Annotated in this window: 108 protein-coding genes and 4 pseudogenes (1 of these 112 only partly in view); 62 read left to right on the top strand and 50 right to left on the bottom strand. The window is 55.9% G+C overall.

Annotation, left to right across the window (positions count from 1 at the left end; genetic code table 11):
- From AC2FIR_RS17975 to AC2FIR_RS17965, 3 genes are all read right to left on the bottom strand, one after another.
- Positions 1-386 carry the start of a hypothetical protein gene (locus AC2FIR_RS17975; RefSeq protein ID WP_496747885.1) on the bottom strand. It extends 442 nt beyond the left edge of the window, so the window shows 386 of its 828 coding nt (coding positions 1-386); it begins with the start codon at positions 384-386; the stop codon falls past the left edge of the window.
- 68 nt (positions 387-454) lie between these two features.
- Entirely contained in the window at positions 455-880 is a 426-nt protein-coding gene (locus AC2FIR_RS17970; RefSeq protein ID WP_480914415.1) for a putative quinol monooxygenase, read from the bottom strand.
- Positions 881-944: 64 nt separating this feature from the next.
- A complete protein-coding gene (locus AC2FIR_RS17965; RefSeq protein WP_496747887.1) occupies positions 945-2,687 on the bottom strand; it encodes an amidohydrolase in 1,743 nt (580 codons plus the stop codon).
- 158 nt (positions 2,688-2,845) lie between these two features.
- Here AC2FIR_RS17965 and AC2FIR_RS17960 point away from each other — a divergent pair, with 158 nt between their 5' ends.
- The 3 genes from AC2FIR_RS17960 (at position 2,846) to AC2FIR_RS17950 (ending at position 4,577) form a co-directional block, all read left to right on the top strand.
- The gene (locus AC2FIR_RS17960) at positions 2,846-3,496 is read left to right on the top strand and encodes a hypothetical protein (RefSeq protein ID WP_496762842.1); all 651 of its coding nucleotides are present in this window, start codon (positions 2,846-2,848) and stop codon (positions 3,494-3,496) included.
- The gene (locus AC2FIR_RS17955; protein WP_496762840.1) at positions 3,436-3,789 is read left to right on the top strand and encodes a helix-turn-helix domain-containing protein; all 354 of its coding nucleotides are present in this window, start codon (positions 3,436-3,438) and stop codon (positions 3,787-3,789) included. The genes AC2FIR_RS17960 and AC2FIR_RS17955 overlap by 61 nt, the downstream gene beginning before the upstream one ends.
- A gap of 155 nt (positions 3,790-3,944) precedes the next feature.
- The gene (locus AC2FIR_RS17950) at positions 3,945-4,577 is read left to right on the top strand and encodes a tyrosine-type recombinase/integrase (protein ID WP_170613831.1); all 633 of its coding nucleotides are present in this window, start codon (positions 3,945-3,947) and stop codon (positions 4,575-4,577) included.
- 507 nt (positions 4,578-5,084) lie between these two features.
- On the opposite strand, the gene ureG is transcribed toward AC2FIR_RS17950, so the two are convergent.
- The 9 genes from ureG to AC2FIR_RS17905 form a co-directional block, all read right to left on the bottom strand.
- Positions 5,085-5,714, bottom strand: coding sequence for an urease accessory protein UreG (ureG, locus tag AC2FIR_RS17945; RefSeq protein WP_170613833.1), 630 nt, complete (start codon positions 5,712-5,714; stop codon positions 5,085-5,087).
- Positions 5,711-6,364, bottom strand: a complete 654-nt coding sequence (locus tag AC2FIR_RS17940; RefSeq protein WP_496747889.1) for an urease accessory protein UreF — start codon at positions 6,362-6,364, stop codon at positions 5,711-5,713. Before AC2FIR_RS17940 ends, ureG begins: the two co-directional genes overlap by 4 nt.
- Positions 6,348-6,800, bottom strand: coding sequence for an urease accessory protein UreE (ureE, locus tag AC2FIR_RS17935; protein ID WP_170682698.1), 453 nt, complete (start codon positions 6,798-6,800; stop codon positions 6,348-6,350). Before ureE ends, AC2FIR_RS17940 begins: the two co-directional genes overlap by 17 nt.
- A gap of 28 nt (positions 6,801-6,828) precedes the next feature.
- Positions 6,829-7,053 carry a DUF1127 domain-containing protein gene (locus tag AC2FIR_RS17930; RefSeq protein WP_170613839.1) on the bottom strand — a complete coding sequence of 75 codons (225 nt, stop codon included), beginning with the start codon at positions 7,051-7,053 and terminating at the stop codon, positions 6,829-6,831.
- Positions 7,054-7,173: 120 nt separating this feature from the next.
- Positions 7,174-8,934 carry an urease subunit alpha gene (gene ureC / locus AC2FIR_RS17925; RefSeq protein ID WP_496747890.1) on the bottom strand — a complete coding sequence of 587 codons (1,761 nt, stop codon included), beginning with the start codon at positions 8,932-8,934 and terminating at the stop codon, positions 7,174-7,176.
- Positions 8,909-9,241 carry an urease subunit beta gene (locus tag AC2FIR_RS17920; RefSeq protein ID WP_496747891.1) on the bottom strand — a complete coding sequence of 111 codons (333 nt, stop codon included), beginning with the start codon at positions 9,239-9,241 and terminating at the stop codon, positions 8,909-8,911. The genes ureC and AC2FIR_RS17920 overlap by 26 nt, the downstream gene beginning before the upstream one ends.
- Positions 9,238-9,399, bottom strand: a complete 162-nt coding sequence (locus AC2FIR_RS17915; RefSeq protein WP_496747892.1) for a hypothetical protein — start codon at positions 9,397-9,399, stop codon at positions 9,238-9,240. The genes AC2FIR_RS17920 and AC2FIR_RS17915 overlap by 4 nt, the downstream gene beginning before the upstream one ends.
- 18 nt (positions 9,400-9,417) lie before the next feature.
- Positions 9,418-9,720, bottom strand: a complete 303-nt coding sequence (locus AC2FIR_RS17910) for an urease subunit gamma (RefSeq protein ID WP_496747893.1) — start codon at positions 9,718-9,720, stop codon at positions 9,418-9,420.
- A 1-nt stretch (position 9,721) separates the two neighbouring features.
- On the bottom strand, positions 9,722-10,489 hold the full coding sequence (locus tag AC2FIR_RS17905) for an urease accessory protein UreD (protein WP_496747894.1): 768 nt from the start codon (positions 10,487-10,489) through the stop codon (positions 9,722-9,724).
- Between the two features lie 260 nt (positions 10,490-10,749).
- Here AC2FIR_RS17905 and AC2FIR_RS17900 point away from each other — a divergent pair.
- Positions 10,750-11,001 (top strand): annotated as a pseudogene (locus tag AC2FIR_RS17900) (ABC transporter ATP-binding protein); the annotation flags it as partial.
- A gap of 1,107 nt (positions 11,002-12,108) precedes the next feature.
- On the opposite strand, the gene AC2FIR_RS17895 reads toward AC2FIR_RS17900, so the two are convergent.
- The 5 genes and pseudogenes from AC2FIR_RS17895 to AC2FIR_RS17875 form a co-directional block, all read right to left on the bottom strand.
- The gene (locus AC2FIR_RS17895) at positions 12,109-12,210 is read right to left on the bottom strand and encodes a DUF2474 family protein (RefSeq protein WP_480490951.1); all 102 of its coding nucleotides are present in this window, start codon (positions 12,208-12,210) and stop codon (positions 12,109-12,111) included.
- On the bottom strand, positions 12,207-13,208 hold the full coding sequence (cydB, locus tag AC2FIR_RS17890; protein WP_496747054.1) for a cytochrome d ubiquinol oxidase subunit II: 1,002 nt from the start codon (positions 13,206-13,208) through the stop codon (positions 12,207-12,209). Before cydB ends, AC2FIR_RS17895 begins: the two co-directional genes overlap by 4 nt.
- Before the next feature lie 62 nt (positions 13,209-13,270).
- Positions 13,271-14,530 (bottom strand): annotated as a pseudogene (locus AC2FIR_RS17885) (cytochrome ubiquinol oxidase subunit I); the annotation flags it as partial.
- Positions 14,531-14,987: 457 nt separating this feature from the next.
- Entirely contained in the window at positions 14,988-15,278 is a 291-nt protein-coding gene (locus AC2FIR_RS17880; protein WP_496747057.1) for a hypothetical protein, read from the bottom strand.
- A 143-nt stretch (positions 15,279-15,421) separates the two neighbouring features.
- Positions 15,422-16,429 (bottom strand): helix-turn-helix domain-containing protein, encoded by a 1,008-nt coding sequence (locus AC2FIR_RS17875; protein WP_496716717.1) that lies wholly within the window; start codon positions 16,427-16,429, stop codon positions 15,422-15,424.
- A gap of 397 nt (positions 16,430-16,826) precedes the next feature.
- Between AC2FIR_RS17875 and AC2FIR_RS17870 the strand changes: the two genes are divergently transcribed.
- Together AC2FIR_RS17870 and AC2FIR_RS17865 are read left to right on the top strand one after the other, a co-directional pair.
- A complete protein-coding gene (locus AC2FIR_RS17870) occupies positions 16,827-17,207 on the top strand; it encodes a hypothetical protein (protein ID WP_170613811.1) in 381 nt (126 codons plus the stop codon).
- Positions 17,204-18,421 (top strand): HlyD family secretion protein, encoded by a 1,218-nt coding sequence (locus tag AC2FIR_RS17865; RefSeq protein WP_496762837.1) that lies wholly within the window; start codon positions 17,204-17,206, stop codon positions 18,419-18,421. The genes AC2FIR_RS17870 and AC2FIR_RS17865 overlap by 4 nt, the downstream gene beginning before the upstream one ends.
- A gap of 369 nt (positions 18,422-18,790) precedes the next feature.
- On the opposite strand, the gene AC2FIR_RS17860 is transcribed toward AC2FIR_RS17865, so the two are convergent.
- From AC2FIR_RS17860 to AC2FIR_RS17835, 6 genes are all read right to left on the bottom strand, one after another.
- Positions 18,791-19,663, bottom strand: a complete 873-nt coding sequence (locus AC2FIR_RS17860; RefSeq protein WP_496762835.1) for an NAD(P)-dependent oxidoreductase — start codon at positions 19,661-19,663, stop codon at positions 18,791-18,793.
- Between the two features lie 14 nt (positions 19,664-19,677).
- Positions 19,678-20,640, bottom strand: a complete 963-nt coding sequence (locus tag AC2FIR_RS17855) for a 2-hydroxyacid dehydrogenase (protein WP_496762848.1) — start codon at positions 20,638-20,640, stop codon at positions 19,678-19,680.
- Positions 20,641-20,843: 203 nt separating this feature from the next.
- The gene (locus tag AC2FIR_RS17850; protein WP_496762832.1) at positions 20,844-22,199 is read right to left on the bottom strand and encodes an amidase; all 1,356 of its coding nucleotides are present in this window, start codon (positions 22,197-22,199) and stop codon (positions 20,844-20,846) included.
- Positions 22,196-23,560 carry a TRAP transporter large permease gene (locus AC2FIR_RS17845; RefSeq protein WP_496762830.1) on the bottom strand — a complete coding sequence of 455 codons (1,365 nt, stop codon included), beginning with the start codon at positions 23,558-23,560 and terminating at the stop codon, positions 22,196-22,198. The genes AC2FIR_RS17850 and AC2FIR_RS17845 overlap by 4 nt, the downstream gene beginning before the upstream one ends.
- Positions 23,553-24,161 carry a TRAP transporter small permease subunit gene (locus tag AC2FIR_RS17840; RefSeq protein ID WP_170682794.1) on the bottom strand — a complete coding sequence of 203 codons (609 nt, stop codon included), beginning with the start codon at positions 24,159-24,161 and terminating at the stop codon, positions 23,553-23,555. The genes AC2FIR_RS17845 and AC2FIR_RS17840 overlap by 8 nt, the downstream gene beginning before the upstream one ends.
- A gap of 80 nt (positions 24,162-24,241) precedes the next feature.
- A complete protein-coding gene (locus AC2FIR_RS17835; protein WP_496762827.1) occupies positions 24,242-25,336 on the bottom strand; it encodes a TRAP transporter substrate-binding protein in 1,095 nt (364 codons plus the stop codon).
- Between the two features lie 210 nt (positions 25,337-25,546).
- Between AC2FIR_RS17835 and AC2FIR_RS17830 the strand changes: the two genes are divergently transcribed.
- Entirely contained in the window at positions 25,547-26,425 is an 879-nt protein-coding gene (locus AC2FIR_RS17830) for an IclR family transcriptional regulator (protein WP_496762824.1), read from the top strand.
- A gap of 3 nt (positions 26,426-26,428) precedes the next feature.
- Here the strand turns inward: AC2FIR_RS17830 and AC2FIR_RS17825 are convergent.
- Positions 26,429-27,274 (bottom strand): annotated as a pseudogene (locus tag AC2FIR_RS17825) (IS3 family transposase); the annotation flags it as partial.
- Between the two features lie 32 nt (positions 27,275-27,306).
- On the opposite strand from AC2FIR_RS17825, the pseudogene AC2FIR_RS17820 reads away from it, so the two are divergent.
- The 4 genes and pseudogenes from AC2FIR_RS17820 to gntH all read left to right on the top strand — a co-directional run.
- Positions 27,307-27,438, top strand: a pseudogene (locus tag AC2FIR_RS17820) (dienelactone hydrolase family protein); the annotation flags it as partial.
- Between the two features lie 142 nt (positions 27,439-27,580).
- Positions 27,581-28,081 (top strand): twin-arginine translocation pathway signal, encoded by a 501-nt coding sequence (locus AC2FIR_RS17815; RefSeq protein WP_480914437.1) that lies wholly within the window; start codon positions 27,581-27,583, stop codon positions 28,079-28,081.
- On the top strand, positions 28,081-28,665 hold the full coding sequence (locus AC2FIR_RS17810) for a ferric reductase-like transmembrane domain-containing protein (protein WP_480914439.1): 585 nt from the start codon (positions 28,081-28,083) through the stop codon (positions 28,663-28,665). The genes AC2FIR_RS17815 and AC2FIR_RS17810 overlap by 1 nt, the downstream gene beginning before the upstream one ends.
- Positions 28,666-28,936: 271 nt before the next feature.
- Entirely contained in the window at positions 28,937-30,064 is a 1,128-nt protein-coding gene (gene gntH / locus AC2FIR_RS17805) for a guanitoxin biosynthesis MBL fold metallo-hydrolase GntH (protein ID WP_496747059.1), read from the top strand.
- 166 nt (positions 30,065-30,230) lie between these two features.
- Here gntH and AC2FIR_RS17800 read toward each other — a convergent pair whose 3' ends face one another.
- The 5 genes from AC2FIR_RS17800 to AC2FIR_RS17780 form a co-directional block, all read right to left on the bottom strand.
- On the bottom strand, positions 30,231-30,860 hold the full coding sequence (locus tag AC2FIR_RS17800) for a HupE/UreJ family protein (RefSeq protein WP_496762822.1): 630 nt from the start codon (positions 30,858-30,860) through the stop codon (positions 30,231-30,233).
- An 89-nt stretch (positions 30,861-30,949) separates the two neighbouring features.
- Positions 30,950-31,126 (bottom strand): hypothetical protein, encoded by a 177-nt coding sequence (locus tag AC2FIR_RS17795; protein WP_496762820.1) that lies wholly within the window; start codon positions 31,124-31,126, stop codon positions 30,950-30,952.
- Between the two features lie 60 nt (positions 31,127-31,186).
- Positions 31,187-32,140 carry an alpha/beta hydrolase gene (locus AC2FIR_RS17790; RefSeq protein WP_496762818.1) on the bottom strand — a complete coding sequence of 318 codons (954 nt, stop codon included), beginning with the start codon at positions 32,138-32,140 and terminating at the stop codon, positions 31,187-31,189.
- 113 nt (positions 32,141-32,253) lie between these two features.
- The gene (locus tag AC2FIR_RS17785; protein WP_496747076.1) at positions 32,254-33,141 is read right to left on the bottom strand and encodes a helix-turn-helix domain-containing protein; all 888 of its coding nucleotides are present in this window, start codon (positions 33,139-33,141) and stop codon (positions 32,254-32,256) included.
- Between the two features lie 51 nt (positions 33,142-33,192).
- A complete protein-coding gene (locus AC2FIR_RS17780; protein ID WP_496747078.1) occupies positions 33,193-34,089 on the bottom strand; it encodes a LysR family transcriptional regulator in 897 nt (298 codons plus the stop codon).
- A 141-nt stretch (positions 34,090-34,230) separates the two neighbouring features.
- Between AC2FIR_RS17780 and AC2FIR_RS17775 the strand changes: the two genes are divergently transcribed.
- The 6 genes from AC2FIR_RS17775 (at position 34,231) to AC2FIR_RS17750 (ending at position 40,091) form a co-directional block, all read left to right on the top strand.
- Positions 34,231-34,725, top strand: coding sequence for a nuclear transport factor 2 family protein (locus AC2FIR_RS17775; protein ID WP_496747080.1), 495 nt, complete (start codon positions 34,231-34,233; stop codon positions 34,723-34,725).
- Positions 34,726-34,745: 20 nt separating this feature from the next.
- Positions 34,746-35,138 carry a nuclear transport factor 2 family protein gene (locus tag AC2FIR_RS17770; RefSeq protein WP_496747081.1) on the top strand — a complete coding sequence of 131 codons (393 nt, stop codon included), beginning with the start codon at positions 34,746-34,748 and terminating at the stop codon, positions 35,136-35,138.
- Positions 35,135-35,737 (top strand): NAD(P)H-dependent oxidoreductase, encoded by a 603-nt coding sequence (locus AC2FIR_RS17765; RefSeq protein ID WP_170613878.1) that lies wholly within the window; start codon positions 35,135-35,137, stop codon positions 35,735-35,737. The genes AC2FIR_RS17770 and AC2FIR_RS17765 overlap by 4 nt, the downstream gene beginning before the upstream one ends.
- A gap of 113 nt (positions 35,738-35,850) precedes the next feature.
- Positions 35,851-37,017 (top strand): adenylate/guanylate cyclase domain-containing protein, encoded by a 1,167-nt coding sequence (locus tag AC2FIR_RS17760; RefSeq protein ID WP_496747083.1) that lies wholly within the window; start codon positions 35,851-35,853, stop codon positions 37,015-37,017.
- A 1,315-nt stretch (positions 37,018-38,332) separates the two neighbouring features.
- Positions 38,333-38,734 carry a Na+/H+ antiporter NhaC family protein gene (locus AC2FIR_RS17755; RefSeq protein ID WP_496762816.1) on the top strand — a complete coding sequence of 134 codons (402 nt, stop codon included), beginning with the start codon at positions 38,333-38,335 and terminating at the stop codon, positions 38,732-38,734.
- 340 nt (positions 38,735-39,074) lie between these two features.
- Positions 39,075-40,091: a GlxA family transcriptional regulator gene (locus AC2FIR_RS17750; RefSeq protein WP_496747085.1), complete on the top strand. Its 1,017-nt coding sequence runs from the start codon at positions 39,075-39,077 to the stop codon at positions 40,089-40,091.
- Positions 40,092-40,257: 166 nt separating this feature from the next.
- Here the strand turns inward: AC2FIR_RS17750 and AC2FIR_RS17745 are convergent, their stop codons facing one another.
- Entirely contained in the window at positions 40,258-41,301 is a 1,044-nt protein-coding gene (locus AC2FIR_RS17745; RefSeq protein ID WP_480914477.1) for a PLP-dependent cysteine synthase family protein, read from the bottom strand.
- An 86-nt stretch (positions 41,302-41,387) separates the two neighbouring features.
- Positions 41,388-42,098 carry a glutathione S-transferase family protein gene (locus tag AC2FIR_RS17740; protein ID WP_496747086.1) on the bottom strand — a complete coding sequence of 237 codons (711 nt, stop codon included), beginning with the start codon at positions 42,096-42,098 and terminating at the stop codon, positions 41,388-41,390.
- A 2-nt stretch (positions 42,099-42,100) separates the two neighbouring features.
- Here AC2FIR_RS17740 and sigZ point away from each other — a divergent pair, with 2 nt between their 5' ends.
- Complete coding sequence (sigZ, locus tag AC2FIR_RS17735; RefSeq protein WP_496747088.1) at positions 42,101-42,787, top strand: RNA polymerase sigma factor SigZ; 687 nt, start codon at positions 42,101-42,103, stop codon at positions 42,785-42,787.
- Positions 42,788-42,932: 145 nt separating this feature from the next.
- Here the strand turns inward: sigZ and AC2FIR_RS17730 are convergent, their stop codons facing one another.
- The 3 genes from AC2FIR_RS17730 to AC2FIR_RS17720 are packed head-to-tail and all read right to left on the bottom strand — an operon-like array spanning position 42,933 to position 45,929.
- On the bottom strand, positions 42,933-43,940 hold the full coding sequence (locus AC2FIR_RS17730) for an ABC transporter substrate-binding protein (RefSeq protein WP_480914482.1): 1,008 nt from the start codon (positions 43,938-43,940) through the stop codon (positions 42,933-42,935).
- Positions 43,919-45,268 (bottom strand): sensor histidine kinase, encoded by a 1,350-nt coding sequence (locus AC2FIR_RS17725; protein WP_480914568.1) that lies wholly within the window; start codon positions 45,266-45,268, stop codon positions 43,919-43,921. Before AC2FIR_RS17725 ends, AC2FIR_RS17730 begins: the two co-directional genes overlap by 22 nt.
- Positions 45,261-45,929, bottom strand: a complete 669-nt coding sequence (locus tag AC2FIR_RS17720) for a response regulator transcription factor (RefSeq protein WP_170613884.1) — start codon at positions 45,927-45,929, stop codon at positions 45,261-45,263. Before AC2FIR_RS17720 ends, AC2FIR_RS17725 begins: the two co-directional genes overlap by 8 nt.
- 108 nt (positions 45,930-46,037) lie before the next feature.
- On the opposite strand from AC2FIR_RS17720, the gene AC2FIR_RS17715 reads away from it, so the two are divergent.
- From AC2FIR_RS17715 to AC2FIR_RS17665, 11 genes are all read left to right on the top strand, one after another.
- Positions 46,038-47,021: a tripartite tricarboxylate transporter substrate binding protein gene (locus tag AC2FIR_RS17715; protein WP_170613885.1), complete on the top strand. Its 984-nt coding sequence runs from the start codon at positions 46,038-46,040 to the stop codon at positions 47,019-47,021.
- Between the two features lie 76 nt (positions 47,022-47,097).
- A complete protein-coding gene (locus AC2FIR_RS17710) occupies positions 47,098-47,589 on the top strand; it encodes a tripartite tricarboxylate transporter TctB family protein (protein WP_170613886.1) in 492 nt (163 codons plus the stop codon).
- A 1-nt stretch (position 47,590) separates the two neighbouring features.
- On the top strand, positions 47,591-49,114 hold the full coding sequence (locus AC2FIR_RS17705; RefSeq protein ID WP_170613887.1) for a tripartite tricarboxylate transporter permease: 1,524 nt from the start codon (positions 47,591-47,593) through the stop codon (positions 49,112-49,114).
- A gap of 500 nt (positions 49,115-49,614) precedes the next feature.
- Positions 49,615-50,565 (top strand): Bug family tripartite tricarboxylate transporter substrate binding protein, encoded by a 951-nt coding sequence (locus tag AC2FIR_RS17700; protein ID WP_170613888.1) that lies wholly within the window; start codon positions 49,615-49,617, stop codon positions 50,563-50,565.
- A 68-nt stretch (positions 50,566-50,633) separates the two neighbouring features.
- Positions 50,634-51,119 (top strand): tripartite tricarboxylate transporter TctB family protein, encoded by a 486-nt coding sequence (locus tag AC2FIR_RS17695; protein ID WP_170613889.1) that lies wholly within the window; start codon positions 50,634-50,636, stop codon positions 51,117-51,119.
- 5 nt (positions 51,120-51,124) lie between these two features.
- A complete protein-coding gene (locus tag AC2FIR_RS17690; protein ID WP_170619767.1) occupies positions 51,125-52,624 on the top strand; it encodes a tripartite tricarboxylate transporter permease in 1,500 nt (499 codons plus the stop codon).
- Between the two features lie 2 nt (positions 52,625-52,626).
- The gene (locus AC2FIR_RS17685; RefSeq protein ID WP_170808134.1) at positions 52,627-53,802 is read left to right on the top strand and encodes an L-rhamnonate dehydratase; all 1,176 of its coding nucleotides are present in this window, start codon (positions 52,627-52,629) and stop codon (positions 53,800-53,802) included.
- Positions 53,799-54,713, top strand: coding sequence for a dihydrodipicolinate synthase family protein (locus AC2FIR_RS17680; protein ID WP_480492287.1), 915 nt, complete (start codon positions 53,799-53,801; stop codon positions 54,711-54,713). The genes AC2FIR_RS17685 and AC2FIR_RS17680 overlap by 4 nt, the downstream gene beginning before the upstream one ends.
- A gap of 1 nt (position 54,714) precedes the next feature.
- The gene (locus tag AC2FIR_RS17675) at positions 54,715-55,425 is read left to right on the top strand and encodes a GntR family transcriptional regulator (protein WP_170613893.1); all 711 of its coding nucleotides are present in this window, start codon (positions 54,715-54,717) and stop codon (positions 55,423-55,425) included.
- 3 nt (positions 55,426-55,428) lie between these two features.
- On the top strand, positions 55,429-56,424 hold the full coding sequence (locus AC2FIR_RS17670) for a 4-hydroxythreonine-4-phosphate dehydrogenase PdxA (protein ID WP_496747092.1): 996 nt from the start codon (positions 55,429-55,431) through the stop codon (positions 56,422-56,424).
- A 3-nt stretch (positions 56,425-56,427) separates the two neighbouring features.
- The gene (locus AC2FIR_RS17665; protein ID WP_496762812.1) at positions 56,428-57,936 is read left to right on the top strand and encodes an aldehyde dehydrogenase (NADP(+)); all 1,509 of its coding nucleotides are present in this window, start codon (positions 56,428-56,430) and stop codon (positions 57,934-57,936) included.
- Between the two features lie 285 nt (positions 57,937-58,221).
- Here the strand turns inward: AC2FIR_RS17665 and AC2FIR_RS17660 are convergent, their stop codons facing one another.
- Positions 58,222-58,560 carry a helix-turn-helix domain-containing protein gene (locus AC2FIR_RS17660; protein ID WP_170613896.1) on the bottom strand — a complete coding sequence of 113 codons (339 nt, stop codon included), beginning with the start codon at positions 58,558-58,560 and terminating at the stop codon, positions 58,222-58,224.
- A gap of 198 nt (positions 58,561-58,758) precedes the next feature.
- Here AC2FIR_RS17660 and AC2FIR_RS17655 point away from each other — a divergent pair, with 198 nt between their 5' ends.
- Positions 58,759-59,853, top strand: coding sequence for an Ntn hydrolase family protein (locus AC2FIR_RS17655; RefSeq protein ID WP_170613897.1), 1,095 nt, complete (start codon positions 58,759-58,761; stop codon positions 59,851-59,853).
- Between the two features lie 373 nt (positions 59,854-60,226).
- Here the strand turns inward: AC2FIR_RS17655 and AC2FIR_RS17650 are convergent, their stop codons facing one another.
- Positions 60,227-60,718 carry a MaoC family dehydratase gene (locus AC2FIR_RS17650; protein WP_480492294.1) on the bottom strand — a complete coding sequence of 164 codons (492 nt, stop codon included), beginning with the start codon at positions 60,716-60,718 and terminating at the stop codon, positions 60,227-60,229.
- 197 nt (positions 60,719-60,915) lie between these two features.
- Here AC2FIR_RS17650 and AC2FIR_RS17645 point away from each other — a divergent pair, with 197 nt between their 5' ends.
- Complete coding sequence (locus tag AC2FIR_RS17645; RefSeq protein ID WP_170613898.1) at positions 60,916-61,110, top strand: hypothetical protein; 195 nt, start codon at positions 60,916-60,918, stop codon at positions 61,108-61,110.
- Between the two features lie 48 nt (positions 61,111-61,158).
- On the opposite strand, the gene AC2FIR_RS17640 is transcribed toward AC2FIR_RS17645, so the two are convergent.
- Genes AC2FIR_RS17640 through AC2FIR_RS17630 form a run of 3 tightly spaced genes read right to left on the bottom strand, consistent with a single transcriptional unit; the run spans position 61,159 to position 63,725 of the window.
- Positions 61,159-62,535, bottom strand: coding sequence for an MATE family efflux transporter (locus AC2FIR_RS17640; protein ID WP_496762810.1), 1,377 nt, complete (start codon positions 62,533-62,535; stop codon positions 61,159-61,161).
- Positions 62,536-62,547: 12 nt separating this feature from the next.
- Positions 62,548-63,135 (bottom strand): helix-turn-helix domain-containing protein, encoded by a 588-nt coding sequence (locus AC2FIR_RS17635; protein ID WP_170613900.1) that lies wholly within the window; start codon positions 63,133-63,135, stop codon positions 62,548-62,550.
- An 11-nt stretch (positions 63,136-63,146) separates the two neighbouring features.
- Positions 63,147-63,725 carry a carboxymuconolactone decarboxylase family protein gene (locus tag AC2FIR_RS17630; protein ID WP_496747094.1) on the bottom strand — a complete coding sequence of 193 codons (579 nt, stop codon included), beginning with the start codon at positions 63,723-63,725 and terminating at the stop codon, positions 63,147-63,149.
- A gap of 313 nt (positions 63,726-64,038) precedes the next feature.
- Here AC2FIR_RS17630 and AC2FIR_RS17625 point away from each other — a divergent pair, with 313 nt between their 5' ends.
- Genes AC2FIR_RS17625 through AC2FIR_RS17610 form a run of 4 tightly spaced genes read left to right on the top strand, consistent with a single transcriptional unit; the run spans position 64,039 to position 67,436 of the window.
- Entirely contained in the window at positions 64,039-64,785 is a 747-nt protein-coding gene (locus AC2FIR_RS17625) for an amino acid ABC transporter ATP-binding protein (protein ID WP_480492299.1), read from the top strand.
- 1 nt (position 64,786) lies between these two features.
- A complete protein-coding gene (locus tag AC2FIR_RS17620) occupies positions 64,787-65,629 on the top strand; it encodes an amino acid ABC transporter permease (RefSeq protein ID WP_170613902.1) in 843 nt (280 codons plus the stop codon).
- A gap of 36 nt (positions 65,630-65,665) precedes the next feature.
- Entirely contained in the window at positions 65,666-66,499 is an 834-nt protein-coding gene (locus AC2FIR_RS17615; RefSeq protein ID WP_480492301.1) for a transporter substrate-binding domain-containing protein, read from the top strand.
- A gap of 55 nt (positions 66,500-66,554) precedes the next feature.
- Positions 66,555-67,436: an amino acid ABC transporter permease gene (locus tag AC2FIR_RS17610; RefSeq protein ID WP_170613904.1), complete on the top strand. Its 882-nt coding sequence runs from the start codon at positions 66,555-66,557 to the stop codon at positions 67,434-67,436.
- A 33-nt stretch (positions 67,437-67,469) separates the two neighbouring features.
- Here AC2FIR_RS17610 and AC2FIR_RS17605 read toward each other — a convergent pair whose 3' ends face one another.
- From AC2FIR_RS17605 to AC2FIR_RS17595, 3 genes are all read right to left on the bottom strand, one after another.
- Positions 67,470-67,787: a non-heme iron oxygenase ferredoxin subunit gene (locus AC2FIR_RS17605; protein ID WP_496747095.1), complete on the bottom strand. Its 318-nt coding sequence runs from the start codon at positions 67,785-67,787 to the stop codon at positions 67,470-67,472.
- 3 nt (positions 67,788-67,790) lie between these two features.
- Positions 67,791-68,747: a fatty acid desaturase family protein gene (locus tag AC2FIR_RS17600; RefSeq protein ID WP_496762807.1), complete on the bottom strand. Its 957-nt coding sequence runs from the start codon at positions 68,745-68,747 to the stop codon at positions 67,791-67,793.
- Positions 68,748-68,903: 156 nt separating this feature from the next.
- Positions 68,904-69,989 carry a hypothetical protein gene (locus AC2FIR_RS17595; protein ID WP_170808144.1) on the bottom strand — a complete coding sequence of 362 codons (1,086 nt, stop codon included), beginning with the start codon at positions 69,987-69,989 and terminating at the stop codon, positions 68,904-68,906.
- A gap of 95 nt (positions 69,990-70,084) precedes the next feature.
- Between AC2FIR_RS17595 and AC2FIR_RS17590 the strand changes: the two genes are divergently transcribed.
- Together AC2FIR_RS17590 and AC2FIR_RS17585 are read left to right on the top strand one after the other, a co-directional pair.
- Entirely contained in the window at positions 70,085-71,014 is a 930-nt protein-coding gene (locus AC2FIR_RS17590) for a LysR substrate-binding domain-containing protein (protein ID WP_496747098.1), read from the top strand.
- 98 nt (positions 71,015-71,112) lie between these two features.
- On the top strand, positions 71,113-72,162 hold the full coding sequence (locus AC2FIR_RS17585; protein ID WP_170613909.1) for an aromatic ring-hydroxylating dioxygenase subunit alpha: 1,050 nt from the start codon (positions 71,113-71,115) through the stop codon (positions 72,160-72,162).
- 44 nt (positions 72,163-72,206) lie between these two features.
- On the opposite strand, the gene AC2FIR_RS17580 is transcribed toward AC2FIR_RS17585, so the two are convergent.
- Positions 72,207-72,995, bottom strand: coding sequence for a phytanoyl-CoA dioxygenase family protein (locus AC2FIR_RS17580; RefSeq protein ID WP_496747101.1), 789 nt, complete (start codon positions 72,993-72,995; stop codon positions 72,207-72,209).
- 354 nt (positions 72,996-73,349) lie between these two features.
- Here AC2FIR_RS17580 and AC2FIR_RS17575 point away from each other — a divergent pair, with 354 nt between their 5' ends.
- From AC2FIR_RS17575 to AC2FIR_RS17540, 8 genes are all read left to right on the top strand, one after another.
- Complete coding sequence (locus AC2FIR_RS17575; protein WP_496747103.1) at positions 73,350-74,600, top strand: FAD-dependent oxidoreductase; 1,251 nt, start codon at positions 73,350-73,352, stop codon at positions 74,598-74,600.
- Positions 74,601-74,613: 13 nt separating this feature from the next.
- On the top strand, positions 74,614-74,871 hold the full coding sequence (locus tag AC2FIR_RS17570) for a sarcosine oxidase subunit delta (RefSeq protein WP_496747105.1): 258 nt from the start codon (positions 74,614-74,616) through the stop codon (positions 74,869-74,871).
- Positions 74,858-77,728 (top strand): 2Fe-2S iron-sulfur cluster-binding protein, encoded by a 2,871-nt coding sequence (locus AC2FIR_RS17565; RefSeq protein WP_496747107.1) that lies wholly within the window; start codon positions 74,858-74,860, stop codon positions 77,726-77,728. Before AC2FIR_RS17570 ends, AC2FIR_RS17565 begins: the two co-directional genes overlap by 14 nt.
- Before the next feature lies 1 nt (position 77,729).
- On the top strand, positions 77,730-78,227 hold the full coding sequence (locus AC2FIR_RS17560) for a sarcosine oxidase subunit gamma (RefSeq protein WP_496747109.1): 498 nt from the start codon (positions 77,730-77,732) through the stop codon (positions 78,225-78,227).
- Between the two features lie 186 nt (positions 78,228-78,413).
- A complete protein-coding gene (locus AC2FIR_RS17555) occupies positions 78,414-79,346 on the top strand; it encodes an AEC family transporter (protein ID WP_170613915.1) in 933 nt (310 codons plus the stop codon).
- A 242-nt stretch (positions 79,347-79,588) separates the two neighbouring features.
- Positions 79,589-80,683 (top strand): pyridoxal phosphate-dependent aminotransferase, encoded by a 1,095-nt coding sequence (locus AC2FIR_RS17550; RefSeq protein WP_496747110.1) that lies wholly within the window; start codon positions 79,589-79,591, stop codon positions 80,681-80,683.
- Entirely contained in the window at positions 80,683-81,231 is a 549-nt protein-coding gene (locus tag AC2FIR_RS17545) for a decarboxylase (RefSeq protein WP_496747112.1), read from the top strand. The genes AC2FIR_RS17550 and AC2FIR_RS17545 overlap by 1 nt, the downstream gene beginning before the upstream one ends.
- Positions 81,228-81,800, top strand: coding sequence for a thiamine pyrophosphate-dependent enzyme (locus tag AC2FIR_RS17540; RefSeq protein ID WP_496747114.1), 573 nt, complete (start codon positions 81,228-81,230; stop codon positions 81,798-81,800). Before AC2FIR_RS17545 ends, AC2FIR_RS17540 begins: the two co-directional genes overlap by 4 nt.
- A gap of 41 nt (positions 81,801-81,841) precedes the next feature.
- Here AC2FIR_RS17540 and AC2FIR_RS17535 read toward each other — a convergent pair whose 3' ends face one another.
- Entirely contained in the window at positions 81,842-82,420 is a 579-nt protein-coding gene (locus AC2FIR_RS17535; RefSeq protein WP_496747115.1) for a helix-turn-helix domain-containing protein, read from the bottom strand.
- Positions 82,421-83,053: 633 nt separating this feature from the next.
- On the opposite strand from AC2FIR_RS17535, the gene AC2FIR_RS17530 reads away from it, so the two are divergent.
- Positions 83,054-85,252, top strand: a complete 2,199-nt coding sequence (locus AC2FIR_RS17530; RefSeq protein ID WP_496762805.1) for an alkaline phosphatase family protein — start codon at positions 83,054-83,056, stop codon at positions 85,250-85,252.
- A 4-nt stretch (positions 85,253-85,256) separates the two neighbouring features.
- A complete protein-coding gene (locus AC2FIR_RS17525) occupies positions 85,257-86,579 on the top strand; it encodes a hypothetical protein (protein WP_496716733.1) in 1,323 nt (440 codons plus the stop codon).
- A 42-nt stretch (positions 86,580-86,621) separates the two neighbouring features.
- Here the strand turns inward: AC2FIR_RS17525 and AC2FIR_RS17520 are convergent, their stop codons facing one another.
- Positions 86,622-91,832 (bottom strand): AAA family ATPase, encoded by a 5,211-nt coding sequence (locus tag AC2FIR_RS17520; protein WP_496762803.1) that lies wholly within the window; start codon positions 91,830-91,832, stop codon positions 86,622-86,624.
- A gap of 109 nt (positions 91,833-91,941) precedes the next feature.
- Here AC2FIR_RS17520 and AC2FIR_RS17515 point away from each other — a divergent pair, with 109 nt between their 5' ends.
- The 13 genes from AC2FIR_RS17515 to mtnA all read left to right on the top strand — a co-directional run bounded on the left by AC2FIR_RS17515 (position 91,942) and on the right by mtnA (position 107,918).
- Complete coding sequence (locus AC2FIR_RS17515; RefSeq protein WP_496747119.1) at positions 91,942-92,748, top strand: gamma-glutamylcyclotransferase family protein; 807 nt, start codon at positions 91,942-91,944, stop codon at positions 92,746-92,748.
- A gap of 20 nt (positions 92,749-92,768) precedes the next feature.
- Positions 92,769-93,479: an MBL fold metallo-hydrolase gene (locus AC2FIR_RS17510; protein ID WP_480914538.1), complete on the top strand. Its 711-nt coding sequence runs from the start codon at positions 92,769-92,771 to the stop codon at positions 93,477-93,479.
- Positions 93,480-93,582: 103 nt separating this feature from the next.
- Positions 93,583-95,313 carry a hypothetical protein gene (locus tag AC2FIR_RS17505; RefSeq protein WP_496747122.1) on the top strand — a complete coding sequence of 577 codons (1,731 nt, stop codon included), beginning with the start codon at positions 93,583-93,585 and terminating at the stop codon, positions 95,311-95,313.
- Between the two features lie 151 nt (positions 95,314-95,464).
- On the top strand, positions 95,465-97,867 hold the full coding sequence (locus tag AC2FIR_RS17500) for a GcvT family protein (RefSeq protein ID WP_496762801.1): 2,403 nt from the start codon (positions 95,465-95,467) through the stop codon (positions 97,865-97,867).
- 4 nt (positions 97,868-97,871) lie between these two features.
- Positions 97,872-99,422 carry a trimethylamine methyltransferase family protein gene (locus tag AC2FIR_RS17495; protein ID WP_496747125.1) on the top strand — a complete coding sequence of 517 codons (1,551 nt, stop codon included), beginning with the start codon at positions 97,872-97,874 and terminating at the stop codon, positions 99,420-99,422.
- Positions 99,423-100,097 (top strand): TetR/AcrR family transcriptional regulator, encoded by a 675-nt coding sequence (locus tag AC2FIR_RS17490; RefSeq protein ID WP_170808161.1) that lies wholly within the window; start codon positions 99,423-99,425, stop codon positions 100,095-100,097.
- Positions 100,094-101,344, top strand: a complete 1,251-nt coding sequence (locus tag AC2FIR_RS17485) for a sarcosine oxidase subunit beta family protein (RefSeq protein WP_496762799.1) — start codon at positions 100,094-100,096, stop codon at positions 101,342-101,344. Before AC2FIR_RS17490 ends, AC2FIR_RS17485 begins: the two co-directional genes overlap by 4 nt.
- Positions 101,345-101,353: 9 nt before the next feature.
- Positions 101,354-101,620, top strand: coding sequence for a sarcosine oxidase subunit delta (locus tag AC2FIR_RS17480; protein WP_480914547.1), 267 nt, complete (start codon positions 101,354-101,356; stop codon positions 101,618-101,620).
- Positions 101,617-104,415 carry a 2Fe-2S iron-sulfur cluster-binding protein gene (locus tag AC2FIR_RS17475; protein WP_496747130.1) on the top strand — a complete coding sequence of 933 codons (2,799 nt, stop codon included), beginning with the start codon at positions 101,617-101,619 and terminating at the stop codon, positions 104,413-104,415. Before AC2FIR_RS17480 ends, AC2FIR_RS17475 begins: the two co-directional genes overlap by 4 nt.
- Complete coding sequence (locus AC2FIR_RS17470) at positions 104,408-104,917, top strand: hypothetical protein (protein WP_496762797.1); 510 nt, start codon at positions 104,408-104,410, stop codon at positions 104,915-104,917. The genes AC2FIR_RS17475 and AC2FIR_RS17470 overlap by 8 nt, the downstream gene beginning before the upstream one ends.
- Before the next feature lie 269 nt (positions 104,918-105,186).
- Positions 105,187-105,687, top strand: a complete 501-nt coding sequence (locus AC2FIR_RS17465; RefSeq protein ID WP_496747134.1) for a methylenetetrahydrofolate reductase C-terminal domain-containing protein — start codon at positions 105,187-105,189, stop codon at positions 105,685-105,687.
- A complete protein-coding gene (locus tag AC2FIR_RS17460; protein ID WP_170619776.1) occupies positions 105,684-106,670 on the top strand; it encodes a methylenetetrahydrofolate reductase in 987 nt (328 codons plus the stop codon). Before AC2FIR_RS17465 ends, AC2FIR_RS17460 begins: the two co-directional genes overlap by 4 nt.
- Before the next feature lie 144 nt (positions 106,671-106,814).
- On the top strand, positions 106,815-107,918 hold the full coding sequence (mtnA, locus tag AC2FIR_RS17455) for an S-methyl-5-thioribose-1-phosphate isomerase (RefSeq protein ID WP_496747135.1): 1,104 nt from the start codon (positions 106,815-106,817) through the stop codon (positions 107,916-107,918).
- 108 nt (positions 107,919-108,026) lie between these two features.
- On the opposite strand, the gene AC2FIR_RS17450 is transcribed toward mtnA, so the two are convergent.
- From AC2FIR_RS17450 to AC2FIR_RS17435, 4 genes are all read right to left on the bottom strand, one after another.
- Positions 108,027-108,266 (bottom strand): hypothetical protein, encoded by a 240-nt coding sequence (locus AC2FIR_RS17450; RefSeq protein ID WP_170682419.1) that lies wholly within the window; start codon positions 108,264-108,266, stop codon positions 108,027-108,029.
- Positions 108,267-108,415: 149 nt separating this feature from the next.
- Entirely contained in the window at positions 108,416-109,210 is a 795-nt protein-coding gene (locus tag AC2FIR_RS17445; RefSeq protein ID WP_170613936.1) for a metal ABC transporter permease, read from the bottom strand.
- Positions 109,210-109,944 carry an ATP-binding cassette domain-containing protein gene (locus AC2FIR_RS17440; RefSeq protein WP_170682418.1) on the bottom strand — a complete coding sequence of 245 codons (735 nt, stop codon included), beginning with the start codon at positions 109,942-109,944 and terminating at the stop codon, positions 109,210-109,212. Before AC2FIR_RS17440 ends, AC2FIR_RS17445 begins: the two co-directional genes overlap by 1 nt.
- A complete protein-coding gene (locus AC2FIR_RS17435; RefSeq protein WP_170613938.1) occupies positions 109,941-110,453 on the bottom strand; it encodes a transcriptional repressor in 513 nt (170 codons plus the stop codon). The genes AC2FIR_RS17440 and AC2FIR_RS17435 overlap by 4 nt, the downstream gene beginning before the upstream one ends.
- Before the next feature lie 57 nt (positions 110,454-110,510).
- Here AC2FIR_RS17435 and AC2FIR_RS17430 point away from each other — a divergent pair, with 57 nt between their 5' ends.
- Positions 110,511-111,536, top strand: coding sequence for a zinc ABC transporter substrate-binding protein (locus AC2FIR_RS17430; protein WP_496747140.1), 1,026 nt, complete (start codon positions 110,511-110,513; stop codon positions 111,534-111,536).
- 203 nt (positions 111,537-111,739) lie between these two features.
- Positions 111,740-113,689 carry a C1 family peptidase gene (locus tag AC2FIR_RS17425; protein ID WP_496747142.1) on the top strand — a complete coding sequence of 650 codons (1,950 nt, stop codon included), beginning with the start codon at positions 111,740-111,742 and terminating at the stop codon, positions 113,687-113,689.
- A 31-nt stretch (positions 113,690-113,720) separates the two neighbouring features.
- On the opposite strand, the gene AC2FIR_RS17420 is transcribed toward AC2FIR_RS17425, so the two are convergent.
- The gene (locus tag AC2FIR_RS17420) at positions 113,721-114,776 is read right to left on the bottom strand and encodes a helix-turn-helix domain-containing protein (RefSeq protein WP_496747144.1); all 1,056 of its coding nucleotides are present in this window, start codon (positions 114,774-114,776) and stop codon (positions 113,721-113,723) included.
- Positions 114,777-114,942 lie beyond the last annotated feature (166 nt).

Here is a 114,942-nt window from a genome sequence, read left to right as displayed (position 1 = left end):
CCCGGCGTAGGTGAATAAAATGCCTGTACAGTTGAATCACCGATGCCCCAGGTCAGATCATTTTCTGTCGAGGGATCGACAATTCCGGGTGGCAATACGGCTCCGGGCTGGACACCTTGGATCGGCACAATGCCCCGAAGCACCAATGTGGCGTCTGTCAGTGGAACAGAATAGACGGGCTGTAGCTGAAAGTTGTAGCTTTCTTCATCATTCGTCCCGGTCCTGAAGGCGATTGTATTATCCGTGATTAGTGCTTTTGTGTCCGCAAGCGGGTTCGCAGCCTTCCGCGCTGCCTGACAAGCCGCGTCACAAGCATGGGCTTCATTGGCTTGAACACCGATCAACCCGGCGAAGAGCAGTGCATTAGTGTAAAGAAGGCTTTTCATATTTTGCTATAGTGCTCCGTTTTGAATTGTCGTTAGGCTGTCCTAATACATTCGTCGCAATCGCGGAATTATTCGGATATCCTTCGCGCTGCCGCTGCAATTGGTTGGCCAATCTCTGCCCCAATGCCTCGGAACAGTTCCTGATGGTCATCCGTAAGCCGCGATAGGGTGACAATCTTCTCGAACTGCGCCAACTCAACCAACTGCGGAATGAAGGGCTCTATCAACGCTTCGTGCCGGGCGTGGGCAGCCGCATCCATGTAACGTTCATAGCCATAAACCGTTTCGCCAACTCGGGCGAATTCGTAAACTAAAAGCCCGTCATCGGAGGTCGATGCCTCAACCATGTCTCTGGCCAATGTATCAAAAGCCTGTGCGTTTTCAGCCGGAACGCTCAGTATGGCGATAAATGCGACTTCCTCCGCGTGCGCATACGCCGGCGCAAAAAGGGATGTCGCTATCAAAGCGGCTTTGCAACAGATCAGTCGTTTCAATTCTGGTTTCCTTCCTGAAGCGGCGAGGGGCATTGTGTGCCCCCAGCGGAAACGGCCTCTGAAGTCAAATACCGTCCCGATGCGTGAAGCGCCCATCCATAAGCGTGCCCAACACCCTTATGTCCGAGATTTCACGCGGTTCGACTGCAGTTATGTCCTGATCGAGAACAACAAGGTCGGCATATTTTCCCACTTCGATGGAGCCTATTTTGTCCTCCATCGCTTGCTGCGCGGCAGGATAGATCGTGACTGCTTTCAAAGACTCTTCCAATGAGGCCGGTTTGCGGGACAACGGGAACGGCTTGCTGTCCGGATTCAGTGGGTCCTGCAAAGTCATCGCAATCTCAACATTGAGGAGCGGACCAATCAGATCAATCGGCGAGGATGGCACGTCCGAAGATATCGATACGTTGTGCCCTAAGGCCATCAGCGAGGAATAGCGGGCAAAAATCGCCTCGACCTTTGCACGACCCAACAAGTCCAATGCGTTAACATCCTGGTTTTCCCAATCAACGTGGAAAATAGGCGTCGTATTTACCATGATGCCATTCTCAATGACTGTTTCATGGTCCTGATCGGACACCCAGAAATAATGGTGTAGCAGGTTGTTGGGAACGTTATAACCAGCGCCCCGCGCGGTCATGATCGCGTCCACCGTGTTGCGTACTGTTTGTGATCCATCGACGTGAGTGCCCACCGGAAGCCCGTTCTGATTGGCATGTAGATAGACCGAAGTTATCATTGGGCCTTCAATGGCAGCCGCACCGCGCGTCGCGGACCCGTCCGCGTAGTCGTCCAGCATCCAGGCGGTTTTTGAACTCCAGTTCCCTTCCGGATGGATCTTAATGCCCCAGATGCGCAGCATGTCGCTGTCGTACTGCTCGCGCAACTCTAGTGTGTGTTCCACGATTTCGTCAGCAGTGGCAGTTGGGTCCTTGAAACCCGTCGCAACAAAAGTGCGGATCGTCAGTTCTCCATTCTTTTCCAGTTCGTGTAGATGGGCCAGTGCGAGTTTCTCGTCATCTTTCACAAGCGACAGATCGGTAACTGTCGGCATAGCCATCAAAGGCACGTGCACTGCTGTGATTCCGGTTTTGGCAGCCTGATCGTAGAGGTTTTTCTGGATATCAGGAATTTCACCTGCTGGGTCCCAAGCCCCCGCATTTCTAAATGCCGCAGCCCACTGGAACTCAATTCCGATTCCGGTCTGGTTGCCTTCCGCGTCACGCTGCCAGAACATAACGCCCGGCACCTGATCCTCTTCATCAGGGCTGACTTGACCCACTTCAAAGGCCTTGGAGTTCATCCAAACGTCATGAATTGTGAAGTCGAGGATAAAGGCCGGACGGTCAGAAACCACCGAATCCAGATCTTCTTTTGTGGGCCACCCGCCATAAGCTACCTGATTGAACCCATAGCCGAGGATCAACTCTTCGTCGGGGTTTGCATCGGCATATTCCTTGATGGCCGCCAAGGCCTCCTCAAGCGTTTCAATTCCAAACAAACTTACACCGCGCGACGTCCAACCCGAGGCAACGATGTGATCGTGGCCTGACACAAAGCCCGGCAGCAGGGTATCCCCGCCCAAGTCCAAAACTTCGGTGTTTTCGCCAACCAGCGCCTCTGCCCCCGCGACATCGCCAACATAGCTTATCTGGTTACCCGTGACCGCAACGGCCTGCGCGGTCGGCGCATCGTCGTTCATGGTAAGAACAGAGGCATTGGTAAAGACCAGATCGGCGGCCTGCGCACAGAGAGACGTTGATGATACCAATAGCGCAGCAATGGAAAGTGATAGCTTCTTCATGAGGCACTCCGAGGACATTGACAGGTTTTCTGTGTTCGAGATCGATAGTGTAACCTGAGTTTGTGACTGGCTATCCGAATCGTGCAAACTATTATGAATAATTGAATTTCATTATGGTGCGGTTAGAGCCGGACGCGAATTAAGTTGACTGAGGCGCAATGTTCTTTTCCAAAAAAATACGTTCAGTGGAAAATCTGCCCTATTACAATGACGTTCAATACGAAGCGCTACTGCTATCTCCCCAAGGACCAAAGCTGAATTGGCGCAGTGCCCAATACAATGGTTTTGGCGTTCACTCTGAAGAAGTTTATTCGCGTATACGTTATCAAGAGGTTCAACATAGCGGTACGGTCTTCTACGGTCTGTTCCTGCCAAATGGTGATCCGGTCCGATTTCAGGGAATCTTGTATGAGGATCCGTTTTTAGTGTGTTGGCAGGGACAAAAGCAGACAGAATATGACTACGTTGCTGAATCTGGCACCCAGATTTACATGCTGGAAGTCCCACGACACCAAGTTGAAAAGCGGGGGTGGTCAACATTTGAAGCCCCAATCCGCCTGTCCAAATCTGGCCGTCTGAATGCTTATGTCCAGACCATTGAAATGTGCCTTTGCCACAAACAAAGTGGCAGGGGCATGCCAAAGGCTTGCATGTTGAATGGCATATTCGAAAGCCTCGAAAAATTGGCAGGAGATTTATTTTACTGTGCTGAACCACAAATGGCTGAAGAGAAGGCGAGCCATAGTCAATGGAAGATCGTTTTGGCGGCAGAAGAGTTTTTTCAGAAAACCCGGCTGGCACGAAACTAACGGTTCAAGAACTGTGTCGCGAACTCGGGGTATCCAGGCGGACACTCTTTCTGGCCTTTGAAAAACAGCTTGGTGTTGGCCCAAGCAAGTTCCAATCGATCGTCCAACTGCATCGACTAAGGTCGCTTCTGCAGGAAAGCACCTATGAGAAAGGTGTCGTTTCGAAGCTCATCGGCGAGGCAGGTTTTAGTCACCTAGGCCGGACATCAGTTGCCTACCGCCAATTCTTCGGCGAAACCCCTATAGAAACCGCGACCCGACCAAAAATTGGTTCAGGTGCAGGAGCTTCTTAAGACGAAAGTCCACTTTGGGCTCCCTTCGGTCACACGCTGCGCTGCTCACGAACGTTGGATATGCTGATGAAACCTGCCATTTGGCTCCTTGATAGATTCAGTTGGTCGACACGGTGTCGGTGCATGGAGAGGGAAGGAAGGATGGAGGACAATTGATGTCCATTTTTCAACTTCCTGCCATCACACCGAAACGCCCGCCGTGGAATAAAGGTCGCCTTATAGGCCAAAAACGCCCGCTTCTCGCGAAGCAGGTCTGGGCCATCCGCGTCCGGCTTGAACTCTCAGACAATCTCAGGGACTTGGCACTCTTCAATCTTGCGATCGATAGCAAGCTGCGAGGCTGCGATCTGGTTCGCTTGAACGTAGCCGATCTTGTTGCTGGTGATCGTGTCCGCGAACGCGTGACAGTTGTCCTGAGCAAAACAAAGCGGCCAGCCCAATTCGAGGTTTCGGAAAACACCCGCCAGTCCATCTGGACCTGGGTATGTCGCCCGGAGATGCTTGGACGCAATTTCCTTTTCCCAAGCCGCTTCCACGAAAGGCCGCATATATCGACGCGACAGTACGCGCGTTTGGTCCGCGATTGGGTGTCGGCGATTGGTTTGGAGCCAAGCGATTACGGCACGCATTCACTAAGACGCACCCAAGCGGCACTGATCTACCGGAAAGCAGGCAGTCTACGCGCGGTGCAGCTCTTGCTTGGCCACACCAAGATCGACAGCACAGTTCGATATCTTGGCGTTGAACTGGAAGACGCGCTGAGTATCGCAGAAAAGATCGACGTGTGAAGATTGGGCGGGCGGCAAGAGTCGCCCGCTTTTCGTGACTGGCAATTGTCGCATCAGTGCTGACCTTCCACTGGACTTCCGAGCCGAGACGAGCGCCACCGTCGTTGATTGAGTTGAATTTCTCGCCCGGATCGCCGGGGCTCAGGTCAGTAGCTGGGTTGTCATCATTGCCATGTGAATGCTTGCGGGAAGTAAGCAGTCACTCTAGAATATTTCGGCGAACGTCCTCTTCGAGAGCGAAAAGCGGGCGTCGCAATTTCGCGCCGTGCGTGCCCCTCAGCGGAGAAATATCGGAGGGTGAAACTCGCAGAGCGCGCAAAAAACCGGCCTCGAAAAATGGCTTGGTTGTGTGTAGTTGTATGGCTGAGCTTATTGCTCTTCCTGTACAGACAACAGCTAGGTGAAGAAAAAAGATAACGTCCAGACGAACGAGGAAATGAAAGACTGTACTTTCGGCCTCTCCAATCGACTTCAGGTGCCGACAATTTGGCATTTTCGTTCTGGGTGCTAATTCGCTTCTGAAATTGTTAACCCACCCCGCTTCACCAAGAGGTCAACAATTGCGGCAACCCCTTTTTTGTGACGAAGGGACGAAAACAAAAAAGGCCGTCCTTTGCGCATTCTGGCTGCGTCTCTTTCCATGACCTCCAGTGAAGCGCCAACATGCGGCGCCAGATCCGTTTTGTTTATGACCAGGATGTCGGATTTTGTTATGGCCGGTCCGCCCTTTCGTGGGATTTCCTCACCAGCGGCGACGTCAATCACATAGATTGTGAGGTCCGCGAGCTCCGGGCTGAAAGTAGCCGACAGGTTGTCGCCGCCGCTTTCGATAAGAACAATATCGAGATCGGGATGGCGTTCCTGCATTTCAGCGACCGCTGCTAGGTTGATCGATGCATCCTCGCGGATCGCTGTATGTGGACAACCGCCGGTTTCGACGCCGATAATTCTATCTTGGGGAAGAATTTGCATACGCATCAATGCTTCAGCGTCCTCCTGAGTATAAATGTCATTGGTGATGACACTCACCGAACAGACGTCGCGCAGAGCTTCAGATAAGGCAGCAGTCAAAGTGGTCTTTCCGGCTCCAACCGGACCACCGATGCCAACGCGAAGAGGGCCGTTCATATTGTTCATGTACGGAATATCCTTGAATACTGTGTTTCGTGTTTCATCGACGCTATGTCCGTCAGGAACGCAGTCGAACTCAGTTCTTCTAAGCCTGCCATTTGCGCTTTTTCGGCGATATGAGCGCATAGCGGTGTCAAATTACGTATCAGTCTCTGAGAATCGGTTTGGCCCAGCGGCACTAGGCGCGTTGCGCAGGCGACCAAGTTGCTTGCAAATGCTTGTAAATACATCTTTGTCGCCAGTAACATGGGGAGGCCCTGCAGACGTGCGGCGTGGCCTACTGAAACTGGGTAAGCATATTGTTGGATATCTAGTTCCCAGACGTCTCCTGTGACCGTTCCGAATGCTTGTCCCAGCAATTCGGTTTCCATTTTTCTTTCAAATGACGCGCAGATGGCCCGCGCTTTGGCATCGACACTGATAAGTTCATCTTTATCCTGAGCGTTGTATGCGGACACTACGAACAGAGCGTCATTCCATCCAGATCCATGTTCCAGCGCATGTGAAACCCAGGCTTGGGTATCTTGTGAACTGGAGACAGCTCCCTCGTCAATTGCAGCTTCCAGCCCATGAGAATAGGCAAAGCCCCCTACGGGATATGCCGGAGACAACCACTGGGTTAGCGTAAGGATATCAGCGTCAGTGGGCGTGGCCATGAGTCCTGCCGTGGCCATAGGCCCCACCTTCGGGGGTGAACGGTTCGTGAACCTCCCGAACCGAGGCTCCGATTTTCAGAAGCATGTCTCGGATCACATGATCGACCTGAATCAGAAGCCGATCCTTTTCGATTTGGCAGGGCGTGTGGCGATTGCCGATATGCCAAGCAATGCGCGTCAGGTCCGGGGCTTTAACCTCCAGCAACGCTTCGGGTGCAGCCTGTATTTCCACTTCGCGACCGTCATCCAGAACCAAAGCGCCACCGTGGTTCAACGAAGTCGTTTGTGCCAGATCGATGAGAATCTGTTCGCCACTTTCGCAGGTCAAAACCTTGCGCCGCAAAAAGCGGTCGTCATAGGTTAATGACAGACAATCTGCTGGATCGCCATGCGTGTGATCCGAATACTTACGTGCAATACAGAGCAGGGCGGTCATACCGTCGCCTCCTCTGCAGGGGGAATGGTCAGAGCCAGATTGAGTCCGAAAATACCCGATGCACGATCCGTTCGCGCGCCAGGCCGCGCTTTTTCAACTCTTCGTCGCTCAGTGATTGCAGGAATTCGACTTGCCGGACGCGTGATTGAGCTTCGGCCACGCTGATCAGGGCCGAGTAGATTGACGATCCGATGGATGCGATCAAATTTGGCAGCGAAAAGCGTGCGTGTGTTTGTGCTGTTGAGTGTGCCATTTGGACCCTCGTAAATGTTGGTCCTCCCATTGGATTTAATATTTGTCATAGTGGCCTCATTTAGAAGAGCGTGTTTGGTCATTTCAGCCTTGCGCGGGCCGCAACTCAGCACATTTTTGATCAGAACAAAAAGTATCGTTGCGCCATTGGCAGGACTTCGGCGGGTTGGCAGGTCAGCAACTCGCCATCCGCCCGGACTTCGTAGGTTTCCGGATCAACTTCGACTTGCGGCGTCGCGTTGTTCAGCAGAAGATCCTGCTTGCCGATCTCACGCGTGTTTTGGACGGCGACGGTCTGTTTTGCCAATCCCAGTGCATCACCGATCCCGTCCGCATAGGCGGCTTGCGAGACAAATGTGATCGCCGAGTTTTCTACCGACCGACCATATGCGCCAAACATGGGGCGGCTATAGACAGGCTGCGGAGTGGGGATAGACGCGTTGGGATCGCCCATCTGCGCACACGCAATCGTGCCGCCCAGCAGAACCATCTCGGGCTTCACTCCGAAAAAGGCAGGGTTCCATAGGACTAAGTCGGCGCGCTTGCCTTCTTCGATGCTACCAATCTCATGGCTGAGGCCGTGGGCAATGGCTGGGTTGATGGTGTATTTCGCGATGTAGCGGCGGACGCGAAAGTTGTCGTTCTCACCGGTTTCTTCGGGTAGACGACCGCGCTGTTTCTTCATCTTATCGGCGGTTTGCCAAGTGCGGATCAATACCTCTCCGACCCGACCCATGGCCTGGCTGTCAGACGCGATGATCGAGAACGCGCCCATGTCGTGCAGGATATCTTCGGCTGCGATGGTCTCGCGCCGGATGCGGCTTTCGGCAAAGGCCACGTCCTCGGGGATGGACTTGTCGAGGTGATGACAGACCATCAGCATGTCCAAATGCTCTTCGACCGTATTCACTGTGAAGGGCCGCGTGGGATTGGTCGAGGACGGCAGAACGTAGTTCTCGCCGCAGATCTTGATGATGTCCGGGGCGTGTCCACCGCCTGCGCCTTCAGTGTGGAAGGCGTGAATCGTGCGACCTTTTATGGCCGCCAAGGTGTTTTCCACAAAGCCTGATTCATTCAGCGTGTCAGTGTGGATCATCACCTGCACGTCCATTGCATCGGCTGTCGACAGGCAGCAGTCGATGGCGGCGGGGGTTGTTCCCCAGTCTTCGTGCAGTTTCAGGGCACACGCTCCGGCTTTGACCTGTTCCTCCAGTCCAGCGGGTAGAGAGGCATTGCCCTTACCTGCAAAGGCTAGATTCATTGGAAACGCATCAGCGGCCTGCAACATCCGCCCGATATGCCAGGGGCCGGGGGTGCATGTGGTCGCCAGCGTACCATGCGCAGGCCCTGTGCCGCCGCCCAGCATTGTGGTCAGGCCGGAATGCAGCGCGTCTTCGATCTGTTGTGGGCAGATGAAATGGATGTGGCTATCGAACCCGCCTGCGGTCAGAATGCGACCTTCGCCCGCAATGATCTCGGTGCCAGGACCGATGATGATGTCGACGCCGGGCTGCGTGTCGGGATTTCCGGCTTTGCCGACCTTGGCGATACGCCCGTCTCTCAGCCCCACATCCGCTTTGTAAATCCCGGAATGATCAACGATCAATGCGTTGGTAATCACCGTATCCACCGCCCCTTCGGCGCGTGTGACCTGAGATTGCCCCATACCATCACGAATGACTTTGCCGCCACCAAACTTGACCTCTTCGCCATAGACGTCTTCGTGGTGGCCGGATTCGCTGAAACGCGCAGCCGTTGCGCGCTCTATGATCAGGTCTTTCTCGACCTCGATAATCAGATCGGTATCTGCCAATCGTACTTTGTCGCCGACCGTTGGGCCGAACATGGAGGCATAGTCACTCCGGCTGATCTTGCCCGGCATCTTTCAGAGCCCCCATGATGTGCATATTGAAACCGTAGATGTGGCGGCGCCCTTCATAAGGCACCAGAATAACCTCGCGCGCCTGACCCGGCTCAAATCGCACGGCAGTTCCTGCCGGGATGTCCAATCGCATTCCCAAGGCCGCATAGCGATCAAAACCCAAGGCGGAGTTCGCTTCGGCGAAGTGGTAATGGCTGCCCACCTGCACGGGTCGATCACCGGTATTGGCGACAACAACAAGACGACTGCTGCGTCCTGCGTTGAGCGTCAGTGAACCCTCGGCGGGTATGATTTCACCGGGTATCATTTTGGCAGTTTCATTATCACAGTGACAGCGATTACCGCGATCAATGCCAGCCCAGCTGCGAGCAGGGCATAATCACTGCCATGGGTGTGAACATGGGTGTCCGAATGGGCCATGGCAGGGCCAGCCAGAATAAGGGCGGGAAACAGCATGCGATACATGGGGAACTCCTCTGATGTTTAGCGAATAGGGTTATGGACAGTCACAAGCTTGGTGCCATCCGGGAAGGTGGCTTCGACCTGCACCTCGTGGATCATCTCGGGCACGCCTTCCATGCATTGGTCGCGGGTGATCACTTCAGCCCCGGCCTGCATCATATCGGCGACCGAACGTCCATCGCGCGCGCCCTCGACCACGGCGTCGGTGATCAGGGCGATAGCCTCGGGGTGGTTCAGCTTTATGCCGCGGTCCAGCCGTTTACGGGCGACCTCGGCGGCCATCGCGACCAGCAGTTTGTCTTTTTCACGAGGGGTCAGGTTCATCTCAGAGAATCCAGCAACGGGGTAATGTGTCTTTGTTCAGCCTGCGCAGAACCGGGACCAGAGTGCGGCGAAGGGCCAAGCTGTCGTGGGCTAGAACACGGATAGCCAGCAGGTCATTTTGGATTAGTGTTGCACCTGCGTCGTCGGGCAGCATTCCGCGAATAGAATCCAAATGACCTTCGGCAGCCTCCGATGCAAAGACGATCAGTGCCATCGCCCCTGCGCCGTTTGCAATATGCGGCTTGGATAGGTGAGAGTGCCAATTACCGGAGAACCGCATTGCATCCAGAAACACCAGCTTTCCTTCGTGTCGTATCTCGATCCGATCGCTTAAGCGGATATCGGTCAACGTCTCGCCCATGGCGGCGCGCCCAAAGACCAGCGGCTCTACCATCAAAACCTCGGCACCCGGTTGCTTGTCGATCTTCAGGCGTCGTTCCAAAGCACTGCCGTTGAACAAAATGCTCTCTTGCGGCAACCAATTCAGGCGGGCTCCTGCTTCAACCGTCAGATGATTGATAACCTGGGCACGTTCTTCAGGTTGGGCCTTGTAGGCACGCTCGCAGGCTTGTGTCGTCAGTGTCAGCGCGGTGCCTTCCGCTGCCTTGCCTGAAAACCGGAATGAATCGCCGCCTGTCACACCACCTGCAGTGTTCAGAAGAACCGCATCAAGATCAGGCGTCGGGGTTCTGGGAAACAGGCATTTCAATGACCCGGACTGGCGCAACTTGTCTAGCACGGTCCTTTGGCCCAATTTCTTGGTGCTCAAGTAGACGGTGCCTGCAGCACGGGGCGGCAGCGCACTGTACGTCGGCAATATGGCAGCAGCTTGGGTAATCGGGCACCTTTAAAGCGTCGTTTTGGTGCCACTTGTTTCTATATTGTAGGGTCGGAACGCTAATCTGCAGCGTCTCAAACTGCCTATTTCCATATCGTGTGGCTAAATATTAGACAGAGACGTCAGTCCTAGATGAAAAAACAGGCACACCTTGCCGACTTTCTAATTTGGGTCAAAGGTAAGTTGCCAAACTTGCTGCGATGCAGAACCGGCGCAGGAGCGACCTTCCTGGCGGTAAGCAGCAACAGCTGGCCATCGCGCGAGCGCTGATCACGAGGCTGCGACTGCTGCTGAATGAGCCAACCGAAGGCATTCAGCCGAGGTTAGTCCAGCAGATTGGCGAAGTGATCTGGCACCCTAGAACGACGAGTGGAACAGAAATTGTCGTAGTCGAGCAGTATTTCGACTTCAAGTATGACCTTGCTAAAAAGATTGTCGTGTTGTGACGTGGAGAAGTCATGGTCAAAGGCATACGATGCTCCTTGGCTGGCAGTTTTCAAACGGGAGCTGCATTCCTTGCCACGCGGAGGCAACGACGTTCAAGTCGACAGCTTTGCCCATTTTCTGAACTGGTCCAAGGGACAGGGACTCTACCGGGCTCTGGGTCGAGATCACCAGATCAACATCGAACTCCGGGAGCGCAATCGCGAGAGGTTCAAATGACGGTAGAGTCCCGGAGTAAAGCTTGAAGACGCATCGAACTGTGTTTCAAAGGTGGTCACCTATATCGATCCCGCGAGCGGTCCAAATGACTGCTCGCAACCGCTAACCAGTCTTTTGACTATTGCCCCGAATGACCGCTCTGAGCCCAAAGCGGAAGTTCATTCGCCTAAGGTGAAAAGAGTGGTTTTGGACGATTTTGCATTAGCCTAGTCCCAAGTAGAAGAGATAAACATCCAGACGCCAATCCCATTGCGAGGGCATTGGCAACGAATACTCCGCCAAACAGGGATATCGCTGTTCTTCCCGCCTGTTCGATAGATGTGTCTGCTACGATAGATATCCATTCTTGAAGGTATAGTGTGAACAGGACCGATAGCCCCACAGGCGAAATTATTAGCGCTGCGCCGAGAGAGGTCAATCCTCGCCCGAAGACGGCCCGAAGCGTTGATCCTTTCAGTACTATTGCGGCTGTGGAAGCAAAAACGACAAGCGCAGAGAGCAGGACGAGTAACATGTCCACAATGGGGGACAGGTCTTTCGTGACAGTTCCTGTAAGGGCTGAGGTGAAGGGCATCAGAACGAAGGTCGCAAGCCCTGCAGCAAGGAGACCAGTTAGCAACTTTGGCAACATGCCAGACGAGCGGCTAGCGCCACGTTTCTTTTGCTTAGGTGGAGCGGGCAGAACCGGATCGATCTGATCCCACTGCAAGGACATTGATTTTGGACGAGAGAGCATCATAGCCCCTTTGAATTGTTAGATATGAGACGACCCAGCAAGCCGCGTGTTATTGGGAATCTGGTAAGCTGGAACGGGGTTTCTTTCGGCTCTTGGACTAATGTTTGCGCGAGTTGGACATGCCGACGCGCGCATTGGTATCTTCGCCATTTCAGGTGATGAGCAACCTGATCACGTAAGCGACAGTCCCCAGGCAAAAGACGCTGCCGAACCAGATCGCGCTGAACCAGAAAACTTGTTTTAACAGTTTCAATGGTAGCTCTCCTCTGGATCGACCTTTCCGCGGAAAACCCAATACGTGTAGGCGGTGTAGGCCAGGATTATGGGCAACAGAACGACGGCTCCGACCAGAGCAAAGGCCAAACTGCTGTCCGGCGCGGCGGCTTCAGCAATCGAGAGGCTTGGAGGTAGCATATAGGGATAGAAACTGATCCCAATGCCAATGAAGCAGACGACGAACAAGACAATCGCGCAGAAGAAGGGTTGATAGTCTCGCTGTTCCCTCAGGCTGCGATCAAGCATCCAAGCAATGAGAGCAACAACAGCCGGCACACACACAGCGAAAACAATACCTGGCCACGAAAACCATCTGATCAGGTAGATTGGATCTTGGAACGGGGTCAAAAGACTAACGAGGCCAATCAACCCGAGCGTCATGAGCATCAGTGGACGTGCATAGGAACGCATCTGGTGCTGTATTCCGCCCGTTGTTTTCATATTGAGCCAGGTCGCGCCCAGCAAGGCATACCCGATCACCAAGGCCACACCCGTCAAGACAGAGAACGGCGTCAGCCAATCCCACTGTCCACCTGCGTACAGCCGATCCTCGACAGGGATACCCTGAACCAGAGCGCCAAGCGCGATGCCTTGGCAGAGGGCGGCTACGGTTGACCCCCCATGAAACGCAACATCCCACAGCCAGCGCCCGCGCACGGTTCGCCAGCGGTATTCGAAGGCAACACCGCGGAAGACAAGCGCAAGAAGTATCACGATAACGGGCAAATAGATGGCGGGCATCACCACGGAATAAGCCATCGGGAAAACAGCAAACAACCCTCCGCCGCCCATGACCAGCCAGGTCTCGTTCCCGTCCCATACAGGCGTGACCGAGTTCATCATGACATCGCGATCTTTGTCGGTTTTCGCGAATGGGAAGAGAATTCCAATTCCAAGATCGAACCCGTCCAAGATCACATAAGTCAGAACAGCAAAGGCGATGATACCTGCCCAGATTGTCGAAAGTTCAAGCATTACGCTGCCTCCGCCAAAGTAGAGATTTCAATGGGTTTGTGACTTTGCTGGAAACCTTCGACAGGTGGTTTTCCTATGAAGCGCAGCATGTAGAACGTGCCTGCTCCGAAAACCGCGAAATATACGACGATGAAGGCTATCAGAGATGCGGCAACTGTAGGTGCATCCACTTGTGAGAGTGAGTCCGATGTCCGCATCAGCCCATACACCGTGTAGGGTTGGCGCCCCACTTCGGTGGTGACCCAACCGGCCAGCACCGCCACAAACCCACTGGGTGCCAAAAGAACGGATGTCTGGTGCAACCAACGATCTTCGTTGAGGCGGCCGCGAACCCGTTGAACAAGCGACCACAAGCCAACGCTCAGCATGGCAAAGCCAATAGCGAGCATGACGCGAAAGCTATAAAAGACGATCGCAACCGGGGGTTCTTCGTCGTCAGGAATAGTGTCCAGCCCGTCAAGCGGCGCGTTGGGATCATGTTTCAGGATCAGCGATGATAGTCTCGGGATTTCGATGGCATAGTCCACGCGCTTTTCATCTTCGTTTGGAATACCGAACAGGATCAGCGGCGCACCTTCGGGATGGCTGTCAAAGTGACCCTCCATCGCCATTACTTTCTGCGGCTGATGCTCCAGCGTGTTCAAACCATGAAGGTCGCCCGCGACGATCTGCAGAGGGGTAACCAGAACGGCCAACCACATTGCCATCGAGAACATTCGGGTGACCTCCGCCGTGCGATTGCGGCGTAGCAGGTGCCAGGCCGCAACCCCGGCCACCACAAAAGCAGTGGTGAGATAGGCGGCAAGAACCATGTGTGTCAGGCGGTAGGGAAAAGACGGATTGAAGACAATCGACCACCAGTCAACGGGAATGAACTGCCCCAGTTCATTGACTTCAAACCCAGCCGGGGTTTGCATCCAAGAATTGACCGACAAGATCCACGTAGCCGAAATCAGAGTGCCGAGGGCGACCATCGCCGTGGCCATCATGTGCAAGCTGGGACCGACGCGTTCACGACCAAAGAGCATAATGCCGAGGAACCCAGCCTCAAGAAAGAAGGCCGTCATGACCTCGTAGGCCATCAAGGGTCCGATTACGGGACCTGCGGTGTCCGAGAATACGCTCCAGTTCGTGCCGAACTGGTAAGACATCACGATGCCGGACACGACGCCCATGGCAAAGCCTACGGCGAAAATCTTTTTCCAATAGTTGAAAAGGTTGAGGTAGACCTTGTCCTTGCGCCATAGCCAGAGTCCATTGAGAACGGCCAAGAAGCTTGCCAAGCCAATGGAAAAGGCCGGGAAGATGATATGAAACGACACAGTAAAGGCAAACTAGATGCGTGCCAGGGTCTCTGCGTCGAAGTTTGCGAATAGGTTCATTGCCGTTTCCTTTGGCATTGGGTTGCAAAGTGCCGCAGTGAACAGGGGTGTCTCGGCTGCCAACTCGTCGATGTCATTCAGATGAGCCGTATTTGGGGTGGTGTCTGGTTCAGTTCGTTTGGGTTCTGGACGGTTGTTTTTGGGTTTTGGACAAAACCCTGGTCGAGATGGGCGACTGAAATTTGAAACCGCGAGCGCCTGGTACGTGTGACGTTCGAAGGCCCAAAACAAAGTTGCCACCCAGCTCGATTGCGAGCTGGATGGCAACCTCTCAGAAACTGTGCGAGTTCTGTGGGGGATGGTCAATCAAACTGCGTCCGGATGCTAACAGCGCAGGCTGACCGGTCAGGTTTGTTCGGCTGTGCTTCTCCTTTTTTGCTTCACTGGGGGTGGTGTCTTAGTCGTTCCAGTCTTTGTGTTCTTCTTTGAAGTCGTCGCGACGCTCTTGGGCTTCGTCTTGCGCGTCTTCGAAATTGTCCTTTTGGATCGCACCGCCCACGGCACCAACCGCGGCACCAGCGGCCGCGCCACCTACGATGCTTTCGCCTGCGATACCGGCGACAGTGGCACCGACAACTGCACCCTTGATCGCCTTGTCGGTGACGTAGTCAGCTTGAGCTGTTGCCGCCATGGTGATCAGAAGTGCGCCTGAGATCGGGGCGATAAAGAATTTATTCGAGGTCTTCATAGAGTTCATCCTTGTTCTGGGTCAGCAACCACCGCGGCTGCTGTGTGCCATTGAACTAGGTGACCCGACGGCCTGCTTTCTTTTGGGGACGGGACAAGGTTTTGTGGATCTTGGACATCTTTCGACCCCCGGCACCAGTCCCTCTAGCGGCCAGCTTTACGGAATCTGGCAGGCGTTTCACCTGTCCAGCGCTTGAACGCCACCGAAAAGGCGGCCTGATCCGCAAATCCAAGCATGAAGGCTACGCGGGCAACACCTTCACCGCTACGCAGCATGCGTTTGGACAGGTCGCACAGCACACCTTCCAGAAGAGCCTTAAAGCTTGTTCCCTCGGCAGACAGGTGCCGGGTCATGGTGCGTCGCGTCAAGCCAAGCTCTCCGGCTATATCGTCGCCGTTTGGTATCGGCCCAGGAAGACGCTCCCCGAGCATGTCCATAATGCGGTCGGACAGACTGCGGACGGCACCGGGTTGAGCCTTCAGCTGTTCTTCCCCGTGCCGACGCAAATGCCCCAACAACGTGGGGTCCGCAGTCGGGATCCGAAAACTCATGCCGTTTGGGGGCAGGGCCAGGGCATATCCGGCTTTGAGCCCTTCGACGGGACAGCCAGCAAGTTCGGCCAACTTCTTGCAATGCTCGGTATCGTCCGTTTCCAGTTCAATCGAGATCGGGGCAAGCCCACCCGAGGTGATCTGTTGGACGCGTTTATAAAGGCCGAAGATCAGCATTTCGCGGTGGCGCGGGTATTGATGTGCTGGGATCACATTGCTTTCCAGCGTAATCCTTGGCTCACCAGGTGCTCCTACGACGTCCAGGCGCAGGTCGGGGTCTTGCATTGCATAAAAGCGCTGCGTCAAAGCCAGCGCGTCTTCCACCGTTTCGGCCGCCCGCACGATGTAAGCCAGAAGGGTACCAGGACCCTGTGCCGACAGCCCCACGCGAGCTGCAAAGGTTTTGTCTTCCAGAACCCGGCACGCAGTTTCGACTGTACCCGCCTCATGAAGCAGTTCGACGGTGGCGTCTGGGCTGCTGCCGATATCAACGGGCACCCCAGCCATCTCCAAGACCTCAGGAAACGGAATGCGCGCTCCGGGTTCTTGCGAATAACGCAGCCCAACGTTTTGCAGTCTGTAAGCGCTGATGCGTGGCATTCTTACGTCCTCCCCTGACTTGCACGCAACTCCCTGCAGTTACTGGAATTGTCCAGAAGCCAATAACAAATGTCCAGAACCCTCAGGATCGCAGGCGCGATGACGGTTAGGTCCCGGTCATCGGAAAGGAAACGACCATGATCTACTTCGCAAGGTACTACCGCGTACTGAAGGCAATCCAAAATTCCGCCAAGCAAGAGTGGTCCGGGGGAAATATCCACGGTCTACACAGTGCGCCATTTGGCGAGAAAACACCGAACGGACGTCGTTGGGATCCACCCTACGCCCCGCAGGAACAGCCCTCAGAAACCACACAACAACCAACCGAGAATTGACGTTCTCAAGACACTTGAAACCTACACGCGCAGCTTGGCTGCGCAACAAAAGGACCTGAAACATGAAACCACCCGCGTTCCTGATGGCGCCCTTAGTTGGCGTCATTTCAACTCCGGCCTTTGCCGCTGGTGGCGATCCCAGATGGTGGGTCGCGCCCAATCAAACCGACACCTATGCATGGGTCGGCTTGGTCGTTCTCGCCCTTGCGATCCTGCTGGTCGTTCACCTCTATGCGCGCTTTGAACGTTACACCGAACACAAATCAATCGGCACTCCGCTGCGTACAACTATTCCGACGATGCTTACAGTAGCTTTGGCGTATGAGCTGATGCCGGCCCTCAGCCACTTCAGCAATCTACTGCCGGGCGCCCTAATCCTGACCGCAATCGCCCGCGACTTTATGTTGTGGTGGCGCCCGTCGAATGAGGAGTTGGTGAAATGATCGAACTGCTCGTCACATCCTTTCCGTTTGTACTGCGCGTGATCTATCTGAAGTGGCGCGGGCTACCGGTCACTCTGTACAACGTTCACCGAGCGCTTTTCATGTGGTTCGTCCTGGCACTGATCGTGTTCTTCGCAGTTTTCTACTACTACCCCAAATCTTACACTGGTCTTGTGCCATTCAGAACTGTTCCGGTCGTTGCCGAGAACGGTGGAACAGTAACAGATATCTACGTAAAGGGCGGTGATCGTGTAGAACCGGGCGATCCGCTGTTTGCAGTCGAGAATGCGTCGGAACAAGCAGCAGTAGATTTTGCAACCCGTAAAGTTGAGGAGATAGAAAGCGCGAAACTGGCAGCTGAATTGCAGGCCCAAACTGCTCAGGCCTTGGTGGATGCCGCAGTTACCGCCAGAGAACAGGCTGAGCTGGTGCTGATGGATCACGAGGCACTTCAAGCAAAGGGCTCTGCAGCATTTCAAGTGAGCCAGTTGGAACGCGCCCAAGCTACCTTGAGCACTCGGGAAGCAGAGGTTGAGGCTGCGGAAACGCAACTTGGTGTGGCTCAGGTGCAGGCGACTGCCGTTTTTCCGGCCCAGCTTGCATCAGCACGCGCGTCGCTGAAGCAGGCCCAGGTCGAGCTGTCCAAGACTTTGACACACAGCACTGTCGACGGCGTTGTTGAACAAGTCACCCTGAATGTCGGTTCGCGCGCAGCGCAAGCAGCGATGAGCCCCGCAATGCTGATTGTACCGGATCGGAAAGATACAGAGAAAGGACGCATCGTTGCTGGTTTCTCGCAGGTTTCTCGCACCGAACTGTACGAGGGAATGGCCGCAGAGGTGGCGTGCGAAAGCAACTTCAACATCTCGATGCGCAATACCGTTCTTCCTGCAAGGATCGTACGTATTCAGCAGCAGATTTCTTCCGGTCAGCTAGCGCCTAGCGGTCGCCTGATTGAGCCCAGTGAAAAGGCGAAACGGGGTCAGATCGTTGTGCATCTCGATCTGGTGCACCCAGAGCACCGCGAACTTTTGGTTCCAGGTAGTGGTTGCATTGTACAATCCTACACCACCAATTTTGAAGGCGAAATGGAAGGAACACTTGTCGCCCACGGGATTCAGGCCATGGGTATCATCAAGGCGGTCGGTCTACGGGTTAAAGCTTGGTTCGGTCTGACTTCGGGTATCGGCTTGATCGGTGGTGGTCACGCCTGACTTTCCAACTCCATCCATTTTCAACAAATGCGGCTCCCAACAAATGTTGGGAGCCGTTTCGGCAATTTGCAGACAGATCGCACGTAAAATAAATGCGAGTTATGTGACGGCTTTCTGCCACACGGCTAACGATTTGATTGTCCGCTCAGGTGATCTCATGCAGGAAAATGACAACCACATACAGTAGCCCGGAATGTCCGTTTCGCCCGCAGAGCAGCCGATCAGTCAAATTTGTCGAGCGTCCGCTCGGAGCCCAATATGGACGTCCGTAATCCAAGTTATCATTTAGCGACTTTTCTATTCGGCCAAATTCCGAGTGAATGCACCAAGAATAGGTTTTTGGTATCTCAGCGGCTGCATTCTCTTTGTTTAGTCAAGTGCGCGCAGGCGTTTTAGAAGCGAAGAGGTATCCCATCGACCGCCTCCTAGCTTTTGAATATCCTTAAAGAATTGATCAACCAGCGCGGTTACTGGCAGACTTGCGCCGGTTTCGTTGGCAGTATCAAGACAGATACCTAGATCCTTGCGCATCCAGTCAACTGCAAACCCGTAGTCGAAATGATCTTCGAGCATTGTTTCGTGTCTGTTGTCCATCTGCCAACTACCGGCCGCGCCTTGGCTGATAACTTCTACAACAGAACGTCCATCAAGGCCCGCTTTCTCGGCGAAGTGCAGCGCTTCGCTCAATCCCTGAACCAATCCTGCGATTGCGATTTGGTTGCTCATTTTTGTTAATTGCCCAGCACCGCTCTCGCCGATACGTCGACAGATTTTTGAGTATACTTGCATGATAGGTTCGGCAGCGTCGTATACGGGCTGATCGCCTCCACACATAATCGAAAGAACGCCGTTTTCTGCCCCGGCCTGACCGCCGGAGATTGGCGCATCCAAAAAACCCAGGCTTTGTTCTTTCGCCGCAGTGTAAAGCTCGCGCGTGACCTTGGCAGAGACAGTTGTGTGGTCGACTAGCGTTGCGCTCTGTGACATGCCACCGAATGCGCCGTCTGGCCCAATGCAAACGTTCCGAAGATCATCGTCATTCCCGACGCATGTCATGACGAACTCTGCACCTTCGGCAGCTTCGCGGGGTGTAGCGCGCGCAGAGCCACCATGGTCCGCCACCCACGCATCGGCTTTGGCGGTCGTTCGATTGTAAACCGTAACGTCGTGCCCCGCTGCCTTTAGGTGACCGGCCATTGGGTAACCCATTACGCCTAATCCGAGGAAAGCTAGTTTTGCCATTAAAGTGTCCTCTTCTACAAAAGGTCTCGCGGTGTTTTGCCAGCAAAGAAGGCGTCTAAATTATCCAAGGCGCGAAAGCCCATTGCGTCGCGGGTTTTCGTCGTTGCGCTTCCGATATGCGGCAACATGAAGATGTTCTCGTATGCGGCGAACTTTGGGTTGCCCCGCGGCTCGGTCTTGAAACAATCAAGGCCCGCGGCGGAAAGCTTTCCGTTTTCGATTGCGTCCAACAGTGCGTCTTCATCAACAAGGGCACCTCGGGCGGAATTCACGAGAATTGCTCCGTTCGGCAGTTCAGCCAAACGTTTGGCGTTCATCAGGTCAAGAGTTTCGGGGGTAGCGGGGCAGTGCAGTGATAGGAAGTCAGCGACTGGAAGCAAAGTGTCGATACTATCGTGGTAAATTGCTCCGTTTTCCTGATCGGCCGAGAGGCGGTTGCGGTTGAAATAATGGATTTCCATATCAAACCCACGGGCTTTTTTTGCAAATGCCCGACCCACACGCCCCATCCCGATGATGCCGAGGCGCGCACCTGTGACTTGCTTGCCAACCATGAAAGACGGGCTCCAACTGTCCCAGGTGCCCGACCGCATTAGGCGGTCGCCTCGAACCGCGTGTCGCGCCGCACCGAGCATAAGCAGTATTGCCAATTCTGCCGTTGCATCAGAAAGGACATCGGGAGTGTTTGTCACCGCAATTCCTTTTGCCGCCAAAGCCGGAAGATCGCAGTGATCAACGCCAACAGAATGGTTCGCAACAATCTTCAAGCGCGGGTCTAGCTGCGACACGACTTCGCTTGAGAAGTGTTCAGAATGGCAGGGCATCATCGCGTCGACCTTTGCACTCATTGCGATGATTTCTTCCGCGGTGCCCGGTGTATCGGCTTCGTTGAGGATTACGTCATAATCCCGGCGCGCGCGATCGACGGTAGCACTGGATAATCGACGTGGAAGCCAGAGGACTGGTTTATTGCTCATCGGGTCAGTCCTTTTTGATTGCGTCTTCCCATAAATTATAAAGCGCAAGCGCTATTACGAAGACTGCAATACAAAGGAATGGCAGACCGCCCCAGAACCCAGCAAATCCTGTCGAGATACTGTGCGCGAGACCAAGGACGAAAATCATCATTAGGCCGGTGCCGATTATGCCCATGAGAATGTTTGTCAGACGTGACATACGTTTACTCTCCGTTTTGTTCCTGTGCTCTTACGCTGCGTTGAACCCATGATGCAGTGCGTAAAAGTCGGTCATCCTCTTCGACAGCCCCAATCAACTGGACGCCGATGGGCAGGTCGTTCTGCCCAACCAGCAAAGGCAGCGTGAGACATGGCAAACCCGCAAGTGTCCAGGTCAGACAGAAAACGGAATCTCCTGTGTGTCCCGCACTCAATGGAACAGCTTCGCCTATTGCTGCAGGGGCTAAAATTGCGTCGAACTCATTGAAATACTCTGCAAAAAAGCCTTGAGCAGATAACATGACGGCCAAGGCGTCTTCATATTGGGCCTCGCTGAGATCTGCGCCGCGGTTGATAGCATATTGCATCTCGGCGCTGATTTCCGACCAATGTGCATTCGAAATTTCCATCATATTCTGGCGAATTTCGTAGTCATAGATCGTTTTGTGAACGTTGATGAGATCAGCCAGTTGAGGGGATACTGAAAAGTGCTCAACCCTACCGCCTAGGCTGTCAATCACAGCGTTCAGCCCTTCAAGGGCATCTGCATCAAGGCGGTCGTTGAACGGAAAATCCAGCCAGGCAATATTCGGTTCAACCGGAACATCCGCCTGCGCGCCGGTCAGCATATTCGCTCGCGGTCGGGCAAAGCTGGCGGGATCGCGTTGGTCATATCCGGTCACCACATCTGTAAGCAAAGCGATATCTTCAAGCGAGTTGGCAAATCCTCCAACGTGATCCAGAGAAACCGACGTCCTGAAAACCCCACTGCGCGAGATCATTCCGCGGGATGGCTTGAAGCCGTATACGCCGCAGAAAGAGGCGGGACGGATGACCGAGCCGCCGGTCTGCGTACCAATAGCCAAAGGCACGTGCCTGGCCGCAACGGCTGCGGCCGATCCGCTTGATGACCCCCCAGGTGTTCTATTCGGGTCGAAGGGGTTGGTGGTGTCGGTCGGATTCATAAAGGCAAACTCGGTCGTCTTGGTCTTGCCCATGATGACAGCGCCAGACTCTCGAAGTAGTTCAACTAGCCTTGCATCTGTTTCAGGTTGTCGACCCGCAAAGATCGGTGTCCCTCGCTGGGTGGGCATATCCTTTGTGTCGACAATGTCCTTCAGAGCTACGGGCACACCATGCAGTGGACCAGTTGCCCGGCCCGCTTTTCGGATGCGATCCATCTCCCGCGCCTGATCCAGCGCTAAGCCCGCGTCAAGGAAAGCCCACGCGCGAATAACACTGTCGGTCCCTTCAATACGCTTGAGACAGTCTTCAACAAGTGCTTCGGAAGAAAAACGCCCGTCCCGTATGCCCTCGGCGGATTGGACCGCCGAGAACAATGAGAGATCATGCTTGGTCATGGCACCCAAACCCCGAACAAGTAGTCAGGCAACCAAAGCGCGATGCCCGGGAACTGGTACATCAGCACCATGCAGAGGATCACGATGGCCAGATAAGGCATCAGACCCTTGAAGATCTCCATAAGTTGGATCTGGTTCTTGAGTACACCTTTTAGGTAGTACGCTGACATAGCCATCGGCGGTGTCAGGAACGAGGTCTGCAAGTTCAGAGCAACCAGCATCGCGAAGAAATACGGGTTGACCCCAAAGGTCTCCAACATAGGCAGGAAGATCGGCACGAAGATGATGAGAATCTCGGACCATTCCAGCGGCCAGCCAAGCAGGAAGATGATCAACTGAGCAAGCACCAGGAACTGCCAGGGTTGCAGGTTCATGCCAACGACCCAATGTTCGATAACATCGTGTCCACCGAGATAGGAAAAGATCGAGGCAAAGGTCCATGAACCCACGAACAACCAGCATACCATTGCGGTGGCCTTAGCTGTCAGGAAGACGCTTTGTTTAACCTTGTCCCATGTGAGCGACCGGTAGAGCATCGCTAGCACCAGTCCGCCCAATGCGCCCATTGCAGCTGCTTCAGCCGGTGTCGCTAAACCTCCAAGGATGGAGCCAAGCACCAGCATGATCAAAACGGTCAACGGTACGAATGATACCAGCAAGTCCATATAGATCTGGCGTTTTGGCGGAATGTCTTCCTCTTGAGGCTTCGGTGCAAGCGATGGATTCAACCAAACCCGAACCATCACGTAGACGATATACAACCCTGCCAGCAGCAGTCCCGGAAAAACCGCAGCAGCATATAACCGCAATGGCGAAAGCTCAGCAATCGCGGCATAAACGATCAGCATAATCGAAGGCGGGATAAGAATGCCCAAAGTTCCGCCTGCACAGATAACACCAGAGGCGAAGCTACGCTGATACCCCGCATTCGCCATCGCTGGATAGGCCAGCAGGCCCATCAAGGTAACAACCGCACCAACAATCCCTGACGCCGTCGAAAACACAGCGCAAGTCATAAGTGCGGCAATGGCCAGTGACCCGGGTAGATTTCGGGCAGCCATGTACAGCGAGAAAAACAGGCGATCGACGATGTTCGCTCGTTCAACCACGTATCCCATAAATAAGAATAATGGGATGGCAACAAGCGTGTCGTTCTCCATCACCGAGTAGGTGTTTTGGTTGAGAAGATAGAAGATGTTGTTGTTGAAGATATCCGCAATGCTCTCCGGCGCGGATTGGTAATAGGCGTAATACCCAAATCCAACACCCATAGCGAGCAGTGTGAACGCGATTGGAAAGCCTAGCAGCACCAAAACTATGAAGAGGCTGAGCATCAAGATGGCGACCTGAGGATCAGTCATCGTTGCGGCCTCCTTCTTTGGTACCCGTGGTCCGAATTTTGTCGATGGTCTCTTCCATCAACATGTCCTCGGTCTCGCGCACGTCATCCAACCGCTCAAGCCAGACGCCATTCCGCATCGCCAGCCAGCATCGCGCCATTTCCGCAAGTCCTTGCAGCATCAACAAGAAACCAGCAACTGGGATCAGAGTTTTGAAAAAGTAGATTTGGATTCGGGCAGGGCTGTTCCAGCTGACCTCTTCATAACGCCAGCTATCCTTGGCGATTTCCCACCCGTACCAAAACAGAGCGAACATGCCTGGAAAGAAAAAGAGGATGTACAACACAAAATCTACACGCGCCTGCCAGCGGACAGAGAACAGCCTGTAAAGAACGTCGCCCCGAACATGCGCGTCTTGCGCCAAAGCGTAAGCACCGGCCATAAGAAATAACGCGCCATACATTTGGACCATCATGTCGAACGCCCAGACGGTTGGCTTGTTCAGCACGTACCGGACGAACACTTCGTAAGACACAGAAAGTGTCAGAATTAGTATGCACCATCCAAAGGCTTTGCCGACCCATTGGCTTAGCCCTTCGATGGCGTGAATTGTCTTGATCAAGGTCAGTTCCTCGCCTGTTCTGCCCGGGTTCGGGAAGCCGGGTAAAAACACGACTTCCCGTTTTCAGAGATGCTCAGGCCTCAACCGAAGTAGTGCTTGTAAGCCAGCTTGTAGTCCGGCTGGTTGAGGTTGAGGTAGTTCATAACGGTCTTCGCATAGGTTTTTTGGCTGTCGACCACCTTGGCGAAGAACGGATCCTCGTTTGAGATCCTGTCGACCACAACGTCCCATGCCTCCAATTGAGCCTGCATTACGCTGTCGGGTGTACGATAAACATTGACACCCTGCTCTTCGGCCAGCGTTACCAGATCGTCTGCGTAACGCTTGGTATTGTTCCAATAGAAGTTGGAGTTTTCAGCCTCGGAAGCATATTTCAGGATTGCTTGCAGTTCTGGCGCAAGGGCGTTGTACTTGTCCTTGTTGAAGGTAACCTCGAAGAACTCCTGACTTTGGTGGAATGACGCCAAATGGTAATGCTTGGACACGTCCTGCATTCCAAAGTCGCGGTCTGATGTCGGGTTATTGAACTCAGCCGCGTCGATCAGGCCAGATTTCATTGCAGGCTGAATTTCTCCGCCCGGTAGTTGTACGACCGACATTCCCATCTCAAGCAGAACGTCTGCCGCAAGACCAACAGTCCGGTATTTCAGGCCGTTCATCTGATCAGCGCTGGTGATTTGCTCTTTGAACCAGCCCAATGGCTGTGCCGGCATGGGCGAGTTGAAAAACGACACGACATTGAGCCCGAGAATGCCCATCAGCTCGTCAAAAAGTTCCTGACCTCCGCCGTAGTTTACCCAACCCAGAACCTCCTGGCTTGACCAACCAAAACAGGGACCGGTGCCGAAGAGCGACGCGGTTTTGGATTTTGAGTACCAGTAGGCCGGCACGTAGTGTGCGGCATCCAGAACGCCGCGATGAACCGCGTCCTGCATCTGACTTGTTTTTACGACCGAGTTCACAGGCAGCAGCTCAATGGTCAGTTTGCCACCGGACATCTCGTTCACTCGGTTTACATAGGATTGCGCGTTTTCAAGAAAGATGCCACCGCCCCAGGCAGCTTGCATCTTTAGGTTGGTTCCTTCCTGCGCATGGACAACCGGGGCTGCAAGCGCGCCGGCGCCCGCAACAGCAGAGCCACGCAGAAAACTTCTGCGGTTCAAAGATTTTGTCATGTTTCCTCCCTTGACTGGGCCGTCGCCGATTAATCTACAGCATTGGCACCAATCCGCCCTCCAGCGGACAGTTCTAACGATAAGCCAGATTTCAAATTTTTCAAAATAATTTGGAAATCCCTTCTTTATGAGCGATCAATACATCCCAATACATTGAAATTATGTGATTTATTATTTTTCATTTTTTTGACCCCATGAAAGAGCTAGAGTATGGAGCCACGTTATAGATCATTGGTTGCACGCATTATGAGAGAGCAGAAAAACGCCAATCGCCGGGGGCGCCCACGCCTGAAGGCCAATGAGGAGAAAACTGTAGGATCTCTCGTTGGGGCACTCGATCGTGGGGTTCGCGTGTTGATTTTCTTGGCGGATACGCGTGGTGCGACGCTTGCAGATATCGCCGGACATACAACAATTCCAACTGCAACAGTACACAGGTTGCTGACCACACTTCAGAAGAGTGGAATGGTCGTTAACGATACCCGGCAGGGTCGTTGGCGCGTTGGGCCACAAGCATATCGGATCGGTAGCACCTTTGAAGAAGGTTCAGTTTTGCTGGAAGTCGCACCGCCGGTGATGCGGATGCTGTCAAAAGAGACCGGCGAAACTGCAAATCTGGCTATCGAAGAAGGTGGAGAGTTACTCTACCTTGTTCAGGTGGAATCCGAAAACCCAATAAGGGCATCTATCAAGAACGGTACCGCATCCTATTTTCACACGTCAGGTGTTGGCAAAGCCATAATGGCGTTTATGGAAGATTCCTCGCTAGAGGATCTATTGGCACCACTGACGCTTGTAAGTCAGACGCCCAATTCAATCACTGACATACAGCATTTGAAGGCAGAATTGAGCAAGTCCAGGCGACGTGGATGGGCATTGGACGATGAAGAACGTTTCGCTGGTATGCGGTGTATTGCTGCGCCTGTCTTCGACTCGTTAGAAAATGTTGTCGCGGGCGTTTCAGTCTCCGGCCCTATTGCGAGGTTTCCCGACACGAAGCTGGAAACCCTTGCGGCATCGGTCGTCAAAGCTGCGGCAAAAATCTCGGAAAGGCTCCGTGAGCAGCCCGATCTGATTGGTCCGAGTTGATTGTTAGTGCATGATTGGGCTGGTTTCCGTTGGCATAATCGTTTCTGGAGTTGGTGGGCGATAGCCCAATGCACTGTGTGGTCTATTAGTATTGTGGTGTTTCCGCCATTGCTCGATCAGGATCTGAGCCTCACGCAGGCTGTAGAAGATTTCACCGTTGAGCTGTTCATCCCGCATCCACCCATTGAAGCTTTCGCAATATCCGTTCTCCCAAGGTGATCCCGGCTCAATGTAAGCGGTCTGTGCGCCGACAGCTGCGATCCAGTCCCGAACCGCCAGTGCAACGAACTCAGGGCCATTGTCCGACCGAATGAAGGCGGGAGCGCCACGCAGGATGAACAGGTCGGTATGAACATCGACCACGTCCGTCGAGTTCAGCCTGCGCTTCACACGGATCGCCAGACATTCACGGTTGTGCTCGTCTAAGATGTTCAGCTTCCGAAAAGCTTTGCCATCGTCGGTTCGACAATGCACGAAGTCATAGCTCCAGACATGGTTCCGATACTCAGGCCGCAACCTGACGCATGATCCGTTATTCAACCAGAGCCGCCCCTTCTTTGGCTGCTTTTGCGGAACCTTCAGCCCCTCTCGTCGCCACAGACGTTCAACCCGACCATCGCTGACAGACCAGCCTGCGTCTCTCAACAAAGCCGCGATCCGCCGATAGCCATAGCGACCGAACTGCCTGGCCAGTGAAATCATGTCGGCAACCAGATGCTCCTCATCCGAACGCCCTTTCGGGACATACCTCTGGGTCGAACGATGTTGCCCCAGTACTCGGCAGGCTCTGCGCTCAGATACTTTGAGCCGGCTCTGGAAATGATCAATGCAGGCGCGACGACCAGCGGGTAAATGCCATGTAGCCGGACTACCAGAAATCGCTGGAGGAAAACGACAAGCAGTACGAAGCACATATCTACACCGGCGTGAACCACGGCTTTCACAAAGACGCTACGCCGCGTTACCATGAGCAGGCCGCTCGTCTTGCCGAAGAGCGCATGGTGGCCTGGTTCCGTACGTACCTCGCTGGCCAGCCAGATCGCGCAGAAATCGCGGTGAATTCCCCGTGTGCTGTGCTTGAATGGCCCCTCCACCTGTATACATATGAGAGATTGCAGAAGTACGTATTTGAAACTGCAGTTGGGAGAGATCGACATGACAACCCCATACCTGACCCGAAGAGCTATCGTTTCAACCGCGGGGGCCGCGCTTCTCATTGGTGCCTCCGGCCTGATCTTGCCAGCACGCGGGCAGTCCGTTGCGGCCACTCCGACGATGCGGGGAGGAGCCAACAATTACCGCCCTGGCGCCCCGATCGTGGAAAGGATCGGCGATGGCGGCTTTTGGACCACTGGAACCGTGCGACGCGCGGGCGACGGTGCGCCCCTTTCCGGCCGGCGCATTCAGGTGTGGGCCCATACGACCGAAGGTCACGAACGGGACGCGCGGTCTCATGGCGCGACGCTCACCGACGCCGACGGCGTATTCCGCATCGAGATGCCACAGATTGTACCCGCCTTCGGTCAGCCGCATGGGCATCTGGCTTACGATGCCGAATACGATGATGGCGGATTCGAGACGGTTTTTTTGCGGCCTGTGATGGAGCGGGCATCGGACACGAGCCTGCATGTTGAGTTCGTTCTGCGTCCTGTCTGATGACCTTGTTGCGCGGCGTGGTCGCATGGGGGGCTCTAGCCTTGGCAATTGCCGTGCCCTTGATCGCCGCAGCGCAAAGCCCGCTTCTGCAATGGCGCGAGCCGCTCTATGTCATTGCCGGATTTTCTGGGATCGTCGGACTGGCGCTTTTGCTTGTTCAGCCTCTTCTAATCACCGGCGTACTTCCGGGGATCCCGGCGCGGCGCATCCATATCTGGACCGGAACGGCGCTGGTTTTCGCGGTAGTTTTACACGTGGCGGGTCTTTGGGTCACGAGCCCGCCGGACGTGGTGGATGTCTTGCTGTTCCGCTCTCCGACTCCGTTTTCCGTCTGGGGTGCGGTGGCAATGTGGGCCCTCTTCGCAACCGCCATTCTTGCTGCCGCGAGAAAGCAACTGGGACTGCGCATCTGGCGCCTCGGCCATAGCGTGGCGGCGGTCGTGATCGTCACGGGCACTGTCGTACACGCGTGGCTAATTCAGGGTGCGATGGAGGACGTGACGAAAGGGGTACTCTGCGTGATTGTTTTGGGGGCAGGAGCATGGGCCCTGTGTCGCCGCCGCGTATGGCGAATGCTTCGCTAACCGCGGCGATAACAGATCGTGCGTAGCGGGCCGTTCGTCCTCCAGCTTCAAGAAAGCCGGTGCAAACAACATTTAGGTAGCTGCGCAATTCCTTTAAATGCATGTCTCAAACGAAAGTTATTGTTCGGCGCGACAAAAGCGCATTTCGTCCGCCTATCAGTCACTCGCGACAAATTCGTGAACGTCTGCCCCGAGCCTAAAGCAGACGTCCGACTTTGGAATGAAGTGATTTAGTTGTACGATGGAATGCGTCAGCAAGTCGGAGGAAGCTGTGCGTCTAAGATTACTACCGGCATTGAGTTTTATATTTGCATCGGTTTGCTGCGGCGCTGCTTCAGCTGGTTCATCCGGAGAGAGAAAGTTCTATTATCCAAACACAGAGCCGCTCGGCGAAGCGGAGATGCGAGTTATCTCGCTGGGAACTGGAACACCTAATTTTCGACATTCCCAAGCGTCAGCGTCGTGGTTGGTTGAACTTGGCAATGGCGACAAGTTCCTCTTCGATGTCGGAACCGGTTCGTTAGCAAATTTAGCCGCATTGGAAATCCCATACACTTATCTCGACAAAGTGTTCATTAGCCACCTGCACGTAGATCATATTGGAGACCTCGATGCACTTTTTGTGGGTGGCTGGGTGTCGAACCGAACGGTTCCGCTGCAGGTTTGGGGACCAAGTGGCTTAAAGCCGGAATACGGGACCGCTGCGGCCATGGATGGCCTCCAGCAAATGTTGGCTTGGGACGTGGCAGGCCGACGCGGGAATATGCCATCGGCAGGTGGACACCTGTCGGTGACAGAGTTCGACTACTCTCAGACACAAGTAGTTTATGAAAGCGATGGTGTTGTCATTCGATCTTGGCCAGCAATCCACGGCATAGACGGTTCAGTGTCCTACAGCTTGGAGTGGAAAGGACTTAAATTCGTCTATTCTGGTGACACCAACCCGAACAAGTGGTTCGTGGAAAACGCTAAAGAAGCTGATCTTGTCATTCACGAATGCTACTTAACGGTCCAACAATTCATCGATATCAAAAACTACGACCCTGAACGCGCCAGACTAGTGGCAACGGTGGTTCACACGCCACCAGACGCGTGCGGAAAACTATTCTCGATGATCGAGCCGCGCCACGCGATTGCATACCATACATTTGCCGATTTCGATATTGCTCCCGACACAATTGCAGCAATTCGAAAGACCTACGACGGCCCGCTCACTTTGGCTCAGGACATGCTTGTTTGGAATGTTTCGGAAGATGCCGTAGGTGTTCGAGAGATCATTGGATCAGACAGTCCATTGCCTGTTGACCCTCCAACTCTTGCGGGCCCACCTGACCCTAACGAAAGAACAGAGTTGTCAGATTGGCTTAATGCAGGTCGCCTAAATCTTAGCGGAGACTAGTCTGCAATGTGCTATGTGAATCTATCGGCTGCTTTGACTGCAAAGTAGACTTTGAGCAGAATTCACTGACTGACCGGTATAAGCCCAATCTGTCTTATGCTACGGAACAGCCGAATGTGCGCTTTTCTCCCAGGCGGCCATCACGGCACGCGCCATCGCAATGACCTTAAGCCAGCGTGGAGTAAACCTCGGCAACTCGCTGAAAGGTCCAATAGAAGGCGATAGCCGCGCATCCACCGGCTAAGCCCACTCGTAGGGACATCCACAAACTGGAGTTCACGCGTCGACACATTATCAAGGCAGGCCAGAGCGCAAGAATAATGGCGACCTGGCCAAGCTCGACGCCAAGATTGAATGCAAGCAAGCTCTGCCAGATGTTTGGGGATGCAACCTGCAAAATCTTGTGCAACACAAAGCTAAACCCAAGCCCGTGCAAGAGGCCAATCAGCGTTGTCAGAAGCACCATCGTGACCTCAGAGCGCGCGCTGTCCTTAAAACTCATAAACGCTGCGACGGCAGCAAAAATGATAGATAGCGCGATCCCGGTTTCTACGGCAGGAACAAACCACGCGCCCGATGGTATAAACCCGAAAAACCCCAGCGACAGCGTTACGCTATGCCCAACGGTAAAACCGGTTGCACGCAGCAATAGCGCCCTGAGGGTCTGCGCTCCAATGACCAAACACACAACAAACAAAACATGATCCAACCCTTCGAGGATATGTCGTATGCCTTCCCAGACGAAGCTGAGGAATCCTCCATACCCCTTCTTCTGAATCACCAATGGTTCAGTCATCAGACCCCGAGATCGGAAAATCTGAGGTGTGTCTGACGCGTAGTCGAGAATAAGGTTGGCCGTTTGGTCCTGATCCGGCAAGCCGGGGTCTAGCACGCTAGCAATGCTGTACGATTGCACCGGGCCGATACGCGGGTCCAGTCGTGGCGGTCAGCACCTGCTGCGATGTCGGTAATGGCGGTCGAGATATCCACCTGTTGTTCAGCAAGAGCCGCGGTTCCGATCATGGAGACGGCAGCAAGAGTCGATGTGAGTTTTCTACGCATGAGGATGCTCCGAATAGATGAGGGTGGACGCCGATCGATTACTCGGCGTCCGGACAGGGCTTAGTTGCTCGAACCGGCGCGGAAGTGGTCAGCGACGGTATCTGCCGCACGGGTGACATCCTCGGGGTTGTCGTAGAAATCGAACTGCGTGACATCTTCCAGCCATTGCGCTGTCGCCTCGCCTGCGAAACCAGCAAGGAAGGTCTGTACGCCTTGCGGGATCGCCGCGCTTTCCGAGTGCACAATGGCCAATGGCTTGTCTAAACGCTGCGGATTGTCGGCGGGGTGATAGTTCAGCCAGCCTTCCCAGCCCGCATTGTTCCACTTGTCGTCATATTCCGGGATCGCGCTACGGTCGGCCTCATAGTAGTATCCGCCGATTGGCATCAGAACGCCCTCGGCACCCTCGGGGCCTGCTGCAGGAATGATTTGACCCCCTGCGGCCTCGGCGGCGTGGGACACCTCAATCAGCCCGGCGACACCTTCTGCGCCGCCATAGACTGCCTCGACGATCTCTTCATTCTGCAACCATGGTGCAACCAAGCCCAGCCGCTGAACCAGCGGATTGCCGGAGGCCGCATCGACCATGTACCCGGCCGAAGCGCAGATCCCCAGACCATTGATGTGATCTGCGTCCACTTCGGGTAGGGTCGCGACGAATGCGATGGCAGCCTTGATGTCCGATGTCTTGGCCTCGGGGCTTTCAATGAAGCGCACGTTCTTCGGCAGATCGCCCGATTTGCCCCAACCGCGGAAATCAAAGGTAAAGGCCGCAAAACCACGCTCGGCCATCTCGCGGGCATAATTGGCGGGCATCTGTTCCTGAACCGATGTCCATGCACCGGTCACGACGACCGTCGGCAGCGGTTCAACTCCGCGCTCTTCCGGCAGGTACAGCGTGCCTGACAGGATAGCGCCTTCGTTCTCGAAGGTGACGGTGCGGGTTTCAACCTGCGCGACGGCTGCTGTTGACGCCATCAACGCTGCGGCGGTGTTCAGGGCGAGGGTGTTCATAGCGATATCTCCCAAAATCTGTCTGGATGGGCGCAAGCCCGATGGCAGTTGAGATACGCTGATGAAGGCAGCGATACTTGCACCGGACTGCCGCGTTTTTGAAAGATCCTGCTTTAGACGGCATTTGCCGCGCGGAACGCGCGCGGGGTCTGTCCCACCACCTGTTTGAAACTGCGCGTAAAATGCGCCTGGTCCGAGAACCCACAGGCCAAAGCGATGTCACCCAAAGCGCGCGCAGGGTTCTCCATCATTTTCATCGCCTGCTCGACCCGATAAGCCATGACATATTGCATAGGGGTCGAGCCGAGCGTCTCCTTGAAGACTCGCGCAAAGTGCGAGGGACTCATGCCCGCCTCGTGGGCCAGTTGATCGACGGTGATTGTCTGATCCAAACGGTCCTGCACATAGGCCAGCACCCGTTGATAGTGCTGAGATGAAAAACGCGCGGACAGTTCGACCTCTTCAGCACGGCGTTTGCCGTATTTCTGCAGCAGTTTGACCAGAAATACCCGGCTCATTGCCTCGAACATCACCGCCGAGGACATATCGTCTGTTGCAAGCGCGTCGCGCAGAATGACGCCAGCAGCACACAAGTCGGGATCGGAAAACTGCGGCTGATCGTGAAACTGTTCCGGCGCCAACAACGTGCCAAGCTCAGTTTGGGCAAAGCGCTGAACCTTGTCTGGATGCAAGGTGACCACAATAACGTCGGACTGACCGTACCACCGCCACCCCGACCTCATGCCTGCTGGGGTCACGATTACCTCGTCCTTGCAAAAGGTGAAATCCCGTAGCGTGCCGTCCCGCCAGTTTTGCACGCGATGCCCCTTTTCCTGCAGGTTCAAAAGGACATGGTGTTCCGCAAACACCTCCTCTGGCATCCGATCAGGTTCGGCCCGAAAATAACGCACTGACATCAAACCAGCCGCCGAAGGGCGCTGCATCGCATCGCTGTTCAGCAAAGGTTCTGACGGGTAGATATCAGCGTATCTTAGGGGCAAAAAGCGGCTCCGGCTTGCAATACTCGATATGTGAGGTCTGAGCGTGCAGGGTCAAACAGGTTGCTGGTGCTTTATGTGGTCGATGAATAACCTCAAGGTCATCATAGATTTATACTCGCGCGGGAAATACATGAAAATTCCTGGGGTGGGGGCCAAATGGTCATCCAGAACCGGCTGCAACTCTCCTGCTGCGATCTGCGTGTCGACATAGGCCTTGAAGGTATAGGCCAGTCCCAGTCCTCGCTTGGCCAGATCGACAGAAGCTGGAAGAGCGTTCGCGATCAGATTGCCTTGCACATCGACAGAGTACTCCCCTTCGCTCGATTGAAAACTCCATGGCGCAATCTGACCTGAAGACTGAAATCTATAGCGGATGCAGTTGTGCCCAAGCAAATCACGCGGCGTTTCCGGGATACCCTGTGCCGCAAAGTAGTCCGGGCTGGCGACAACGGTCACCGGAAGCGGCGGCGTCAACCGCACCGCCACCATGTCTTGCGCCACACGATCCCCCAGACGGAATCCAGCATGCAACTCCTCGCCGAGTATGTCTGACAGCGCATCGGTCAGCGACAGTTCCAGTTCGATTTCTGAATATGCGCCGCAAAAACTCTTGAGCGCCGGACCAACATACAGGTGGTAGGCGAATTCCGGCATCGCCAGTTTCAACGTGCCCCGCGCGGCGTGACCGGTGCTTCGGGCACTTTCGACTGCTTCGGACAATTGGTCGAAGGCAGGGCCTGCGCCACGGATCAGGGCCCGTCCGGATTCTGTTAAGCTGATTGAGCGGGTCGTCCGGACAAAAAGCGCGGTGCCCAGCTGTTCTTCCAGCGCTTTCAGCTGATGGCTGACGGTCGACGGTTTGATGCCCAGCACCTCTGCCGCAGCACGCAACGACCCATGGCGCGCGATGGCGGTAAAGATCTCAAGGGTGGAAAGTGGCAGGCGCATCGTGTCCCCGAATTACTCCATTATTAGACTGTATACATGAAAGAGGTGAATGAAGAGTGAATTATCACGTGCGACCGGAGTTATTATCTTTGTGTCATCGCAGCCCAGAAGGCTGTCACCAAGTATTCAGGAGGACACAAGATGAACAGTCTGACCAAAGTTGCTGCCCTCACCGCTGCTTTGATCGCAGGAGATACCGCCATGGCCGCATCCCCCGAAGCCAATATCAAAGTCGTACAGGACTTCTTTGCCGCCTATGGCACCAGTGATCTGGACGGCATCGCAGCCGTGATGGACGAAAACGTCAAATGGCACATCCCGGGCCGCCACCCCTTGTCCGGAACTAAGATTGGTCGTGATGAGGTGCTGGCCTTCTTCGAACAACTGGGCAAAGCCGGATTTCAGGCTGAACCCATCTATTTCGGAGCGGACGAGACCCATGTGGTTGATATCCACCGTGGCTGGTCGAACGCAGACGGCAAACCGAATGTCGATACCACATGGGCCCTCGTCTATCGGATTGAGAATGGCAAGATCGTCGAAGCAACCAACTTGTCCGCCGATCAGGATGCGGCAAACACGTTTTTCTGGTCCCAATACTCGCTGGCTCCGGTCCCTGAGCGACTGGCCAAATAAACGATTAACAGGTGTTTCAAGTGCCCGATTACCCCGAAATCCGCAGTTTCATCGCAGACTGGTTTGCCCGGTTTGACAAGCTGGATCCGATCGGAGAATTCCTGCCTGATCTCCACCCAGACGTGCACTGGGACATGCCTGACGTCGACACCACACTCAGCGGGCATGACCGCGTGCGGGCCTGGTATCGTGGCGTGCTTGAGACTTTACAGCGCCCAACCGAGCATCACGTTAGCAAGGTTGCAATCAAGCCCGGTGCCGCACAGTTCGAAGTTCTGTTTCGTGCCACGACCGTTTCAGGAGACCACATTGAAGCCCGCGTTCAGGAACACTGGCGCTTCGAAACCCGCACAGATGGCCGCCAGCTGATCACTCATTATTCCGCTAAGTTCCTGCAAGAGGCAGACACATGAAAACTCTCGTACTCACCGCTCACCCGGACCTGGGCAAATCGCGCATCAACCGCGCCTGGTTTGACGCACTTTCAGAGGCCGCCGACGTGACAACCCGCGATCTGGCCGCCATTGGCCGCGGCGATATGCGTTTTGACGTCGAAGCCGAACAGGCCCTCTTGCTGGCCCATGACCGGATCGTGTTCCAGTTTCCATTCTACTGGTATTCAGCACCCCCGGTGATGAAAGCTTGGATGGATCAGGTGCTGAACTATCGCTTTGCCTATGGGCCGGGCGGCGACCAACTAAAAGGTCGTGAGTTCCTCATCCTTGTCTCGACCGGAGGTCCCGAGCACAGCTATCACGCAGGCGGATACAACAACTTTACGATGGCCGAGTTTCTGAAACCGTTCCAACAGACAGCGAACCTGGCCGGAATGACGTATCTAAGGCCGTTCGTGGCTCATGGCATGGCTGTGGCCACTCAGGAGCAGATTGACGCGAACGTCCCCCATATGTTGGCGTATTTGAGCGACCCCGAACTGGACCCCAAGGTGAGACAGGCCCGTTTGCTCAAACAATTGGAAGGCGACCCCTCACTGGCAGCGGCAGTAAGCTGAGGCCGACCTATCCTGCGCCCGGCATAAAAGCACAGGTTTTTCCAGCCGGCGCGGGTTTTCTAACTACCAGTGACGGGTAAACTATCAGCGCGGAACAAGAGTGTGAGAGCCCAGTGACCGAGATTGATCGCCTGAACCACTGGTTGATTTCCGATGGTCGCCTGCTGGGCGACGAGAGGCTCATCGTCAAAGGGTATTGCGAAGGATTGACCGCGCTTGGCGTACCTTTGGCCCGCGCAAGGATTGCACAGAATTACTCTAACCCTTTGCTCAGCGCGTGGGGGATCATCTGGACACCCGAGGAAACCCGCCGTTACACCGTACCGACCACGGTTTTGTCGACCAGTGCGTGGCAAGGCAGTCCGTTCGAATATGTCGTCACCCAGCGGCGCCCATTGCGCAAGCGTCTGACCGATCTCAATGTCCAGGCAGAACATCCGGTCTATGCCGAGCTGGCCGAAGCAGGCGCCACCGATTTTCTGGCCATCCCGCTAGAACATGGAAACGGCTCGGTTCAGGGCACCAGTTTTACCTCTAACGCAGATGCTGGGTTTTCGGACTCGCATATCCGATACATCGAAGACACGCGATACGCACTTGCCGCTGCTTTGGAACCCATTGCGATACGCCAGTCGCAAAAGAGCCTTCTTCAAACCTATCTGGGGCACGGCCCCGCAGAAGAAATCGATCAGGGGCACATAAAGCGCAACGAACACAGAACAGTTTCTGCCGCAATCCTGTTTGCGGATCTGCGCGGTTTCACTGAGAAAGCTTCATCCTGGTCCGAAAGCGACTTGCTTTGCATGATGGGTGAGTATTTCGAGATGGCGGTGTCACCCATCCAGGACAATGGGGGTGATGTTCTTAAATTCATGGGGGATGGCATACTCGCTATTTTCAACGTTGATGACGATGCGGCAGCCTCGTGCAGATCTGCGGTACAGGCGGCAGAACAAGCCCTGGCCAATCTGCGCGACTACAACGATGCAGCAGTCGAAAAGATAAAAGAGCCAATCAAATTCGTAGTCGGCATTGATTTCGGTCGCGTCACCTTTGGCAACATCGGCAGTCCGGACCGTTTGGATTTCACGGTCGTCGGTCAGGCTGTGAACGTGGCTAGTCGGGTTCAGGACCTGTGTAAGAAACTGGACGAAAAGATATTGGTGGCACAGAGCGTCGCCGAGCACATGACGCGAAAAATCCAGTCAGCCGGCTATCATTCTGTTCGCGGCTTGCCTGAGGAAATCGAGGTGTTTAAGACCCGAGAGAAACGCTCCTGAAATCAACTAGTCGGCGAACTCAATTGTTATTTTCGTACCGATCGCAAGAATATATCTTTTCGCCGGGAAGGTAGCTATTTCTGCACTTTGATACCAGTCGGCGAAAGGTAGGAAAGAGCACAGGTTGGCCACGTGCCTCTGGATTTGGTTGAAATACCAATTTCTGTTTTGGGTGAAGTTAAACCACTGAATCGGGTCAATAGAGAATGACCGCAGCCTACCCTTGGTGTGATTTCGCTGATGGTGCTGACTCCAAGGCAAACGTAGAGGGGAACGGCAGCTTCGTTCCCCGGTGTTGGCCTACTTCAACTTCCTCATGATGCGCTTAATGAGAATGCTCGCAACGTCGGTGATACTGGAATGCAGCGACTTCAATCAATGTCTGCTTTGAGGAAGCTTCAACGCAGCGGATACGGTTAGGATGAAAAACCACAATCGGTTGGATTTTCGACGTTGAAGCTTGCGGCCCGACTGTCTGGTTCGTCCGCAAAAGGGTCATTCTCGGTGCAGTGCATTAATGACGACTCTGCGGACAAACTTGCCGTTCGTTTCCTGAGCCACGAGGCCCGCTTTGGAATGAATACGGCCCCTCGGCAGCGTCTAGCGAAACAACGCTCCATATACCACTCTTTCCGGTCTCAAGAACGGCACTTCCCCTGGCTATTCAGTCTCTTACCGGCAACCATATCAGTTTCGATATGTTGGCTATATTGGCAGACCTAAGGAGCCTCACAATGGTGGCGGAACTGAGCCTCCCGGAACAGATTTCCAGTTCGTTGAGTGCAATCCTAGCCAGGACCGGGATAAAACCACTTACACCTGTTTCCGCAGTTTATCTGTCTTTGAATATTGGTTGAGTTGTCTTGGACGGTTTGCGATTGGTGCCATATTAGTATTCGAAACCAAGGGTGGGCCAACCTCCGCGTGTTGGAAACGCTAATGCGGCGCTGGGTCGTGCGGAAATTGGCAGATTAGGACGTTGCTTGAAGATCTGTATTTCGCCAGTGAAGCTCAAAGCGCTCAAATGAACCCTGTCGCTTCTTCGGACATATCCCACAGTTTTGTCATGACTGTCTTTTCATTAGCGTAGGAATGCATCATGCCTGCGCAAGTGCCCCAACGAACTCCAATATTCCGGTAGGACCATATAGCGCTCGCGCCAGTGATCTATTTTGTCTTCGGCTTCACTTTGATCGATACGTCTCAGGTTTCGTTAGAGCTTATTCACGCAATCACGACCGCGCTGGATGATGCGTTCCGGCTGTTCTGGTCATTATACTGGCCGTCATGAAACAACCTCCAATCTCGTCGCTGTTTGCTGGACTGTTGCGGGCGGCTCCATGGCCATTTTTTTCAGGCGGCCGGACTGCTTGAAGCGTTCACTTTCGGCAAGAACGGCTATTTGATCAATACCGGGTTTCCTGAGATTGATCTCCTTTTGAACCGCAGCGGCATTCAGTCGATGATGTGGCCAATCTCATTGGTGCTGGTGGCCCTGGGTTTCGGCAGAGCGCTTGAACGCGTGAGTTGCCTTAAAGCCATCATCAAAGTGGTCCTTTCAAAGGAAAAGACCTTCGCCGGTGTTCCGACCTCGGCGGTCCTGAGATCCGTTGCCACCAATACCGTTACGGGTGATCCATATTTGTCAATCGCACTGCCGGGGCGAATGTATGCGCCGGTCTGTCGCGCCATGGGCTGTTCCCCGTTGAACTTGTAACGTGGCCTTGAGAAAGGTGGACATTGGTTTCTCCGCTGATCCCTTTGAATGCGGGAGGTGCGTTCGTTAGCGCGGCGCTTGGCTTGGGTATCGCAGACGGCAATTTCGTAAACCTGCTGTATATTCCGCTCGCATTTGCTTGCTTGCTGGCCGTCGCCAGTCATTGGTATCATTTATGCCATGACGGGCTCTTCTGACCCAGAGCGAGCAACGATGGGATACGGTCCTGGGAGGAAAGCGGTGAACCTGTTGCGCAGATGAGCGCCTGACCGTCCTGCACCAAAACTCAATGGGTGTTGGTGCCCTTCATCCGTCCTGATCCAAGCTGGGAGCAGCGAAAATGAACCCAAGAAACTTTGTTCCAAAGGGCGCCGCCAGCTATCGTATCGACTATGATGGGTCGGCCAGGGAAATCTATTTCCTGTTGCTGCCAAAGCTGACCATGCTGGCCTTTAGCGCTGCGGTGGAACCCCTGAGGATCGCCAATCAGGTTACAAACAAGGAACTGTATAGGTGGTTTCTGATCACGGAGGACGGAAGGCCGGTTTCTTGTTCGAACGGGATAGAGATTACGCCGGATTCTGCCTTGCATAATCTACCGAGATCCTCGCGACTGCTTGTGTGTTCGGGAATTGAACCGGCGGAAAGTACGAACCCGAAAGTTCTGGCGTGGATCAGGCGTCAGAGAACCTTTGGGTGTAATCTGGGTGGTATTTGCACAGGAGCTTTTGCCCTTGCAAAAGCCGGAGTTCTGGCAGGCAGACAGTTCACATTGCATTGGGAGAACCATCCTGCTTTTGCCGAACATTTTCATGATTTGGAACCGTCGGCAAACTTGTACGAGATCGACGATGAGCTTATGACATGTGGTGGTGGCCATGCCGCTACCGACATGATGCTGGACATGATCGAATCCGATTTTGGAAACGAACTGGCGGTAATCGTGTCAGACATGTGCATCCACTTTCGCTCCAACAATAGTAAAACGCTTCAGAAATCAGCCTTCTCGGTGGCATTGGGCAGTCGCAACCAGCACCTGATCAACGCCATGCAGATCATGCAGGCAAACCTGGAAGATCCGTTGGATATCTCTGAAATAGCCGAAGCCGTGCAGATATCTCGTCGCCAGTTGGAGCGTCTTTTCCAAAAATATGTCGAAACTTCACCTGTTCAGTTTTATATCGAACTGCGCGTTTCGCGGGCTTACGCATTGCTCAGCGAAACTGAGATGACGGTTGCCGAAATCGCGGCCGCGACAGGTTTTGGCAGCGCGACACAGCTTACGGTGCGGTTCAAAAAACGCTACGGCGAGGCGCCAACGTCATTCAGAAGGGGGTGGTCGCACAGGCGTGCATGATTGGCGTCTGGCCGGGGTTTGAATTCTTGGCTTCTGGATTTTTGACACAGGTTCGGTACGGCCAGCCAGGGTCCGCTTTGGGTCCGCGCATTGAAACAACGGACGCATAGCCTTGGTTTACAGTGTCTAAAGTCGATCGTTGAGGCATTGTTGAACAGCCCTGGCCTCAGCTTGGTTCACCTGCCAGTTTCTGGGCGAAGGGCTGGACATCCCCGATATGTGCTTTGACCCAATCTGGATCGTAATACGTATCCAGATACCGATCTCCGCTGTCGCACAGCAGGGTGACGATCGAGCCGTTCCGGCCGGCGTCCATCATCTCGTTTGCAATCTGCAACGCACCCCAAAGGTTGGTTCCCGTCGACGCGCCGGCACGTCGTCCGATCCGCTTTTCCAGCCAGAGCATCGTGGCGACACTTGCTGCGTCCGGCACTTTGATCATGCGGTCGATGATATCTGGTTGAAATGAACGCTCGACTTTGGGTCGACCAATGCCCTCGATCCGGCTGGAGGTTTCAGACGTCAGGCTTCGGTCTCCCGTCAGGTAGCTGTCGTAGAACACAGAGTTCTCCGGATCGACGACGGTCAGGGCGGTATCATACCCTTTATAGCGAATGAAACGACCGAGCGTGGCCGACGTCCCGCCGGTGCCCGCGCTCATCACCAGCATCGCAGGCACTGGATGAGGTTCACATTCCATCTGACGGTAGATGCTTTCCGCTATGTTGTTGTTGCCGCGCCAATCGGTGGCCCGTTCTGCATAAGTGAACTGATCCATGAAGTAGCCGCCAATGGAGTTGGCAAGTTCAACCGATGCGCCGTGCATTTCCGGTGCAGAGTCTACGAAATGCGTTTGGCCCCCAAAAAACTCGATCATTCTGATCTTGCTATGCGCGGTGCTTCTCGGGATTACAGCGATGAAGGGAACGCCGATCATACGCGCGAAGTAGGCCTCGGACACCGCCGTGCTGCCGGATGACGCCTCGACGATGGTTGTGCCTTCTTTGATTTTGCCGTTGCACAAGGCGTAGAGGAACAGGGATCGGGCCAGCCGATGTTTGAGACTGCCCGTCGGATGTGTGCTTTCGTCCTTCAGGTAGATGTCCACGCCTTCCAGATGCGGAACCGGCAGTTTGAACAGGTGTGTATCCGCCGACCTGTGTGCATCTGCATTGATCTTTGCGATAGCGCCCGCGACCCAACAGTTCATTTCACCCTCATGTCCGCTGTTTTTTCTGTCCAATTATGCGTCTGCCCATTTGCAGATGGCAAATGGGCAGGATCCGACGCGTCATGTTATCCGCAGCACGCACCCGATTTGGTTTGTGCGGGTTCGCAAGGGACATCGTTCGGATTGGTCCCACGCCCCAGCCACGTCCGCTCGGCCAGATAGAAGTCAGAAAACTTCTGGTGAAAGTCGTCAGGCACGGATTTCGAAGGAATTCCACTTCTCAAAAGCGCTTGCTGCCAGGCCTTCACCTTCGGGAAATCCGAGAGCATGTCGTAGCCGCTGTGATCCTCAACAATAGCCGCGCGATGCAGCAGAGGGAGCCAGGCGATATCCACGTTCCCAATCGTATCGCCCGAGAAATACTGTCTTTGACCCAACTGGCGCTCGGCCTTTTGGAAGGATTTTCTGAGTTTGGCCATGCGTTCGTCCAAAACCTCTTTGTTGGCGCTTTGCATCGTGCTGCATTGAACCAGATAGTGTTTGGTTGCCTGATAGCTCCAGGCCCGACTGGTCGCTCGCTGCTCAGGCGTCAAGTTCTCCTGGAGTGGCGGCGTGATTTCGTCGATGTATTCGATGATTGCATCGGATTCGAACAGCGACTGGCCGTTTTCGGTAATCAATACAGGAACCTGGCCGGTGGGTGAGCTATCGAGAAACCACGCGGGCTTGTTCTTCAGGTCGATGTACTCAATATCATAGGGAACCTGCTTCGCTTCGAGCATCGCGGTGACGCGCTGAACGAACGGGCAGATCTTGAAACTGACGATCTTGATCATGGGTGAAGTCCTTTCTGGTTGATCCGACCTGTAAGACGACCAGCGATGCAAAAAGACGAACCTATTGGGAAAAAACCTTCCAACAAGTTGATCTTGAGGGATATGTTTTGGCAGTGATGGGGTGGCCGCGAATGGCGCAAGCGAAACCAGATATCGAACGTGTTTGCTCGGAATACCGGGCCAGCCTGTTTGCCTTCCTTCGCTCAAAAGTATCGAACGAGGCAGATGCAGAGGATTTGCTTCAAGTGATCCTGCTGAAAGCCCACCAGGGCATGAGCGGTCCAAATGAGGTCAAAAGCCTGAAATCGTGGCTGTTTCAGATTGCGAGCAACACGATCACTGACTTTTATCGAAGCAGAGGGCGGCACAAATCTGTTCATCCGGATGACCTTTGGTACGGCGATCTGGATGAAAATGACCAGCATGTGCTGGAGAATTGTGTTGCACCATTCATAGATGCTCTGCCGCCTGAAATGGGCGAGCTGCTACGCAGGATAGACCTGCAAGGCGTATCGCAAAAAGATCAAGCGGCCGAACACGGTGTCAGCTACTCAACATTGAAGTCCCAGGTGCAGGCCAGCCGTCGTCAACTGCGCAAACTTTTCGAGAATTGCTGTGATTTCTCTCTGGATCAAAAGGGCAACATTGTTGGCTATGAACGCAAAGTGGGAAACTGTGGCCCGTGTTGAACCATCACCGCGAAGCGTCCTTGAAGAGGAATAAGTGCACGAAATGCTGCGCATGTTTCGAAGTCTGGCAGGAGCCCAAATAGATCAGACCCTTAAGATCGACCAATGTTCGGACACAGGAAAAACTGACCACCGCCAAGCGATCTTATTTATGTATCAGCGCATTTTCCCATTCTGAAAGAAACTTGTTTCGCTTCAGGGTATCCAGAAATGTCATCAAGGCTGGTTCAAGCGCAATGGTTGCGTGTTCCGTGCCGTTCTTTCTTTCCTGAAGCGGCGGCAGAGTATGCGCTCCGTCCGTGGGGTTGGATTGATACTTCAGAACAAACTCGATGAACCGCCGGGCTGTTGCCGGTTCACCGGATGCCCTTGAAACCAACGCTGTCCGCATCATTGTTGTCGGGTAGTCAGAGGGCAGCACAATTTCAAGGATGTCCTGGCTTTCGGCACGCGCTTCGGCGTAGCTGCCAAGCACATTGTAGGCGACCGCAATTTTTCCGTTGGTAAGGTCGTCGATCATCTCGCCCGAACAACAATAAAGCCGGGCATCAAGCCAGCCCATCACTTCCATCAACCTCCAGAACGTTTCGGACGCCCGCGCGTCCTGCGTCGCAAAAAGATAGCCCAAACCGGATTGGCGAACGTCGTAGGTTCCAATGCGGCCTCTGAATATGTCTGGGTGCGCACGCAGCGTCTCGATCAGCTCCTGCCGGGATTGCGGGATTGGGAGCCCTTTGAAGGCGGCGCGGTTGATGACAATGGCCGCTGGTTCAGAGGTGAAGGCAAACAGGCTTTGCCGCCATTGCGCCCAGGCCGGATGTGAAAGGTCCTCCAGAGCTAGGGCGTAGCCATCGTTTGTGAGTTTCAACTGCAAATCCATGGCGCTGGAAATGGCAATATCGAAAGCCTCGGGCTCCTCACGAAAACGCCGGTCGATATCGGCTGTTCCGGTGACCAGGTATTCGATGGCCACGTCCGGATTGCTGGCGACGAAGGCTTCGATCAGTGGCGCGAACAAGTCCGTGTCTGTGCTTGAGACTACACGCAGGGACGTGGTCGCCTGGGTTTCGTTGAAGATCTGCCGATCTTCCCAGTCCTGCGCCCATCCGACTTGGCACAGCCAGATCAAACCTAGAGCGATAAGGTTACGCACGCGCCACCCTCCGGTCGGTTTTTCAGAATTAGCTGGCCGCCATGGACCGATGCGACATCCCGCGCGATCGTCAGTCCTAGTCCAGAGCCGATGGTATTCGAGGCATTTGCTCCACGCTGAAAACGCGTGGTCAGAGTTTCGATTTCATGAGATGGAAAACCGGGCCCGTGGTCGCACACCGTGATCCGGGGGGTCGGTTTGCTCGAAACCGTGATCTCGATCTCACTTTCGACAGGTCCGTATTTCATCGCATTGTCAATTAAGTTTCGCACAGCGCTTTGGATCAAAATCGCGTCCCCGGCATAACGAACGTGCGCGTCCCCTGCCAAAGAAAGAGAAAGATCTTTCATTTCCACGATGGGCGTCAGGCGCAAAACCAGATCGCGCACAAGTTCGACAAGGTCGATCTCGTGCCGTTCCAGATGATCGGCCCGGAATGTGATCATCGCATGATCCAGAAGCTGACCTGCCGCACGAGAACTTTCGTCGATGGCCTTCACCATCGACCGCATGGCTTCGCGATTTTCCTCTTTTTCAACACGCTGCAACGTGGCTTCCGCGTAGGAACGGACGGTTGCAAGTGGCGTGCGGACTCGGTGCGCAGCCTCTGCGATGAAGTCCTCGGACTGGCTTAGGGACTGGTCCAGCCGTCCCATCAGCGAGTTGAGCGACTTGACCAGTGGCGCCATTTCCCGTGGCACTGGTTTGGCGAACGGGCTCAGGTCCTGCGGCCCCCGTCGCGCGACGGATGTCGTCAGCTTGCCAAGCTGGCCAATTGTGGTCGACGTCGCCCAAAATGAAAGTCCAGCAGCTAGCGCAAAAAAGCCGATACCGAGAAGGGCAGCATTTCGTGAAATCTGGTCGAGTGTTTCGGAAAGAGCGTCTTGCGTTTGCGCAAGGACAATCTGGATTTCTGTTCGTCGGTTCGCCCCGATCAAGGTGCGGCTTGCGCTGATTTTCCGGACGTCTGAACCGCGAATATTGTCGGATTGAAATGTCTGATCATCGGCAAATGTCAGGTCCTCGTAGCCCGACAGGAATTGGCCGTCCTGCAGGATTGCATAAAACACGCGGTCGTCGGCCGGGGTGCTTAGCATCGAAAACGCCGAGTAGGGCAGGTCAAGCTCAACCGTGCCATCCCGAATTGTGGCGGCGTCCAGCATCGACGTGACCGAAGCGTCAAGGATGTTGTCCTGACCCTGTTGCGCCACCTGCACCGCAAAGTTTCGGACGGCGAAGAACAAGACCAGTGCGAGAACCGCGGCGCCTCCGATCAGGATCAGTACCAACCGATTTCTGAGCGATCCTGATACCGCAACGCTATCCATCTTGGTCCAATCGGTAGCCAAGGCCACGCAATGTCGTGATCCTCAACTTCGAGGCTGACAAATGTTTGCGAAGGCGTCCAATGTAAACCTCGATCGCGTTTTCCGAAACGTCCTCATCGTAGGAAAACAACCGATCGGACAGCTTGTTCTTGGAAAAGATCTGGCCGGGTGCGTTGAGAAACAGTTCAAGAAGGCGCAGTTCGCGATTGCGCATTGTAACGGCCTCACCCCCGACAGTCAGGTGGCCTGCGACCGGGTCGAAAACGACGCCACCGATCTCGATCTTGGTTCTTGCATTGCCGGACCTGCGACGCAGGACGGCGCGGATACGGGCCTCCAGTTCGGCGTGATCAAAGGGTTTGGTGACATAATCATCAGCACCCAGATCAAGCGAACCGATTCGATCCGACACCTGGCTTCGGGCGGTCAGGACGATCACCGGAGTGTCCAAATCACTGGCGCGATGCTTCTCAAGGAACGTGCGGCCATCGCCATCCGGCAACATGATATCGAGCAGGATAAGATCGTATTCCCCGGTCGCAACAAAGGCCGAGGCGTCTTCAAGTTTCTCTGCATGATCAATGACATGACCATCTATTCGCATGCGTGATGCGATGGCATTGGCAAGGTCAAGATTGTCTTCGACAAGAAGGAACTTCATTGCGCTCTGGAACGATTTTTTCTGCGTGACAGGTCTGTGTCAGGTTGGTGTGCATTCTCCAACATCAACTGATCCGTAGTGCGGACGGTTGTCAATTGGGAGGACATTATGTCGAATTTCGAACTGGGCCGTCGGGCCCTTCTTGCGGCTGTTGCGGCGTTTGGTCTTGTCGGCTCGGCGGCTGCTGATGGTCACCAGGTCGTGGACAGCATCCACTTTCTGATCCCTGGCGGTGCCGGCGGCGGCTGGGATGGCACGGCGCGCGGAACTGGTGAAGCGCTGACCAAGTCGGGTCTTGTTGGAACTGCCAGCTACGAGAACATGTCAGGTGGCGGTGGTGGCAAAGCCATCGGTTATCTGATCGAAAACGCGGCCAGCAATCACGGCACGCTGATGGTGAACTCAACGCCTATCGTGATCCGTTCATTGACTGGTGTCTTCCCGCAAAGCTTCCGCGATCTGACACTGGTTGCCGGAACTATCGGTGACTACGCGGCGCTGGTTGTTCCTGCGGACAGCGACATTCAAGACGTCAATGGCTTGATTGAGGCGTTCAACGCCGATCCCGCGGGCGTTGCCGTAGGTGGTGGTTCGGTCCCGGGCGGGATGGATCATCTGGTTGCCGCGATGGTGTTCCAGGCGGCGGGCGCCGACCCGGTCGCGATGAAGTATGTCCCATATGACGGCGGCGGTGCGACGATGGCGGGTTTGCTGTCTGGCGAAGTACAGGCGGTTTCAACCGGCTTTTCCGAAGCCGTGGAGCTGGCCAAGGCCGGAGAGGTCCGTATCATCGGAGTGACGTCCTCGGATCGCGTGGATGCGTACCCGGATGCACCGACCATGGTCGAGCAAGGCAACGACACAACCTTTGTCAACTGGCGTGGGTTCTTCGCGGCACCGGGTCTGCCCGCCGAACAGTTGGCGGCCTATCAGGAGGCCATCGCCAAAATGTACGACACGCCCGAATGGGAAGAAGTTCGTTCGCGCAACGGTTGGGTGAACATTCACAACCCCGGCGACGATTTCCAAACCTTCCTGGAAAATCAAGAGAAGGTTATCGGCGATCTGATGCGGCAGCTTGGCTTCCTCTGATCACGCTAATTCGCTTCCAAACACAAATGCGCCCGGGACTGCCCGGGCGTGGTACCGATAAAAGAGGGAGAGGTCGATGGTGATTGATCGCTGGATAGCGCTTGTCATCCTGATGCTATGTCTTGCCTATGGCTACGCGGCTTATTTCACAATGGACGATCTGCTGCCGCCGATCATGAAACAGCGGCCGCTCTGGCCGTCGACTTTTCCCAAGGTTCTTGCCGCAGGTGGAATATTGCTGTCACTGGCTATTCTGCTCGGCTTCGAGAAAGCCCCGGCGAAAGAGGAAGCCGCGGATATCAACCTGTCCCGATTGGGCGAGTACAAAGTTGGGCAAGCGCTGTCTCTGTTAGGCCTCATGGTTGCATATGCTTTTTTGCTCCGCCCGCTCGGGTTCCTGGCGGCCACGTTCCTGTTTCTTACTTGCGGTAACTTCATTTTGGGGGAACGCCGCTATGTCCTGATGGCTGTGGTAGCGGCCATCGCGGCAGGCAGTATCTGGTATCTGGTTGATGTGGTCCTGGGCATTTTCCTCAGCCCGATGCCATCACTTCTGAACGGAGTTTGAGATGCTCGAAGGATTAATGACGGGCCTTTCAACGGCTTTTACATTCACCAACATTCTAATGGTTGTCGGCGGTTGCCTGATCGGAACATTCATCGGCATGTTGCCGGGCCTGGGCCCGATGTCGATCATCGCAATCATGATCCCGGTCGCAATCACCATCGGTGATCCCTCGGCGGCACTGATCCTGCTGGCCGGTGTCTATTATGGCGCGGTATTCGGGGGCTCGACCTCATCGATACTGATCAATGCGCCCGGGGTTGCCTCAACCGTGGCCACGAGCTTTGACGGCTACCCCATGACGCGCCAGGGCAAAGCTGGCAAAGCGTTAACGGTCGCCGCAATTTCAAGCTTTGCGGGTGGTACGATTGGCGCGGTCCTGTTGATGATCTTCGCCCCTGCGCTGGCTTCAGTCGCGCTTCTGTTCCACTCATCCGAATACTTCGCCCTGATGGTTGTGGGGCTTTCGGCCATCGCGGCTTTTGCCGGAACCGGGCAGGTCAGCAAGGCGCTGTTGATGACGTTTCTCGGCCTGATCATGGCCACTGTCGGAGAGGGCGTCTTGTTCAATTCGCCGCGTTTCACGATGGGCATCATGGATTTGCAGTCGGGCTTTGGCTTCATAACTCTGGCCATGGCGATGTTCGCGTTGCCCGAGGCGATCTATCTGGTGCTTGATCCGAACCGATCCAAGACGGGTGATGGCGAAAAGGCCGGCGAGATCAAGGACCTTAGGATCACACGCGACGAGGCGCGCAGGATTACCCCGGTCATCGGACGTCAATCCCTTCAGGGGTTCTTCATCGGAGTACTACCCGGAGCCGGGGCGACGATCGCCTCTTTCCTGGGTTACGCCGTCGAGCGCAATATCGCGTCCAAAGAAGAGCAGGAGCAATTTGGCAAAGGTTCCGTCAAGGGGATCGCCGCACCCGAAAGTGCCAACAACGCCGCGTGTACGGGGTCGTTTGTTCCGCTCCTGACGCTCGGCATTCCCGGGTCTGGTACGACGGCGATCCTTCTCGGTGCGTTGATTGCCCTGAACGTGTCGCCCGGTCCGCGCCTCATGGTTGACGAACCGCAGATCTTTTGGGCGGTCATTATCTCGATGTATCTGGGCAATCTGGTTCTGTTGATCCTGAACCTTCCGCTTATTCCCTACATCGCCAAGATTCTGGCCGTACCGCGCAACTTCCTTATACCGTTCATTCTGTTCTTCACCCTCATGGGTGCCTATATCGGGCAGAACAACGCGACCGAACTGCTTATTCTGGTCGGTTTTGGTGTTTGCGCCACGTTGCTGAGGTTTGCCGACTACCCGCTTGCACCCCTGCTGATCGGGTTCATCCTTGGCCCGCTGCTGGAGAACAACTTCTCGCGCGCGATGCAACTGTATGACGGAGTAAGCTTTATCTGGGAACGTCCAATGACTTTGGGACTGCTGGTGCTGGCCGTCGTATTGGTCGTCCTTCCCAGCTATCGCCAGCGCCGAGCGCTTGCACGGGCAGAAGGCGTCGCCGATGGTGACTGATTGTTTTTGTCGATGAAGGTTCAAGAGACTGGATGAACAGACCGTTGTGCTTTCAGTTGCCAAACAGCGAAAGCTGATGTTCTTGGGGTTCGGTGAAAAGGTCGCAAAGTCCATATGTCAGTCCCTGAGGGGCTGCTGGCAAACGTCCGCGTGTCCGAAGCGGCCATTCATTTTCACGCTTCAAACATTTGGAAAGCGCTGATGGCAGAAGTTTGCTGTGCGCGCGTTGCTGGCCTCACTTATACATAGACTTTCGCTCAATTCTTGCAAAAGCCTTTGGAATTGCTGCGCTGTTCAAAGCCAGCCTTGAGAACGGGTCGACCGCTCATCTGAATACATGAGCGAAGCAACTTTGCTGTTTCCCGTACCTGCGTTTTCAGGCACGCATCCCCAAGAAAAAAATTTGGTATACCAAATTCCAAATACCTGATACGAAATCCGGGCGAGATTGCGAATCGGATCTGAGGAGGCCCGGTTCGAGAACTTAGGAGGATCGAAAAATGATGAAGTTTCTTGCCACCGTTTCGGTTGCAGCCATGACCCTGACCGGGACCATCGCCGCCGCTGATGAGTACCCATCCAAAACCATCGAGGTCGTGACCCATGCCGGAAACGGTGGTGGTACGGACGTCACCACTCGCATGATGATGCTGCGTGCCCGTCGCGAATTGGGCACCGACATGGTTGTCGTAAACAAGAAAGGTGGCGGCGGTGCAGTCGCCATGGACCACTACCTGACCGTCCCGGCGGATGGTTACACGATCCTGACCTTCACCATCGGTCACGCGGCGACAGTTGCAAAAGGCAAGACCAAGATGTCTCTGGACGATATCCGCCCGATCGCCCGCGGTACCGATGACCCGCAGATCCTGATGGTACGTTGCGGTGCATATGAGGATGCCGAAGCCTTTGTTGCAGCTCAGAAAGAAGCACCAATCAGTTATGGCACCACCCACCTGGGCAACATTGACGACGTATCGGCGTTCATGTTCACCAAGAAAGGCGGCATGCAGACCCCGAAAATTGTTCCCTTCGAAGGCGGTGGTGAACTGGCGACCCAACTGGTTGCAGGTGCGGTTGACGCGGCTGTTCTGAACCTGGCCGAAGCCGGATCTCAGATCGACGCAGGCGACGTTTGCCCCATCGTTGTTTTGGCCAACGAGCGTATGGCAGGTCTGCCAGATGTGAAAACCGCCAAGGAGATGGGCATTGATGTCAGTTTCTCGACGGTTCGCGGATTTGTTGTTCACGCCGACACGCCCGATGATGTTGCTGTCAAGATCGAGGATTCCCTGCTGAAGTCCATGAACCATGGCGTATACCAAGGCTTCCTGGAATCCGTCGGGTTGGACAGCACTTCGGTCGTGGGTTCCGATGAGTGGGGCAACCAGATCACCACTATGGTCACCGATATGGAATCCGCTCTGAAAGAATTGGGCTTTATCGAGTAATCTGAACCATTTAGCGCGGCCGGTCAGGTGCTTGCCGCGCTAACTTTTCCAGCGGACGGGTACAAAGAATGCAAAAGTCCAATGACAATACCGGACATGGTCCAAAGGGTGGCTTCGCGCAGTTTGCTGTCCCGCTGGGGATCTTGGTGTTTTGCGCCTGGGCCTTCTGGCTTTCGACGCAATTCGAGCGCGTCCCGCCGATCCTGAAACGCGGCATGCAGCCCTCTGATTTCCCTCAGTTGGTTATCGGCCTGATCGTTCTACTGTCAGTCTGGTTGCTTTTTAAGGACCGTGATGAGGCACCTGCCAGGCTCTCGCGACTTGTGCAGTCCACAATCGGGTTGCTGATCGGTTTCCTGCTGATCGCCGAGATTGATCTCTTTCTGGGGCTGGGCCTGTTTGCCGTGTCGCTCGCGGCCCTGTGGGGTGAGCGGCGTGTCTGGGCACTTGTACTGGTCGGCATCATTGCGCCGCTGGCGGTGTTCTTCCTGTTCAACGGCATATTCGAGGTCCGCTTCCCGCGCGGGATCCTCACCAACCTCTGGTACGGGTAAAGACAATGGATGCTGCTCTGAACGGCCTTTTGGCTCTTGCTGATCCCAACCTGCTGGCGTTGATATTTGCAGCGACACTGGGCGGGGTGTTGGTCGGCGCTCTCCCGGGATTGAATGCGACAACAGGTGTTGCGCTGCTTCTTCCCTTTACGATCACGATGGAGCCCATTCCGGCCATTGCGATCCTGACGACAATTTATTGCGCGGCGACTTTTGCCGGAGCGATCACCGCAATTCTCATCAATACGCCCGGGACGTCGGCCAGTGCCACCACTTGCTTGGACGGCTATCCCTTGGCGCAAAGGGGAGAGGCAGGCCGCGCGCTGGGGATGGCCGCTGTCTCCTCGACCATTGGTGGAATTATCTCGGTCGTGTGCCTGATGGCCGCTGCCCCATTGATGGCGCGGGCTGCGTATAACTTTGCACCGCCTGAATACTTTGCGCTGACAGTTTTCGGTCTGTCGATGCTGGCAACAATTGGAGATGGATCGCCGGTCAAGAACATCCTGTCCGGCGCGTTTGGCGTGCTGATCGCAACTGTCGGCATCGATCTGCTGACCTCGATCGAGCGTTTCACCTTCGGCCTGAACGAGCTGAGCGAAGGTATTCCATTCGTACCCGTCATGATAGGTGTGTTCGGCATCTCAGAAATGCTGGTCCAGGCCGATAACCTGCATGTAGAGCGCAAGCGCGTCATCATGAAGGCCATCCGCTTGCCATCGCGCGAAGACTATTCGCGGGTTTGGAAAACCATCTTGCGGTCGTCCGGTATTGGCACGTTTATCGGCATTCTGCCAGCTGAAGGTGCGACGGTAGCCTCGATGATCGGCTATAACGAGGCCAAGCGCTGGTCGAAGAGGCCTGAAGAGTTTGGCAACGGCTCTCTTGAAGGTATCGCTGGGTCCGAGGCCGCAAACAACTCGGCCACGGGTGGGGCGATGGTTCCGACTCTTGCGCTGGGGATTCCAGGCAGCCCGACGGCTGCTGTGATCCTCGCCGGTCTGATGGTGCATGGCCTGCGACCCGGCCCGACGATGTTTACCGAACAGGCCGACTTTGCCTTCGCAATCTTCTGGTCGATGATGCTGGTGAACATCTTGTTCTTCTTCATCGGACTGTGGGGTGCCAAGATCTTTGCCCGCGTCACGCTGATCCCGATCCAGATCTTGTGGCCTTGTGTCTTCATCTTCTCGATCGTGGGTGCCTATGCGCTGGAACAATCCATGCTGGATGTCTGGATCGCCATCGGCTCGGGGATACTGGGCTTCTTCATGCGCCGTTATGGTTTTTCCGTGGTGCCCATGGCTATCGGCCTGATCCTGGGCGGTATGCTGGAAACACGCCTCGGTCAGTCGATGGTGATGCTGGACGAAAAATGGTGGCTCATGCTGACCCGTCCGCTGACGCTCTTCTTCTTTGTTCTTACGGTCCTGGCTCTGTTTGGCCCGCTGCTGTGGGGACGCCTTTTCAAACAACGCTCGCCGCTTAAGTCGACCGGAGAATAACAATGACCAAGATCAAATCCGTCCGCACCCGTGTCTGGAATTGGAAAGGCAAGACCGTTCCACCGCAGGGCAATTTCTGCACCAACGCCAGCGACTTGTTGTGGGAAAAGGGCGATGCGATGTCATCTTTCCGGTTTCACCAGTGGCTGACCTGCGAGATTGAAACCGAAGACGGCACAGTCGGCATCGGCAACGCGGCACTTGCCCCAGGTGTTGTGAAAAAGGCCATCGACGAATGGTTCGCGCCCATGGTGATCGGCGAGGACCCATTCGACTATGCCTACCTTTGGGAAAAGATGTACCGCCGCTCGCATGCTTGGGGCCGCAAAGGTATCGGAATGACCGCGATTTCTGCTGTCGACATCGCCATCTGGGACCTAATGGGCAAACTGGCGGGCAAGCCGGTGTTCAAGTTGCTGGGCGGTCGCACCAAGGAAAAGATACCGGTCTATTATTCTAAGCTCTATTCGGGGCCCATCGAAGCGATGCAGGCCGAGGCGGAAGAGGCCAGGAAGAACAACTATCAAGGCTACAAGATGCGGTTTGGCTGGGGCCCCAAGGACGGCATGACCGGCATGCGGGAAAACCTCAAACGCGTGGAAGCGGTGCGTGAAGTTATTGGCTATGATGTAGACCTGATGCTGGAATGCTATCAGGGCTGGAACGTCGATTACACCAAGCGGATGCTGCCCAAGCTTGCGAAGTACGAACCGCGCTGGCTGGAAGAACCGGTGATTGCCGACGATGTGGAAGGATACCGTGAACTGAATGCCATGAATATCGTGCCCATCTCGGGCGGGGAGCATGAATTTTCGCTCATCGGCTGCAAGGATCTGATCCAAAAGAAAGCCGTCAGTGTGCTGCAATATGACACGAACCGTGTGGGTGGCATCACGGCCGCGCAAAAGATCAACGCCGTCGCCGAAGCGTTCCAGGTTCCGGTCATCCCGCATGCAGGTCAGATGCACAATTATCACCTGACTATGGCCAATGCGAATTGCATGATCAGCGAATACTTCCCGGTCTTCGACGTCGAGGTCGGAAACGAGCTGTTCTATTACATCTTCGAAGGCGACCCGGATGCCGTGGATGGTTATTTGGATCTGGACGACAACAAGCCCGGCCTCGGGATCGAGATCTCGGACAAGCATCTGCATGACTTCGAGGTGACGGAATGAACCGGAAATACGCAGGTATCTGGCCGGTCGCGCCAACGCCGTTCAATGATGACGGGACGCTTGATCTCGAAGGTATGAAACGGGTGCTCGACTGCCTGATTGATCAAGGAGCGGATGGAATCTGCATTCTGGCCAACTTTTCGGAGCAGTTTCTGATTTCGGATGCCGAACGCGAAGTGCTGGCGCGGCTTTCGGTCGAACATATCGCGGGACGGGTTCCGGTCATCGTAACGATCAGCCACTATGCCACGCAGATTGCCATTGAGCGCGCGCAATTCGCCAAGGATTTGGGGGCTGACATCGTAATGATGATGCCGCCATATCATGGTGCACTTCTGAAAGGCACACCCGAACAGAGCTTCGAGCAGTTCGCATCTGTTGGCGAGGTCGGCATTCCGATCATGGTGCAGGATGCACCACTTTCCGGCGTGGATCTGCCTGTGCCACTGCTGGTGCGCATGGCACAAGAGATTGAGGAAGTGAAGCTGTTCAAGATCGAATGTCCCCGTGCCGCCAACAAAATCCGTTCGCTGATAGAACAGGGTGGCGACGCAATCGAAGCGCCTTTTGATGGCGAAGAGGCCATCACCCTTCTGGCGGATTTGGATGCCGGTGCAACAGGTTCGATGACCTCGGGCATGATCGTGGATCAGATCAAACCGGTGCTGACCCACCACCATGCCGGACGCATCGACGAAGCGACCGCCGCCTATGGTCGGGTAGCCATGGCAATTAATCACGAAAACCGTCAATGCGGCTGGCAATCGTGCAAGGCCGCGATGGTCGAAGGCGGTGTAATCAAATCAGAATTTTGCCGCCACCCAATTCCGCCGTTGCATCCCGCCATCCGCTCGCGTCTGATCGACCTGCTGCGGCCGTTGGATCCTATGGTTTTGAGCTGGGGGAAGTGATTTGAGCGAGAGCTGGATTGATAGCCTGAAAGAAGAAGGTGGTGTAAAGCCACGCAAGACACTTGCCGAAGAAGCCGCCGACAACCTGCGCGAATTTATTCTGCTGGGTAAGCTTGCCCCCGGTACGGCAATTCCCGAACGTGATCTGGCCGAGGCGCTCGGCGTATCCCGTACGCCTTTGCGCGAAGCCTTGCGGTTGCTCGAAGTTGAAGGGTTGGTGGAGTACTCGGCCACACGGCGCCCGCACGTTGCCGACCCTTCTCTGCACGAGTTGACGCAGTATATTTCGGTCCTGGGCGCTCTCGAAGCGTTGGCGGGTGAAATCGCCTGCGTCGAAGCAACGATGGCTGAAATAGCCGAAATTGTTCGCCTAGGTGCCCGTATGTCCAAAGGTTCCGGAAAGCTCGAACCGCTGGAGTTCTTTCAACTCGACATGCAGTTTCACGCGGCCATCGTTGAAGCCAGCCGGAATGAGCCCCTTATCGAAACGCACCGGCAATATAACGCCCGCCTTTGGCGTGCACGTTTCTTGTCGTCGCAACAGGTTGATCGCCGTGACAATACCCTGTCCGAACACTCGCGGATCACTGACGCCCTGCAAAAGCGTGACGCAGCCGCGACGCGGCGGGCGCTGCGCGATCACCTGAATAGTACAATCGAGAATATTGAACGCCTTCACGCCCAAAGCAGTGGAGCAAAGTCCGAGGACTGAAAGATGAAGCCCAGAATTGGTATTATCCCCGGTGATCCAAGCGGCATCGGGCCGGAACTGATCGCACGGTTGCTGACTTCGGAGGGCGTTTCCGAGGCGGCGGACATTCTGCTGATCGGCGACAGGCATGTGTTTGAAACGGGACAGACCGTCGCCGGTGAAACTTATGACCTGACCCCCGTTGACGTGTTGGGCGACTGGACCCAAGCCCCTGCGTTCGCCCTGCACGAGATGGAGACGATTGCGCCTAACGAAGTGAGGGTTGCCGAAGTGACCGAAGCTGGCGGAGCATCGGTTCTGCGAACGCTGGATTCCGCTCTGGAACTGACGCGCTCCGGTGTGATTGACGCCATCGTATTTGGACCGTTCAACAAGGCCGCGATGCACTTGGCGGGGCTGGGTCATGATGACGAGCTTCACTACATGGCCGAAAAGCTGGGCGTGACGAACTACATCTCGGAACTCAACACGCTTGACGGCATGTGGACCAGCCGCGTGACCAGTCATGTCGCCCTGCGTGACGTGGCCGACATGATCAGCGAAGAACGCGTTGCCGAAGCGGTGCATCTGATCCACAACACACTGCGCCGTTCTGGTCTAAATCGCCCTCGGATTTCAGTGGCCGCGCTCAATCCGCATGCCGGTGACGGTGGAAATTTCGGCACCGAGGAGATCGACATCCTCGAACCGGCAGTCCGCAAACTGGCGCGGGGGCAGATGTCAGTTGATGGTCCGTGGCCGTCCGACACCGTGTTCCTCAAGGCGGTTGCCAAGGAAATCGACGCGGTTGTGACGATGTATCACGATCAGGGTCAGATAGCGCTGAAACTGCTTGGCTTTGACCGTGGTGTGACGGTGCAGGGTGGGCTGCCATTCCCCGTGTCCACTCCGGCCCACGGAACGGCGTTTGATATCGCAGGCCAGGGCTGTGCGGATGTCGGCGCAACCCGCGCTGCTTTTGACATCGCATGTGACATGGTCACGCATTGGGACAACTGAAACATGACTTTCAAGCCGCACGGAAAACACCTGATTGCAGGTGAATGGATCGCTGGAGACGTGAAATTTTCATCTTCCCCGGCGCGTGGGGACGCACATGAATTTTCATCCGGAACCGCCGCCCATATCGACGCATCGGTCCAAGCCGCCGAAGAGGCATTATGGAGCTTTGTGTATTCCACCCGCGAAGACCGCGCGGCCCTGCTGAATGCGATTGCTGATGAGATCGACGCGCGCGGCAATCTCATTACCCAAACTGGCACGCAGGAAACCGGCCTTCCCGAAGCTCGGATTCAGGGAGAGCGGGGTCGTACCGTAGGCCAGTTGCGCCTGTTCGCCTCTCATATACTGTCAGGTGACTATCTGGACCGCCGCCATGACAAAGCGTTGCCGGATCGAGCCCCTTTGCCGCGTCCTGATCTGAAAATGGTACAGCGCCCTATCGGGCCGGTTGCCGTTTTCGGGGCATCAAACTTCCCGCTTGCGTTCTCAACCGCTGGCGGCGACACCGCTTCGGCGCTGGCCGCCGGTTGCCCTGTTGTGGTCAAAGGCCATCCCGCGCATCCGGGGACCGGAGAGATTGTTGCAGAAGCCATCAAGGGCGCAATCGACAAGACGGGCACGCATCCTGGCGCTTTCTCATTCGTACACGGTGACACGATGGCGGCAGGGCAGGCACTGGTGAGACACCCGCTGATCCGAGCGGTAGGGTTTACCGGCTCTTTGACCGGTGGCCGGGCACTGTTCGATCTTTGTGCGCAGCGTCCCGAACCCATTCCGTTCTTTGGTGAGCTGGGTTCAACCAACCCGATGTTCATCCTGCCGGCAGCCGCGGCGACACGGGGTGCTGAGATTGGCGCCGGTTGGGCAGGTTCGCTTACGATGGGTGCGGGCCAGTTCTGCACCAACCCCGGCATTGCAGTCGTCTTGAAGGACCACGCCGAAGAAATCGCCAAGGCAGCAGTCGAAGGCTTGAAGAACACCGCCCAACAAACCATGCTGACAGACGGCATTGCGGCGGCATACCGTAGCGGTCAGTCGATGATTGCTGCAGAACCGTCTGTTACCGAATTGCTGGCAACAGCGTGCGACGGGCGCACGGCAACCCCTTTCCTTTATCAGGTCTCGGCAAAGGGTTGGCTGGGCAATGAAACACTGGAACACGAGGTTTTCGGGCCATTGGGGCTCCTGGTAGTCGCAGAAAACATCGGCCAGATGCGGGAAGTGTCAATGTCCTTGCAGGGGCAGCTCACATGTACGCTGCACATGGATTCAGATGACGCGGAAATTGCGCAAAAGTTGTTGCCAGTTCTTGAACGCAAAGCTGGCCGGATCCTTGTAAACGGCTTCCCGACTGGTGTGGAAGTCAGCGACACAATGGTACATGGAGGTCCATACCCGGCTTCCACGAACTTTGGGGCAACATCCGTCGGTACACTGGCCATTCGCCGTTTCTTGCGGCCTGTATGCTTCCAGAACGTACCGGACGTAATGTTGCCAGAGCAGTTCTAGCCTCGTCTGTCGTTTCCGGGAGAGGCAAATGAAATCGGAATCGGCCGGTTTCGTCACAGTTCATCATAAGCCTTCAGGTGTGTCGATCCGGAAGGGCCGGTTGCGCTGACTTTGCTGGAGAAACTGTGCGGCGGCGCGGGCCGTAAAACAAACCATCGTCGGCCGATGACATTGCTCTTGTCGGGAAAGGTTAGCTCGGCGAGCCGCTCCACAGTGATTGGTGCGAGTGTTCAAGGTCGACACCGAGCCCATGACTGACGTGTGCTGTTCCATTTCGGGATAGCATTACTGACGTGCTTCCTGATCGCTGAGCAACGCTCGCATGATGGCACGAATACGACGTTGATTGTCCGCGTCTAACGCAAAGTACAGTGCATTTGCCTGGGGGTCGCTTTGCTGGGGGCTGATGAGGTCTCCCGGATCAGCGTGAAGCACATTCGCTATTCGAACCAGAGTTGCGACGTTCGGCGTACGCGCCCTGCCGCTCAGCAGGTCTCTGACCGACGTCACGCCAAGCCCCGCCGCTTTCGCTACAGCACCAGGGTTGGTGCCTTGTTCTTCGATGAGGTCCGCGATTTTTTTTGCAATTCGCTTTCCGAGTTCGACGTCGCTCTCAACCTGCATGATTTTCCATCGGTAAATAATGTTCTGTCATTCCTTGGGTTAATGGCGATCTACACATCAGTCAACGGTACCGGCAAAGGTGGCATTGCAAAAACAGCATACCGGAAATGTGCGCAAAATCATTGCACATAGATGATTCAACGTCTATATCGGCCTCACAGAGATGATCAATCACACTAGATAGACGGAGAAACGACAATGACCCTCTTTTCAAAAGTAATGATGGCAACCCTCATGGCCTCGACCGCATTGGCGTCATCAGCGGACGCCTGCTCGCGGCTTGCCAAGCAATCAGACCACGGTGTCGCCTATGTTCGCTCAGTAGATTGGGGCACAAAAACCGGAATGGATCTTGTGACTTTCGGCGTTGGCGATGACGTCACATCTTACGAAGCCGATGGATACTCGCGCCAATCAGACGAACCGGCGAAGAACTTCACTGTAGCTTGGGTAGAGAACGAGTCTTTCCACGGTGTTCAGGCACAGGCCTTCAACGACAAGGGAATGGTTGCGGATACGCTCTATATGTCCCCCAGTGCAGACTACATTGGTGATTACAAGGACAATGGCGCCCCGGCCGTGAACTTGGCCGACGCGCCGGGTTATCTGGTCGCAATGTACGACACCGCCCCCGAAATCGCCGAGGCGTATAACTCGGGTGAGTTCCAGTTCGCCTGGTCAGCAGATTTGGGTCATGCGGGTCAGCACGGAGTGCATGTTTCGGCCGTGGACGCAAATGGTGATGTCGTTCTGTTCCAAGTGAACGAGGGCGGTGAGGTTCTGGTTTACTCCGGCAATGTTGAAGGTTCGGACCTTGGGGTAAAAGCGAACGCGCCATTGTTGCAGTACCACCGCGAGAACATTGCAGCGTTCAATGCGGAAGATGGAAAGACTGCAGAGAACGTTCCGGCGGACATTTCCTCGGCAAGCCGACACCTGCGTCTGACCTGGCTTAACCAGAACATTTCTCTGGGTGGTATGTCCAAGCCGGAAGCTTTGGGAACGGTACAGAACATGTATGACAGCGGTGCCAGTGTCCCGCAGCAGGTGATCGACCCAACCATCGGAGCGACTTATACCACCAGACAGACCAGCAGAACGATCCTGGGAGACGACGTCATCACAGTGCGGGATTTCGCGACCGCTGCGGAAATTTCGTACTCGATCACAGATGCCAAAATCGCCCACGATCTTAACGGTGGTCAGGTCTGTGCGGATGCCATGGATCAAGCCAACGAAGGTGGGCGGATGATCGAGTTCCGCCCGTGCCCGAAACCCGAAGCAGGCTCCTGATGCAACTCCTATGAAACTCAAAAACAGCCCCCGTTACCCGACGGGGGCTTTTCTTATATTGAAATGCCCCGCTGCCAATATCCCCGTCAACTTTGTTGCGCACTGCCAATCTCTGGCGGCGACAGGATATTGCCTTTGAACCGAAGTACGGTCTGACAGGTCGCCACGCAGCAATGCGACAATCCGACGAACGGTAAGAAAGGGGCGATTGCAATAGCCTTCGGCAACCTGTTGAAAGGATGCTGGAACCTCTCCGTTGGCGATAGAGCGCTCCGAGCAGGTTTTAAAGTGCGGAGGTCGGCCAGGACCGCGATCCGGTGTCGGCGCCGAAAAAACTCAGAACCCAACTACCAAAATATGAAATTCAACCGACTTATTGCCGCCGTGCCATTACGTGATCCATAACCAAATTGAGCACCTCGATATCATCCTGGTTAAACGTCAGATAGCGGAACCGTACCGTTCCACGGTCTGGCTTCGAGCGTGACGGTGTGAGCACCTCAACCGTAACACGAGCACGAAGTGTGTCTCCCGGGAACACCGGAGCGAGCCATCGTACCTCGTCCATGCCATGGCCGCCCAGGTTGGTGCCAGTAAGTACACCGGTATCACGAAACAGCCGGAAGGTGAGCGCTATGGTTTGAAAGCCGCTGGCAATGATCCCGCCGAAAATCGACTCCTTCGCCGCCACTTTATTCACGTGGAAGGGCTGCGGATCGTGCGTAAGTGCAAAATCAATTATTGCGCCTTCGGTGAGCGTAATCCCACCAGTCTCGAAGGTGTCTCCGACTGACAGATCGTCAAAAAACTTGCCGCTGATCATTCCAAGAGCATAGAAAAACGCGCAGTTGTCCGTCAACGACAACCCAACGCCTGCCGATCAGACGTAAGTGGCAAACGCGACGTATACATGTTTGAACCTGAAACTGACCTCAGTAAAGGTGAATGCCGCCTTCAATAATCACTTTTCGTCGCGAGACCGATGGACTGCTGCAATAAGTCAGAACCTCTTGGACGATGTGATCGATGGATGTCGTTGCACCTACTACGTGGCGCACCTGAATGACCGGGACGCTCTGGCGGGGATCCCTGATCATTCGTCAGGCCGGCGGTCTTGTACATGCAAGCTCAATCCCGGACATGCTGGAACATGGCAGCGCCATTCTGGCCATTACGCCGAAATTGGAACACTTGACGCTGAGCGACATCGTCCCTCAGGTCCGCCGGACGGATTCAGTGGCCCCGAGAACGAGCTAGTGGGAAAACCAAATCTTCATCACTGGCAGCATACGTACCGGCCTCTGATTAGATCACCGGCTTCCAGAGTCCACCAAGCTCGCGACGTGCCACGTGTGTTGCAATGAGAACGGCAATCATCCACCCGGTTATGACCGCTGCGGCCGTTCCGATCCACACGCCGATTTCGTTGAAACTCAGCAGGCCGACAAATATCCAGACGAAGAAAGCAACCCCAAAACCCTGCCGATACAGGCTGATCCAGACGGTCCAGATCGGCCTTTTCAGTGCCTGCAAAAGCGAGTTGATCGAAAACAGCATCATGTAGAACGGCAGGATCAGGCTGTCGACGCGTAGGTAGCTTAGTCCCACGCGGATCACTTCGGGATCGTCGGTAAACAGGCCCAGAACCGGACCGCCGAAAATCCACAGGAAAGGTGCGGCGATGGCGGTCATGATGAACCCAACCTTCCAGCAATAGAACAAGGCTTCGCGCACCCTCGCACCGTCGCGGGCTCCGAAATTCTGGGAGGCTATGGGCAGAAGGGCGCCGGTGACGCCCAACACGGGCAACAGCAGGATTTGCTCCAGACGAATGGCCACGCCGTACCCTGCGATTGCGTGTTCGCCAAAAATCTTAAGCGCAAACTGCATCACGAACCCGGACAGCAACATCACCATGAACGACGTGGCTGTGGGCAACACCTGTACCGAGATTTCAGTGAATTTTTCCAGGCGCGGAACAAAATTCCGCGCCCGCATCCGTTGCATCCTGCGCCGTCTGAGCACCTGACGTATCAGGAAGAGCATGACCCCTGTCTGACTGATCACGGTTGAAACTGCCAAACCATCAAACCCGATGCCGGGAACCAGGCCCGGAACCCCGTAGATCAGCAATGGATTCAGTCCGATATTGGCGAAAAATGCGACAATCAGCGCCCGCTGCATGGAAACGGCATCGCCATGTGCCTGAAGGATACCGTTACAGCCAAAGGCCAACAGAAAACCTGGAAGAGCAAGGAGCAACCAAAAGAAATACCGCAGACCTGCATCGCGATAATCCCCGGGCTCGGACACCAAACGGATCAGTGCAGGACCATACCACAAACCAGCCAGCGCTAGAACGCATGCGGCCAGGAAGCCATAGCTCATGCCTTGTGCAGCTAGTCTGCGTGCTTTTCGATGATCACCCGCGCCCAGTGCGTTGCCGACGAGTGCACTCATTGCTGCGCCAAGCCCAACGCCTATTGAGATCGCAACAAAAAACGCCTGAAACCCAAGTGCGAGCCCGGCCTGAGCACTTGTGGACAAGAGCCCTGCGAAGAACATGTCGACAACATTGTAGAGCGTGTTGAACAGCATCCCGATGGCGCCGGGAATGGCCAAGGTGCGAAAATGCACCGAGATCGGCCCTCGCGTCAGATCAAGATCGGCAGGAATGGCCATTTCAGCATTTCTTTACGGGCGCTCGGCCTGAACGGTCAGAAAAACGAACTCTGGCGTCAAAACCTCTTCGAACCCATGGTTCAGTTCGGCGTCGACGCTGATGCTGTCCCCGGCTGACAGGGTGAATCGCGCCTCGCCGTAACGATAGACAGCCTGACCCTCCAGCGCCTGAACAAAGACGACACCGTGGCCGACATAAGTCGGCGGGCGCCCTTCATCGCGCAGAAGAGTGACCCGCCGCGCCTGAAATCGCAGGTCCTTGCGGGAATGCAGGGCCAGATTGACGTATTCATGGGAATGCCCGCCAGCAAGACGGGTAGACTTCAGCCCTTGTCCGTGGCGAACCAGGGTATAGTCGGTGTGATCTGTCCGCGCTTCGCGAAACAGCGAGACGATAGGCACTTCAAGTGCCTCGGCCAATGCGGCCAATGTATCGATCGAAGGTGACACAAGCCCGTTTTCAATGCGGCTGACCATCGCCGCTGAAATGCCCGATTGCTCGGCCAGACGACGGGCCGATTGTTTCCGGCTTTGGCGCAGCTCCTTCAGCGATGCACCGATCGCGCGGTCAATCTGTCTTCCCGGAGTGTCATCCTGCATGGTACATCCCGTCACTCGTCGGTGTAGTAACCCACGACATCTCCCTCTGTGGTCACGCCGAGACCGTTCAGCAACCTGTTCACGTAGTTGAAGTACCCAACAATCTGGTTGATTTCGAGGATCTCTCCGTCGTCCCATCCGGCTTCTTTCAAGGCCGAGACGTCAGACTCGGCCATCGCGGCGGGCGATTGGGTAAGTTTTCCTGCATAGACCATCGCTGCTAGCTCTGCGCCGTCAAATGCGTCCTCGGGGCGGTTGCCTTTCAGCGCGGCTTCAATTCTGTCTGCGCGTGCATCATCCCCGATCAAATGCCGGGCATTGGCCCAGTGATTGGCATAGGAGTAGGGACAACCGTTCAGGGTGGACACATAGGAACTTATGACTTCCTGAAACCACATGGGCACGGTGTTGACGTCATCGTGCAGACAGGCCCGGTACAAAATAACGTGCCCATTCATCGTATTGGGCCGCAGCGAATGCACGCGCATGACATTGTCGACGGTTCCGTGCGGCGTACGGGCCAGGTCCAATGCGGCCTTTAGCTGATCGTCGGCATCCTCGTCAGAAATCATCCGAATCCAGGCAGACATTCATGCTCCTTCCGTTGGCCGTCAGCTCAAATTTCAGGCAGTCAGAAACTACCCGCTGAGTTTTTTATTGACGAATATTGCATATTAAGCAACCATATTAATCAGTGCGCAACAGAATTGAGGATTCCATGGCCTTACCAGATTGCCCCACTCAATCGTATCGCCAAGTCGATGGCACTGCTTGGGCCGACCCAAAATTGCGCCGAAACAAATGTTCCGCGCGCAGGTATTTCCGAAGGCGACCGCTCTTGCCACAGGCTTCCTGAACTCACAACGCCCTCAATATGCGATCCCGAATTAGAACAGGTCAGGCATGAACCAACCCACTCCGATGATCGAGGTAAGCAATCTGGACAAGTTCTATGGTGGCTTTCACGCGCTGAAGAACATCGATCTGACCGTTCACCAGGGTGAAAAGGTTGTCATCTGTGGTCCCTCAGGTTCCGGGAAGTCGACCCTGATCCGTTGTTTCAACGGGTTGGAGTGGCATAATTCTGGGCGCCTCGTGATTGATGGGATCGAGGTTTTTGAAGGGGCCAAGGAGATCCGGGAATTGCGTCAGGAAGTCGGTATGGTCTTCCAGCAGTTCAATCTGTTTCCACATCTGACTGTGCTGGAAAACTTGATGATCGGCCCCATGAAGGTACGTAAGGTTCCAAAGGCGAAGGCCGAAGAAACCGCGCGCAACTATCTTGACCGTGTCCACATTCCGGAACAGGCCGACAAATACCCGGCGCAGCTGTCGGGCGGTCAACAGCAGCGCGTGGCCATTGCCCGGTCTCTTTGTATGGAGACCCGGATCATGCTGTTTGACGAACCGACTTCTGCCCTTGATCCTGAAATGATCAATGAAGTGCTTGATGTGATGGTCGAGCTTGCCGACACAGGCATGACGATGGTTGTCGTCACGCATGAAATGGGTTTTGCCCGCAAAGTCGCTGACACGATGGTTTTCATGGAAGCCGGTCAGATCGTCGAAGTTTCGCCGCCGGAACAGTTCTTTACCAACCCATCCAGCGAACGGTGCCGGTTGTTCCTGAACCAGATACTGGAACACTGACATGAGCGATCTGGGCATATCTGCACCAAAGGGCCAGCCGCTGCCCAAGCCACCGCTCTACAAGCGCTTTTTCGGCTCGGTCCCCGTTTCCGTCGTCATGTATGCGATCATCGTGGGGCTGATTGCCTATGGCTCGTACGTTGGCGCGCAGGGCATGGGATATAACTGGCAATGGTACAGGGTGCCGCAATTTCTGTACCGCAACACCGAACTGGGGTTCGAATGGGGTGAAATCCCGATCGGGCTGGTGGCCACAATCAAGCTATCGGTTACCGCGTTTCTGCTGGCAACCGTTATTGGATTGTTCGTGGCGCTGCTGCGCCTGTCCGGTCTGGTCGTTGGGTCGGCAGTCGCCGTCGGTTATCTTGAGCTGATCCGAAACATCCCGCTGCTGGTCCTGCTCTATTTGTTCTATTACGTTCTGGGGCCGATTTTCGGGTTTGATCGCTATACCGCCAGCATCCTGACGCTGGCCGTGTTCCATTCCGCCCTGATATCGGAAATCCTGCGGGCCGGGATTAACGCGGTTCCGACCGGTCAGTGGGAGGCCGCCAAATCCATCGGGATGAGCCCTGCCCAGACGTATCGCTATATCATCCTCCCCCAATCCGTCCGTTTCATGCTGCCGCCGATGACCGGCGAGGTCGTGCACCTCATCAAGTCCTCAGCGATTGTCAGCGTGATTGCGGTGGCCGAATTGACCACCTTCGGACGCAACATCATTTCAGACACGTATATGAGTTTCGAAATCTGGTTCACCATCGCACTGGTCTATCTGGTGGTGACCCTGATCCTGTCGATAGGCGTAAGCCATCTGGAGAAGAAATATGCCGTCGACCAATAGAACTGAAACAATTGTCGGACAACAAGGAGAACCAAGATGAAGCTTTCTCGCAGAATGCTCGGGGCAGCCCTGGGCGCGGTCGTGGCGACTGGTGTGGCGACGTCGGGCTGGGCGCAAAGCGCGACCCAGGAACTGTCCAGCGAAAGTGTTATTGAAACCATCAAACAGGACGGGGTGATCCGGATCGGCCTGTCGCTGTTTGTGCCATGGTCGATGCGCGACAAGAACGGCGATCTGATCGGCTTTGAACTGGATGTCGGCCGAAAACTGGCCGAGGACATGGGCGTCGAGGTCGAGTTTGTGCCCACCGCCTGGGATGGCATCATTCCAGCGCTGGTATCTGGCAATTTTGACGTGATCATCTCGGGCATGTCCGTGACGGCACAGCGTAACCTGACAATCAATTTCACAGACCCATATGCATTTTCGGGCCTTGCAATCCTGGCGAACAAGGAGTTGACGGCAGGCATGGCGCGCGAAGATCTGAATTCGTCGGAGGTAACTTTCGCGGCCCGTCGCGGCGCGACCCCGGCGACCGTGATCGCCAAGGCATTTCCCGAAGCCAACCTGTTGCTTTTTGATGAAGACGGCGCGTCCACTCAGGAAGTTCTGAACGGGAATGCCCATGCCACGATGGCGTCGCAACCGACCCCCAACCGTGAGGCAGGTCGCAACCCCGAGACATTGGTTGTTCTCGAGGGCGAACTTTTCGACCCGCGCGGTGAAGCATTTGGCATGCGCAAGGGCGACCCTGACGCCATGAACTTCTTCAACAACTGGATTGCCCAGCAATGGCGGTCCGGCTGGCTGGAAGAGCGTCACAACTACTGGTTCGCCACCGAAGAGTGGGCTGATCAGGTTGCACAGTAACAAATCCGACTGGGGGCGGGCACACCGCCCCCGGAACTAAGGCGGAGCGGACCCGGTGCAGAACTTCCTCAAGAAACTCAGATGGCCTGATTACCTGATCATGGCGATTTTGCTCGCCTTCTTCGGGTATATCTGGGTGTCGATTGAAGGCACGCTGAACTACAAGTGGCGCTGGGAACTGATCCCCGGATATATCGTTGGCTGGCATACAGGTCGTGAGGAGTATTTTGCCAACCTGCTGTTGCAGGGTCTGGCGGCCACCATTCGCATCAGCATTTATTCGGGCATTCTGGCTTTGCTGCTGGGCACGATACTGGGTGTCGCGCGCTGTTCGGCCAACCTGACGATCCGGATGCTGGCGCGCACCTATCTGGAATTCCTGCGTAATGTCCCGCCCGTTGTTGTTGTTTTTATCTTCTTCTTTTTCCTGTCCCAGCAACTGATCGATGCGTTGAACCTAGAACGCTGGGCCCGCGGAATTGCACGACAGGAAGACAACCAGATCTGGACGTTTTTCTTCGGCGAAATGCGACGTTTCCCATCGCTGGTTTCCGGCGTCATCGTTCTGGCCCTGTTCGAAAGCGCGTTTGTGGGGGAAATTGTCCGGGCCGGGATTCAGTCCATCCCAAAAGGCCAGCGCGAAGCTGCTCGTTCGATCGGGATGAGCCGTTTTCAGGAGCTGCGCTACATCGTGCTGCCTCAGGCGATGAAAAAAGTGGTCCCGCCACTGGCAAACCAGTTCATATCCTTGATCAAGGACAGCTCGATCCTGTCACTTATTTCGGTTCAGGAACTCACTTACAAGACAGTTGAACTTGTCGCTTCATCTAGGATGATATTCGAGGCGTGGATCACGACCGCAGCGTTTTACTTTGTCGTATGTTTCGGTCTCAGCCGTCTTTTTGCACGCCTCGAAAAACGATCAGACAAAAGATGAGTTTGTTACCCGTCTGAACGTTCAGCGCGGTTGTCAGAAACGGGCCTGAACCATCCCGTTTTCAACCCGCGTCTCGAACACCCGCATAGGACGCGTGGCCGGGGCAGACACGGGCTTGCCGTCCCGCACGTCGAACGCACCCTGATGCAACGGACATTCGATCACATGGCCATCAAAATAGCCGTCGCAAAGATCGGCCCCGCCATGGTTGCACAACGCCAGCGATGCGTAGATGCCGGTTGGCGTATCGTAGATCGCGATCATGCGCGGGCCGATTTCGACCCGCGTGACCCAGTTTTTCTCAAGTTTGGACACCGCGATCACATCGCGCCAGGTTTTTTCGGCCGTCATCGTTCAAACCTCTGCCGCATGTTCGCGTTTGCGCCGCAAGATCTGACGTAGAATGTCGCGATGGGCGGCCAGATACCCGCCATTTTCAACGAAAATATGGTCTTTCAGCTTTTCATGCAGACGGGGCAATGCATGAAACGGCACAGAGGCGACATAGTGATGTTCTGCGTGATAGTTCATGTTCCAACACAAAAATGCCATCGGTGCCGATACCAGGTTGGTCCGGGTGTTTTCCGACATCTTGGCAACAGTGGGCCGCCCGACATGTTCGGTCATGCGCACAAACCGCATGACCGGTTCGCCCAGAAACAACGGAATGATCCAGTACCAGATCAAACCCCACCACCCGGTCAGCGCCATGGCCAAGACCAGTGCGGCATAGATACCCAGCATCATACGTGCGTCCCGAAATACAGCCTTGTGTTCGACCTTCGGGATAAATCGAAGCTCTGCCTCGCTCAGGCGGCCGGATGCATGGCGAAACACCTCTGTGAACTTGCCGCGCCAGTAGGGCAGAGCGGAAAGGTACAGAAAGTACTGCCCCAAGGACTTGGGCAGCGGAATCAGTTCAGGGTCTTCTCCGGTCAGCTGTGTGTACGTGTGATGATCGCAATGCTCGTACCTGAAAAAGCGGTGCGGCAATATGATGATCAGCCCGCAGATCTGTCCCACCAGATCATTCAGCCAGCGGGTCCGAAAAACCGTGTAGTGCACACATTCGTGCTGCAGCGAGAAGTGGTGCACCAGAACGACGCCTTGCAGGAACATGGCAGGCCAAATCAGCCAGCTGTCCCAGGCAAGAGTAAGGAGTGTTGATGTAAAGGCAAGTAACAGGACCCAAAGCGCCAGGTGGCGTAATCCCGGTCCGTTCGAACGTTGCATGTAGCTTCTGAGTTCTTCGCGCGTGAGTTTTCCTTCGGCCAGGGCCTGAGTCAGCGGCGTGACGATTGGTTTTGGCATGTGATTTCCACAATTTTTGCCGGTGTGGGGGTCGCGCCCTCTGCACATGATCCGGCACCGGAGACGGGAGTGCTCCGCACCATAAGGCCAACTCGGTCAGGCCTTATTAACAATGGATTATCTAACCAGAGCGTGATTCGATCAAGCCGGGATAGGTCAGACAGCCACGCGCAGCCCGATATCCGGATCGGGATTTGCAAACAAATCAGCGGCGCAGGAATGCCGGGCGAGTATCGACGGACCGTTGGGCAACCTTTCCGCGTGGAAAACACCGTGATCCCAATACGTCGCCCCATCAATCACGATTGTCGGATCAATCACGTTCCAACTGATCTCGCCCGGGGCATATGCTCCGCATGTGTGGAAATGCAGAATGCGAGGATTGCCGAAAGCGGCACCTCCCCAGCGCTCGAAATTTTCCCGCATGTCCCATGGGTATCCGCAGCCGGGATGAATGCCCGCGTGCCAGGAATGTACAAAATTCCGGTCGATGCCGAACTGTCCGGCGACCCGATCATAGTGTGCCTCGGCCCTGGCGGCGTTTTCGGGGTCACCGTCAAACCGCGTCAGGCGACCGTTCTCCATCATGGCGAAGACCGGTCTGTCAAATTCCAGTGTATAGTCGTCATAATACTTCGATCCTGTGCCCGTCAGGAAGCTGATGGCCACACGACCGGAAAAACTGTACGCGGGAACTGGTGTGAATACGGACATCGGAAACCGCAAAATGGATGTATCGCCGGTGGGTTTCAAATCCATAATTGGTCGCCCACGCACATCCGATCCCAGAGGGCAGGTGATCCGTACGTCATCCGCCCTGTCCAGAACCGCGTTGACGTCGGCCTTGAGTTCCATAAATGCGTCGTGGTGTCCGTTGGAAAACCCTGAACCCAGAAGCTCCTGGTTCACGGCAAAGCTGACGATAATCTTCTTGCCCTGCGGCATGTCCGAAAACCGCAACTGATCCCCCAGACGCGCCAGAAACAAAATGATGTCCGCGGCCTGAAAACGGGCCAGAAGATCAGGCGAAAGATGCGGGTTGTCAGGATTGAAACCGACATCCACCGCGTCAACGACCAGCCCCAGCTGTTGCGCGGCATTTCTGACCACCTTGACGCAGTCGGCATCAAAATACCCAAACTCCGGGGGTTCATACGCGATCAGCAGCCGGTCGCCTGCGGATGCACGCGCACAGTTCACCAGCAGATTTCGCGCTCCTCGCTCGGGCGTCGTGTCGGACATCAATAACCCCTAATACCTGACTTTAATGAATTTAATGGACGCACGCGGTTCTAATCCATTTGAAAGAAATAATGGCTGGCATTAGGGTGGCTAATATGATCCTGAACCTACCATACTCGGCGCTGCGCGCATTTGAAGCCGTGGTGCGCCATTCGGGCTTTTCGCCCGCAGCAGAAGAACTGGGTGTCAGTCAAAGCGCCGTAAGTCAGCACGTCAGATCTCTGGAAGAATGGCTTGGCAGAGAATTGCTGGTCCGTGGGGCTCGCCAGTCCCGTCCCACGCGCGAGGGTGAGCAACTGGCCCTGGCAATCTCCGATGGGTTAGGGCGCATTTCGGATGTTTGCACGCAATTGCGGGACAAAACCCGTAGTGACCGGACAATCGTTATTTCGTGCTTGCCGGGTTTCGCCTTTAACTGGTTGTTTCCAAGGCTTATTCACTTTGACCTGGCCCACCCGGATCTTTCGATTTCGATTGCCACCGACACCGGGCAACACCCTTTTTCACGCGTCGATGCAGATATCGGGATTCGATATGGACTGGGCGAATACCCTGGGTTTCAGGTCGATTTGTTGATGAAGGAACAGTTGTTTCCTGTATGTGCGCCCGGCCTTCTGCCAACGCTTCAGAGTATCGAGGATCTGTCCCTTCATACGCTTTTGGTGGATGAAAACCTGCACCATGGCACGGCCAGTCCGACATGGGATTTCTGGGCGCGGCAATTTGATTTAAGTTTGCCTGCCGCACTACGCACGCGCAGGTTGGGGCAGTCGAATATGGTTGTGCAGGCCGCAATCGAAGGGTTGGGTGTGGCGCTTGGTCGTGAGCCTCTGGTTATTGATGCGCTCTGCGATGGTCGCCTGGTGCGTCCTTTTCCCCAGCTGACGCAATCGCCCCTGTCTTACTGGCTTGTGCGCCGACCCGAAACCAAGGACAGCCAGAAGGTAAGCGAGTTCCTGAACTGGATTCAGGCAGAGGCTCGGGCGCAACCGGACATACCCGCTCCTGCGCCGGTTTCAAATTAGTCTACCTTATATGTCGCATTACCAATCCGGCATGGCGAAACGCGGGTAAACTGCCCCATACTGCCGCAAAGCCAACAAACCGAACGGAGATCCGGATCATGTATCTGAAGAACTGCTGGTATGTCGCCGCGTGGAGCAAGGATATCAGCCGCGACCTGAGGGCCGAGACGTTTCTGGGCGAGAATATCGTGCTGTACCGGCAGCAAGATGGAACTCCGGTCGCGTTGGAAGACGCGTGTCCCCATCGCAAGCTGCCGCTCTCGAAAGGCAACCTTAAGGGCGATCTGGTCGAGTGCGGATATCACGGTTTGACCTTCGACTGTTCCGGCACATGTATCGACAGCCCCACACAACGTGGCATGACGCCCCGGCGCGCGGTTGTGAAATCCTATCCGGTGGTTGATCGGTATCGGCTGCTTTGGATCTGGATGGGCGATCCGGCGCTGGCCGATCCCGACACAATATTCCCGGTGGAGAACTTCGACGATCCAAGCTGGGGTCTGACCGATGGTGGCGTGATGGACATCGACTGCCACTACCTTTGGGTCTGCGACAACCTGCTGGATCCCAGCCATGTGGCCTGGGTGCACGTTACGTCCTTTGCAGGAGCGGGCACCGACGAAGAACCCCTGAATGTCGAGAAGACGGACCGTGGCGTGATCGTATCTCGGTGGATCGAGAAGAAGCCGCCGTCTCCGTACTATGCGAAATTGGTGTCCTTCGACGGCGATTGTGACCGGTTACAGCATTACGAGATGTGTATGCCGGCAATCGGACTGAACAAATCCATCTACACACCCGTTGGTACAGGTGGATATGACAAGGACCCGGTTGATGAGACATTCATTAATATCTCGTACAACTTCATGACCCCGATTGATGAGGACCGGACGCGGTATTTCTGGTTCCAGCACCGCAACTCCTATCCGGACAATGCCGAAGTTTCGAAATTCATGAATGATGGGGCTCGAATGGCGTTTCTTGAGGACAAAGACGTGCTGGAAGAAGTTCACAAGGGAATGAAATACGCCAAAACGCCCCACATAGATCTTGGCCTGGATGCCGGGGCAAAACAGTTCCGCCGTGTGCTTGACCGCGCGATCGAGGCGGAAAGCGCCGCAACGGAAAACGTCGCGAAATCTGCCTGAGGTCGCGGTGAAGGGCCGGAACACCGGCCCTTGCCACATTCAGCTTATGCAGTTTCGTAGATAACCGGGAAACGTCCGCCTGCGAACGGAGCGCCGGGTTGCAGGCTTTCATCATGCAGCCATTCGGTCACCGCATCGCGCGGTTCATAGGTTGCCCCTTTGACTGCAAACCGTATTGCATATCCGCGTCTTCGGCGGGTCGTGGTTCTGTTGCCCATCGCCGAATGCACGGTCATCCCGTCAAAGGCCAAAGCGTCACCGGGCTCCATATGCTCATAGTGAAAGATGTCATAATCTGTGCGGTTGGCCTCAAAGTCCGGCATGTCGATGTATTCCGGGTTGTCCTGTTCAAGATAATGCAAGAAACCACCCATTTGATCGGTTTTGAACGGTCGGTATTTGGCGCCCCAGGCATGTGATCCTCGCACAAATTCCAGTGCGCCATTGTCAGGATCGACTGGGTCGAGCGCGATCCACATCGTCATGATCGGGCCGGACACCGGCCAATAGGGTTGATCCGTGTGCCACCCGGTCTGGGTCTGTGTGCCGGGCTCTTTCACGAAAATCTGGTCATATATCAACGATGTCCAGGGGCTGCCGGCCACCTCTGCCACACGTTGGCCCATGTCCGAGGTCAGGCAATAATCCTGAAACACGCCCGGCATTTCACGCATGTTTTTGTAGGCAAAATACCGGTCGCCTTTTTGGACTTCGGTGTCCACAGCGTGGCGCAGTTTGGCCAACCACTCCTCGGACAGGATATTCTTCAGCAACACGACACCGTCGCGTGCATAGGCTTCCTGAACGGCCTTTGTGTCAATTGTATATGTCATTGCATTTCCATCCACTAAATCCGCCCGAATTACAGGACGGTAGAAAATGGGCGCGACGCGCCCGGGCTCTCATGGATTCAGGATGCTGGTGAACTGCGGCAATTGATTATGAAACAGGGCCATTTCGACCGGGCCGACCACTTGCCGGCAAGGCTTCGATGAAACTGTTCAACGCGGCGTATCATGGCGACATCCTAGCCAAACTGGTGTGAATAGACAGAAAATACGGAAGCAACCCGAATGGTCCGCCAAAACAACGGTTCGGTTCAGAGGTCCTGGGCGCGAAATTTTGGTTGCTTCCCGGTAAATTTGTTTATTGACGTGATTTGATTATTGATAAATATTGTTACCATCATGCAAAAGTATTCCATATTCTCGCTCGCTCGGAATGCGCTGTCCGGACACCGCAACTGGCCTCTGGCTTGGCGCAGCCCGCCCTTGAAAGACAGGTATGAGGTCGTGGTGATCGGGGCAGGGGGGCACGGTCTGGCTACGGCCTATTATATGGCGAAAGAATTCGGCATCACAAATGTCGCAGTTCTGGAACGCGGTTGGCTGGGCGGTGGAAATATCGCGCGCAACACGGTGACGATCCGGTCGAACTATATGCGTGACGAGTCGATCCCTTTCTATGTCAAATCTGTTGCGATGTACGAAGGCCTTACGCACGAGCTTAACTTCAACATGATGCATTCAAAACGCACCATGGTTGATGTTGTGCAGACCTGGCCCAAACTGCGGGAGCTGCGGCGGCGCCAACTGGTCATGGATATCTATGGCTCGACCTATGAACAGATCACGACGGAAGAGCTGCGTCTTCTCGTTCCGGCGCTGACCGGCGGAGGGCCGGATGCGCGCCTGCCGGTAATTTGCGGCATGGTTCATACCGATGCAGGCGTGAACCGACATGATGCTGTGGCCTGGGGGTATGCACGTGCGGCTGACGCCATGGGTGTGGATATCCATCAACAGACCGCCGTGCAGTCGTTGATCCGCGGCTTGGATGGTAAGATTGCCGGTGTCGAGACCAATCGGGGAACAATACACGCAGATAAGGTTGTCGTGGCGGTATCGGGCCATACCACGACGCTGACGGAAACCGCAGGGCTCAAACTGCCGTTGCGGACGATGAACCTGACGGCCTTTGTGTCGGAACCTGTCAAACCGCTGGTCGACGTCATAGTGAATTGCCCGGACAGTGGGTTCTATTTCAGTCAGTCCGACAAAGGCGAAATGGTGATCGGCGGCGCGCCGGATATGGGGCAGAGTTTTCGTCGGGACATCAAGCAAAACGTCTTTGAAGACACGGTTGCTTCGATGCTTTCCCTGTTCCCGTCCTTCAAAAAACTCAAACTGATGCGCCAATGGGGCGGGCATCTGGACATTGCGCATGATGCATCCCCCATCATGGACCAGACCGAAGTGCCCGGACTGTTCGTCACGGCGGGTTGGTGGGGCGGTTACAAGGCGATCCCGGCGGGCGGTCTGACGTTGGCGCATCTGGTCGCCAAAGGAGAACCGCACCCGCTGATGGCATCCTTCACCCTCGACCGGTTCCGTCATCTTGAATTCGTGATGGAAGCCGGCACCACCACGGCGCGATGAAAAGGACAGGACCATGATGCTGATACCCTGCCCATTTTGCGGCAAACGAAACGAAAGCGAATTCATCTTTGGCGGTCCGGTCGGGGCGGACCGGCCCGATCCGAATGCCGTCAGTGACGCGGAGTGGGTCGAATACCTGACTGTTGTGCCAAACCCATTGGGACCTGTGCAGGAAAAATGGTGGCACGCGCGCGGATGCGGTGAATGGCTGACGATCTGGCGCGATACCCGGACACACGAGATTGTGGAGGTGCCCCATGGCACAGAGTAACCGCCTCGCGTCCGGGGGGCGCATAGACCGCAATCGACCTTTGCAGTTTCAATTCAACGGCAAACGCTACAAAGGGTACGAGGGCGACACTCTGGCTTCGGCCTTGCTGGCCAATGGCGTTCGTGTGACAGCCCGCAGTTTCAAGTACCACCGCCCGCGCGGCATTGTCGGTCATGGCCCCGAGGAACCGTCGACTCTGGTAGAACTGGATGGCGAGGACGCATCGGGCAACCGACCCGCAACCACCGTACCCCTTCGGGATGGGCTGAGCGCCCGTTCCGTCAATTGCTGGCCTTCGCCCGATTTCGATTTGGGCGGGGTTAACCAACTGCTTGGCCGCTTCATCCCGGCCGGGTTTTATTACAAAACCTTCAAATGGCCGGATTGGCACTTGTTTGAACCCACAATCCGCAAGGCTGCGGGGCTCGCCGCAGCACCCTCTCGGCCCCCCTCTGCGGGCCGGTTCGAGGCGCGGCACGCCCATGCTGATGTTCTGATCGCCGGAGCAGGCCCCGCCGGCCTGCAGGCCGCACTTGAGGCAGGTCGCGCAGGAAAGCGGGTGTTCATCGCGGATGAGGGACCCGAGGCAGGAGGAAGCCTGCTCAACCGGACGCTGACCATCAATGGGCGACCAGCAATGGAATGGGTGGCCGAAGCAGTTCGGGAATTGCGCAAGATGGACAATGTCACCCATCTGCAAAACGCAACTGTCTGGGCTTATCGCGAACACAATCTGCTGATCGTGAACGAACGGGAGCCGGAACAGAACAGCATCCTGGAGCGCAGCTGGCGGGTGCGCGCAGGTGAAGTGATCATTGCCACCGGCGCCACGGAGCGTGCAATGGTCTTTGCCGACAATGATCGTCCCGGTGTCATGCTGGCCTCATCGATACAGGCCTATGTGAACCGCTGGGGCGTTGTTCCCGGGCACCGCGTGGCCTTGTTCACCAACAACAACAGCATCTACGCGGTCGCCGCTGATCTGTTGGCGGCGGGTTTGGCAGTTGTTTCAATTCTCGATAGCCGCAAAAAGGTGCCTCAGGCTGCGCTGGACAAGGTGCCGGGTATCTCGGTTCATCCGGGGACCGTGGCTGCGGGTGTACGCGGGCACAAACGTCTGCGCGCCGTCCGCGCTGTCGCCGTCGACAGCGGCGCTGAAACATGGATTGACTGCGATGTGCTGGGTCATTCCGGGGGCTGGAACCCGACTGTGCATCTGTGGTCGCAATCCCGCAGCTCGCTGCGGTTCGATGACAATCTGGCCGCATTTGTTCCCGAAACAGCGGCCCAGGCTTGCCGGGCCACGGGTGCTGCGGCTGGGGAAATGAACCTGGATCGGATCATCGATGGCGGCGAAGATCTGACATACGACATCGAACCGCTCTGGCGTGTCGATGTGCCGGGGCAACGCGGCAAGGCGTTTCTGGACATCCAGAACGATGTCTCGGTCAGCGATGTGCATCTGGCCTTGCGCGAAGGCTATGACAATGTCGAACACGTCAAGCGCTACACGACTGGTGGCATGGGCATCGATCAGGGGAAAACCGGCAATATCAACATCATCGGCACCGTGGCAATGCAAAAGGGCGTACCATTGCAGGAGGTCGGTACGACAACGTTCCGGTCGCCGTACACTCCGGTCTCCTTCGGCGCGATCGGTGGGCTGCGAGAGGACAGCGTTCTGTTTCCCTATCGTCACACTCCGGTGACACAATGGAACAAAAACAACGGCGCGGTGATGTACGAGGCTGGCGCACGCTGGCGGCGTCCTGGCTATTTCCCAAAACCCGGTGAGGGATTGCAGGAGGCTGTCAACCGCGAATGCCGGGCAGTCAGGGAAGGCGTTGGTGTCTATGACGGCTCGCCGCTTGGAACGTTTGAACTGAAAGGCCGCGACGTACCGCGCTTTCTCGATTTTCTGTACACGAACGCCATGTCCAGCCTGAAACCTGGCGAGGGGCGGTACGGGCTGATGCTGTCGGATGACGGGTTGATCCTGGATGACGGGGTGGCATTTCGGCTGGACGCGCATCGCTGGCTGATCTCGACCTCGACGGGCCATGCGGATGCGATCAACCAGCATATGGAGAAACTTCTGCAGACCGAGTTTCCGGACTGGCAGGTGATGATCACCACAGTCACGAGCCAGTGGAACAACGCCACGATCTGCGGGCCGCGCGCCCGGGATGTTCTGCAGGCACTGGGTACGGACATTGATCTGTCATCTGAAGCGTTCCCTTTCATGTCTTTCCGGGATGGCACCGTTGCCGGGTTTCCGGCCCGTGTCGTTCGTGTCAGTTTTACCGGAGAGCTGTCCTTTGAAGTCAATGTTGCCCCGCGTCATATGGCCGAACTGTGGGACAAAGTGATGGAGGCGGGTGCCCCATTTGGGATTCTGCCGGTCGGTTCGGAATCCAGCCATGTACTGCGGGTCGAAAAGGGGTTTCTTTCGCTGGGTCACGAAGTCGACGGCACCGTCGACGCATATGATCTGGGGATGGGCTGGGTCATGTCCAAAAAGAAGCCGGACTATCTTGGCAAACGCTCGGTCTTGCTGCGACGCGAAAGCGGGCGCGTTCGCCGCGAACTGGTTGGCATTCTGCCCGAAGACACCAACCAGCAGGTTCCGGAAGGCGCGCCACTGACCCCCGGCGGCCGAAAGGAGGCGACCGAAGGCTTGGTTACGGCCTGCGTCTGGAGCGTGGTAAACAACCGCTGGGTCGGGTTGGCTTTGCTGGAAAACGGACATGCCCGGCACGGTGAAACCGCGTATGTCCGTCTTCGGGACAAGGTCATCCCGGTCACAATCACCAGACCGGTGTTTCACGACCCCGACGGCAAACTTCTGAGGTCCTGAGATGAGCTATGACGTACAATTTGCACGCCAGAGCCTGAGCGCACTTTTCGATCTTAAGGGGCAACCCGAGGCAATCGAAAGCTGGGTCAAGGACCTGTTGCCGAGCTTGCCAAAACAACCCAATACCCGCATCGGGCAAGAGGGGGCCGAACTGTACCATGTCGGCCGAAATCACTGGATTGTTCGGACTGGGCTAAATCGTGAACAGGAATATGAGGAAAGGCTCAAACCGGCGGATTGCCCGGAAGATATCAGCATCGTACGAATTTCGGACACGCTGACGTTTTTCCGCGTTGCCGGCCCCGAGGCGGCGGACGTGATGGCCATTGCCTGTCCGCTGGATCTGAACGAAACCATATTCGGCCCGGATGACGTGACCTATTCCGAGGTGTTTGGCCTGAAGGCGCTCGTGACAAGGTGTGATGGCGGTTTCGAATTCGCAGTCGAACAGAGTTTTGGCGATATGATTGAGGATTATCTGGCCCGGGCGACCGCCTGAAGAAACGGCGGTTCACAGCTTGGGCCTTTGTTATCGCAGCTTAGATAGGGCCGCTCAGCGGACCAATTTCCGCAATTCACGAGAATAACGATCCTGACTTGAAGTCAGAGCGAAACCATCGGTTGAATTGCAATTTCCGGCATGAAAAGGTCCGCTCAATAAGCGCCTTTCGAACTGCTGATTGCCATGCTGACAACGCTGACCTCTATTCTGCCGATCTTTCTGATTATTGCCCTTGGGCTGGCTCTTCGGAAAGGTGGCATTCCCAGCACGGACTTCTGGAACCTGAACGACAAACTTGTCTATTGGGTATTGATGCCATGCCTACTGTTCAGCAAGATCTCAATGTCCCCTTTGGACAAATCGGCGCTTGGGCTTTATTCGGCCACGATCCTGGGCGGGTTTGTTGCTGCGCTGATCTTTGCGGTTGTCAGCACGCGCCTGATGGGTTTCGCGCCGCCGCAGGGGACATCTATTTTGCAGGGCAGCGCCCGGCACAATTCCTTTATCGGACTTGCACTGGCGGCAAACCTTTTCGGTCCGGCAGGGTTTGACATCGCCATTCTGGCGACGGCGATCCTTGTTCCGATCACCAATATCGTCATGGTGATCATGCTGGTCGGTTCTTTGAAAAGCGACAGAACCACGAGTCTGCCGCTGGCCATTCTGCGGGAACTGGCCCGCAACCCCTATGTCATTTCAATCCTGTTGGCAGTGGGTGCCAACCAGCTGATCGGAGACCGGATTCCGGTGGTTCACGATGTGGCCGATGTTCTGGGTGCGGGGGCGCTGCCTATTACTCTGCTGGCCGTTGGCGCAAACCTGAGAGTCCGCGCAATGGCTGCCAGCACAATACCCCTGATCCTTGCGTTCACGGGCAAGATGGTGGTTTTCCCTGTCGCGGTTCTGGTAATCGGACTGGCCGTCGGACTGCCGCAGAACGTGCTGCAGATCGCCGTGGTTTATTCCGTTGTTCCGACGGGTGCGTCCTCTTACACGTTGTCAAAACAACTGGGCGGAGATGCGCCTTTGATGGCGGCGATCGTCACGCTACAGACCCTGATTGCTGCGGTCAGTATACCACTTTCATTGGCGATACTGCTTCCGATGGCCGGGTAATACAGTTCCAAGCGACCCTCGCTGAAGAATCCCGAACAGCCGTTTGCCCTTTGGGCTGCCGTTTCATGCCTGTCAATTCCAACCCGATGCCGCAGGTATCCGGGCAAACAAGCGTCGCGCTGCTTTCATCCAAGCAGGCTCACTTAAATCATAATATTTTTGAAATTGAGTTGCTAAAAAGTAAACATTGTATGATAAAAGTAAGCGCCAACTACCCGGCCAGTGACTGCTGGAGGACAAGAATGACAGTAGCCTTGGCGAAATCAGGAATTTCGCGCATCAAACCCCACATGGTCGCAGGGGCGATTGATGCATCACCTCCACCGTCTGTTCTGCTCAACTCCAACGAAAGCGCGTTTGGTCCCAGCCGTTTGGCCCGGGCCGCCGCGCAGGCAGCAACAAGTTCAATCGAACGGTATCTGGAAAACCCCGATCTAACTCTCGCCCCGGCCATCGCTGAACATTTCGGCCTCGATGCCGCGCGGATCACAACCGGGCAGGGATCGGACGACCTGCTTGCACGGCTTGCCCGCGCTTATCTGGGTTCGGGTACCGAATTGATCCGCAGCGCGAACGGGTACCTGAAAGTCCCGAACTATGCGCACGCCAACGATGCAGGCGTCGTGTCGGTTGCGGACGATGGTTTCAAACCCTCTGTCGACCGCATGATCGAAGCCGTGACCGAACGGACCCGTATCGTCTATCTGGCCAACCCGGAAAACCCCGCAGGCACGTATCTGAACGGCTCTGAAATTCGCCGCCTGCACGCCGCCTTGCCAGACAATGTACTGCTGATAATCGACGCGGCGTATGAAGAATACATCGATGCCGAAGATTACGAGCCAGCGCATATTCTGGTTGATGAGGCCCAAAACGTGGTCATGTGCCGTACATTCTCAAAAATCTACGGTCTGGCAGGCGCGCGCGTGGGCTGGTTGTATGGGCCTGACGACATCGTCGATGTTGTTCGCAGGATCGGGCTGACCTTTCCGGTTGCATCGCCTTCGGCAATGGCTGCGATCGCCGCATTGGAGGACACAGCCCACACTCAGTATGTTCGCGATGCCAACCGCTTGGGCAGGAATTGGATCACCGCCGAGATGCAGGGGTTGGGACGGGACGTCATCCCCAGTCAGGCAAATTTCGTTCTTGTTCACTTCCCGGATGGCAACAAGTCAGCAGAAGCTGCGACACGCGCGCTTTTGCAGCACGGCATTGCCGTGCGGCGGTTCGCATCGCCAGCGTACACGGACTATCTGCGCATTACAGTCAGTCATATGCATGAATTGAAAATTGCACGGGACGGAATTGCCAAATTCCTGAACGGTGGCGTGTAATGGGTATGTCTTCCGGGATTACAGTGGACGCGCCAAAGGTTGCATACCCGTCGGGGCGCGCGATCATTGCGCAGCTCAAGGCCGCACAGGTTCAGGAAATCGTCGCCCTTCCGGATATCGTCACCAGCGACGGTCTGTTGTGGCCCATTTCCAAGGATCCCGACTTTCGACTGACGCGGATCTGCAAAGAGGATGAAGGTGTCAGTATTTGCGGCGCCATGTCCTACAATGGAACCCGGGCCGTTCTGATGATGCAGCAGACAGGGTTGATGGACTCCCTGAATGCAATTCGTGCGATCGGGATGGATTATGAATTGCCCGTTGTGATGATGGTTGGTTTGCAGGGCAAGGAACCACATGTGCACCCGGATCAATCTTCCTCCTACGGTGTTCGGATAATCCGCCCTGTCCTTGACGCGATGGAGGTATCGCATTCGCTGATCGAAGAACCCGGCGACGAAACCCACATACCGCAGGCCATCGCAACGGCCTATGCATCCTCGCAGCCTCATGTCTTTCTGATCGGCAGACCTCCGGAGGTGTCATGACGATGCGTCGCGACGAGGCGCTGCGGGCGCTGATCCCCCACATTCGCGACAGTGACATTGTAGTTGCAGTCTATCAAAGCTGCTTTGACTGGCTGGCCCTGAACCCGCGAGACCTGAACTATGTCGCCGTTGGCGCGATGGGTCAGGCATCGTCCCACGGGCTGGGATTGGCACTGGCCAATCCGGACCGGCGCGTAATTGTTCTGGATGGCGACGGCAGCCTGCTGATGAACCTCGGGTCGCTGGTGACGATCGCCGGCGCTGGCGTGTCGAACCTCTATCACTTTCTTTCGGCCAATCGGGTTTACGAGGTGAATGGAGCGCATCCGTTGCCCGGCGCTGAAAAGGTTGACTTTGCTGCAATGGCCTGGGCGGCTGGCTATGCCAGGGTTCAGCGATTCACCAATGTTGACAGGTTCGCCGAAGCCGCGCCGCATATCCTGTCTCTGGCAGGCCCACAGTTTGTTTCGATGGAGGTCACGGCAGGAACCTCCTATCCCAGAGACTACGCCTACATTCACAGCGCAGAGGCGCGTTCGACTTTTCGCGCAGCGCTCAATCGCCGATAAGGTGCAAGGCTCATCCTCACAGGCCGAAGCTTGGCAGCGCCCTATTGCGGGCGGGTTGAGACCGTAATGAACTCGACAGTATCAGACAGGATTTCACTGAAGCCGTGCGGAAGCTTGGCATCAAAACTCAGTGTATCGCCCGCCGACATCTGGAAATTCTCTCCTCCGCAACGGTAGGTGGCCTGACCTTCGATCATGTAGATGAACACATGACCTTCGTGCTGATAGCTGGGCAAGTTGCCGGATTGCTCTTTTGAAATGCGAATTCGCGCAGACTGAAAAATCCCACCGGGTGCCGAGTGCTTGCCCAACAGGAGATAGTCATGCGCATGCCCCTGCGTGATGCGCCGCGCGGGCAGACCATCGCCAACGCGCGCGTGATGAACATCTGCAGCGATATCCGACCGGGCAAACAGCGCCATCAGCGGCACATCCAGAGCATCTGCCAGTGATTGCAGTGTCGACAGCGAAGGCGAGACATTTGCGTTTTCGATCCGGCTGATCATCGCAGTGGATACTTGCGCCCGAGCCGCAAGATCGCCCAGCGTCAGTTCCCGTTCATGCCGCAACCGCTGAAGCGTCTGACCGACTTCACTTTCAGTGTCGTTTTTCTTTTCCACTTTCAACGCTGCCGATCAGGTTATCCGGGGCACGAGATTGGCACAGCATCGACATCCTTACCAGTGCAGGATTCACAAAAAAGCATTGTCGCGAGGCTTATTAGTCATCCGTTGCCTCGATTGGATTTTTGCAATCACATCACGGTGATTCTTTTCACTTTCGGCAGAACAAAAACCGGTTTCTCGCAGGTTTGAGCATCCACAAATGAAGCTTAATGATGTTATCAATCTTTATCACTCGCCCGCGTATTGGACATGATGGTTTTCGGATGCTCAATTCGTTTACCGGAAAACCCGGCACCACCCCCATCTGCCGATGACAACAGAATTACGTTCACACGGCAGACCTTTGTTCTGTAATGCAATCTTGAACGTAGGTCGTCGTCTTGGGACGTGGCGCACGGCAATCGTTTTTGTCGACGGAAAACTGGCTGACAGTCTATTGGGTCGGTTTCCGGCGCCTCATAGCAACGCAACTCAAAGCCAAAAATCCACCCCCAGCCAAGCGCGGCTCATTCGGACGTCAGAAGATTTTTCTTTTTGATTTGGCGTATTTGTTGCAAATTGGTGAACAAATCGTTTCCCATTTCTCTCTTTTTTCAGTTTTTGACCCCGCATGGATTGGACGGAAACATGGCCGAGAAAGACTTTATCGCAAATGCAGCACCAACCTATCTGATTAACCAGGTCAACAGCGGTGACACCTACAGCCTGTGGCGGCTGAACATGGATCTGCCTGAGCTGTTCGAACAGATCCTGTTGTCGCCCGGATCAAACTTTCCATCCAGCACAAAGCTGTGTCCGATCGGCGGGTATATGCTCTCCTATGATCTGTCGCAGCTTCAGGACCCAAAAGATCCCCATGTTCCCTATGATCTGTTCGAATTTGACCCGACCAACCCCGACCCGCTGAGCGTTCAGCCTTTGCAATCGGGGAAATGGAAGCAGCACAAATTCTGGCAGTATTTCGATCACTACACCTGGGATGCAACCGAAACGGATATCGTGCAGCTTGTGCCCATGACGGGATATGTCATGGCCTATATGCCGACAGCTGCACGCGGGACATATATGCTGTGGAATTTCGATCCCGCACCCAGCCCGATGTCGCCGCCCGACCCGCTGCCTACCTCGATGGGGCCGCAGGATGCCTTTGCCGAGATCACCGGCGGTAGCGCGTTGCTGCCCATGGGCAACTATGTGCTCGAATGGATCGCCGAGCATTCGAAATACCGCGTGTGGAACTTTGATCCGCAAAACTGGCATCCGTTGTCGATGCCGACGATATCTGAAGGCACGCGCCCGGACATTGATGCCTCGCACCACCTAATCGCCATGGGTGAGAACATTCTGGACATTGCGCCCGGAGATGGCAGTTACCGGCTTTGGGGGTTTGATCCGTTCCTTCCCGACCCGTTTGTCGGCCCCCTGAAACAGGGCGCCTTGCCTCAGGGGTTTGATGTGTCCGGTCAGCTGACTCCGGTACAGATGCCGATTCCCATTGATGCGGCCAAAGCCCTTGTTCCCGGCACGATGGATTTCATGCGCACCAATATCGAACATGTGGTCGTCTACATGCTTGAAAGCCGGACAATGGACAGTGTTCTGGGCTGGCTATACGAGGCGGACGCACCCCATCTGAACTACGTGAACGCGGAACCGCCGTTCAAGGCAAACTCGAAATCCTATACGAACACTTACAAAGGCACCCCGTATCCGGTGCACCAGTATGAGGATGGCAAGCTGAGCGATCAGTTCGTACTTTCCTCGCCCAAGATCGATCCGTTTCATTCGACAGCCGACAGCATTCAGCAGCAATACAGCGGCGGTTTTCCTGCCTACCAAAGCGGTGCAGTGCCGGACATGGGCGGGTTTGTGTCCAACAACCTCAGCCCCGAAGCAATGAGTTCGTTCAGCCCGACACAATTACCGGTGCTGAACGGTCTGGCCGAGAATTACGCGGTGAGCGATTATTGGTTTTCACCCATGCCGGGCGGCACAATTGCCAACCGGGGCTTTGCCCTGTCGGGATCGAACTACAACATTACGGTAAACTGCGAAGGTGAGCCGCAATACACGCAATACGCAGAGCGGCCCTTGCGGCAGCCGATCTGGAAAGTGCTTCAAAACAACGGCCATCAGGACTGGAAGATTTATTACTCGGTGGAATGGGAGAACCAAGTGTTCACCTATCACCTGTATATGCGCAATCAGTTGCCCAGCGTGGACAAAAGCAAGTTTCAGTACGTGCAGCCGCTCAGCACATTCATTGCAGATGCGAAGGCGGGGATGCTGCCGAAATTCTCGTTCCTCGAACCCGCCTGGATCGCGCCAAGTGGCGCGACCTCGTATCATCCCGGTGCTTCCGGCGACATGGTTCCGGGCGAGCGCAAACTGAAAGAGATCTACGAGGCGCTGAGGGGCAGCCCGCAATGGGACAAAACCGCATTGGTGATTACGTTCAGCAAGGGCGGAGGAATGTACGACCATGAGGCACCACCGATGGCACAACCGGCCTGGCCGAGGGATGTGAACGACGGGTTCAAGTATGATGTATTGGGCCCGCGTGTTCCGACAATAGTAGTGTCGCCGCGAGTGAAATCCAACACGGTGTTTCGCAGTGGCCAACCGCAGCCGTATGAAGGCACCTCTCTGCTGTCGACGGTTTTGGACTGGTACGGCATCCCGCGTGCGCGCTGGGGCTTGGGCGATCGGGTACAGGCGGCACCGACCTTTGAATCGGTGTTTGAACTGAGCGATCCGCGCACCGATCACCCTAAGCTCTCGGTGCCTTACGACAAGGACTATCCGCCTATCGGTTCGGATGGCTGATCCGATGGCTGAGTTTTCCTATTCTCTGGGGGCGGTGGAGCTGTTGAACGAACTGTTCCCACCTGCCGAACTTGCCAATGCCGATCTCGGGTTGACCGACCGCGAAAGCGTGATTGCGCATTACACAAGGAACTCGCTTGAGGCTGACGGGTTTTCCTCGGGCAACGTGCAGGTCACAAAATCAGGCGGGCAATACCGGGTTTCGATCTCGGCTGATCAGCCGGAAGCGGCGTTGTCTGTCTTTGCCGAACACCATCAGAAACTGTTCGCGCCGGATGCCGCGGGCAAGGCGGTCGCGGGAAAAAACCTGTTGCAGGACCTTGGGGTCTGGAACCCGATGGCCGGTTATCCGGTCAACAGCGACAAGGACGACGGCCTGTGCAAGTGGCATCTCTTCCCGCCCCTGGGGCTGAACGTCATGGGTCAGAGGGGTTTGTTGCTGATGCATTACCCGCCGTGGCAGGTGTTGCAGCAGGGTACTTTTCTGGAGTGTATGACCATGCATCGCTGGGATACCGTGTTGCGGGCCAGCGGAATTCCCGCGGATGACGTGAGTTTTTACCGAACTATTGTGGATGTAAATCCAATCGCCGCGCCCGGTGCAGGTCAAAGCGAATACCCCAATGACTATTTTCCCATCATGATGGCCTCGGGTTTTTTCGACGGCCCGCCCGAGCGCAGCTACATCCGATCGATGCTTAACCTCTATCTGAATGGGCCCAACGCAACAGGTGAGCGTCACACGCTGCCGCTGCTGGTCTGCGGATCACCTCTTTATGATCCGCAGGCTCCCGGCTGGTTCAGGGTCGCGTTCAAGGATGATATGCCGAAAGACGAAAACGGCACGCCGGAAACGCCGGTCTTGCAGGTCGGGAAAGTACGGATTTCCCCCGACGACCCGCGCGAGACACCGTATATGGTTGCCAATCACATGATCGCGGCAGGGGTAACCGGAAAGTGCACGGACTGCGCGAAAAAGATACCGGATATTAGGATGTACGAGGCGCAGGATCTGGTGGCTGCGTCCTTTTTGTTTGAATACACCAAGAACCCCGATATCGAGCCAGAGCAGGCAAAGGAGAACGCCTGCCAACGCTGGTTCGGCAACACCAAAGGGCTCGGGCCGCCCAATCCCGGTGACCCACACGACGCGCAGGTCATGTGCGCGCTGGCCCAGATGGACTTGTACTATTGTCCGGGACCGCCGCCGCACCCGAAATACACGTTCGACGAAGCGATGGCGCGGTGCGCCGGGGCTGGGAACGAAACCTGCGGGTGCAAGATTGCGCCTCCGTCCGGACCGAAGAACAGCATGACACACAGCTAGCGAGGCGTCCAAGAACGGGACAATTGATGTCTTTCATGTACCTCAGGTGTTTTCGTCCTGTTTCAGACCAGTGATTTCGTATGTTCTGACGGGCGCCCCGATGCCGCGCAGTTCAACCGTTCCATGTTCGACGCAGGCGATCTCGGGTTTGATCCGGTCATACGTGTCCTGCGAAATCAGAATGCTACCGGTGCGCGCAGCGTTTTCAAGGCGCGAGGCCTGGTTCACAGCGCGGCCAATCAGGGTGTAATCCATCCGGGACTCGCTGCCAAAATTGCCAACGGTGCAGTATCCGGTATGAATGCCCATGCGGCATTCCAGAGGTTTTCGGATTCCTTCTTTCAGCCACTCCTCGCGCAGCGCTCCAAGTCTGTCACGCATGGCAATCGCCATTTTGGCGCATGCAATGGCATCATTTTCAGGTCCGCGGGTTTCCGGATCGCCAAAAAAGATGACAATTCCGTCGCCGACAAACTTGTCGATGGTCGCGCCAAAAGACAAAGCAACTTCGGACATCTCTGACAGGTAATGGTTAAGCAATGTCTTCAAATCTTCGGAACTCATCTGTTCGGCAAGCTCGGTGAACCCGACCAGATCCGAAAAGAAGATCGTCAAAAGCTTGCGCTCCGAGGTCAGTCTGACCTCTTTCCTGCGATCGAAAATCGATCGATAAACCTGCGGTGACAGGTATTTGGACAGCTGGTTTGCAACGGCTTCCAGCGCATTTGTTTTCTGACTTAGTTCAGCGGTGCGCTGTTCGACCTTCTGCTCAAGGTCGACATAAAGCTTGGCGTTCTCGATCGATATTGAGGCTTGCGCCGTCAGCAATTCGCCAATTGCAACCCGCTCCTCCGGGAATGCTCCGGCGGCCAGGTTGTTCTCCAGATAGGCAATCCCGGAAAAGCGGTCGGAACGGATCACCGGAACACACATGACCGAGCGGATCTGATTCCTGACGACATAAGGATCAATGCCATACCGGGGATGGCCGGCTGCATCGTCGAGAACCAGAGGTTTCTGGGTTCGGGCCACATAATTGACAACGGACATTGCTAGGGTATCGGGGTCGGGTTCAAACTGAATATTGCGTGTTTCCAGGTCGCCCTCTTCGACGAGGCATTCAACTTCGGCCAGTAGTTGATCGTCATTCATTGACAGGAAAACGCCACGCTGCGCGCCCGTGCTTTCCAGCAGAATGCGCATTGTGCGTGACAGCAGATTGCTCAACACGATTTCGCCCGAAATCGCGCGGGCCGCATTCATGACCGCCTGCAAGTCAAGAGCGCTGTGCGAGATCGAATATCCGCTGTTTTCTGCATCCCTGTCCCCCGATGAACGGGTTGGTGCGATGAGTTGAAGGGTGGGGTTCTCGGCATCCATCAAATCGACTTTCCGCCTTGCACCCCATCGGTGATACAGGCGGCGAGCAGCGTCCAGATGCGCATTGGCCGCAAAACTCTGGCCGATCTTCTCAAAGGCCGACGACGCGAGTTCGTGAATCATGGCCCGGTCGCGGGTAAACCCGTTCTCTTCGGCACATGCGACGGCCCGGGTATAACACGACAGCGCATTCAACATATCGCCCTGCAAGCGCGCAAACTCTCCGCGCATGGCAAGGTCGAGATGGCTGAAATTCTCGGGGCAGTGCTGGGCCCAGTCGGCCATATGATTGGCGTGATCCTCCATCTTCTGCCAAAGATGCGATTGCTCGTCCGCAGGGGCTGTCTCGTACGTCGCGGAATAGGTCAGAAAGGCCAGAAACCGGAACCGAACGGATTGCGGCAGCGACATGACACTGTCCATCAACCTTTCCTGCGCGGCTACGTGCGGAACGGCCCCCTTGAAGTTGCGGTACAGGCAGTGAAGTTCGGCCTTATAGATGTGATAGTTCGCGACACCTGTCATGAAACCGCGCTCGGTCATTCCCTTCAGGCAGGAAACTTCATCGAACGTGTCATCGCTAAGTGAATACAAATCCCGGGTGTTGCCTGCGAAATTCTGCAACATCTGCAGAAAAAGACTGCCTGAATCGTAGCTGTCCGCATAGTTGCAGTCCTTGACGATCACCATGTATCGCGACTGTTCGGCAATTGCGGTTTCAAGATCCAGACGCGGGTCCCAGATGATGCAATCCTGAGCGTTATAGGCCAGATACAACAGATCGCCCGACTGGTATCCCGCCTCCAAGCCACGGGTGAACCATTCTGTCATCGTGCTCCAGTGGTGGCCCCAGTGGTGGATGAACATCGTGTAGACGTAAATAATGCGGGATTTCAGGGCAATGTCGTCATATGCCTCGTTCATAGCAAGCGAGAGCTTGCCGAACTTGATCGCTTCAGCAGGGCGGTTCATGCCCCCGCACAGCAACATCCCGTACGTCGAGTAGGCAAAGGCGGTTTCGGCCGAGTTTCCGAAACGCAGTGACAGGTTGACGGATTTCAGGATCAAAAGACGGAACAGGTTTCCGGCACCTGACAGAAAGGCCGCAGGAAAGATCTCCATCAACAGCCCGACCGCCGTTTCCATATTGGCGTCCGTCATACGGCCCGCGTTGATCAGATCGGCAATCTCCCGGCCTGCCAGGTTGACAGAAATCTCTGCGACTTCTGCTTCAACCTCTGCATCCGAGACATCCGCCGTGAACCTGACCCCAAGAAGGGAAAGCCCTTCGAGGGCTGAATCGATGGAGTCTTTCATCCGGCCCAAGGTCGAGTAATGCCTTGTTCTCATCGACAAAACGCGCGCCTTGTCCAGCGAGGTCCGAAGGTTTTCCAGCGCGCGTGACAACTCGGCATCGGCCTCGTCATGCAAGCCGTTCAGATAGGCGGTTTGTGCATAGAGCGATGATAGCAATCTGGTCAGCCCATAGGCCTCTTGCCACGGGTTCGAAGGAAGGAGGGACCGGGCAATACGCAAATAGTTCAAAGCCACCTGATACGAGGACGCATTGTGCGCAATGCGAGCAGCCGCCAGGTTCAGCTCCGCAAGTTCGCGTTTGTCATCTTTCCGGGTGATCAGATCGCGGGCCACGTTCAGATGGCGAACGATCTTGATCAGGCGTTCGTTTTGCGGCTCATCCGTGTCTTCGCTCTGCAAAAGTCGTCCGATCGACAGATGAACAGGCTGTTTTTCGGCGTCATCAATCAACTCGTAAGCGGCCTGATGCAGACGATCATGCTGGAACCGGTAGCGCGGGTTGACTGCCGCATCTGCCCTGGCGTCCGTCAGAGCTGCGGCCTGATCGAAAAGCTGGTAGCTGTCGTCCAAGGGCAGGATGATGTTGCGGGCCAGGGCGCTCATCAGGGATATGCCCAGCTGCTCTTTAGAGCGCTGATGAATCAGCGACAGCTTGGCCATGTCGAACTCGTGTCCGATACAGGCGGCCATGCGCAACGTTTCCTTGGTGTCATCCGGAAGTTTGTTCAGGTTTCCAATCAGGAACTCGACAATGTTATCGCCAATTTCGGCCTTCCTGATCGCAGCCAGATCCCATGTCCAGCGGCCATGTGTGCGGTCAAAATTAATCATCCCATCGTCGAACAGGGATTGAAGCAGTTCCTTTACAAACAGGGGGTTGCCTTCGGTTCGTTGAAAAAGAACAGCGCCAAGCTCTTGCGTGTCCGCCTCATCCGTTCGGAATGTCCGGGCAACTATCTGGTTCACGACCGCCTGATCCAGCGGCGGCAAGGTCAGATCATGTACCGCCCGTGTCTTGGCAACCTCCTTGCGCATCAGGCTCAGCAGGTGGCCGCTGTCCACTTCATTCTCGCGATAAGCGCCCAGAATAAGCAGATGACCGATGTCCCGGGCCGTTGCCATTTTCTGCAAAAGGTTAAGTGTCGGTGCATCGCTCCATTGCAGGTCGTCAAGATACAGTACCAGCGGGTGGTTTTCATCCGCCAGCAGCCTTACGAAGCTTAGAAATGTCAGTTGCAGCCGGTTCTGCGCCTCGGTCGGAGGAAGGGTCGGGACCGGCGGTTGCGGTCCGATGATCAGCCCCAGATCCGGCAGGACATCCAGCAACACTTGTGCGTTTCGCCCCAATGCGCCGACTATGTTTGATTTCCACGTCGCCAGTGACTCTGGCGGTTCCGCCAGCAGTTCCTGAACCAGCCCGGAAAATGCAGCGGCAATGCCGCTATAAGGTCTGACCCTTTCAAACTGGTCAAACTTGCCGCGCAGAAAAAAGCCGCGCGCCTCAAGAATTGGCCGGTTCAGTTCCGCGACCAACGCGGTTTTCCCAACCCCTGAACTGCCGGAAATCAGGCATAGCTCGGATGCGCCGGCCTCTACCTTGGCAAGCAATTGGGTCAATTGTTCCAGCTCGGCATCGCGTCCGATCAGCACTTGTGGAACACGAAACGTTTCGGACGTGTCTCGCTGCGCGATATTGAATGGCGCAATTTCACCAGTGCGCGAGAGGCTTCGGCGGCAGATCTCAAGATCGTGCAACAGACCAAACGAACTTTGGTAGCGGTCTTCAGGGTTTTTGGCCAAAAGCCGCAGCACAATCTCGATCAGCGTCGCTGGAACATATGCCCCGGCATCATCCGGGACACGTGGCCGCTTGGCGATGTGCGCATGGACCCATTCAAGTTGCGTTTCGGCCCTGAATGGCAATTGCCCAAACAAAAGTTCAAAGAATACGACACCAAGAGAATAGAAATCTGATCGGTAGTCGACGTCGTGCGAAATCCGTGCGGTGTGCTCGGGCGAGATATAAGGCAGATGGCCCTCGATCAGTTTCGAAGCAACCTTCCCCTGATGTTCCCGCGACAGGGCCGTCGCGATTTCGAAATTCATCAGCCGGACGCTCCAGTCCGCGTCATCCAGCAGAATATTCTGTGGTGCGATGTTTTTGTGAACCATACCGCGCGCATGGATGGCGTCCAGCGCAGTGGTAAGCCGGATTATGATGTCGACAACACGCTCAAGCGGCCATGTGGCGGTTCGTTTGGCGCGCAGGTAGTGCGACAAGGTCCATCCGGTCGCGGGGCTGATCATGACCGGGGCACCATTGCCAAGGAAGACCATATCCGTGACCGGGATAATCCCGTCCAGGCTGCCTAGCTCGTTTAACAGCCAATACTCGCGTTCCAGCCGCTTGGCATCCCGAATGTCGGGGAACTCGGCAGACAAGGTTTTGACAATCGCCGGCTGTCCGCTTTTGCTGTTGCGGGCATGAAAAAGCGAACTTGCGTAAAACGCCTCGATCTGCTGTTCGATCTGGTATCCGGCGATCTCAAGATGCAAGGCAGAAACTACCTTCCTGAAAGACTACAAGGAACTGTTTAAAAAAACTGTGACACAGACGCGGGCTCCTGCATTATTACACAGGATGAAATTAAGATAGAGCATAACCTTGATTAACTATTTTGGATACGGCTCTAATATGAATTTTACTTCATTAAGAGCCAAAGGCGTCACACCTTCGGCGTCCCGTGCGGCGACGCTCAGGGGGTGGCGTTTGACGTTCAATGTCGAGCATTTCTTTCGCCACGAAGGGGGCGTTGGAAATATCGAACACACCGGAAACCCACAGGACCGGGTTCTGGGCGTTCTGCATTGCTGCAACGAGGCCGACCTTGCAGCGCTCGACCAGATGGAAGCCTATGGCGTGGGGTATGACCGGACTGTGGTCGACATCGAAACTGTTCAGGGGACCGAGCAGGCGCTGGCCTATGTTGGCTTGCCGGATTTTGTCAACGACGCCTGCCTGCCAACACGCCGTTATCTGAACATTCTGGCGCGCGGGGCGTCCGAGGCCGGCATTGACCCGGAATACATTGCGGCGCTGAACCGGCATCCGGTTCTTCAGCCACCGGTCCTGCCCGCCTTTGACCCGGGACCTGTTCCCTGTGTCATTGACCACACCGGGCTTGCCCGGCACCTGACGGTGCTGGCGGGATCTGTCTTTGACATGACGAATGCGCGTCCGGCGCAATCTATCGGGAAGGACTGGTTCGGCGGCAGGGAAGTCACGGTGTTTTTGCTCAAGCGACTGGACACCAGCGACGGGACCGAATGTCTCGAAGATATCCTGAACGACCGGCTGCGACCGGACCAGAAAGACTGTCTGAACACCTATCTGCACGCCTTTGCGGATGAGTATCAGTATGCAGGTCAATTCGACTATACTTCCCTGCCAGCCGAAAAAAGGCTAGGATAGGGCTTTTTAAGGGGGGAATTATGGGCCATCTGGCAGCGTCTCCGCATGGAGTCATCTCGGAACCTTTGCCTGACATATTTTTCGTCACCGGCACACGAGAGATGCATTTCAATGACATTGACTGGCAGTTCAGCCGGAACATGACGATAGTTCGCGAAGGTGACAGGCTGATATTGTTCAATGCGGTCAGGCTTTCCGATGACGGGTTGAAGGCGCTGGAGCAGTTGGGCCGGATTACCGACGTCGTTCAGGTCGGTGGTTTGCACGGAGCCGACGATGCCTTTTACCGGGACACATTTGGCGCGACCTACTGGGCCCAGCCCGGTGCCGGTCAGGAAGGCGTTCCGGTGGATCGTGAACTGGTCGAAGGCGGCGAACTGCCGGTATCAGACGCGCAGCTTTTTACCTTCAAGACCACCAAGACCCCCGAATGCATTTTTAGGCTCGATCGGGACGGCGGTGTAATGATCGCGTGCGACGCATTGCAGAACTATCTGAACCCTGACGAATTCTTCAGTAAGGATTCTGCCGAAATGATGGAAGGCATGGGGTTTTTTACACCGGCCAATGTCGGCCCGGTCTGGATGCAGGTGTCTGAACCTCAGGCCGAAGATTTTCAGCGCTTGTCGGCTCTGGAATTCCGGCACGTTTTCTGTGGCCACGGTGCGCCGGTGTTGGGTGGCGCGTCTGACGCCTACAAGGCGACTTTCAAGCGGCTTTTTGAATTTTGACTAAAGTGAGCGTGTGCAAACGGCACGCGCGCATCCTTTTACTTTTGGCCCGCCCCTCGGGAGCGTGCCCAAGACCTATTGTTTGTTCACAGAGGAATTCGTCATGACGAGCGCAAATTGGAAAGCAAATCCGTCTTCCGATCAGTGGAATGATCCAAACAACTGGGACACAGATCAGATACCGACTGGAAACGCCCAGTTCGGAGGTTCCTCTCATACCGCGATAACCTTCACTCCTGATTCAATGGCTCAGATCGAGTGTCTTGAGTTTTCGGAACAGTCGGATGCCTATTCATTCACAATCCGGGATCTTGCCAAGCAGCCCGCGCTGACGATCACCGGGCGCGGCATCGTCAATCAATCGCTCAATACCCAAAGCTTCATCGTGGCGTCCTTTGGAACCTACAACCAACCTCAGCTGAAGTTCACCGGTTCTGCATCCGCTGGCGAGGGGCCGGTCAGTTTTTACGCAGGCCCTCCGTCGCTGGAAACGACCTACGGGGGCGGCACGATCGCCTTTCATGACGACGCCGATGCCGGGGCCGCGTACTTCACCCTCAGAACCGGGAAAGTGCCCCCTCCGGACAGAAACAGCAGTCTTGGTGGCACAGTAAAATTCAGCGAACGTGCCCGCGCGGGAACCGCGACCTTTTCGATTTTTGGAACTCTGGGCAGCGACGGGGATACCTTTGCCAATGCCGTGTTTCATCAGGCGGCATCTGCGGATCGGGGCACTTTCATCAATCACGGTGGCACTGTCCCGGGCGGTGATGGCGGCAACACGCAGTTTTACGACTATTCGACCGCCGGACAGGCGACCTACCTGAATTTTGGCGGCACCGCAGTGGATGCGGACTGGCATGGGGCCAATGGCGGTGACGTCGCTTTTGACGGCTGCGCGACAGGCGGGCAGGGAAAGTTCAACAACTACCCGGCTACAATCGACGGTGCGCATGGCGGCGTGACCAGTTTCAACAACAACCCCAACTATCCTGCGATGGACAATCCCGGCGCATCAGCGGGCGACGGGACCTATATCAACTATGGTGCAACAAAAGACTGGCCCGGAGGCGGCGGGCATACCGAATTCACAGCGCGCTACGGTTATGCCACAGCCGCCAACGCAACCATTGTGAATTTCGGAAGTGCCGTAAACCGCAACTCGGGCGCGGGGCATACGATCTTTTCAATCAAACCCCCGAACGAATTCTTTTCCAGTGCCGGTAAGGCGACAATCTGGAACCACCCCGGTCAGGTTGGCGGCTATACGATATTTGAATCTTCCTACGGCACCGGCGCGCCAAATCTTCCACCGACCGCAGAAACTGCGATCTTTCACAATCTGGGCGGCAATGAACCGGGTCAGGAGGGCGGATATACCTCGTTCACGGATGTGGGCACCGCAGCCAGTGCCACTTTGATTGCTTATGCCGGGGCGCGCGGCGGCGATGGTGGTCAGGTCCTGTTTTCCGACAAATCTACCGGAGGCTCGGCAACGGTTCAGTTGATCGGCAATGGCGTGCTCGACCTCAGCGGACATGATGGCGGTCTTGGTATCGGACAACTGGATTTGACCAATGGCATACTGAAGGTCCAGCTTGGTACGAACCCCACAACGCTCAGTGTTTCCGGGGCCGTAAACGTAAATCGTTCCCCGGTAACGTTGGTTTTTTCCTTCCCTCGCGGCCATGGTCTGAAAAACGGGGTTGAGTACCCCGTTCTTCAGGCTCCGAACATGGCTGAACTGGATGTGGCGCAATTCGTTGGAAATGCCATAGATGGCAATTCACCGACATTTGTGATCACCGGTGACACCCTGAAGGTATCCTACTAGGCCGCGTCCGAGTTTAAGCGGGCTTGTGCCCGAAGGGTACCTTGCAGAAAACACTGGACAGAGCTGTCTATTGATGCTGTTCTCTAATGGACAGTTATGAACAGTACTGTGCCTGTCCGGATCAAAAGCACTCAGGGAAGGAAATGGACCGATGAAGTCACACTATCGTGCGGTCGTTATTGGTGGCGGCGTTGTCGGCGCGTCTGTTTTGTACCATCTGGCCAAATTCGGCTGGAAAGATGTCTGTCTGATCGAGCGGAACATTTTGACCGCGGGCTCAAGCTGGCACGCCGCAGGCGGCTTTCACGCCCTGAATGCGGACCCTAATATCGCTGCATTGCAGGCCTATACGATCGACCTGCTGTCCGAAATCGAAAAGGAATCCGGACAATCCGTCGGGATGCACATGACTGGTGGCCTCACCCTGGCCGGAACACCCGACCGATGGGAATGGTTGCAATCGGCGTATCGGACATTTCAGGCCATCGGCATCGACGACGTGCGTCTCGTGTCGCCCAAAGAGGCCAAAGAACTGTGCCCGATCATGTCCGATCACGGGATTCTGGGCGGCATGTGGGCCGAGCGCGAAGGATATATCGACACCACCGGCACGGTCCATGCCTATGCGGGCGCGGCCAGGAAGCACGGTGCAGAAGTCATAGAACACAACCGAGTTCTGGAATTGAACCAGACCCAGGGCGGATGGGAGGTTGTGACCGAAAAGGGGACGATCCACGCCGAACATGTTGTCAACGCCGCGGGCCTGTGGGCCAAGCAGGTGGGTCGCATGGCCGGTATCGAACTGCCGGTCTCGCCGCTGAACCATCATTACCTGATCTCCGACACGATCCCGGCCGTCGAGAAGCTGGAACGAGAACTGCCGTTGGTCGTGGATCTCGAGGGCTTTACTTACATGCGGCAGGATCAGAACGGCATCCTGCTGGGCATTTACGAGATCGATCACGAACACTGGATGATGGACGGCGCGCCCTGGGAATACGGATTCGAGTTGCAGCAGGAGGACCCGGATCGGATTGAAAAAGAACTGACGCTGGGTTTTGAGCGTTTCCCGGATCTTCAGCATGTGGGCGTCAAAACATGGGTGAACGGCGCCTTTACCTTTTCACCGGACGGCAACCCCCTGGTCGGTCCGGTACGCGGCAAGCCCGGCTACTGGTGTGCCTGCGCGGTGATGGCAGGTTTTCTGCAAGGCGGCGGCGTCGGGAAGTCGCTGGCCGAATGGATGATCCATGGCGAGCCCGAGGCGGATGTCTTTGGCATGGATGTCGCGCGCTACGGGCCATTTGCCGAGAACAAACAATACATCAAGGAAACCACCGGTCAGTTTTACACCCGGCGGTTTGTGATGACCTATCCGAACGAACAATTGCCGGCCGGCCGGCCGCTGAAAATGGCGCCTGCCTATTCGGACATGACCGAAGCGGGCTGCCAGTGGGGCGCCAGTTGGGGACTTGAGGTTCCGCTGTACTTCGCCCCCGCCAAGGATTTTGCAGAAACACCAACCCTAAAACGATCCAACGCATTCGATCTCGTGGCCGAGGAGTGTAAAGCCGTTCGAGAAACCGTCGGGCTGCTGGACATCTCCGGATTCTCGCGTTTCGAAATCTCGGGTCCCAATGCAGAAGCCTGGCTGGACAATCTGATGGCCAGCAAGTTGCCTGGACCCGGACGGGCAAGACTGGCCCCAATGCTGTCCTCCGAAGGCAAGCTGAAAGGTGATTTGACAGTCTTCAACTGGGGCGACGGCACATGGTGGATCATGGGCAGCTACTACCTGCGCGAATGGCACATGCGCTGGTTCAATACCTACCTGACCGATGGTGTCACGATCCGCGACATTGCCGATGATATTGTTGGGTTCAGCCTGTCTGGGCCAAACAGCCGCAAGGTTCTGGAAAAACTGACGGTTGGCCCTATCGGCGACCTTCGGTTTATGGGGTGCGGTACGTTCGATATCGGACTGATCCGCGCCAAAGTCGGCCGACTTTCAGTAGCGGGAGAGCTGGGATACGAAATCCACTGTCGAGCGGCTGAACACATCGCTCTGCGAAAAACCCTTCTAAAGGCCGGAGCGGATCTGGGCATACGTGAAGTTGGTTTCAACGCGTTGCTGTCACTGCGGCTGGAAAAGAGTTTTGGCATCTGGTCGGCCGAGTTTACGCAGGCGTACACGCCCGCGCAAACGGGAATGGATCGCTGGATCGACTGGTCCAAATCGTTCATCGGAAAGTCCGCGGCCGAAGCGGAACGCACGGCCACACCGGATCAGGTCATCGTCACGGTTGAGATCGACAGTCAGGATGCGGATGCCAGCGGTTATGAACCTGTTTGGAAAGATGGCAGGCGCGTGGGCTTTGTCACATCGGGTGGATACGGGCACACAGTACGGAAATCGCTGGCAATGGCCATGGTGGATCGGGAATGTGCCGAGGAAGGGACCAAGTTGCAGATCCATGTGGTGGGCGTTGAAAAAACGGCGCGTGTGATCGCCGCATCGCCCTATGATCCCCAAGGTCTGGCGATGAGAGGGTGATGCGATGAACCCAGAAAACAACAGCCCGGGTGGCAGGCGCAGGGGACGCGCCGGCGAGACCGTCAGGACCCCGGCGCGCGATGTGAACTACCGCCAGCTCAAAAACCCGTTTCCGGCGATGGACGTGTTTTCGGCAGATGAGATTGCGAACATGCACGCAACTGCCCTGCGATTGCTGGAAGAGCTGGGCATAAAAGTTCTGTTGCCCGAGGCCCGGGCTATTTTCGCGAAAGGCGGTGCCCGCGTCGATGAGGACACCGAAATGGTGAATATCGGACGCGACATGGTCGACGCGGCGCTGGCAACGGCGCCAAAGTCCATCACCTGCCGCGCGGGGGCGCGACACCGGGATGTGACACTGGAGCTTGGCAGCCTTGTATTTCAAGCCGGGGCAGGGGCACCCAACGCGACCGACCTCGAACGGGGGCGGCGTGCGGGTTCGGCGCGGGACTACAGGGAATACACGCAGATCAACCATCACTTCGATGTGTTTCAGATGCTATCACCCTCGGTCGAACCTCAGGATGTGCCGACCCATCTGCGGCACTATTTCACGACCGAAGTTCAACTGACGCTGTCAGACAAGTTTCCGTTCCTGTTTTCCCGTGGCACACCGCAGGCAATGGACAATTTTGAGATGCTGAGGAACTTTCGGGGTCTGTCGGACGATGAATTCCTTGCCACGCCACATGCATACACGATCATAAACACCAATAGTCCCCGTACACTCGACATCCCGATGGCGCAGGGTCTGATCGATTTTGCCCGACACGGGCAACTTTCGATTGTCACGCCCTTCACGCTGATGGGTGCGATGGCTCCGATCACGGTGGCCGGGGCGATTACGCTCAGCCATGCCGAGGCGCTGGCGGCGATCACGCTGACCCAGCTGGCCCGTCCGGGTGCGCCGGTCTGCTACGGCACGTTCACGTCCAATGTCGACATGAAATCCGGGGCGCCCGCCTTTGGGACACCTGCGCATTTTCACGCCTCGCTCGCGGCCGGGCAGCTGGCGCGTTTCATAGGTTTGCCCTGGCGTTCCGCTGCCGGTTCAGCGTCCAATCTGAACGACGTGCAGGCGGCAAACGAAAACCAGTTTGGCCTGTGGGGATGCCTGATGGCCGGGGCAACGGTGATCATTCATTCTGCAGGATGGCTCGAAGGTGGGCTCAGTGTTTCCTACGAAAAACTCATCACCGACGCCGAGGTCCTGAACATGGTGGCCGAACTTTGCGCCGGGCGGGCAGCGGGGGCCGATGAAATCGGGCTGGATTCGGCACTGTCGCAGGTAGAGCCGTGTGGTCACTTCTTTGCCGCGCCGCAGACAATGGAGCGTTACAACACCGAATTCTACGAGCCGATTGTGCACGACTATGCCAATTTCGGCACCTGGAGCGAACGCGGCTCAGTTGACGCCTCGGCGCGGGCGACCAAGGTCTGGAAAGATATTCTTGCTGCAGACAAAAGACCCGATTTGGATGGTGCACGGGTCGAAAACCTGAAACAGTTCATCGCAAAGCGCACGGCGGAAGGCGGTGCACCGCCGGAGAGTTGAATGAACAAGCGTGCCCAACCAATTTTAAACCGGGATGACCCGGAAAAGGACCCGCTGGTCGGAAACATCAAGGTCACGCGTGAAGACTGGCTGAACCTGTCGCGCGACGTTCTGGTTCACGAAGGTGTTGCCGAGCTGAAGATACTGTCTCTGGCCCGTCGGCTTGGGGTCTCGCGATCCAGCTTTTACTGGTACTTCGAGGACAGGGCCGATCTTCTGGCAAAGCTTCTGGAGGAGTGGGAGGCGCGGAACACGCAAACGATCGTAACCCACTGCGCAAAACCCGCGCCAGATATCTGTGCTGCGGTTTGCAATTTCTTCCGCTGCTTTGTGACCTCGGATCTGTTCGATCAGGGGCTGGATTTTGCGGTGCGGGAATGGGCGCGCCGGGACGATCAGGTCAATGCTCTGATCGACGCCGCCGATAAAACCCGACTGGCCGCCATAACCGAAATGTACGCGCGCCACGGCTACGACGCAGGTGACGCAGATGCGCGGGCCCGCATCCTGTATTTCATGCAGATCGGATACCACGCGGCAGAAATGCGCGAAACCATGGAGGTGCGAGTCAGCCGGATCGAAGGGTTCCTGAAGGGTTTTACCGGAAAGGAACCTTCAGCTGAGTTGATTCAGAGTTTCGTGGCCTATTCACTGGCAATGGATAAGAAAGAATGACGCGGTATTCGGCATTTCAGGTTTTTCGCGAAGGTTTGCGCGGTCAGAAAGGCTGGGCCAAAGCCTGGCGGTCTGCCACGCTGAAACCAGCCTATGATGCGGTGATCATCGGCGGTGGCGGGCACGGGTTGGCAACCGCCTACTACCTTGCCAAAAACCACGGGATGACCAATGTCGCCGTACTTGAAAAAGGCTGGCTTGGCGGCGGCAATACCGGGCGGAACACCACCGCGATCCGCTCCAACTACTTTTATCCCGAAAGCGCCGCGCTTTATGATTTTTCGGTCCGGTTGTACGAACGCCTGTCCAAAGAGCTGAACTACAACGTCATGTTCTCGCAACGCGGTATGCTTGTGACCGCCCATTCCGAGCATGACATGGAAATGGCCGCGCGGCAGTACAACGCCATGCGTCTGAATGGCATAGATGCCGAGCTGCTGAGCCGGGAAGAGATCCGCAAGCGGGTTCCTGTTCTGAACTTCCGGGACGATGCGCGTTACCCCATTCATGGTGGTGTCAATCAGCCGCGTGGCGGAACCGGTCGACACGACGCGGTTGCCTGGGGATATGCGCGCGCGGCCGACCAATTGGGCGTAGACATCATTCAGAACTGCGAAGTGCAAGGCTTTGTGATGGAAGCCGGGCGTTGCGTCAGTGTGCAGACGTCATTGGGTGAAGTGCGCGCGGGCGTGATTGGCGCTTCTGTGGCCGGGCATTCGTCTGTTCTGGGGCAACTTGCCGGGTACAAGTTGCCTATCCATTCCTATGCGCTGCAGGCGTTTGTGTCCGAGCCGTTGAAACCGGTTCTGGATACCGTTGTGCTATGTCCGGCTCTGGGAACTTATGTCAGCCAATCCGACAAGGGCGGGCTGGTGGTCGGCGGCGGGCTGGACCGTGTGCCGTCCTACGGTCAACGCGGCAACCTGCCGATGCAGGAAGTCATTTTGGGCGGGCTGGCCGAGATGATGCCGGCGCTGGCCAAGGTAAAACTTCTGCGCCATTGGGCCGGGATCGTCGACGTGACGCCCGACAGTTCTCCGATTATCGGGCCCTCGGGTGTGGATGGCATCTATCTCAATTGCGGCTGGGGTACGGGCGGCTTCAAGGCGATCCCGGCGGGCGGATATCTGCTGGCACATCTGATGGCCACGGGCGGCCATCACGAGATCAGCCGCTCCTTTGACATCAGCCGTTTCGCAACAGGCGCGCTTGTGGATGAAAGCGCGGCCTCTGGCATTCCGCACTAGGAGGTTGAATTGCAGATATTTCCCTGTCCCTTTTGCGGTCCCCGGGACGAGCGCGAATTTCACTTTGCAGCCGAGGCGGGAAAAACCCGCCCGGATACCAGCGGCGCGGTTTCCGATGCGGAATGGGCAGACTATCTGCACATGCACCGCAACGATAAAGGAGTGGTCCGGGAAATCTGGATGCACACAACCTGCGCCGAGGTGTTCCTGTTGGAGCGTGACAGTGTGACGATGGATGTCCTGGGCTCGACCCCTCTCAGAAAGGTCGCGCCATGACGTCATTTCGCACTACTTCGGGCGGGCTGATTGATCGGACCCGGCCGCTGAATTTCACATTCGATGGCAAACCCTATCAGGGATTTGCTGGCGACACTTTGGCTTCGGCGCTGATGGCCAGCGGCGTGCGTGTGATGGGGCGCAGTTTCAAGTACCATCGTCCGCGCGGTGTCTGGAGCGCCTGGGTGGATGAGCCCAACGCGATCATGACAGTCACCCTGAACGGCCGCGAACTGCCCAACTGCCTGGCCACAACCACGCCTCTTGAGGAGGGGATGCGGGTCCGCGCGGTCAATGCCTGGCCAACGGCACAGTTCGACATCAAGGGCGGCCTTGATTTCTTTCACCGTTGGCTGTCTGCCGGGTTCTACTACAAGACCTTCATCTGGCCTGACTGGCATCTGTTTGAACCATCGATCCGGAAAATGGCCGGATTGGGCGCAGTGTCGACGGACGTTTTCGACGATTATTCCTCGGACAAAACTCATGCGCATTGCGACACGCTGGTTGTGGGCGCGGGCCCGGCAGGGCTGGTCGCTGCCCGCACTGCCGCTGAGGCCGGGCAGGACGTCGTTCTGGTCGATGATCATCCGGAAACCGGCGGCAGCGCCTATCAGTTCGAGGCGATTGAATCCGGGGTGCCGGTAGAATGGGTTACATCGCAAAGAATGGCCATCGAGTTGGCAGGCGGGCGCATCCTGACATCGACCACAGCTTTTGGGGTCTATGATCACGGTTTGGTTGGGCTGGTTGAAAACGGCCCTTTCGGCACCGCTCCGCGCCTATGGCGGATGAGGGCAGGGCGCGTCATTCTGGCCAGCGGGGCTTTGGACCGGCCGATAACGTTTGCCAACAATGACCGGCCGGGCGTGATGTCGCTGATGGGCGCGGCCGAGTATCTTGCGCGGTATGGTGTTCTGGCAGGGCGGGAGGTTGCGGTTCTCAGCAATCACTCATTGGCCGATCCGATCATTGCCAAGCTCAAGGACACCGGGGCGCGGGTCGTCCAAATCGACCCTTCGACGGGACCGGTCAAAGTTTCTGGCGGCAAGTCTCTGAAATCAATCTTTGCAGGTGACAGAACCTATCCGGTCGATACCGTGCTGAGCTCAGGCGGGTTGACGCCGCTGGTGCATCTGTGGCGGCACGCTGGGGGTAAACTGGATTGGTGCGCCACGCGGCAGACCTTCCTGCCTGGTGCCGCACCTGGCGGGATGGTCGCAATCGGCGCGGCCAACGGCACCTACGATCTGAACGCAGCGCTGGATGAGGCAAGTGCGGCCGGTCGGGGCGAAACTACAACACGTCCGGACACCACTATTATCCTTAACCCGTTGTGGCCAACACCCGGCTCGAAAGGGCGCCAGTGGATCGATTTTCAGCATGATGTCACGCTCAAAGACGTGGAACTTGCCGCCCGCGAAAACTTTGTCTCGGTCGAGCATCTGAAACGCTACACGACACTTGGGATGGCGTCGGATCAGGGCAAGACATCAAACATGGCCGGGCTTGCGGCCATGGCAGCCATTCAGGACCGGCCAATCCCCGAGGTTGGCACCACAACCTTCCGTCCCCCTTTTGTGCCTGTCCCGATAGAGACCTACCATGGGGCGCGAACCAACGAACTTTGCAATCCGCTGAAACGCTTGCCGCTGGAACCGCAGCACCGCGCGCTTGACGCGGCGCTTTGTGAATATGGCGGGTGGCTACGCCCGGGATGGTACGGCAACGGAACGCCGGAACAGTTGATCCGTGCCGAGGCAGTGCGCACACGCGAGAGCGCGGGCATTCTCGATGGCTCTCCCTTGGGTAAGATCGAGGTGATGGGCCCGGATGCCGAAGCCTTTGTGAATTTCATCTTTTATAACACCATCAAAACACTCAAACCCGGTGCAATCCGCTACGGATTCATGCTGACCGAAGGCGGCATCGTTTATGATGACGGGGTGATCTCGCGGTTGGATCAGAACCGGTTTGTGATTTCCTGCTCGTCCAGCCACGTGGACAGCGTGCGCATGCACCTGGAATCCTGGCGTCAGGATGGCAACGACCCCGATCGTATTTTTGTGCACGACATGACCCATCAATATGTCACGGTTACGGTCACCGGGCCCAAAGCCCGGGAAATCCTGACCGTTCTCGATCTGGGTATTGATCTGTCCGCTCAGGCGTTCCCGCACATGACCTTTCGGGAAGGGAGCTTCAATGACGCCTCTGTTCGGGTGTCACGTGTCAGTTTCACCGGCGACCTCAGCTATGAAATCTCGGTCCCTGCATCGTCTGGGCGCAGCCTGTGGCAGGCCGCAGTTGAGGCGGCTGCGCCATTCGGCGCCGCCCCTGTCGGCATCGAGGCAATCTCGGTCCTGCGAGCCGAAAAAGGCTATATCATGATCGGCAAGGACACGGATGGAGAGACCATGCCGCACGATCTGGGTTATCCCATCCCCCGGGAAAAGAAGAAAACCCCGTTTGTCGGGGACCGCAGCCTTCACACCGCGACGGCCAACCGTTTGGACCGCAAGACACTGGTCGGCCTGACCGTTCCGGCGGGCGAACCGGCCATTCCGACCGGCGCGCATGTGGTGACCGGTGACACACCACCCCGCTCGCTGGGTTACGTGACATCAAGCTATGACAGCCCCAGTGTCGGCGCGCCGATTGCATTGGGGTTGATGGAAAGCGGTGCGGAACGAACAGGCGAAATGATCGACATCTGGCACGACGGCCAGCGACGCAAGGCGACGTTGTGCGCGCCTTGCTTCTACGACCCGGAAGGGGAGCGTCTGAATGCGTGACGACCGGAACAAATGGGCCCCCGCCGGGTTATACGGGCAAGTGATTGATTTGGGGTCAACCGCTATGTCCCGAGTGCGTCTCGAACGCCAGACCCTGATGTCCGGCCCCGACCTTGCATCGCGGTCGGTGCCCCCGTGCACCGGCTGGCCTGATGTTGTGGCAGATGACGTCTACACCATCGCCCTGCGTCGCGACAGATTGCTTGAGGTCAACGGAGCAGACCGACAGGATGGCTGGCACGAAGAACAGAACATGGCTGTTTCTGACGTTTCGCACACCTATTCGGTTTTTGACCTGAGTGGGCCGGGGGCGATGGAGTTGCTACAGCGCGGAACCGAAATCCGGCTTGATCAGCCATCAAAAAGCGCGGTCCGTCGATTTTTCGGGTTCGAGGTCATTCTTTACCGCGTTCAATCGGAAACCCGGTTTCGCCTGCATATCGCAAATGCACACGACCACGCTTTGTGTGAGTTTCTTACCAAAGCGGCCAATGCATTCTGACAGTACCTGTGTCGCGAACGAAGGCCCGTTTCGGGCAGATGAATGGTCGTTCGGTTGATCAGCGAGTGGGGCAAAAACCCACGTTTGGCTTGACTTGGCTTCCCCAAGCAGGAACCGTTAAGTCAGAGGGGTTTATCGGGCTCGGTGGGCATTCCGCTATCTGACCCGCCAGCTTCCGCAGGAGGGCCAGGAACATGTATCGCCTTCGTCTATTTTCGGTCCGGCATTCGGGTACATTTGAAAAAATTTACAAGTACGTGGAAAGGGCGATGGTTGCGCTTGACCCGCTGTTCGACCGGATCGGATATCACCGGGTGGAAAAACCTGTTGCGCTGGTTGAACGGGGTGTGAAATCGCTGCTGTTTGATTGCCGCATGTGCGGTCAATGCGTTTTGTCATCGACCGGTATGTCTTGCCCCATGAATTGCCCGAAACAGTTGCGCAACGGCCCCTGCGGCGGGGTCCGGCCCGGCGAATACTGCGAAGTGAAACCGGACATGAAATGCGTCTGGGCATTGGCCTGGAATGGGGCGAGCCGGATGAGCAGCGGTGCGGCACAGATCAACGAGGTTTTGCCTCCGGTCGAGCACACCTTGCAAGGGACGTCTTCGTGGCTGCGGGTCAGTCGGGAAAAAGCAATGCGTGCGCGGGATCAACGTGACCTGGCCAAACAAGCCCTGGCGCAGTCCTTCCCCGAGGCCCGGTCGATGGAGCCGGTTGCCGCACCTTTGGCGCAGGAACCCGAAAATATCGGGAGCGGTAAGAAATGACGGGTCATATCGAAGCGCTGGACACTCATTCATCCCGTTCCGCACTTCCGGAAGGATTTGTCTCACACAGTCGTCTGGAAAAAGTCCTGCGGTCTGGCCGGTTTGCTGTCACGGCCGAATTGAATCCTCCGGACAGCGCCGATCCGTCCGATGTCTACGATGCCGCCCAGCCGCTCAGCGAGGTTGCCGACGCCATCAACGCAACGGACGCTTCAGGTGCCAACTGCCACATGTCCTCGATCGGCATATCCGCGTTGCTGACACGGGCCGGGTACTCTCCCGTCTATCAGATATCCTGCCGTGATCGTAACCGTATCGCAATTCAGGGCGATGTGCTGGGCGCTGCCGCGCTTGGTGTCAGCAACGTCCTTTGCCTGACGGGCGACGGGGTCGGTGCAGGGGATCAGCCCGGCGCGAAACCGGTTTTTGACTTTGATTCGCTGACGTTGCTGCGCACCATCCGCTCGATGCGGGACAACGGAACATTTCTGTCGGGGCGCAAAATAACCGCGCCGCCGCAGATGTTTCTGGGCGCAGCCGAGAACCCATGTATTCCCCCGTATGAATGGCGTCCAAACCGATTGGCCAAAAAGATCACTGCCGGGGCGGATTTCATCCAGACCAACTACATTTTCGACATGCCGTTGTTCGAATCTTTCATGTCTCGTGTCCGGGACGAAGGATTGGACAAGAAAGTGTTCATTCTGGCGGGGGTCGGCCCGCTGGCATCGGCCCGAGCGGCCCGCTGGATGCGCAACAACGTGCCCGGGATTCATATCCCGGACGCGGTCATCGAACGGCTTGAAAAAGCGGACAATCCCAGCGAGGAAGGCAAAAGGATCTGCATTGAACTGCTTCAGCAGGTACAGCAGATCAGGGGCGTCGCGGGGGCGCATGTCATGGCTTATCGACGCGAACATATGGTTGCCGATATCATTCGCGAAGCCGGAGTTCTGCACGCCCGCCGCAGGACCAACCGATGACACCGGCGCCCGCGTCCAAGCGCAGCAAACTTGGATTGTGGCAAAGAATTTGAATATCATTAGAGTATTGAACAACAAAACTGAAAGACAGCGGCGCTGGCTGTGTGCGCCTTTGGTGGTCTAATTCAAGGGAAGGTCTGCATTATGAAAATTGACGGCAAGCATTACCGCTCGCTCTGGTTCAACACAGAAAAGGATGTGCTGGAGATCATTGATCAGCGATGGCTGCCGCACAAGCTGGTGATCCGGCCTGTCGACACCATGGATGCCTTTTGCACTGCAATCGTGGAAATGAGCGTGCGTGGCGCGCCTTTGATCGGAGCGACCGCCGCATACGGCATGGCGCTGCAAATGCGGCTGGACCCATCGGATGCGGCAATGGATCAGGCCTGGGAAACGCTGCACGCCACACGACCGACCGCGATCAACCTTCGGTGGGCGTTGGACCGGTGCCGTACGGCTATGCGTCAGTTGGCCCCGTCTGACCGGGCGGCAGCGGCATTGCAAATGGCCCATGACATTGCGGACGAAGATGTCGAGATCAATCGGATGATCGGTGTCCACGGACTTGAACTGATCCGCGACATTGCAGCGAAGAAGCCCGAAGGCGAACCGGTCCGCCTGCTGACCCACTGCAACGCCGGCTGGTTGGCGACGGTCGATTGGGGCACCGCCACCAGCCCGATGTATCACGCCTTTGATGCGGGTATTCCCATCCATGTGTGGGCCGATGAAACCCGGCCGCGCAACCAGGGTGCACTGACATCATGGGAACTGGGCAACCACGGCGTGCCGCACACCTATATTGTCGACAACGCAGGCGGGCACCTGATGCAGCACGGGCAGGTCGACATGGTCATTGTCGGCACCGACCGGACCACCCGCCGCGGCGATGTCTGCAACAAAATCGGAACCTATCTCAAGGCGTTGGCCGCCCATGACAACAATGTGCCTTTCTATGTGGCTCTGCCGTCGCCGACCATTGACTGGACAGTCAGTGACGGCGTTCGCGAAATCCCGATCGAGAAACGCGATTCGCGCGAAGTTACGCATATCTGGGGCAGGGACGATGCGAACGAGATTTCTTCGGTGCAAGTGACGCCTGACGGAACAGAAGGCATGGATTTTGCGTTCGACGTCACACCCGCGCGGCTTGTCACGGGGCTGATCACCGAACGTGGCGTATTCGAAGCTTCAGAGGAAAGTCTGGCAGCGGGGTTCCCCGAGATGCAGCGCGGCGCTGCCTGATCTGGTACGGCACAGAACAGATCAAATAGTTATTTAGCGAAACGCTGGTGCACTTGCAGCCCGCCTAACTATGGCGGGCTAGATGCTTTCGAAGGCGAAATTCAGGCTTTAGAAGAAAATGAATTCATCCACGTGGAACGGATGAAACGCCTGAGCTTTGCCTGTGCTGATGCCATTCGCTTTGGCCTGGTGAGGGGCGGCTTCCTGCGCCCTTGCTGCCCGGATACGTGCCCGCTCAAGCTCTGCCCAAAGAAAAAACAGGCCCTCACGTTTCCCTACCAGGGATTCCGGCACCAAGCGCCGCGATTTTTTGACTTTCTGCTCGATTTTTGCCTCCGGGCTTTGCACCCCTTTTGCACATTTCTAACAATGCGGCAAAATTTGGGCAACGAAATTCCCGGAGGACGTCGAGTTATGCGCTGATATATGCCCGGAAAGCCTACTTTCCGTTCATATCCTGCCACCCACATTACGTTTTGACAGTGTATGAACCGAGGCTAGTTTGCCCTGTTCACCATGTTCGTCACGCTTGTTGCCGCGAAGAGCAAGGCAGCCACACAAACGATTGTTGGCCCGGCAGGCGTATCGAATTCCAGGGCAGCGCGTAGCCCCCCAATAACCGATAAGGTGCCGATCACGGCAGCTATCACCGCCATGCTTTCAGGCGTACGGGCCAGAGGCCGGGCTGCTGCCGAAGGGATGATCAGCATTGCGCCGATAAGCAACACGCCAACAACCTTGATGGCAACTGCAACCGTGACAGCCAGCGCCAGCGTGAGAAACAACTGCTCTCGTCTTGGGTCAATACCGCTTGCATAAGCCAGATCGGTGTTGAGGGTCGCCGTCAGCAATGCCGACCAGCGCCACGAAATCAACAGAACAACCAGCGCCGCACCGCCCCAGATCACAGCCAGATCACCGCGTGATACGGCCAAAATATCGCCAAACAGATAGGCCATCAGGTCTATTCGCACCCCTGACAGAAACGAAACTGCGACCAGACCGAAGGCAAGTGCGGAATGGGCCAGTACCCCCAACAAGGTGTCCATCGTGTATCCGCGCCCGGACAGGAACGTCACAGTCAGCGCTAGTAGAAGCGCAACGGCAGTCGCGCCTGCAAAGATCGACACCTGAAAAGAAAGGGACAAGGCAACCCCCAGAATTGCGGCATGGGCGGTTGCATCGCCGAAATAGGCCATGCGCCGCCAGACCACAAAAGAACCCAAAGGTGCCGCTGCGCACGCTACACCAACCCCGGCCAGCGTGGCGCGCGTCAAAAAATCATCCAGCATTACTCGGCAGCCTCCTTCGAAGCGTGATCATGACCATGGTCGTGGTCATGGCGATACAGTGCCAGTGCACCACCTGTCCCCGAACCGAACAGGGCCCGGTATTCCGGCGCGGTTGCCACCGTTGCAGGCGTACCTTCGCAACAGACGTGGCCGTTCAGGCATATGACACGGTCCGAGGCGCTCATGACCACGTGTAGATCGTGGCTGATCATCAGTACGGCGCATCCGGTCTCGGCACGGGTGGCTTCGATCTGTTGATAAAACGCTGCAGAACCCGGTTGATCGAGCCCCTGAGTCGCCTCGTCCAGCAACAGCAACTCGGGCTGGTTCAGCAAAGCCCGCGCCAGCAGGACGCGCTGGAACTGCCCACCGGACAGTTGTGACATTTGCTGCCCCGAAAGATCGGGAACGCCCGCACGTTTCAGCGCTTGTCTGCAGGCCGATCGATCAACCGCGCCCGGAAGACGCATGAACCGTTCCACCGTGATCGGAAGCGTAGGGTCGATATGCAGCCGCTGCGGCACATAACCCAGCCTCAGCCCGGGTTTCAGCCGTACACGGCCAGTCGAAGCACGCGTCGCCCCGATCAGGGACCGCAGCAGGCTTGTCTTTCCAGATCCGTTTGGCCCGACTATCGTGACGATCTCACCCGGATTTATCGACAGGTTCACATCGCGCAGCACGGTTTTTGCGCCGTAGCGGATGCTGAGGCCTTCAATGGTTGCGAGACTCATGAATTTTCTTTCCCAACGCAGGTCGGGCACAGGCCTTCTACTTCGATGATGGTACGTTCAATCCGGAATCCGGATGTCTTGGCAGCTTCTCCCAATGCCCCTTTTTCGGGGGTGGATTGTGCCTCGGCGACTATTTCGCAGTTTCGGCAGATCATGAAGGCAGGGGCGTGCGCTTCGCCGGGATGGGCGCAGGCAACGAACGCGTTCAGTCGTTCGATTTTGTGAACGAATCCATGCTCAACCAGAAAATCCAGCGCACGATACGCGACCGGTGGTTGAGATCCGAAACCCGCCTCGCGCAGCCTTTCAAGGATCGCATAGGCGCCAAGCGCCTTGTGGTCTTCCAGCAGCACTTGCAACACCTTGCGTCGAACGGGTGTAAAGCGAAGGTTCTCTTTCTCGCAACGCGCATCTGCCGACGCAATCGCGTCGGTAACGCAGGCCGAATGGTCATGCTGTTCGAACCCGACGCTGACGGCTTCCTCGCGGTTCTGCAAGTCACTTGTCATGTTATTACATATCGTATAATTGAGCGATTAATGTTATACAATCACATAGGGAACCCCATGTCCAGAAAGCTTCTTTCCCTGTCCATCAGCGCAACCTTGTTTGGAAGTGTGGCGTGGGCTGATACACCGAATGTCGCAGTTGATATCGCGCCCGTGCATTCACTGGTCGCTCGGGTAATGGATGGTGTCGGCAGCCCGGTTCTGATTGTTCAACCCGGAGCTTCGCCGCACGAATACTCCCTGCGCCCGTCGGACGCTGCTGCACTGCAAGACGCGGACTTGGTGTTTTGGGTCGGAGAAGACCTGACACCCTGGTTGGAAGGGGCAATCGAAACGCTTTCGGAAAACGCAGAAGTGACATCCCTGATGGAGGCTGAGGGCACGGTCGAACTGGAGCTTCGCGAGAGCGCGTTGTTCGAGGCACATGACCATGAAGCACATGCCGACTCGGACAATCACGATCACGATGACCACAATGATCATGAAAACCATGATGAACATGATGACGATCATGCCGAAGAAAAAGACCATGACGACCACGATCATGATGATCATGCTGAACACGATCATGGGTCACACGACACTCATGTCTGGCTGTCACCCGAGAACGCGGCAATCTGGCTGAACCTGATCGCCGGAAAACTCTCAGCCGCTGATCCGGACAATGCAAGTGCCTATTTCTCGAACGCTGTGGCGGCACGGGAAGAAATCGAAGCCCTGAAAACCGAGATCAACGAGATATTGGAACCGGCGCGCGGGAAAGAGTTCATTGTCTTCCATGATGCCTACCAATATTTCGAAGTTGCCTTCGATATTCCGGCCGCCGGGGCAATTTCGCTTTCTGATGCCTCCGATCCCAGCCCGGCACGGATCGCCGAGATTCAGGGCCGCATTCGTGCGGAGGGCATCGACTGTGTGCTGACCGAACCTCAGTTCGACCCCAGACTGGTCCAGACGGTTCTGGACGGGACCGAGGCCAATACCGGCGTCAGCGACCCGATCGGCGCAAATATCGAACCGGGCCCCTCGTTTTACCCTCAACTCCTTCGTAATCTGGCAACCACCCTTTCCGATTGCCTTTAACCATCCGGCCTGCATTCCCCTGAAATCGGAGTGCAGGCCGAAACCTCGCAAGGAAACCGTTCGGTTGACCGGCGGATTCATTTGAATCCGCCGATTTTCAGCGCAACGCTTTTCGCGCTGCAACTCCTCGGCTACACTTCTCTCATTTATAACGAGTATTTTCCGCTGTCCCGGCATTCATTTGTTTTTTGAGAGGAAAAGTCATGAGCAAACGTCCCACAAAGTCGCGGAAGTCAAAGTCTGGCGGAAAGTCCAGCTTGCCAAAAGCGCTTGCTGCGGCTCCGCGGCTTGGCAACCGCGTGCTGAACGCTCACAGGGATATGACTGACCTGCGGGACAGAGCATATAAGCCAACATTGCGACAGCTTCGCCTGACGATGGATCCGCCGCATCCCGATCTAAGCCCCATACGGGATCAGGGACGGGAAGGGGCTTGTACCGGGTTTGCCCTGTCCAGTGCGATCACCCTGATGAACCGGCAGCGCCACGCACGGATTGATCCGTCCGCCCAGGTCCCGATGGCCAGTGCACGCATGCTGTATGAGATGGCCAAGATCAACGATGAATGGCCCGGGGAAGACTACGAAGGGTCCAGCATCCGTGCGGCCTTGAAGGGGTTTTACCACAACGGCGTTTGCAGCGATGAAACCGCACCGTACCACGACGGTGACTCCGGCTGGCACCTGACTGTTGAGCACGCCAAGGAGGCCCGCAACCTTGGACTGGGCGCATATTATCGCATGCGCCCGGAAATTATCGACTACCACGCCGCTTTGAATGAGGTCGGCGTCATCTACGTGTCCGCGCGGATTCACCGGGGATGGCGAAATCCGGCGGATGGCGAAATCGAACCTTCATATTTCAGTGAGGGCGGGCACGCCTTCATTATCGTCGGCTACAACGAACGCGGGTTTCTGATCCAAAATTCATGGGGCGAGGACTGGGGAGGTTTCGATGGCAGTCCGGGAATTGCCCTGTGGATGTATGAAGACTGGTCCGCCACCATTATGGATGCCTGGGTGTTGCGCCTGGCGGTTCCGACGCCGGACGCCTTTGACCTGACAATCAGCAATCCTTCACCGCAATCTCGAACCCTGTTCGGTTCACAGGAAGTCCGCGCACCCCGGCACGAAGACATCATCGGACACATCATCCATCTCGATGACGGTCAGCTTAGGGAAACCGGGAAATACCCGACACCGATGACGACCATACAGGAGACTGCGGACTTTCTGTCCGACGAAGCCGCAACGGCTGAGCGTGGGTACGAACACCTGTTATTCTATGCGCATGGCGGCCTGAACAACGCCAACGCCTCGGCCAATCGCGTCCGGAAAATGAAGGAAGTGTTCAAGCGCAACGGAATCTACCCCATCCACTTCATGTGGGAGACCGGTTTTTTTGAATCGCTCACAGATGTCGTCTTTTCGTCGCGCAGTAGGGCCGAGGCTCGGGTCGGCGGCCTGTCGGATTTCTTTGATACCGCCCTGGAATCCTTTGCCCGCAAACCGGGAACAGCTGTATGGCGCGACATGAAATGGGACGCCCGGGAGAGCTTTAGGGCCGGGGGCGGCGGGCGCAAAGCTGTCAAGGCACTTCTAAAGGGCAACGCGCAGCGCTCTAAGCCCCTTCAGATCCATTTTGTGGGTCACAGTGCGGGTTCGATACTTCTGGCGCATATGCTGGATGCCATGGACAAAATGAACCCTCTCGACACCCCGGTTGCATCATGTTCCCTGATGGCTCCGGCCTGCACCGTCGATCTGTTCAAGAAAAGCTATCACCCCAGAATACGCAAAGCCGGAGTAGCCAGCGGTGTCACAAACCTTTGGCAGTATAATCTGATTGATCAGCGCGAACAGGATGACAGTGTCGGGCCCTATCGGAAATCCCTGCTGTATTTCGTGTCCAATGCATTTGAAGACCAAAAGGAAATGCCGATCCTGGGCATGGACAAGTTCGGCAAAAAGGTTCCCGGTAAGAAAGGCTACAAAGTGCACTTTGCCGGGCGTGCATCATCTGTAACGGACAGTCACACCCATGGCGGATTCGACAATGATCGCAAGACAATGAACGATATTCTCAAAAATATCCTTGGAAAAAAACCGTCACCGGCGACTGGGTTCCAGCCCAGCGACCTTGTCGGTTACTGACATGCGCTCTGCTTAGAACGCAAACGTCAGTTCAATAAGCGACCGAGGACGGAAACTTGGCCAATGCGGCGGTCCCTGAACTGTGGTGTTTCACCGGTCCAGGCAGGCATCCGGAGAACCGCTGTTCCCGGACCTTTTCCGGAGTGTTGTTGTACATTGTCCGAAAGGACCGACCCAGGGACGTGATCGACGAAAACCCGGTCGCGGCAGATATTTCTCGCAATGACATGTCCGTATTGCGCAGCAGGCTGTTTGCACGCTCCAGCCTCAGCGCCCTGTACGTGCATAGCAGCTTGGTTCCTGTTTTGCTCAGAAACCTTCGCTGAAGCTGCCTGGTCGACGTACCCAGTACGGTCGAGATATCAGGGATTTTCAGCGGCTCTTCAATGTGGGTCAGCATGGTGTCCACGGCCTGCCTGACCAGTGGGTCTGCGCCCGACCGTTGTATAAGCCGGATTGCCAGTTGGCTTTGGTATTGTGGTCCCGACTCCGTCAGACCGATATAGTCGCGCAGGGATTCCGCAATGTAGGCCCCGTGATCAAGCGACACGAATTCCGACATCAGCCGCAGTGAGCTGAGCCGGGTCGAAGCACTGTGCATGCGACCTGTCGAAGCAAGATGCGTATCGGTTCCGCATTGCCGCAACCCGTTTTCCTGCGCTGCGGCGACAAAGTTTGAATGGACAGCGGCGTCTGTCTTGTCGGCCCGTCCCATCTGCGCCAGCAGCAGAACGGCGCCGCCAACCAGAATTGTTCTTGGTGCCAGGCTAAACACCTGCGAGGTCCAGTTGCGCTCGCGCGAGGAGAGTTTCCAGTTTTTGTGAATATCCCCCCAGAAAACCGCGGTCCGTCCGGCCCAGTACAAGGGTGTCCCGGCGCTTTCGACGGCGACACGCCGGATGTTTACCTTATAGGAGTGCCCCTCGATCAGATCGTTCAATGCGTCGTAGAATTCGACGATCATATCGGTGGATGGCAGTGAACCCGTTTCCTTTACGAAAACGTCAACTTCATGAACCTTCAGAGCCTTGAGCGCGGCCGGCTCAGCCAGTTCGCTGCTGGCGTTTTTAGGGATATAGTGCTTCATCTCAATAACAGTGACCTGCTTTCAATTTGTGCACCGGAGTGTGGCTGCGGAGGTGGCTAAATGGTGCCCCCGCCGGATGTTTCCGGCGAGGGGTATTATCTTTCACTCAGCGGCTTCTTCGTATTCTGACATTGGAGGGCATGTGCAGATGAGGTTTCTGTCGCCG

Source organism: Ruegeria sp. CDSB136, from assembly GCF_059610965.1.
Note: the sequence above shows the minus strand (reverse complement) of the source record. Positions and strands in the feature narration are given on the sequence as shown.

Bases quoted from the DNA above. Each gene is read 5' to 3' on its own strand.
- AC2FIR_RS17775 (WP_496747080.1), top strand. From the start codon at position 34,231: ATGAACAGTCTGACCAAAGTTGCTGCCCTCACCGCTGCTTTGATCGCA.
- AC2FIR_RS17780 (WP_496747078.1), bottom strand. From the start codon at position 34,089: ATGCGCCTGCCACTTTCCACCCTTGAGATCTTTACCGCCATCGCGCGC.
- AC2FIR_RS17875 (WP_496716717.1), bottom strand. From the start codon at position 16,429: ATGCCACGCATCAGCGCTTACAGACTGCAAAACGTTGGGCTGCGTTAT.
- AC2FIR_RS17645 (WP_170613898.1), top strand. From the start codon at position 60,916: ATGACCGGGACGCTCTGGCGGGGATCCCTGATCATTCGTCAGGCCGGC.
- AC2FIR_RS17575 (WP_496747103.1), top strand. From the start codon at position 73,350: ATGCAAAAGTATTCCATATTCTCGCTCGCTCGGAATGCGCTGTCCGGA.
- AC2FIR_RS17640 (WP_496762810.1), bottom strand. From the start codon at position 62,535: ATGGCCATTCCTGCCGATCTTGATCTGACGCGAGGGCCGATCTCGGTG.
- AC2FIR_RS17930 (WP_170613839.1), bottom strand. From the start codon at position 7,053: ATGGCACACTCAACAGCACAAACACACGCACGCTTTTCGCTGCCAAAT.
- AC2FIR_RS17600 (WP_496762807.1), bottom strand. From the start codon at position 68,747: ATGCCAAAACCAATCGTCACGCCGCTGACTCAGGCCCTGGCCGAAGGA.
- AC2FIR_RS17460 (WP_170619776.1), top strand. From the start codon at position 105,684: ATGACGGGTCATATCGAAGCGCTGGACACTCATTCATCCCGTTCCGCA.
- AC2FIR_RS17485 (WP_496762799.1), top strand. From the start codon at position 100,094: ATGACGCGGTATTCGGCATTTCAGGTTTTTCGCGAAGGTTTGCGCGGT.
- AC2FIR_RS17505 (WP_496747122.1), top strand. From the start codon at position 93,583: ATGACGAGCGCAAATTGGAAAGCAAATCCGTCTTCCGATCAGTGGAAT.
- AC2FIR_RS17865 (WP_496762837.1), top strand. From the start codon at position 17,204: ATGATCGAACTGCTCGTCACATCCTTTCCGTTTGTACTGCGCGTGATC.
- AC2FIR_RS17880 (WP_496747057.1), bottom strand. From the start codon at position 15,278: ATGAAGACCTCGAATAAATTCTTTATCGCCCCGATCTCAGGCGCACTT.
- AC2FIR_RS17810 (WP_480914439.1), top strand. From the start codon at position 28,081: ATGACCTTGTTGCGCGGCGTGGTCGCATGGGGGGCTCTAGCCTTGGCA.
- AC2FIR_RS17835 (WP_496762827.1), bottom strand. From the start codon at position 25,336: ATGACAAAATCTTTGAACCGCAGAAGTTTTCTGCGTGGCTCTGCTGTT.
- AC2FIR_RS17690 (WP_170619767.1), top strand. From the start codon at position 51,125: ATGGATGCTGCTCTGAACGGCCTTTTGGCTCTTGCTGATCCCAACCTG.
- AC2FIR_RS17940 (WP_496747889.1), bottom strand. From the start codon at position 6,364: ATGGCCACGCCCACTGACGCTGATATCCTTACGCTAACCCAGTGGTTG.
- AC2FIR_RS17425 (WP_496747142.1), top strand. From the start codon at position 111,740: ATGAGCAAACGTCCCACAAAGTCGCGGAAGTCAAAGTCTGGCGGAAAG.
- AC2FIR_RS17475 (WP_496747130.1), top strand. From the start codon at position 101,617: ATGACGTCATTTCGCACTACTTCGGGCGGGCTGATTGATCGGACCCGG.
- AC2FIR_RS17740 (WP_496747086.1), bottom strand. From the start codon at position 42,098: ATGATCAAGATCGTCAGTTTCAAGATCTGCCCGTTCGTTCAGCGCGTC.
- AC2FIR_RS17550 (WP_496747110.1), top strand. From the start codon at position 79,589: ATGACAGTAGCCTTGGCGAAATCAGGAATTTCGCGCATCAAACCCCAC.
- AC2FIR_RS17560 (WP_496747109.1), top strand. From the start codon at position 77,730: ATGAGCTATGACGTACAATTTGCACGCCAGAGCCTGAGCGCACTTTTC.
- AC2FIR_RS17855 (WP_496762848.1), bottom strand. From the start codon at position 20,640: ATGAGCAATAAACCAGTCCTCTGGCTTCCACGTCGATTATCCAGTGCT.
- AC2FIR_RS17510 (WP_480914538.1), top strand. From the start codon at position 92,769: ATGGGCCATCTGGCAGCGTCTCCGCATGGAGTCATCTCGGAACCTTTG.
- AC2FIR_RS17710 (WP_170613886.1), top strand. From the start codon at position 47,098: ATGGTGATTGATCGCTGGATAGCGCTTGTCATCCTGATGCTATGTCTT.
- ureG (WP_170613833.1), bottom strand. From the start codon at position 5,714: ATGAACAATATGAACGGCCCTCTTCGCGTTGGCATCGGTGGTCCGGTT.
- AC2FIR_RS17625 (WP_480492299.1), top strand. From the start codon at position 64,039: ATGAACCAACCCACTCCGATGATCGAGGTAAGCAATCTGGACAAGTTC.
- AC2FIR_RS17615 (WP_480492301.1), top strand. From the start codon at position 65,666: ATGAAGCTTTCTCGCAGAATGCTCGGGGCAGCCCTGGGCGCGGTCGTG.
- cydB (WP_496747054.1), bottom strand. From the start codon at position 13,208: ATGCTTGAACTTTCGACAATCTGGGCAGGTATCATCGCCTTTGCTGTT.
- AC2FIR_RS17570 (WP_496747105.1), top strand. From the start codon at position 74,614: ATGATGCTGATACCCTGCCCATTTTGCGGCAAACGAAACGAAAGCGAA.
- AC2FIR_RS17430 (WP_496747140.1), top strand. From the start codon at position 110,511: ATGTCCAGAAAGCTTCTTTCCCTGTCCATCAGCGCAACCTTGTTTGGA.
- mtnA (WP_496747135.1), top strand. From the start codon at position 106,815: ATGAAAATTGACGGCAAGCATTACCGCTCGCTCTGGTTCAACACAGAA.
- AC2FIR_RS17630 (WP_496747094.1), bottom strand. From the start codon at position 63,725: ATGTCTGCCTGGATTCGGATGATTTCTGACGAGGATGCCGACGATCAG.
- AC2FIR_RS17595 (WP_170808144.1), bottom strand. From the start codon at position 69,989: ATGTCCGACACGACGCCCGAGCGAGGAGCGCGAAATCTGCTGGTGAAC.
- AC2FIR_RS17665 (WP_496762812.1), top strand. From the start codon at position 56,428: ATGACTTTCAAGCCGCACGGAAAACACCTGATTGCAGGTGAATGGATC.
- AC2FIR_RS17580 (WP_496747101.1), bottom strand. From the start codon at position 72,995: ATGACATATACAATTGACACAAAGGCCGTTCAGGAAGCCTATGCACGC.
- AC2FIR_RS17435 (WP_170613938.1), bottom strand. From the start codon at position 110,453: ATGACAAGTGACTTGCAGAACCGCGAGGAAGCCGTCAGCGTCGGGTTC.
- AC2FIR_RS17700 (WP_170613888.1), top strand. From the start codon at position 49,615: ATGATGAAGTTTCTTGCCACCGTTTCGGTTGCAGCCATGACCCTGACC.
- AC2FIR_RS17695 (WP_170613889.1), top strand. From the start codon at position 50,634: ATGCAAAAGTCCAATGACAATACCGGACATGGTCCAAAGGGTGGCTTC.
- AC2FIR_RS17870 (WP_170613811.1), top strand. From the start codon at position 16,827: ATGAAACCACCCGCGTTCCTGATGGCGCCCTTAGTTGGCGTCATTTCA.
- AC2FIR_RS17555 (WP_170613915.1), top strand. From the start codon at position 78,414: ATGCTGACAACGCTGACCTCTATTCTGCCGATCTTTCTGATTATTGCC.
- ureC (WP_496747890.1), bottom strand. From the start codon at position 8,934: ATGCCGGGCAAGATCAGCCGGAGTGACTATGCCTCCATGTTCGGCCCA.
- AC2FIR_RS17605 (WP_496747095.1), bottom strand. From the start codon at position 67,787: ATGACGGCCGAAAAAACCTGGCGCGATGTGATCGCGGTGTCCAAACTT.
- AC2FIR_RS17660 (WP_170613896.1), bottom strand. From the start codon at position 58,560: ATGCAGGTTGAGAGCGACGTCGAACTCGGAAAGCGAATTGCAAAAAAA.
- AC2FIR_RS17795 (WP_496762820.1), bottom strand. From the start codon at position 31,126: ATGCGTAGAAAACTCACATCGACTCTTGCTGCCGTCTCCATGATCGGA.
- ureE (WP_170682698.1), bottom strand. From the start codon at position 6,800: ATGACCGCCCTGCTCTGTATTGCACGTAAGTATTCGGATCACACGCAT.
- AC2FIR_RS17545 (WP_496747112.1), top strand. From the start codon at position 80,683: ATGGGTATGTCTTCCGGGATTACAGTGGACGCGCCAAAGGTTGCATAC.
- AC2FIR_RS17490 (WP_170808161.1), top strand. From the start codon at position 99,423: ATGAACAAGCGTGCCCAACCAATTTTAAACCGGGATGACCCGGAAAAG.
- AC2FIR_RS17860 (WP_496762835.1), bottom strand. From the start codon at position 19,663: ATGGCAAAACTAGCTTTCCTCGGATTAGGCGTAATGGGTTACCCAATG.
- AC2FIR_RS17470 (WP_496762797.1), top strand. From the start codon at position 104,408: ATGCGTGACGACCGGAACAAATGGGCCCCCGCCGGGTTATACGGGCAA.
- AC2FIR_RS17915 (WP_496747892.1), bottom strand. From the start codon at position 9,399: ATGTATCGCATGCTGTTTCCCGCCCTTATTCTGGCTGGCCCTGCCATG.
- AC2FIR_RS17790 (WP_496762818.1), bottom strand. From the start codon at position 32,140: ATGAACACCCTCGCCCTGAACACCGCCGCAGCGTTGATGGCGTCAACA.
- AC2FIR_RS17765 (WP_170613878.1), top strand. From the start codon at position 35,135: ATGAAAACTCTCGTACTCACCGCTCACCCGGACCTGGGCAAATCGCGC.
- AC2FIR_RS17655 (WP_170613897.1), top strand. From the start codon at position 58,759: ATGACCCTCTTTTCAAAAGTAATGATGGCAACCCTCATGGCCTCGACC.
- AC2FIR_RS17965 (WP_496747887.1), bottom strand. From the start codon at position 2,687: ATGAAGAAGCTATCACTTTCCATTGCTGCGCTATTGGTATCATCAACG.
- AC2FIR_RS17745 (WP_480914477.1), bottom strand. From the start codon at position 41,301: ATGAACTGTTGGGTCGCGGGCGCTATCGCAAAGATCAATGCAGATGCA.
- AC2FIR_RS17465 (WP_496747134.1), top strand. From the start codon at position 105,187: ATGGTTGCGCTTGACCCGCTGTTCGACCGGATCGGATATCACCGGGTG.
- AC2FIR_RS17955 (WP_496762840.1), top strand. From the start codon at position 3,436: ATGGAAGATCGTTTTGGCGGCAGAAGAGTTTTTTCAGAAAACCCGGCT.
- AC2FIR_RS17530 (WP_496762805.1), top strand. From the start codon at position 83,054: ATGGCCGAGAAAGACTTTATCGCAAATGCAGCACCAACCTATCTGATT.
- AC2FIR_RS17525 (WP_496716733.1), top strand. From the start codon at position 85,257: ATGGCTGAGTTTTCCTATTCTCTGGGGGCGGTGGAGCTGTTGAACGAA.
- AC2FIR_RS17750 (WP_496747085.1), top strand. From the start codon at position 39,075: ATGAACCCAAGAAACTTTGTTCCAAAGGGCGCCGCCAGCTATCGTATC.
- AC2FIR_RS17910 (WP_496747893.1), bottom strand. From the start codon at position 9,720: ATGAACCTGACCCCTCGTGAAAAAGACAAACTGCTGGTCGCGATGGCC.
- AC2FIR_RS17845 (WP_496762830.1), bottom strand. From the start codon at position 23,560: ATGACTGATCCTCAGGTCGCCATCTTGATGCTCAGCCTCTTCATAGTT.
- AC2FIR_RS17720 (WP_170613884.1), bottom strand. From the start codon at position 45,929: ATGAAGTTCCTTCTTGTCGAAGACAATCTTGACCTTGCCAATGCCATC.
- AC2FIR_RS17705 (WP_170613887.1), top strand. From the start codon at position 47,591: ATGCTCGAAGGATTAATGACGGGCCTTTCAACGGCTTTTACATTCACC.
- AC2FIR_RS17495 (WP_496747125.1), top strand. From the start codon at position 97,872: ATGAACCCAGAAAACAACAGCCCGGGTGGCAGGCGCAGGGGACGCGCC.
- AC2FIR_RS17540 (WP_496747114.1), top strand. From the start codon at position 81,228: ATGACGATGCGTCGCGACGAGGCGCTGCGGGCGCTGATCCCCCACATT.
- AC2FIR_RS17440 (WP_170682418.1), bottom strand. From the start codon at position 109,944: ATGAGTCTCGCAACCATTGAAGGCCTCAGCATCCGCTACGGCGCAAAA.
- AC2FIR_RS17715 (WP_170613885.1), top strand. From the start codon at position 46,038: ATGTCGAATTTCGAACTGGGCCGTCGGGCCCTTCTTGCGGCTGTTGCG.
- AC2FIR_RS17445 (WP_170613936.1), bottom strand. From the start codon at position 109,210: ATGCTGGATGATTTTTTGACGCGCGCCACGCTGGCCGGGGTTGGTGTA.
- AC2FIR_RS17565 (WP_496747107.1), top strand. From the start codon at position 74,858: ATGGCACAGAGTAACCGCCTCGCGTCCGGGGGGCGCATAGACCGCAAT.
- AC2FIR_RS17620 (WP_170613902.1), top strand. From the start codon at position 64,787: ATGAGCGATCTGGGCATATCTGCACCAAAGGGCCAGCCGCTGCCCAAG.
- AC2FIR_RS17800 (WP_496762822.1), bottom strand. From the start codon at position 30,860: ATGACTGAACCATTGGTGATTCAGAAGAAGGGGTATGGAGGATTCCTC.
- AC2FIR_RS17950 (WP_170613831.1), top strand. From the start codon at position 3,945: ATGTCCATTTTTCAACTTCCTGCCATCACACCGAAACGCCCGCCGTGG.
- AC2FIR_RS17585 (WP_170613909.1), top strand. From the start codon at position 71,113: ATGTATCTGAAGAACTGCTGGTATGTCGCCGCGTGGAGCAAGGATATC.
- AC2FIR_RS17635 (WP_170613900.1), bottom strand. From the start codon at position 63,135: ATGCAGGATGACACTCCGGGAAGACAGATTGACCGCGCGATCGGTGCA.
- AC2FIR_RS17590 (WP_496747098.1), top strand. From the start codon at position 70,085: ATGATCCTGAACCTACCATACTCGGCGCTGCGCGCATTTGAAGCCGTG.
- AC2FIR_RS17725 (WP_480914568.1), bottom strand. From the start codon at position 45,268: ATGGATAGCGTTGCGGTATCAGGATCGCTCAGAAATCGGTTGGTACTG.
- AC2FIR_RS17685 (WP_170808134.1), top strand. From the start codon at position 52,627: ATGACCAAGATCAAATCCGTCCGCACCCGTGTCTGGAATTGGAAAGGC.
- AC2FIR_RS17960 (WP_496762842.1), top strand. From the start codon at position 2,846: ATGTTCTTTTCCAAAAAAATACGTTCAGTGGAAAATCTGCCCTATTAC.
- AC2FIR_RS17850 (WP_496762832.1), bottom strand. From the start codon at position 22,199: ATGACCAAGCATGATCTCTCATTGTTCTCGGCGGTCCAATCCGCCGAG.
- AC2FIR_RS17830 (WP_496762824.1), top strand. From the start codon at position 25,547: ATGGAGCCACGTTATAGATCATTGGTTGCACGCATTATGAGAGAGCAG.
- AC2FIR_RS17920 (WP_496747891.1), bottom strand. From the start codon at position 9,241: ATGATACCCGGTGAAATCATACCCGCCGAGGGTTCACTGACGCTCAAC.
- AC2FIR_RS17420 (WP_496747144.1), bottom strand. From the start codon at position 114,776: ATGAAGCACTATATCCCTAAAAACGCCAGCAGCGAACTGGCTGAGCCG.
- AC2FIR_RS17500 (WP_496762801.1), top strand. From the start codon at position 95,465: ATGAAGTCACACTATCGTGCGGTCGTTATTGGTGGCGGCGTTGTCGGC.
- AC2FIR_RS17680 (WP_480492287.1), top strand. From the start codon at position 53,799: ATGAACCGGAAATACGCAGGTATCTGGCCGGTCGCGCCAACGCCGTTC.
- AC2FIR_RS17670 (WP_496747092.1), top strand. From the start codon at position 55,429: ATGAAGCCCAGAATTGGTATTATCCCCGGTGATCCAAGCGGCATCGGG.
- AC2FIR_RS17815 (WP_480914437.1), top strand. From the start codon at position 27,581: ATGACAACCCCATACCTGACCCGAAGAGCTATCGTTTCAACCGCGGGG.